This is a genomic window from Ensifer sp. KUDG1 (genome assembly GCF_050434285.1).
Taxonomy (GTDB): domain Bacteria; phylum Pseudomonadota; class Alphaproteobacteria; order Rhizobiales; family Rhizobiaceae; genus Ensifer.
In genome coordinates, this window is the sequence record NZ_JBNDIG010000008.1 from 56,918 (window position 1) to 172,260 (window position 115,343).

Genomic DNA, 115,343 nt, shown 5'->3' on the forward strand with positions numbered 1-115,343 from the left:
CACGGCTCATCATCATCCACCGCGAACATGAACCGGCAAATTGCCGGGGCGTTCGCCGTCTCCGGATGCTGACGCGGGACGGTCTGTCATGCGAGGACGCGAAATGGGCCCGACGAACGACAACGTATCCGAAATCCTCATCGACAAGGTCGCCGACTGGCTGATGCGCACATCGCTGAGCGACGCGCCGCTGGAGACGATCGTCAAGGGCTTCTGCGAGCGGTTGGCGGCCGCCGGCCTGCCGCTGATGCGCGTCCATCTTTCCTTCTCCATGCTGCACCCGCTTTATGATGCGCTGGGGTTCACCTGGGTGCGCGGCAAGGGCGTGGAGGTCAGCGGCCTTCGGCACGAGGAACTGGCGCTCAATCCCGAGCGGTTCCTGCAGAGCCCCTATTACTACCTTCTCAACAACAATCTCGAGCATGTCCGCCGGCGCCTCTACCAGGATACGCCGTCCGAGTTCCCGATCTTCGACGACCTCAAGGAAATGGGGGCAACGGATTATCTCGCCTTCATGCAGTCGCTGGGCGCCGATTCAGGCCACGGCATGGTTGGTTCCTGGACGACCGATCGCCACGGCGGTTTTACAGATGACGTGATCGGTGCGCTTTTGAAGCTGCAATACCACCTGGCGGTCGCCGCAAAGATGGCGGTGCTCGGCAAGCTCGCCGACAACATGCTGACCACCTATCTCGGCTCCAGCGCCGGCCGGCGCGTGATGAGCGGCCAGGTTCGCCGCGGCGACGGCGAGACCGTGCGCGCCATCCTCGTCATGGGCGACATGCGCCGCTCGACGATGCTTGCGGAAAAGGAAGGGCGTCAGTCCTATATCGAGACGCTGAACACCTATTTCGATGCGATCGCAGCCCCGTTCAATCGCAACGGCGGCCATATTCTGAGCTTCGTCGGTGACGGCTTCATCGCCGTCTATCCCTGTGGGCGCCACAAGGAACCCTCGGAGTTTGCCGCCCGCGAGGCCTTTGCCGCCGTGCGCGCGGCAACCGCCCGCATGGACATGCTGAACGGCGAGCGGCGCAAGCAGGCGCGCGATCCGATCGGCTACGGCATCGGCTTGCATGTGGGCAACGTGATGTTCGGCAATGTGGGCCTGCGCGACCGGCTGACGTTCTCGGCTTTCGGCTCCGCCGTCAACGAAGTCCAGAGGCTGCAGAACCTGACCAAGAAATACGCCCATAGCGTCGTCGCAAGCGAAGCCTTCGTCAATTATTGCGGTGGCGACTGGACGGCTCTCGGCCAGGAAAAGCTCCGGGGCGTCCGGCAGAAATTCACGATCCTCTACCCCAACGACGCGGCCTTGCTCGCAAGGGCCGACGAACGCTTCGACGACGTGTTGCAGGATGGACTTTCCGAGGCGGAGCATGTCATGCTGCTTCATCGCAATACGCGTCCGCTGCAGCCGCCGCGCGGCCTGATCGACAAGATGCTTCAGTAGGGGGAAGAATGTTTCGTACCGTCCTTTTCGCCGCTTCCATCCTCATGGCCGGGAGCGCGATGGCGCAGCCATGGGAAACCAAGCTTTCCGACGGCTTTGAGGGGCGGGATTTCGCGCCTGAGGGCGGGCTCTACTATCGCGAGAATTTCGAACAGACCGCCGGCACGGTGGAGTTTCAGGGCGACGTCAAGCACAACGGCAACGGCGCGCTCAAGCTGAGCGTCGTTCCGACCTGTCCCGATTCGCTCGACGGTTGCAGCGAGCGGGCCGAGATCTGGGAGAAGACGGCACTGCGTGTGCCCTACGACCAGGGTATTTGGTATGGCTTTGCCGTCAAGTTTGCCGACCCGATCCCGAACGAGGACCATCGTTATCTGATCGCCCAGTGGAAGCGCGAGATCGACCCGGGTGCGGAGGGCGATTTCAGCCCGTTCCTCGCCCTGAGGCTCGAGGCTGGCAAGCTCTTCGCCACGGTGGAAACGAACTATATCGCGCCGCTCTCGGCCGGTCCTGAAGGAAAGCCGGCGAGCTGCAAGCCGGGTGAGGTCCCCGTCTGGGGACGGCCGGGCGTCAACCAGATGCGCATGCTGGTCGCGGCGGACAACAATTGGGAGCTGATCGACGGCAGTCTCTTCAATGCGTGCACCGATGCGATCAAGGTGACGAGCCACGGCAATCCGTTGCCCGACCCGAAGTCCGGCTGGATCGATTTCGCGATCTACACGCTGCCGGGAGCCAATGGCACGGGGCGCATCGAACTCTTCGCCAACGACAAGCCGATCATCACGGTGACCGGCCATATCGGCCACGACGACAAGGGGCTCGGCAAGAACCAGTACTTCAAGTTCGGCCCCTACCGGGCGGCCGATGACACCAACTGGACGCTGTTTTACGACGACTTCCGACGCTCGCCCAATTGCGCCGACGTGTTGAAGGGCGGTGCCTGCCCTTCGTTCTAACCATCTGAAGATGCAGGTGGGTATAGCCTCGTCTGCCACCGGGTGTGCTGGACAGCCCTTAGAAGCTGCGCTAGTCTTTTTTTAGAGGCGGCGGATAAAAAGCAATGAGGGAAGCGTGCTGCTATGACATCTGGGGCGGACCTGCTTCGAGTTGAAGGTCTGCGGATCACATTCTCGGTGCTCGGCGGCGAAGTTCAAGCCGTCAATAACGCGAATTTCAGGATTTTGCCCGGCAAGGTGACGGCGCTCGTCGGCGAGTCCGGATCGGGGAAATCCGCAATCAGCCAGGCGGTGATGGGCATTTTGCCCAACGTCGCCAAGGTTGGTGGCAAAATTTTGTTCAACGACCCGACGACGGCGGCAAAGCCGATCGACCTGCTCTCGCTCGAGCGGGAAGGGGAGGAGATCCGCGCCCTGCGCGGCACGCGCATCAGCAAGATTTTCCAGGAGCCGATGACATCGCTGTCGCCGCTCCACACGATCGGAAACCAGATTTCCGAAGTCCTGAAGATCCACACGGACGCGGAAAAGGCGGAACGCCGGGCGCGAACGGAAGAGCTGCTCGGCTATGTGGGTTTTGCCAATCCGAAGCGCGCCTACGACATGTATCCGTTCGAGCTTTCGGGCGGCATGCGCCAGCGCGCGATGATCGCCATGGCATTGATCTGCCGGCCGGCGCTGTTGATCGCCGACGAGCCGACGACGGCGCTCGACGTGACGGTTCAGGCGCAGATCCTGAAACTCCTGCGCGAGCTTCAGGTCAAACTCAACATGGCCATGCTGCTGATCACCCATGACCTTGGCGTCGTCGCCAACATGGCCGACGAAGTTGTGGTCATCTATCACGGCCAGATCGTCGAGGCCGGTCCGGTCGAGGCGATCTTCCGCAACCCGCAGCACCCCTATCTCAAGGGGCTGATGGCCGCGGTTCCGCATTTCGACATGAAGCCCGGCGAGCGGCTGAAGGCGCTGCGCGAAGTGCCGGTCAAGGCCGGCACGCTGCTCGGGACCTCGGCGGCCGACCGGCGCGCCGGTCCCGATGTGCTGTTGTCCGTCCGCAATGTCTCGAAGACCTATGGAACGCGGAAATCGTCCTGGTTCGGCGGTGGCGAAAATACGCTCCATCGCGCCGTCGACGATGTCAGCTTCGACATCCGCCGTGGCGAGTGCCTCGGCCTCGTCGGGGAAAGCGGCTGCGGCAAGACCACTGTCAGCAAGATCCTGATGCGCGCCATCACGCCCGACCAGGGCTCGGTGACCTTCGACAATGGCGAGGGACCGGTCGATGTGCTGAAGGTGCAGGGCGACGACCTCAAGGCCATGCGATCCAAGATCCAGATGGTCTTCCAGGATCCGGTCTCTTCGCTCTCGCCGCGCATGACCGTCAAGAACATCCTCAGCGAGCCGCTGGAGATCCACAGCCGCGGTACGGCGAAGTCGCGCGTCGAGACGGTGCGTTCGCTGTTGCAGGCCGTCGGCCTCGACCAGCGCTTCATCAACCGCTACCCGCATTCGTTCTCGGGCGGTCAACGCCAGCGCATCGGCATTGCGCGTGCGCTTGCGCTCGTGCCGGAACTGCTGATCTGCGACGAACCGGTGTCGGCGCTCGACGTTTCCGTCCAGGCGCAGATCCTCAACCTGCTCAAGGACCTGCAGAAGGAGCTGGGGCTGACCTGCCTGTTCATCTCGCATAATCTTGCAGTCGTGGACTACATGGCCGATCGCATCGCCGTGATGTGCGCCGGGCGTATCGTCGAGCTGGCGCCGCGCGAGGTGCTGATGCGCAATCCGGTTCATCCCTATACCAAGTCGCTGCTGGCGGCGGTCCCTTACCCGGATCTCGACCGGCCGCTTGATTTCGAACGGCTGAAGGACAGCGAAGGTTCGGACATGCGGCGCTGGGGGCCACAGTTCCGGGACGACGATGCCGGCGACGCGCTGATCCCCGCGGATCTCGGCGGTGACCACATCGTGCTGGCACGCCGATCCGTGGATGCAAGGGAGTTGCGGCCATGATCACCCGCCGAACTGTACTGGCATTGCTTGCGACCGTGGCTCTGCCGACGCGGCTCTTTGCGGCAGCAGGCGAGCCCGCGTTCTGGGAAAAGCAGATTGCCGACGGCAAGCTGCCGCCGCTGGCCGAGCGTCTGCCGAAGACGCCGCGTGTCATCAACGTTGCGGCCATGGGGCGCCAGCCCGGCAAGTACGGCGGCGAGGTGCGGATGCTGATCGGCAGCGCCAAGGACATCCGCCTGATGACCATCTACGGCTATGCACGTCTGGTCGGCTTCGACGAGGCGCTGAAGATCGAACCGGACGTTCTCGAAAGCTTCGAAACGGTCGAGGACCGCATCTTCACCTTCCACATCCGCGAAGGCCACAAATGGTCCGACGGCACGCCGCTGACGTCGGAAGATTTCCGCTATTGCTGGGACGACGTTCTCAACAACGAGAAGCTGAGCCCGGCCGGGCTGCCGACTGCGCTGGTCATGGATGGCGAGGCTGCCAAGTTCGAGATCATCGACGAACGCACGGTGCGCTACTCCTGGTCGACGCCCAATCCCGACTTTCTGCAGAAGCTCGCCGGCCCCCAGCCGATGGTGGTGGTGATGCCGTCGGCCTACCTGAAACAGTTCCATGAGAAGTATCAGGAAGAAGACAAGCTCAAGGCGCTGATGAAGGAAGAGCGGGTCAAGAAATGGAGCCAGCTGCATATGCGCATGGCCCGTTCCTACCGCCCGGAAAACCCGGATCTGCCGACGCTCGATCCCTGGCGCAACACGACGCCGCTTCCGGCCGAACAATTCGTCTTTGAGCGCAATCCTTACTACCATCGCGTCGACGAGAACGGCCTGCAGCTACCCTATATCGACAAGTTTGTGCTCAGCGTCAGTTCCTCGGCGTTGATCCCGGCCAAGACCGGAACCGGCGAAAGTGACCTGCAGGCGACCAGTATCGACTTCGTCGACTATACCTTCCTGAAGGATTCCGAGAAGCGCTACCCGGTGAAGGTGCTTCTGTGGAAGAAGACGCAGGGTTCGCGTCTGGCGCTGCTTCCCAATCTCAATTGCTCGGATGAGGTCTGGCGGGCGCTGCTGCAGGATGTGCGTGTTCGCCGCGCGCTGTCGCTTGCGATCGACCGTACCGAAATCAACAAGGCGGTGTTCTACGGCCTGACGAAGGAAAGCGCCGATACGATTCTGCCGGACAGTCCGCTCTTCCGGCCCGAGTTTGCCAGTGCCTGGGTCGCCCACGATCCGGAACAGGCCAATGCACTGCTCGACGAGGCGGGCCTCACCAAAAAGGGCAGCGACGGCATCCGCATTCTTTCCGACGGGCGCGCTGCGCAGATCGTCGTGGAGACGGCGGGCGAGAGCACGCTCGAGACGGACGTGCTGCAGCTCATCACCGACTACTGGCAGAAGGTCGGGATATCTCTCTTCATCCGAACATCGCAGCGCGACACGTTCCGCAGCCGCGCCGTCGGTGGCGAGATCATCATGTCGATGTGGTTTGGCATAGACAATGGCGTGCCGACGGCCAGCATGAACCCCGGCCAGCTTGCGCCGACCGCGGACGACCAACTGCAATGGCCGGTCTGGGGGCTGAACTACCTGTCTCACGGCGAAATGGGTCAGGCCCCGGATCTTCCGGCAGCCGTCGAACTGACGGAACTGCTGCAGCGCTGGCGGCATTCGGCCGAGGACGCCGAACGGACGGAGATTTGGAGCCGGATGCTCTCGATCTACACCGACCAGGTGTTCTCGATCGGCATCGTCAACGCCTCGCTCCAGCCGATCCTCGTGGCAAAGAAGCTGAGGAACGTGCCTGACACTGCGCTCTACGGCTTCGACCCCACGTGTTATTTCGGTGTCTACAAACCCGACACCTTCTGGATCGAACAGGAAGGCTGACATGCTGCGATATATTCTCTGGCGTATCGCGGCGATGGTTCCGACCCTCCTCATCATTTCCGCCCTTGTCTTCACCATCATCGAACTGCCGCCGGGCGACTACTTCGAAAGCTATGTCGCCGAGATCAAGGCGCAGGGCGAAGGCGTCGACATGGAGCAGATCGAGGCGCTCCGGAAGGAGTATGGCTTCGACCAGCCGCCGGTGCTGCGCTACGTCTATTGGCTCGGCGGCATGCTGCAGGGCGATTTCGGCTATTCCTTCGAGTACGAGCTTCCGGTCAGCGCCGTCGTCGGCGATCGCCTGTGGCTGACGATCCTCGTTTCCTTCGTCACCATCATCTTCACCTGGCTGATCGCTTTCCCGATCGGCATCTACTCGGCGACCCACCAGTACAGCTGGGGCGATTACGGCCTCTCGCTGATGGGCCTGATTGGCATCGCCATCCCTAATTTCATGCTGGCGCTGATCCTGATGTACTTCGCCAACATCTGGTTCGGGATTTCCATCGGCCACCTGATGGACCAGAAGTATCTCGCAGAACCCATGAGTTGGGAAAAGGCGAAGTCGATCCTCGAGCACATCTGGATTCCGGTCATCATCGTCGGCGCGGCGGGTACTGCCGGCATGATCCGGCGCCTGCGCGCCAACCTGCTCGACGAACTGCAGAAGCAGTATGTGGTGACGGCGCGCGCCAAGGGCCTGTCACCGATGCGCACGCTGGTGAAGTATCCGCTGCGCATGGCACTGAACTTCTTCATCTCGGATATCGGCTCGATCCTGCCGGCGATCATCTCCGGCGCGGAAATCACCGCGATCGTGCTGTCGCTCGAGACCACCGGCCCGATGCTGATCAAGGCGTTGCAGAGCCAGGATATGTATCTTGCCGGGTCGTTCCTGATGTTCCTGGCCTTCCTGACGGTGATCGGCGTGCTGATCTCCGACATCGCGCTCGCCATTCTTGATCCTCGAATTCGGCTGCAAGGCAGGAGCACCAAGTGACGTCATTTCTCCCGGCGCCCGGCGAGCCCATGCCGCACTACGTATCGACGGCCCCGTTCGATCCCTATTCCGTCGAGGCGATGACGGACGAGCAGGTGCGCGTCAACCAGGCTTCGCAACTGCGACTGATGTGGTGGAAGTTCCGCCGACACAGGCTCGCGCTTGCGTCTGGCATCTTTCTCGCAGCGCTGTACCTGATGATCGTCGTCTGCGAGTTTCTGGCGCCCTACAACCTGCACACACGCAACATGGACTACATCTATGCCCCGCCGCAGGGGGTGCATCTTTTCCATGAGGGCAAGTTCGTCGGTCCCTTCGTCTACGGCCGTACGATGACGCTGGATATGGACACGCTGAAGCGCAACTACGCCGACGATACCAAGGACGTGCAGCCGCTTCGCTTCTTCTGCCGCGGCGACGGCTATCGCTTCTGGGGGCTGTTCGAAAGCAACGTGCATCTCGTCTGTCCGGCAAAGGGCGGCCAAGCCTTCTTCCTCGGAACGGACCGCCTCGGGCGCGACGTGCTGTCGCGCATCATCTATGGCGCGCGGATTTCGCTGACCATCGGCCTGCTCGGCATCACTGTCAGCTTCGTGCTCGGCATCGTCATCGGTGGTCTTGCCGGCTACCATGGCGGCGTCTTCGATCTCATCGTCCAGCGCGTGATCGAGGTGCTGCAGTCGATCCCGAGCATTCCGCTCTGGCTGTCGCTGGCGGCGATCATGCCGGCGACCTGGAGCCCGATCTTCATCTATCTGGCGATCACGATCATCCTCGGCCTGCTCGACTGGACCGGGCTTGCGCGCGCTGTCCGCTCGAAGCTGCTGGCCCTGCGCGAGGAAGACTATGTGCTTGCGGCCCAGCTTATGGGCGCAAGGAGCAGCCGCATCATCGGCCGGCACCTCGTGCCCGGTTTCATGTCGCATCTGATCGCCACCGCGACCATCTCTATTCCCGGCATGATCCTCGGGGAAACGGCGCTCAGCTTCCTTGGCCTCGGTCTCAGGCCGCCGATCACCAGCTGGGGCATTCTGCTGACGGAGGCAAAAAGCGTCAGCGTCATTGCTTTCTATCCCTGGCTCCTGTTTCCCACAATTCCGGTCATTCTTGTGATTTTGGCGTTCAACTTCTTGGGAGATGGGTTGCGTGACGCCGCCGATCCATACAAATGAAGCCCGGTTTGACGCAGCTATACGGCCCGCGTGAAACGGTTCATCGTACCCTGAGTGAAAGGTTTCTTGCATGATGCGGCGTTTTGAAGATGCCCGGATCCTCATGTATAGCCATGACACGTTCGGGCTCGGACACCTCAGGCGCTGCCGCACGATCGCGCATTCGCTGGTGGAAGACTATCGCGGCTTGAACATCCTGATCATTTCCGGGGCGACGATTGCCGGCGCGTTCGACTATCGCGCGCGCGTGGATTTCGTGAAGATCCCGAGCGTGATCAAGCTGCACAATGGCGACTACACCTCGCTCGACCGCCATATCGAACTCGACGAGACGCTGAAGATGCGCCAGGCGATCATTCGCCATACGGCAGAGACCTTCAAGCCGGATATCTTCATCGTCGACAAGGAGCCGATGGGCCTGCGCGGCGAGGTCGAGGAGACGCTGACCTATCTGAAGGCGCACGGCACGACGCTCGTCCTCGGCCTGCGTGAGGTCATGGATGCGCCGCACCTGCTCGAGGCCGAGTGGAAGCGCCGCGACACCATGCGCAAGATCGAGCAGTATTACGACACGATCTGGGTCTATGGCCCGCCCGACTTCTACGACCCGCTGACCGAACTCGACGTGCCGCCGGCGGTGCGCGAGCGCATGAACTTTGTCGGCTTTTTGCAGCGCAGCGTTCCGCGCGAGGAACTGCCGGGCCATAAGCCCCAGGGCGACTACATCCTCGTCACCACGGGCGGCGGCGGCGATGGCGCGGACCTGATCCACGACGTCATCCACGCCTATCAGCAAGATCCCGAGCTCACCCACAAGGCGCTGATCGTGCTTGGGCCCTACATGCCGGTGAAGAAGCGGGAGAAGCTGATCCGCAAGGGCAGCAAGATCCCCTTCATCAAGATCATCGAGTTCGACAATCGCATGGAGGAGCTCATCGCCGGCGCCAAAGGCGTGGTCGCCATGGGCGGCTACAACACCTATTGCGAAATCCTCTCCTTCGACAAGCCGGCGCTGATCGTGCCACGCATCCAGCCGCGCGAGGAGCAATTGATCCGCGCGCGCCGGGCTGCCGAGCTGGGGCTGGTCGAGATGCTCCTGCCGGACGAGGCGGAAGATCCGTTGCGGCTGGCGGCAGCGCTGAGGGCGCTACCCTATCGCGCGCCACCGTCGAAAAGCAGCGCCAACGGCCTGCGGCTGGAAGGCCTGGTGCACATCTCCGAAATTGTCGGCAGATGGCTCGACCGGCCATCGAGCGACCACCTGAACATCGTGAAGAAATCGAGCTGAAGCATTGCCGACAGACCGCAAGATTGCAGTCGTGCTGAAGGGCTACCCGCGTCTTTCGGAAACATTCATCGCCCAGGAACTGCTTGGCCTCGAACGCGCCGGGATGGAACTCGTCCTGATCTCGCTTCGGCGTCCGACGGACGGCAAGCGCCACCCGGTCCATGACGAAATCCGCGCCGACGTCCATTACCTGCCCGAATATCTGCACGAGGAGCCGCTACGGGTCCTGCGCGGGCTCGTGCGCTGTCTGCCGAAGCCCGGGTTCTGGCGCGCGCTTGGCCTGTTCCTCAAGGACCTGCCGCGCGATTTCAGCCGTAACCGCTTTCGCCGCCTCGGCCAGGCGCTGGTGCTCGCCGCGGAATGGCCGGGGCAGCCGCGCTGGCTGCACGCGCACTTCATCCATACCCCTGCCTCGGTGACGGCCTATGCCAGCGTGATTGCGGGCACGCCCTGGACCTGCTCGGCGCACGCAAAGGACATCTGGACCTCGCCCGACTGGGAACTGTCTGAAAAGCTCGGCCTTGCGCGCTGGACCGTGACCTGCACGCGCATGGGCTACGAGCATCTCCGCAGCCTTGCGCGCGACAAGTCGAGGGTTCATCTGAGCTATCATGGCCTCGACCTCGATCGCTTCCAGCGTTTCGACGGCACGCATTCCAGCCGCACAGGCTCAGATCCTTCGGATCCCGTCCGCATCGTCAGTGTCGGGCGTGCGGTTGGCAAGAAGGGCTACGACGTGTTGCTGAACGCATTGGCCAAGCTTCCCTCGGAACTTCACTGGCGGTTCGAGCATATCGGTGCCGGGGAACTGACCGGCCAGTTGAAGACGCTTGCGACGGAGCTCGGCATCTCCGACCGCATCGTCTGGAAGGGCGCGCTCGACCAGACCGATGTGCTTGCGCACTATCGGGCAAGCGACATCTTCGCGCTCGCCTGCCGGATCACGGCGGATGGCGATCGGGACGGCTTGCCGAACGTGCTTGTGGAAGCATCGAGCCAGCGCCTTGCCTGCGTCTCGACGGATATATCCGGCGTCCCGGAACTGCTCGAGGATGGCGAAAACGGTCGTGTCGTTCCGTCGGAGGACCCGCAGGCGCTTGCGTTCGCGCTAGAGGAACTGATCCGCAATCCGGCCCTTCGCCACCGGTTCGGCGATGCGGCCGAGCGGAAGGTTCGCGGCCAGTTCGACCACCACACCAGCATCGAACAACTCGCCGGCCTGTTTGTCAGCGAATGGAGAGCCGCCTGATGTCCGCCCGTCGCGTCTTCTTCTACGTACAGCACCTGCTCGGCATCGGTCACCTGGCGCGGGCAAGCCGGATCGCGAGCGCCTTGGCGGCCAAAGGCTATGACGTGACCGTCGTGACGGGCGGCAGCCCGGTGCCGGGGTTCCCGGCAAACGATGTGAAACACGTGGCCCTGCCGCCGGTGCTGGCGGGCGACAAGGGGTTTAGCGGACTTGCCGATGGCGAGGGAAATCCGGTCAGCGAAGCTTTCAAGCAAAAGCGCCGGAACCTTCTGATCGAGGCCTTTCTTGCCTGCAAGCCCGACATCGTCATCTTTGAAGCCTTTCCGTTTGGCCGTCGCCAGATGCGTTTCGAGTTGATGCCGCTGCTGGAGGTGATCGAGAAGCAGGAGCCGCGGCCCCTCGTTGCCGCATCGCTGCGCGATATCTTGCAGGAACGCACGAAGCCGGGACGCGCCGAAGAAACCCTCGACGTCGTCAGGGCGCATTTCGATCTCGTGCTCGTGCACGGCGATCCGGCCTTCGCGCGGCTCGAAGAAACCTATCCCTATACGGCAGAGATCGAAGACAAAATCGTCTACACAGGCCTTGTCGCCGGCCATCCCCCTGAACCCCCGGCTGAAAGGTTCGACGTGCTTGTTTCGGCTGGCGGCGGCGCGGTCGGCAAGGAGCTGATCGGTGCGGCACTGCAGGCGGCCGGGCTGCTTGCGGGCGACCTGAAATGGTGCCTGATCACCGGGCCGAACCTGCAGCAGGACGACTATGACGGTTTTGCCGCCGCAGCGCCCGCAAACGTGCATCTCTTCCGCTTCCGCAAGGATTTTGCGAGCCTCTTGTCGGGTGCGCGGCTCTCGGTCTCCCAGGCCGGCTACAACACCGTCTGCGATATCTTCCGTGCCGGCTGTGCGTCGCTGCTCATTCCCTTTGTCGCCGGCGGCGAGACCGAGCAATCGACGCGGGCGGAAAGGCTTGAAAAACTGGGCCTTGCCGGCGTTCTGCCGGAAGCGGACGTAACACCGGAGCGGCTGGCCCGCGACGTCGAGATGATGCTGGCGCGGCCAAGGCCGGAGATCCCGCCGCTCGATCTTAACGGTGCCGCTAAAACGGCCGAGATACTGGAGCTTCAGGCGGTTCGCTAGTCCGTGCTCGGTGGTGCCCGATCGGTCTTCGGCGAATGGCGCGCGGGAGCGGAACCACCGCAGTAGAAAAGTCGCTCGGCAAACCAACGCTCGGACGACCGCTCGCTTGTCTGCCAGTATGTAGCCTGGATATATTACTCGCGCTCTGCGTGTTCCGGCTAGCTGCCTCCAGAATCGTATGTTAGGTAAATAAATAATACCGATTCTGAATATACGCAGTGCATTTCCACGGCTCTCCTGCCTTGTCTACCTCTCCAACATCCGCTGGCCACTGGCGCACGGCATCGCCTGTGCGCTGAACCAGCGCCGGCTGACGGGCGTAGAGGCAGTGGCGCGGTCGCGGTGAACGTCGGTCGCAGAGCAATGCCAGGGGATTTCGGCGCGTCGAGCGCGTAAGGCAGGAGGAGCAGTTGAGAAATCTGATCGCGCTGTTGATCTCAGTGACCCTGGCGTTGGGGGCCGGGGAGGTAATGCTGCGCGTGTTCACGCCGTTTCCGATCGGAACGCAATCGCACCGAACCTCCGACGAGAAGTACGGCTATCGTCTCGATCCTACCCTTTCCGGCGTTGACGGGGACGGCTTCCGCGACCCGGCAGGCGCACGGCAGGACTTTCACGTCGCCGCAATCGGCGACTCGATGACCTATGGCAACAACGTCGAGAGCGGCCAGGCCTGGCCGGCCGTCTTCCAGGCCATCACCGGCGAACACACCTACAATTTCGGTGTCGGAAGCTACGGCATCTACACCTACCACGCGCTCATCCATGACGCGCTGGCAAATGGAGCCAAAGGCGCGATCGTCGCTATTTTCCCAGGCAACGACTTCGCGATCGTTTTTTCGGCCTGCGATATCATGAACGCGCATTCCGACTTCTGGCTTGCAGAGCAAGCGCGGCTTCACCTGCAGGCTCTCTTCAGCCCGACCGGAAGCCACACGCAATGCACCAAGGCACGATCGGCGAGCATCAAGACGAAGCTGTTCGAGAACGTCGCGCTTCTGAGCGCTTATCAGTATGCGATCAAGGACCGTGTGGCGAACTTGTACGCGCGCCTCCTTGGCGCGGGCAGCGATGAAACCTCAGATTATTACCGGTTCCCGGACGGGATCCCGCCCGTTTCGCGGCGCTATGTGGATGATGCCGGTCGCATGAGCGATTTGGCCTCGTCCGAGACGGCAGCGATGTTTGGGGACTTTGAACGTTTCGCGGCCGACTGGGCCGCGCAGGGACGGGGACGCGTAGGGCTGTTGCTCATTCCGTCGAAGGAGCGTGTGGTTTTCGAGCATCTTCGGCGCGGTGGCCAGCTGGCCGTTGCCGATCCCCGCTTCATCCGCAGTGTCGAGCGTCAGATTGCGCTTGAGGATAAAATTCGGGAAGTCGCCGGTCGGCTTGATCTGCCGTATCGTAGTGCGGTCGATGCAACGACCGATGCCTTGCGGGATGCGATTCTGGCCGGGCAGCGATTTTATCCTGATAACGACGGACATCCGTTTGAAGCAGGCTACAGGGCCTTCGCCGGAACCGCGTCGTCGCTCTGGAGCGAGATGAAAGCAAGAGCTGCCGAGACGCATGACTGAACGCCGAGGAGCGGCGGTAGCCGCCGCTGCCGGGGACAGGCAACGGTGCCGGAGCGCACGGGTGCCGTCCGGCCAAACACGTGCACTCCGATCGGTTCAGACCGTGCCGATCAGCATGAAGCGGGTGTATTTTTTCGTCGGCAGCGCGCCGGCGAATTCGACCGTCTTCAATGCCGCCTGTTTGGCGAATTCCTCGACCGAGGCCACGCAGTTGATATGCGTCGGCTCGCTGAAATAGTCATTGGATTGCAGCAGCACCCGCGTGCCGGCCGGAATGCGATCGAGCCATGCCTTGAGGTCCGCGATATGCTCGCAGCTCGTGTTGATCACCAAGTCCGCCTTGAGCGCGGCGTAGTCGATCGCGTACATGTCCGCCGTCACGGCGTGAAATTTGTCCGGAAAGGCAGCGTTCAGCGTCCGCGCCACCGCTTCGACGTCCGGGTCGATGTCGAAGCTGTCGACGGCTGCCACGTCGAAGCGCTGGTCTTCCAGAAGCATGGCGCCGAGAATGCCGTACCACCCGCCGAGAATGGCAATCTTGCCATAGAAGGGGCCCGCGACCTCAAACAGCGTATCGCGCGCCCAAACCTTGCAGGCGACCTGCTTGTGGTTGAAGGCATTGGCGATATGGGCGTCGGGATGCTTGGCGATCACCCGGCCGATCCCTTCGATCAGCGGACTGCGCGTATAGGCGGCGATGCCACGTGCGAGATCGAAGGCATGCTCGTACCAATCGCTGGTTTGGCAGGGGGGATGGCTGGTTTGTTTCATGCGGTCGTTGTAAGCTGCGCATCGAGCGAGTGCAATAACGGCGTGTGCTTTCGGGAGCGTCGACCTCTGCCGGTTGACTTCAAGGCCGCCTGTTGGAAACCGCGTCCATTGCAGATTTCCCTCGCACCTGCATAATCGATCAACCGGATTCGGCGCCGGGCGGAATATGCAGGCGTCCCTTCAGGAGCGTGCCGTGGGGCACCCGTCCGAAGGCGTCGCCGAAGAGTGATGCGTGCAGGGGACATGTGGCAACCCGGCCCGCCAGCAGCAGTCGTGTTCAATAAGGTCCTATCGCCAGTAACATGGAACCACGCCTTTCCCGCTATATCTGGACCCACACGCGCAAGGACCAGCTTTGGATCCTGGTTGTCGTCGCGCTGTCGATGATCCCTTACTTCCTGTCGTTCGATCTGCCGAAACAGATCGTCAACGGGCCGATCCAGGGTGATGGCTTCGACAGTCCGGAGGCCACGCAGGCCTTCCTGCCGATATCCTTCGACCTGCCGTATTTTGGTACGTTCAACGTCTTTGACGGCTTCCAGCTCGGCCGCGAAGGCATGTTGCTCGCTCTCAGTCTGGTGTTCCTGGCGCTGGTGGTAGTCAACGGCCTCTTCAAATTCTATATCAACACGTTCAAAGGCCGGCTTGGCGAGCGGCTGTTGCGGCGCATCCGTTTCGAACTCGTCGACCGGGTGTTGCGTTTTCCGCCCAGCCATTTCAAGCGGGTGAAGCCCGCCGAAATCGCGACGATGATCAAGGACGAGGTCGAGCCGCTCGGCGGTTTCACGGGCGATGCCTTCGTCTCGCCCGCGCTGCTCGGCGGCCAGGCCTTGACGGCGCTGGTGTTCATCCTCCTGCAGAGCTTCTGGCTCGGGCTGATCGCAACGCTGATCGTCGCGGTTCAGGCGATCATCATTCCGCGCATGCGCAAGCGGCTCCTCGTGCTTGGACGCGAGCGGCAGTTGACGGCGCGCGAGCTTTCCGGCCGCGTCAGCGAAATCGTCGACGGCATCGGCGCGATCCGCGGTCACGACACGTCGAACTACGAGCGCGCCGACATTGCGGCTCGCCTCGGCCGGATCTTCCAGATCCGCTACGACCTCTACCAGTGGAAATTCCTCGTCAAGTTCATCAACAACTTCCTGGCGCAGGTCACGCCCTTCCTGTTCTACGCGATCGGCGGTTATTTCGCCCTGCAGGGCCGCCTCGACATCGGCCAGCTCGTCGCCGTCATCGGCGCCTACAAGGACCTACCGGGTCCGCTGAAGGAACTGATCGACTGGGACCAGGCCCGTCAGGACGTCCAGGTGAAATATGCGCAGGTGGTCGAGCAGTTCAGCGTCGACACGCTGCTCGATCCCAAAGTGCAGGCGGTGGCGACGGTGGCTGCGGCGCCGCTCGCCGGGCCGCTTGCGGCCGTCAATCTGACGGTTATCGACGACGGCGGCTCGACGTTGCTCGACCATGTCTCGCTGCAGGTCCAGCCCGGCGAGAAGGTGGCGCTGATGGGCGGCGGCGAAGTGCTCGCCGAGGCCTTCGGCCGCCTCGTCTGGCCGGCAAGCGGCAAGGTGCTCGTCGGCGGCCAGGACATTCTGGAGCTGCCGGAATCGGTGACCGGCCGGCGGATCGCCTATGCTTCGTCCGACGTCTACGTCTTCCAGGGCAGCCTCGGCGACAACATCCTTTACGGGCTGAAGCATGCGCCGCTCACGAACGAGGTCTATGAGGGCGAGCGAGCGACGCACCGCAAGTGGGAGGTGACCGAGGCCCGGCTGGCCGGCAACCCGTATCTCGACGTCAACAGCGACTGGATCGACTATGGATCCGCCGGGGCGAACGGGCCGGACGATCTGCTCGTGCAGATCCGGCCAGTTCTCGACGCCGTGCTTCTGACCAACGACGTCATGGCGCTGGCCGTGCGCTCGACCATCGATCCCCATGAGCATGCGGAGTTTGCCGCTGGCATCGTCGAGATGCGCAGCGCGCTCCGGCAGCGTCTCGAAAAGGAAAAGCTCAGCGACCTCGTCGTGTTCTTCGAGCCCGGGACCTACAACGTCGAGGCGACGATCGGCGAAAATATGCTCTTCGGCACCATCACCGATCAGGTGATGTGGGCAGATGCGCTGGAGAACCATCCGTTCTTCAAGACGATCCTGCAGCGGGTCGGCCTGCGCGACACCTTTTATGAGATGGGCATCGAGATCGCCGAGAACGTCGTCGAACTGTTCCGCGACCTGCCGCCGGATCACCCGTTCTTCCAGCAGTTGACCTTCATGACCGCCGAGGAAATCCCGGTTTATGAGGCCATCCTCCAGAAGGTCCGCACCAAGGGCAAGGGCGAGGTTTCCGAGGACGACCAGATCAAGGTGATCAGGCTGTGCTTCGACTATATCGAGCCGCGGCACCGCTTCGGTCTGTTGACGGACGAGGTGATGGCGAAGATCGTTGCCGCCCGGCGCGAGTTCGACGAAGGCCTGCCGGCCGATCTCGCAGGCATGATCGAGCACTACCGTCCGAACCGCTTCATCGCGTCCGGCAGCATCATCGACAACGTGCTCTTCGGACGTATCGGTCACAAACACGCCGACGGCTCGGAGAAAATCCGCGCCATCGTCCGGGACCTCTTCGAGGCCGGCGGCCTCTACAACGAAGTGCTTTCCTTCGGTTTCGATTTCAATGTCGGCGCCGGCGGCAAGCGGCTGACGGCCGCGCAGCGGCAGAAGCTCGACCTTGCGCGCGCGTTGATCCGCAATTGCGATTACTACATCTTCAATCAGCCGCTCCTGGCGCTCGACCAGCGTGTCCAGGAACAGGTCGTCCGCAACGTTTTTGCGATGCTCGATCAGGGCGGGCGCGATCCGGCGGTGATCTGGGTCCTCGCCAATCCGGCGTTGACGGACCTCTTCGATCGCGTCGCCCGTTTCGAGAACGGGCGCCTGCTGCACGACGCCAATGTGGATGAACGACCTGACTATAAGGAAATGGCATCTTGATGTAATATTAATGTCAGGGCACGAGCATATGGTCCCGCCGCGATGCGGGAGGCAAGTTGCTCCCGACGGGAACTCGGAGACACGGATTGTGATGTTGCTCAAAGATGAAGTCGAAATGCTGCGCCGAATAACCCTTTTCTCGGGATTGCCGCCGGCAAAGCTGAAACTTCTGGCCTTCACGTCCGACAGGGTCATGTACAGCGCTGGCGAAGCGCTCTTCTACCAGGGTGACATCGGCGACGCCGCCTATGTCATTCTTTCCGGCAAGGCCGAGGTGCTGATCAATACGGCGGGCGGACCGTTCAAGATCGCCGAAGTCGAGCAGAATTCGATCGTTGGCGAAATCGCCATTCTCTGTAATACGCCACGCACGGCGACCGTGCGCACCAGCACGCCGCTCGAAGCCCTGCGCATCCGCAAGGACGATTTCCTTAAACTTCTGGCCGATTTCCCCGAGATGGCGGTGGAAATCATGCGTGTTCTTGCCGACCGCCTCGCGCAGACGACGGCGGAACTCAGCGAGGCCCGCGGCTCGATGGAGCCGGTGGACGCCTGACGTCGGCAGCTCCCTTGTACGGGCGGTCCTTCCCGAAAATGCAGACGGTGATGCGCCGGGGCAGTCATTCGCCTCGGGCATACGAGCCCTTCGCAAAATCGATTCCGCTTCGTCCGGATATGGGTTAGAGAAACGCCATGCGTTCGATCACCTATTTCCACAAGACCGTTCAGTTTCCCGACAAGCCGGAAAAGAAGCGCTTTTTCGCGCGGCTGCAGAACGGCGACTGGGAGCCCTGCACGTTCCAGAACATCGAACGCCTGGTCGACGCCAAGACGACCTTCATCGACATCGGCGGCTGGATCGGCGTGACGCCCTATTGGGCGGCGCAGATTGCCGACAACGTCATCACGGTCGAGCCCGACCCTGTCTGTTTCGGCATCCTCAAGGAAATGCAGCCGGAGAATTGCGGCGAGGTGCGGGTCATCAATGCCGCGCTGTCGGAGGATGACGTTCTCGTGCTGCATTCCGTCGGCGGCGGTTTCGGCAGCTCCGAAACATCGGCCCTGATCGCCGACGACGACGGCGAGGCGATCCGGGCGCGTACCGTGACGATCGCAACCCTTCAGGACATGGCCCGGACCGAACGGCTCTGTTTCAAGATCGACATCGAAGGCTACGAGTATCGCGCACTGGACCAGTTCCGAACGATCGATCGGACGCGGACGGGCGGTGTGCTGCTGGCGGTCCACCCGCAGATCCTGTTCGCGTCGCTGACGGGCTCGAGGCTTTCGCGCGCCCTTCGCACCATGACCGCCACTGTCGGATTGATCCGTAGCTTCAAAGGTTTCCGCCTCGACAATCCCTCGGCCATCTGGACGGCGCTGCGCAAATCGATCGCGCGCCGGGAGTTCCGCGGTTTCGACCTGCTGTTCGTGGCCCGCGAGGGCAGCCGCTAAGGACTGCTGGCAGCTCAAATTCGTTCCGTGTCTTTAGAACGCGAATGGCAATGCCCGGGGCATTCGCCGAGAGCCGAAACGATCTCCGGTTCGGTTAACCATGCCTCCGCTTAAAGTTAATTCTTCGTTTCAAGATGTTACTTCCGGTGGTATAAGTTCGCTATTGCTATTTCCTGGTTTCGGTTGTGGCGCGTCGCGGAGGGCAGTCGCATGTCCTGGTTATACGTTGCCGGTGTCGCCTATGGCCTGACGGCGTTTTTTCTTGTGGCGATGACCTATCTCGAAGGCTTGCAGGCGCATGCACCCTGGAACATGTATCGCTTCGCCGGGCTTCTGGTCTGCGTTTTCTGGCCAATCCTGTTTCTGTATCTGATGCTCAGGATGGCATCGAAAAGACGAATTCCGGAGCGCTGACGGCAAGGGCCAGCGGCGCTCATCGTCAAGGCGGCGCCTGAACGGCGGTATTTACCATACAACTAGAAAATGCCGGAGATTAACCCATGATTCCGTCATGCGGTTTATGGTCCGGCAGTGATCGAACGGTGTGAAAGTATCTCGGCATGTGCGGTTACGGTGGCTATTTCGGGTCGGTCCCGGAGGCGGAAATCCTTCTCAAAAGGATGGCCTCTGCGATCGCGCATCGCGGCCCGGATGAAAACGGTATTCTTGCCGCGCCGGAGGCCGGGCTCGCCCATGTGCGGCTCTCGATCGTCGGTCTCGGCGACGGCCAGCAGCCGATGTCCGATGAAGCCGGCGACCTTTCGATCGCCTTCAATGGCGAGATCTTCAACTACGTCGAATTGCGCGAGGAACTGCGCGCCAAGGGGCGGCGGTTCCGCACCGGGAGCGACACCGAGGTCATCCTGCACCTCTACGCCGAGATGGGCGAGGACTGCCTGTCCGTCCTCAACGGCGACTTCTCTTTCGCGATATGGGATCGACGCCGCCAGCGCATGATGCTGGCGCGCGACCGCATGGGCGTGCGCCCGCTGTTTTACACGACCCACGGCGGGACATTCTATTTCGCTTCCGAAATCAAGGCTCTGCTTCAGGTTCCCGGCATATCCGCCGAACTCGATCCGGTTGCGCTCGACCAGATCTTTACCCTTTGGGCGCCGATCGCTCCGCGGACCGGCTTTCGCGGCATTCACGAGCTCGAGCCGGCTCACCTGATGATCGTCGAGAAGGGCAGGACGTCGATGCGCCCCTATTGGCAACTCGACTATCCGGATCACGACGCGCCGCCATTGTTTACGGATGAGCGCAGCGCGGCTGAGGAATTGCGCGCCCTTCTTACCGATGCGACCCGGATCCGCATCCGAGCCGACGTGACCGTCGGCTCCTATCTTTCGGGCGGGCTCGACAGCTCCATCGTCTCGGCGCTTGCGGCTGGAATGGCACCGCAGGGGCTGCGCACGTTTTCCGTAACCTTCGATAGCGTCGAGCACGACGAGAGCGCCTTCCAGATGGAAATGGCGAAGGCTCTCGGCACGCATCATAGCGCGGTCGCCTGTCGCGCCGGCGACATTGCGAAAGTGTTCCCGCAGGTCGTCCGCTTCGCCGAACGTCCAATCATCCGCACGGCGCCTGCTCCGCTTTACCAGCTCTCGGGTCTCGTGCGCGAGCAAGGGCTGAAGGTCGTGCTGACGGGCGAGGGCGCCGACGAGGTCTTTGCCGGCTACGATATCTTCAAGGAGGCGCGGGTGCGTCGCTTCTGCGGCCGCCAGCCCGGTTCGAAGATCCGCCCGCATTTGTTCCGGAAGCTCTACCCATACCTGCCCGGCCTGCAGCAGCAATCGGCGGAATATCTCGCCGCCTTCTTCGGCGCCGGCGACGTGCCGCTCGACGACCCGCTGTTCTCGCACCGCCCGCGGTTCAAGAGCACGGCCGCCACCAAGATCTTCTTTTCTCCCGACCTGCGCGCCACGCTGAAGGGCTACGACGCCGCCGAAGATCTGGTGAGCCGGCTTCCTGCCGCCTTCGGTCGCTGGCATCCGCTGCACCAGGCGCAGTATCTCGAAAGCCGTTTCCTTCTGCCCGGCTACATTCTCTCCAGCCAGGGCGACCGCATGGCAATGGCGCACGGGATCGAGGGGCGCTTCCCGTTCCTGGACCACCGGCTCGTCGAGTTCGCGACGCGTCTGCCGCCCGAGATGAAGCTGAAGGGCCTGGTGGAAAAACACATCCTGCGCGAAGCGACGAAGGATCTGCTTCCGCCGACGATCGGTCAGCGCACCAAGCAGCCCTATCGCGCGCCCGACAGCCATTCGTTCACCGGCGCCGGCGAACTGGATTACGTTCGCGATGCCATGAGCGAGACGCGCATCGGTGACAGCGGTCTGTTCAATGCCAAGGCCGTGAGCAAGCTCTACGAGAAATGCCAGTCGCAACCGACCACCGGCTTCAGGGACAACGCCGCTTTCGTCGGCATCCTGTCGACGCAGCTCTGGCTGCAGACCTTTACCGGCACCAGCATCCGCGCCGCTCAGGCGGCCTGAAACCCATTGGGAAAGGACATGAAATGACGGAAACGATCAAGGACAAGGTCAGGGCCTTTGTCATCGAGAACTTCCTGTTTGGCGATACCTCCTACGATCTCGCCGACGGCGCTTCGCTGATCGAGAACGATATCATCGACTCGACCGGCGTTCTCGAACTCGTCGCCTTCATCGAAGACCAGTTCGGCATTGCCATAGCCGACGCCGACATCGTGCCTGCGAACCTCGACTCGCTCGCGCGCATCTCGGCCTTCATCGAGGCAAAGGCCGGAGTGCCGGCCACGGCCTAACCAAGACCCGAGGGCGTTCCATGCGGTTCGAGCAATTTCTCATCGGCAATGCGGCACGGCATGCGGCCAAGACGGCGCTGGTCACCGATCGCAAGCGGCTCAGCTACGGCGAGTTTGACGAGCTGTCGAGCCGGCTCGCGGCCGCGCTGGCTAAGGCAGGCGTCAAGCGCAACGACCGCGTCCTCGTGTTCATGGATAATTGCTGGGAGGCGGCCGTCTCGATCTTTGCGATCCTGAAGGCGGGCGCGACCTTCAGCCCGATCAACGCCTCCACCAAGGCGGACAAGCTCGCCTACATTATCGATGACTGCGAGCCGGCCGCGATCCTGACGCAGGCCAAGCTGATGCCGGTGGTGGCGGAAGCCCGGGCGCAAAGCAGCGGCAAGGCCGACATCTTCGTTGCATCGACCGCGGCGCCGAATGGCCAGTCGCCTGCCGGCGCGGTGCCCTTCGACGCCTGCCTGTCGGCGGCGGCGACGCCGGTCTCGCATCGCGGCATCGACGTCGATCTGGCGATGCTGATCTACACGTCGGGTTCGACCGGGCGCCCAAAGGGCGTGATGATGACCCATCGCAATATCGACGCGGCGTCGGAATCGATCACCACCTACCTGCGCAACGAGCACGACGACATCATCCTCAACGTGCTGCCGCTCGCCTTCGACTATGGCCTCTACCAGTTGCTGATGGCGATCAGGCTCGGCGCGACGCTGGTGCTCGAAAAGTCCTTCGCATTCCCGCATGCGATCTTCGAGCGTATTCGCGAGGAGGGCGTCACCGGCTTCCCGCTGGTGCCGACGATGGCGGCGATGATCCTGCAGATGCGCGATCTGGAGCCGGGGTTCCTGCCGAGCCTGCGTTATCTCTCCAACACTGCCGCGGCGCTGCCGCCGCCGCATATCGCCCGCCTGCGCGAGCTTTTCCCGGGCGCGCGGCTCTATTCGATGTACGGGCTGACCGAGTGCAAGCGCTGCACCTACCTGCCGCCGGAGGAGCTGGATCGCCGGCCGGGCTCCGTCGGCATCGCCATCCCGAATACGGAAGCCTTCGTCGTCGACGACGAGGGCAGCCGCGTGCCGCCGGGCGTTCCCGGCGAACTCGTCATCCGCGGGCCGCATGTGATGCAGGGCTACTGGCGCAACGACGCGGCGACCGAGCGCATGCTGCGGCCCGGACCGAACCCGTGGGAAAAGGTGCTCTATACGGGCGATCTCTTCCAGACGGATGAAGAGGGCTTTCTCTATTTCGTCGGCCGCAAGGACGACATCATCAAGACCCGTGGCGAGAAGGTGGCGCCCAAGGAAGTCGAGACCGTGCTCCATGCCCATCCCGGTATCGCCGAGGCTGTCGTGGTCGGCGTGGCCGATCCGGTGCTCGGCCACGCGATCGCTGCCCTTGTGGTGCGTACGGATCCTGCCTTGACCGACAAGGACATCATCCGCCACTGCACCCGCCACCTCGAGGATTTCATGGTGCCGAAGATCATCGAATTCCGCACCGAACTGCCGAAGACGGATACCGGCAAGGTCAGCCGTCGACTTGCCGCCGAGACGATGGAGCCTGCGCAATGAACATCAGAACAACCGGGGGCACGGGCCTGTTTTCGGCCGAAACCCTGACGATCGACCATGCGGCCGAGACCGACCGCATCGTTTCCGGCTTGCGCGGGCAGTTGCGCTCCATGAAGAAGCGCGGTCTGGTGCTCGGGCTCTCCGGCGGCATCGACTCGAGCGTCTCCGTGGCGCTTGCGGTGCGCGCGGTCGGCGCCAAGAACGTCTTCTGCCTGTTCATGCCGGAAAACGATTCCGATCCGGAAAGCCTGCGCTTCGGCCGGCTGGTGGCCGAAACCTTCGGCGTCGAGGCGATCGTCGAAGACATTGGGCCGACGCTCAAGGCCATGGGCTGCTACGAGCGCCGCGACGCATTCATTCGGGAACTGGTTCCGGACTATGGGGACGGATGGGCCTCGAAGGTCGTCATCGCCAATGCGCTCGAGGGCGAAGGCTACAACATTTCGTCGCTGGTGGTTCAGAGCCCGGAAGGCGTGCAATCGAAACACCGCATGCCGCCATCGGTCTATCTCGGCGTCGTCGCTGCCACCAACATGAAGCAGCGCACCCGCAAGCAGGTCGAGTACTACCATGCCGACCGGCTGAACTTCGCCGTGCTCGGCACGCCGAACCGGCTGGAATACGACCAGGGCTTCTTCGTCAAGAACGGCGATGGCGCCGCCGACGTCAAGCCGATCGCCCATCTCTACAAGTCGCAGGTCTATGCGCTTGCCGCCCATCTCGGCGTTCCCGCCGAAGTTTGCCGTCGCCCGCCGACGACCGACACCTATTCGCTTGAGCAGACGCAGGAGGAGTTCTATTTCTCCCTGCCTTACGATCGCATGGACCTCTGCCTATACGGCCTCAACCACGGGATCGAGATTGACGTCGTCGCCAAGGCGGCCGGCCTGACCGTTGTGCAGGTCGAACGGGTCTGGGCCGATATCGCCGCCAAGCGCAAGGCGACGCGCTACCTGCATCTCGGGCCGCAACTGGTGCAGCCCGTGGAGGAGATCGCCGGCTATTGAGGCCTGGCCGGACCGCCGGTCACGCTCAAGGGAAGCTGCCGCCGATCAGCCGGCTCCAATATTCGCCGGAAATACCGTTGAAGAAGCCCTGTCCGTCGCGGCAGGCTTCGACAATCTCCTGGTCGCGCGAATGCACGACGGTCGAGGCGACGTGCACGAAGGCGATGCGTCGGCCGAGCATGGCTTCCATCAGCGCCGGCTGCGTGCGTCCGCGCAAGCCCGCAAGGCCCCGTCTCGACGCTGCGTCGACCAGGCAGTCGATGACCGGCCCGGCCTGCCCGGGCCGCGCCAGGATCTGCAGCACCCGACCGATTTCACCGGCCTTGGCGTAGTAGGCGAAGGCTCCGACGACGGTGCCCGTGCGGGCCGTTACCAGTGCGTAGACGAGCTCGCCCTGCTCCGGTTTCTTTTCAGCATCGGCAAGGATGTGGTCGAGCTGGCCATCGCTCCATTCGGGGCGAAGCGGAAATTGCGCGGTGAACTGGTCGACGACGGCGGCAAAGCCGCTGCGGTCCGTCTCGGTCGCGGTGAAGCCGGCCGGTGCCGCTCCCGCTTCGGGCAGGGCGGACCAGCGCTGCTCGCCCTGGCCCATGCGCTTGCGATAGAAATTGTCGAGGGCACGGGCGAACGGTGCGGCGAGCCGGGCGGGCTTGATACGGTTCGAGGCGACGCTGAGGCTGAACGTCGCCGGACGGATGACGCGCACCCAGTCGAGGCTGTACTGTGGCAGGACCACGCCGCGAAGCCGCGTCCACATCTGCACCGAGACTTCGCTTGCCGTCTCGCTGAACGATAGATCCTGCGGACCGGCGAGGAACGCCTTCATGAGGCGCGCTCCGGCCAAAGGATCGCTTTCACGGTCTTCCGCCATCAGCGATCCGCAGATCGCGGCGCGCAGAGGCCGGCCGTTCAGCGTCATCGGCAGCGCGTTGACGCCGACGAAACCGGTGATCCGGCCTTCGTCGTTCACATGCACCAGCGGTCTGATTTCCGCATCGGAGTTCGGTCCGTCGAGATAGAGCTGCCGCATATAGTCGGCAAGGGCTGGCGAAGTGGTACGCTCGTCGCGGAACACCCGCTGGAACATTCCGGCGACCGCTGGAACGTCCGCGTATTCTAGCGAACGGGTTTCGCTCATCGGGCGAGCTCTCCGGTGCCCGCGGCCGGGTCGGCGATTTTCTGGACGATGGCGACGCGCGGTTTGCCGTCGCGGTCGGTCGCGAAGGTGACCGGCGCATAGGCTTTCGCCCGTGAGAGAAGGGCGGCTGCCTGCCGCTCCTGGCCCTCGCCGAACTCGAACAACAACCAGCCTCCCGGCTTCAGGAAGGCAAGCGCGTCGCGGATCAGGCGCTGATGGATGGAAATGCCGTAGGGGCCGCCGTCGAAGGCTTCGCGCGGCTCGCTCTCGAGCAGATGGGCGCGGTCGCCCTCCAGCCGGCCGGTCGAGATATAGGGCGGATTGCAGACCACGACGTCAATCTTGCCTTGCAGATCGTCGCTTTCAAGCGCCGCGAAAAGATCGCCCTGCCGGATGGAAACGCGCGAGCCGAGGCCGAGCCGATCGACGTTGCGGCGGGCAAGCGCGACGGTGCTGTCCGTCAGATCCGCGCCCCAGACACGCGCCGAGGGGATCTCGCTGGCGATGCCAAGGGCGAGGTTGCCGGAACCGCAGCACATGTCGATGATGGTGACGTCCGAAGGGCCGCCTTCAAGGATCGAAACGGCCTTCCTTCCAAGGAGCTCCGTTTCTTCCCGCGGAACCAGGACGTCGGGCGCAAGTTCCAGTTCGACACCCATGAACCGGTGCAGTGTCGCGGCCCGGTCTTCGGTCGGTCGGTCGGTCGGATTGATGTCGTCGTGCGCCACGGCCACTCCTCATGTCGCTGGAAAACTCTGTAGACGTGCGGACCGCAGCCTAGTGTAATTGAGTAAACGGAAGCTGAAATACAATTGCTGCGAGCACGTTAACCGCGCAATCATTTCTGCCTGTTACCGTGCGCGTGATCAGAGGCGGGTGCTCGCTGTCATTGAACGCTTTTTGAGCGTAACAATGAGCGGTTGAGATCAAGGGCAGATCGGAATGGCTTCGGAAGGTGTGAAGGAACGCGCGCACAAACCGTTCCTCTCGATGATCATATCCTATGCTGCATCCGGCGGCAGCCTTGTCATTGGCTCGGCTGCGCAACTCCTGACCTTTGCGATCCTCGCGCGTTTTCTCGGCGTGCATGAGTTCAGCGTCTTTGTCGCAATCACGGCCGTTGCCAACATCGCGGTTCACCTGTGCGGTCTCGGCGCGATGGAGTGCCTGGTGCGCCGCGTCGCGCGCGACCGCAGCATGTACCCACAGATGCTCGGCCACAACATCATCCTGACTGCGATCAGCGGCGTGCTGCTGGTGCTGCTTGGCGCGGCGGTGTTGCCGTTCTTCTTCACGCTTTCGCCCGATCCCGTGACCAATGTCACGGTGATCACCTTGATGCTCGTGACCAACATCATCTTCGTGCGCGTCATCGTGCTGGCGGAGCAGATCTTTCTCGCGCATTCGAATTTTGCCTCGGCCAACAAGGTGGTCGTCGGCTTCGCCCTCGCGCGCACCATCGCTGCAGCGCTCGCCTGCATCGCCTTCGGAGTGGCGTCGGTTGCTTCCTGGGCCGTGTGGCAGTTCGTGTGCCATGTGATCGTGGCCTTTGGCTGCTGGCGGGCGGTCAAGGGACTGGGACGCCCGACCTATGGAATCGTGCGGGAAGAGCTGCCGCTCGGGCTCTATTTCAGTATCCCGTTCATCCTGCGCGCTGTCCGGCAGAACGCCGATCTTCTGGTCCTGAGCCTGGTTGCAAGTGCGGAGGTCATGTCCAGCTACAGCGTCGCGCGGCGCATGCTGGAGAGCAGCTACCTCTCGGTCGAGGCCTTGAACCGGTTGATCTATCCCGGTTCGGCGAAGGCGACCGCAGCCGGCCTGCATCATGCCTTCGAGCGTGTGCGCAAGGTGCTGTTTGCGGCCACCTCGATCAGCATTGCCGCGGCCGTCGCCGTCTTCGTGCTGGCGCCAGTGCTGCCCTATCTCTTCGGCAAGGACTACGTCTCCCTCGTTTCCTTCGTTCGCATCCTGTGCTGGGTAGTCGTGCCGCTTGCCATGTGGTCGGTGGCGATGGAGGCGCTTGGCGCGTCCGGCCACCATCCGGCGCGCGCGTCGGTCATGGGCCTTGGCAGCGTGCTTGGGGCGGCACTCACCGCTTGGGCGACCTGGTACGCACCGCCGACAGGCACGTTCATTTCCTTTTACGTGATCGAGATCGCGATGGTGATCGTCTCATGGGCGGTCTTCCTGCGTTTCGTGCGGCGCGATCGGGAGCAGGCCGGCGCAGCTCCCCTGTCGACGGGGGTGGCGCATGGAGGCTGAACTGGGGAAAATCCAGGCTGCACGGTCGCTCGGACGGGAAATGCCCCGAATGGGCAATGTGCGTGCCATGGAACCCCGGGATATCCCGGCCGTCAGCAGCATGTTCACCCGGATCTTTCGCAAGCGGGAGCAGGACGCGAGCCCGGAACTGCAGAACTATGTCGAGACCATCTTCTTCGGCAGCCCGCTATACGCGCCGGAACACGGCAGCATCGTTTACGACGACGGGTCCGGAAGCATCGGCAGCGCCATCCTGGCGCTTCCCATGGAGTTCACGGTCAACGGCCGCCGGACGGTGGCAAAGCTTCTCTGCGCCTTCATGTCCGAAGGCAAGGCCGGTGCAGTCGGTGCCGCCTGCCTGGCGCGCGCCATGCGGGCGACACGCCAGGACATGTGCTTTTCCGACAACTCGTCTCCGGTCAGCGCCGATCACTGGGTTGCCGGCGGAGGCGTCGTGCTGCCGATCCAGAGCCTCGACTGGCGTCGCTCCTTCCGGCCGTTCAAAGCCTGGGGGTTGACGGTTGGTCGGCAAGTGCGCGCGCTCCGATCCCCGATCCTTTCCAAGCCGCTCGCGCTTGCCGACCGGCTGTTGCGCCGCCGCCGTCCACGTACGAAACCCGATCCGGTGGCCGGCTGCACGACGCACGCCATCGACCCCGCCGCCTTCGTCGATCTCGCAGAACCGATGCTGCAGCGCTTTTCCGTCAGGCCGGTCTGGTCGCGCAGCGAGTTCGACTGGCTGGTGATGGTCGCGCGACTGAACACGCCGCTCGGCAATCTTCTCTGCCGCGAGGTTCGAGACGAGAGCGGGCGCGTCATCGGCGCCTATCTCTACTTCGGCAAGGCCGACGAGCGGGCGACGGTGCTCAACGTCGTCTGCGAGGCCGGCCGCGAGTTCGACGTCACCGCACAGATGTTCCATGCGCTTGACGCCGAAGGCTATGCGCTCGCCGTCGGCAGCTCGCAGCCGTTCCTCATGAATGCGATCTCGCGCCAGAGATGGCTGTCCTTCCACCATCGCGGCTATTTCTGCATGGTGACGCGGCATGCGGATCTGAAAGACGCGGCCCAGCGCAACGATATCTATGTCGGCGGCCTGGCATCGGAGAGCTGGAGCCGGTTGTTGACCGACTTCTGAAGCCATGGGTTAAGCGACAATCCTGCCGTTTAACGGAATATTCACCGTACAACCTTAATTCTGCGCTAGAAGGCGGCTCGCGGGGTCACGATCTTCGCGTCTTGATGGGCGTGCGTGAGGGATGCTTATGTATAGGCCGGACGAGGCCGGAAAACAGGGGGCCAGTCAACCGGCACGCGAGCAGCGTGCACCGGTCGAAAGAGGATCGTTGCTCGATCTGCTCTCGTCGGACCTTCACGAAGCGGAGGCTGCCGCCGACAGGTCGGCAACAGACCGGCCCGCCGAAATCCAGCGCCAATCCAGAGATATTCCGAACGCCACGCCCCAGCCCACTGACGTGGCGCGTCCCGTGTCCAGTACGGCTAGCGCGACGCGCGATAGCTACTTTCCCGGGTTGAGCGGCCTTAGCAGGATCGGCATCGACGATATCATCGGCTGGTTGCGCGACGGGCTCATCTGGATCGTGCTGGCGCTCGTCCTGTGTGTGGGCGGTGCGCTCGCCTATGCGATGACGGCGACGCCGCGCTACACGGTCTACACCGATATCGTCGTCGATCCGTCCAACCTCAATGTCGTCAGCGATGACGTCTTCACCAGCAACCCGCAGCGCGACGCGCAATTGCTGGAAGTGGAAAGCAAGCTGCGCATCCTGACGTCGCGCAACGTGCTGTCGCGGGTTATCACCCAATTGCGCCTCACCGAGGATCCAGAATTCGTGAAGCCCTCGGCCTTCAGCTCGCTGAAGAACCTCTTCTCGACGAAGGCGGAGCAGCAGGCCGGAAACGAGCTTACCGCCATGCGCGCCTTGTCGGAGCGGGTAGAAGCCCGGCGCGAAGAGCGGTCCTTCGTGGTGGTGATGAAGGTCTGGAGCGAAGAGCCTGCGAAAGCGGTGACGCTGTCGGATGCGATCGTCGCGGCTTTCGAGCAGGAGCTGTTTCAGTCCGCCGCCGAGAGTGCCGGTCGCGTCGCGCAAAGCCTCAATGCCCGGCTCGACGAACTTCGCCACAACGTCACCGAATCCGAACGGGCGGTCGAGGATTTCCGCCGCAAGAACGGGCTACAGTCGACCAATGACGGCCAGCTCGTCAGCAATCAGCTTTCGAACGAACTCAACACCCAGGTCCTCGACGCCCAGCAGCGCTTCATCCAGGCCGATACCCGTTACCGGCAGATGAACGACGCGATCGCGCAGGGGCGGACCGCAAGCGCCTCCGAGTTCGAATCCGTCAACATGACGAACCTGCGCGAACAGTACAACGTGCTGCAGCAGCAGATCGCCTCCATGCAGCGCACCTATGGCGAGCGCCATCCGCGCCTCGTCAACGCGCGTTCGGAGCGCGCAAACCTGGAATCGGCCATGGCTGACGAGGCGCGCCGCATCCTCGATCGCGCCAAGGCGGACATGGACCGGGAGCAGCAGGCCTTTTCGGCCTTGCGCGCCAAGGCGAGCGACGAGAAGTCGAACGTGTTTTCCGACAACGAAGCCCAGGTACAGCTGCGCGATCTCGAAAGGGACGCCCGTGCCAAGGCCGCCATCTATGAGACCCACCTGGCGCGTGCCCAGCAGATCACTGAACGCCAGCAGATCGACACCACCAATGTTCGCGTGATCTCGCGCGCCTTGCCGCCGAATGCACGCAGCTGGCCGCCGCGCACCGTGGTTCTGCTCGCCGGCGGCGGCTTCCTCGGGATCGTACTCGGCATATCGCTTGCGCTTGCCCTCGGTCTGTGGAGATACATCCGTCGTCCGCAGCCCCTGGCGCCGTGAGAGGGCGGCCATCGTGCCCGATCTCAGCGGCAGCCCGGCCAATTCTGCAGAAACCTTGAGGGTCCGCGTCGGAACCTGCCTGTTTCTGGCGATCTCCATCTACTACTGGATTCCCTTTCATTCCTTCGTCGACCTGACCAAGGAAAGCCTGCTGGAGCCGGGCGGTGACAATTCCAGCCGGCTGAACCAGATCGTGGCACTGCTGCTGTTTGCTGGCGCTTCTTGTTACGGTGTGCTGCATCCGATGCGGCGCGGGCTGATGCAGCCGCGGGTGCTGCTTGCGGTCCTGCTTTTGTGGGTGCTCTTTGCTTGCCTGGTTTCCGCTCATCCGGCCAACGGCATCAAGGCGATCATCCTGACGACGATGGTCGCGGTCAACGCCAACGTCTATCTGCTGCTGCCGGCCAACGAGCGGCACTTCGCCAAGATGCTGGCGATCTCGACGCTCGTCATGCTCGCGGTTGCCTATTACGGCGTTCTGTTCAAGCCGCTTCTGTCCATTCACCAGGCCAACGAAGTGCTGGAGCCGATGCATGCAGGGCTGTGGCGCGGCCATTTCCGCCACAAGAACGAAGCGGCCGTCGCGATGGTGCTGGCCTCGTTTCTCGGCCTTTACGTCCTGCATCGGTGGTCGAAGCTAGTCGGCGTGACCATCGTTGGCCTCGCCTTCTTCTTCCTCATCCACACGGGAGGGAAGACCTCGACGGCGATGCTGCCGGGCATCCTGCTTCTGGCATGGCTGTTCGAACGCGTACGCCTGCTGCGCATCCCGATTGCGATCGGCGGCGTGGCCCTGTTCAACCTTTTCGCCGTCGGGTCGGCCGTCTTCCGGCCACTTGGCGAATTCGTCACGTCGCTCGGCATCGACGCGACCTTCACGAACCGCGCTGACGTCTGGCGCTTCGCCTTTTCGGTGATCGCCGAACAGCCGTTTATCGGCCGCGGCTTCAAGGCTTTCTGGCAGACCGAGGAAGTGGTCTTCAGCGGCGGCGGCATCGAGACCTGGGCGGTTCGCGCCGCCCATGCGCACAATTCCTATCTCGAGACGCTTCTGGTCATCGGCATACCCGGATTGATCCTCACGCTGCTCTGGCTGGTGGTGCTCCCGCTTTATCATATCTCGCGCATTCCGCCGGCCCGGCAGCACAGCGATCTCACGCGGCTGTTCCTGCGGATCTGGCTCTATTCGATCTACAGCGCCAGCCTCGAGGCCTTCTTCTTCGATGGTCCGAACGTGCTGTGGTTTACCTTGCTCTTCGCGATTTGCGGTTTGCGCCTGCAGTCCTCGGCAGCGCTTGCAACCGAACCACGCCCGCTTGCACAAAGGATGGTGGCGCATGCCTAGTTTTTCACAGGCTCTGTCGAGGGTCGACGGCCTTGTCGATCGCGTAGCCAACCGGCTGATCTGGCGTCTCGCGGCGAAACCGCGTGACGTCATAACCGATGCGCCGCTTGTCTCCTTCACCTTCGACGACGTGCCGGACACAGCACTGCACAACGGCGCCGCGATCCTCGAACGTCATGGTGTGCGCGGAACGTTTTATATCGCCGGAGGGCTTGGGGGGCGGGTCGAAACGGATCGCACCCTGATCTCGCCGGAGGGCTGCGCCGAGCTCGCTCGTCGGGGTCACGAGGTCGGCTGCCACACCTATTCCCACAGCAAGATCAGGCGTCTGGGCGGAGGCGGGCTCGCCCGGGATCTCGACCGGAATGCCGCCTATCTCAGCCAGAGCGGCGTCAATGCGGCCGCAACAAACTTCGCCTTTCCCTACAATGCCGCCTGGCCGCTGGCGCGGCGGGAACTGGGGCGCCGCTACCGCACTTGCCGTGCGGCCGGCGAGAGCGTCAACCGCACGGCCGTCGATCCGCTGATGCTGAAGGCGGTCGAGATCCGGCAGCCGGAGGCGGACGCTCGAGCGCTCACAGGCTGGATCGACGATGTCGTCGATCGACCGGGCTGGCTCGTGTTTTTCACCCACGACATCGCCGCGCGTCCGACGCCCTACGGCTGCACGCCCGAGACTTTCGAGACCCTGGTTCGCTACGCGGTTGAGAAGGGCTGTGTCGTGTTGCCGGTCGAGCAGGCGCTCGACAGGCTCGGCTGGTAGGAGGGCGCATGTCGGGGCAGGGGAACGGCGGCAACAGGCTGCTCGCCATCAACAATTACTTCTATCGCCGCGGCGGCGCGGAGGCGGTGTTTTTCGACCATATGAAGATGTTTTCGGACATCGGCTGGGACGTGGTGCCTTTCGCCATGCAGCACGAGGATAACGAAGCCTCGCCATGGGACGACTATTTCGTCTCCGAGATCGAGTATGGCCGGCGCACCAACCTCCTGCGCAAGGTCGTTCAGGCGGCAAGCGTCATCTACTCGCGTGAAGCGCAGAAGAACGTCAGCCGGCTGATCGAGCGCGCCCGCCCCTCCGTCGCCCACGCACACAACGTCTACCATCATCTTTCGCCGGCGATCTTCTCGACGCTGAAGGCGGCCGGCATCCCGGTCGTCATGACCGCTCACGATCTGAAGCTCGCCTGTCCCTCCTACAAGATGCTGCGTGACGGTGCCGTCTGCGAGGACTGTCGCGGCGGCCATATCTACAACGTCTTGCGTCATCGCTGCATCAAGGGGGAGACGACGCTGAGCGCCGTCGTGCTCGCCGAAACCGTCGTTCACCGCGGGCTCGGTCTCTACCGCAACAAGGTGGACCGCATCGTCGTACCAAGCAAATTCTACGTCGAGAAGCTGGTCGAATGGGGCTGGCCGCGCGAACAGATGGTCCATATCCCGAACTTCGTCGATGTCGACGACTATTCGGCCGACTGGGTCGAGGGCGACTATGTCGTCTTTGCCGGGCGCCTGGCGCCGGAGAAGGGGCTGGCGACGCTGATCCGCGCGGCGGCCGCATCGGGCCAACGGCTGGTGATCGCCGGAACCGGGCCCGAGGAAGCGATGCTGCGGCAACTGGTTGCGCAAACCGGCGCCGATGTGACCTTTGCCGGCTATCTCTCCGGCGAGGCCCTGCACCGCCTGATCGGGCAGTCGCTGGCGCTGGTTCTGCCTTCCGAATGGTATGAGAACGCGCCGATCAGCGTGCTCGAGGCCTATGCGTTGGGGCGGCCGGTGATCGGGGCCTCGATCGGCGGCATTCCCGAAATGATCCGCGAGGGCGAGACCGGCATGACCGCGATTTCGGGGGACGCCGACGATCTCGCCCGCGTGCTCTCGACGATGGCCGGTCTGCCGGCTGCCGAACGCGCTGCGATGGGGGCTTCGGGCCGACGCTGGATCGCAAACGAGTTCTCCGCCGCCGCCTATCGGCAAAGGACGATCGACCTCTATTCCAGGCTGGGCGCGGTCTGATCGCGTCCGCCATTAACGTTACGATACAATTTGTAGTAACCTGGGCTCGCGCTATGGTTTTCGGTCATTTATATAAGGGGTAAATGAAATATCTTGGCGGTGATTAAGTATATCGCCCTAGTAAACGGAACGGGCAACCTTCGAGGCGACACATGAGCAGAAAGTCTGATGTTTCGCGAAGTCATCGCCAGCAACAGCCGGTGATTGCGCAGGAGATGGTACAGACCGGACTGTCGGACGGCGCCGGCCGGTTGCCCCTGCCTAGCGCACGCGCTGGCCGACATCACGGCCACCCCGCTCAGAGCGGCGCGCTGGCCGCACGCGGTGAGCGCAAGCGCGTGATGATGCTGGGCCTGCGCGGCATCCCCAACGTTCAAGGTGGCGTCGAGAAACACGTCGAAATGCTGGCGAGCAAGCTGCTCGGATACGGCTGGGACGTCGAGGTGGTCGGACGCCGCGGCTATCTGGAGGATCGCAAGGCTTACGCCTGGAACGGGGTGGACGTCGTTCCTCTCTGGGCGCCGCGCCGTATGGCGCTGGAAGCGATCGTCCATACCTTCCTCGGGGTCTGGCTCGCCGCCTGGCGGCGCCCGGATGTCCTGCACATTCATGCCATCGGCCCGGCGCTGATGACGCCGCTTGCGCGCATGCTCGGTCTGAAGGTCGTGGTGACCCATCATGGCTACGACTATGACCGGCAGAAATGGGGCGGGTTCGCCAGGCGCACGCTGAAGCTCGGCGAGCGCCTCGGCATGCGGTTCTCGAACGGGCGCGTGGCGATCTCGAAGGACATCGCCGAGACGATGCAGGCGCGGCACCATGTCGCGATGACGCTGGTGCCGAACGGCGTCCAGGTCACCGCGCCGACCGGCGAGGCCGGCATTCTCGCAGAGTTCGGCCTTGAACGGCGGCGCTACATCCTGCTCGCCGCACGGCTGGTTCCGGAAAAACGGCAACTCGATCTCATCCGTGCTTTTGCCAAGTGCGGCCTGAGCGGCACCAAGCTCGTTCTTGCCGGCGGCGCTGAGTTCGAGACGCCCTATGCCAAGGAGGTGAGGGCGCTTGCGCACGACGTGTCGGGCGTCGTGCTCACCGGCTTTCAGACGGGCGACAGGCTGGCGGAACTCTTCGACAATGCCGCCCTCTTCGTGCTGCCGTCCAGCCACGAGGGCATGCCGATTGCGCTGCTCGAGGCGATGGCCTACGGGCTGCCGGTCCTGGCAAGCGATATCGTCGCCAATCAGGAACTGGAGCTGGCGCCCGACGAGTATTTCCCGTTGGGAGACATCGATGCGCTGGCGTCCGGCATCGTGGACAAGCTCGCAGCACCGCTCAGCGACGAGGAGGTGCGCGAGCGCGCCGCGCACGCGGAAGCCGCCTATAGCTGGACAAATGTGGCGCAAAGGACCGCGGCGGTGTATAGCGCGTTGCTGGCGAAGTAGCCGGGCGTTCGCGTCCGCCGTGTCGCCGGCCGGAGTCTGCCTCGTGCGTTCACCGCACACCGCTCTCCTCAAGAATGCGACCGCGCCCCCGCAACGCGATGAACGCGCAGGCGCCGTCGCCGATCGTTCGATGATTGCCGTGCCTCGCACGCCGCCTGGAAGACAAGCCGACAATGACTATCAAACGCGCCGCCAGCCTCATCGCATGGATCCTGTTTGCCGTGATCGCCTATTCGACGATGTCGCCGCTCGATCTCAGGCCCCGCATCGGGCACATGGTTCATCTCGAACGTTTCGGGGCCTTCGGACTGCTGGGCCTGCTGTTTGCGATCGCCTATCCGCGGCGGCTGGCGCTCGTGCTGGTTCTGGTCTTTGCGACCGCCATCGGCTTCGAACTGTTGCAGATGGTTTCGGCTGACCGCCACGCACGCCTGACGGATGTGATGGTCAAGCTTCTTGGCGGCGCCTGCGGCGTCTTTGGCGGCTGGTTCCTCTATCGCTTTCGCTTGCCGCTGCTGCGGCTGCTGGGGCGGTAAACCAAAACGCAAAATATCGCCGGTAAGATCGGCGGCAACCGGAGCAGGCCTGCGCTCCGTCGAGACTGGGGGATCGCGTGGCAGTATCCGTCATCATCAAGACGCTGAACGAAGAAAAGCGCATCGCTGCGACCATTGAAAGCGCGTTGAAGGCGCTCGAAACCGTTGGCGGCGAGGTCATCGTTGCTGACAGCGGCTCCAGGGACCGGACGGTGGAGATCGCCTCGCGCTATCCTGTTGTCATCGCCCAGATCAGCCCGCCGGCACTTCCGAGCTGCGGCATCGGCCCGCAACTCGGCTTCCAATATTCGCGGCACGCACATATCTGCCTGCTCGATGGTGACATGCTGCTGGACGACGACTTCCTCGAGGTAGCGGAAGCGTTCCTCGCCGACGATCCCGCCGTGGCTGGTGTTACCGGCCACGTGCAGGAGATGCTGACCTCCAACCTCGAATTTTCCCGGCGGGTCACTCGTAATTCCCCCGAAAACCGGATCGGCGCGATCGACCGCATGAACGGCGGCGGCCTCTATCGCCGGGCGGCGATCGAGGCAGTCGGCTATCTCTCCGACCGCAACCTGCACGGCTATGAGGAGTTTGACCTCGGCATCCGGCTCAGAAGTGCCGGCTTCAAGCTGCATCGCCTCGACCGGCGCTTCGTCCAGCATTTCGGCCACACGGACAATTCCTACCGCCTGCTCGTGCGCCGTTGGAAGAGCAAGTACCTGTTCGGCATCGGGGAGTTGCTGCGCGCCTCGCTCGGCCAGCCTTATTTCTTCCAGCTCGTCCGGGAGCTGCCGGAGCTCAAGCTTTGGGCGCTGGTCTATCTCTGGTGGGCAGCGTCGCTGGCGATCCTGCTGTTCGTGCCCGACAAGCTCGTCGCGCTCGGTATCGTTCTTGCGATCCTTGCCGGCGTCGTGGGGCTGATGAGCCTGCGCAAGGGCGGGTTCAGCATGGGGCTCTACACCGTCGTCGCCTGGTTCTTTCATGCGGCAGCGCTGCCGGTCGGCTTCTTCCGGGCACGGCAAAAGCCTGACGCGCCGATCGAAAGCAAGCTGCTCGGAGCCCCGGCATGAGGTGGCGGCCACTGCTGGCGGCAGCCGTGGCGCTTGCTGCCGTCTGCGCGCCGGTGCAGGCATCGGACCAGTGGCTTGCCGTGCGGGAAATCTCGCTTGAGTTCGAGGCTGGCAGCCCGCTCGATTTTTCCTCTTTCCTGCCGAACGGCACGATCGATGCGGATCACCGCCTGGTCGCCGGTGCTGGCGGACGGCTTGCCTTCGCGAAGTCACCGGACAAACCGGAGCGCATGCTCTGTGCGTCGCTTGCCTGGAGCCCGGCTTCCGGCGGGTTTCCCGATCACGAAACCGCTGATCGTTACGCCCGGCAACTGGCAATGCGCGGCTACAATCTCGCCCGGCTGCATTTCGTCGACGGCAGCCTGATGTTCGGCCGCGACCGCGACTTCGATTTCGACCCAGAGACACTCGACCGGATCCACTATCTGCTGGCGGCGCTGAAGCGTAACGGCATCTACTGGATGATGGACGGCCTGTCGTCCCTGCGCGGCGTTTACGGCGGCTTTGACGATCGCTGGGACGATGGCGGCAACCTCAAGCTCGAGCTGTTTGTCGACGAGCGGGCGTTCGACCACTGGAAGCGCATGCAGGAGACGATCCTTGGGCGCGTGAACCCCTATACGGGCGTGGCGCCGATCCGCGACGACGCGCTCGCGGTCGTCATTCTCGCCAACGAGAACGGCATGGAGTTCGACACCGTCGTGCATGATCGGCCGGGCAAGCCGCCCTATGATCCGCAGCTTGCCAAACCGTTCAACGCATGGCTCGCCAAACGCTACGGGTCGACAGCGGCGCTTGCCAAGGCGTGGCCTGATCTGCGCCCAGACGAGACGATCGAAGCGAGATCCGTGGCGCTGCCGTCGGACCGCTACGTTCCCGGCCCGCGGCTGCGCGATCTGCAGGCGTTCTTCACCGAGACGGAAGAGGCGACGACCGCGCGCATGAGCGAGGTGCTGCGCGGGCTCGGCTACCGCGGCCTGATCAGCAACTACAACAACTGGCCGACGGTTCAGGCGTCGCTCAGCCGGCGCGGCCTCGAAGCCGTGACCATGAACACCTATCACGACTGGGTCAGCGGCTATGCGCCCGGCAGCAAGACGACGCAGGTCAGTTCGATCGCCGATGGGGTGAATTACATTCGCATGATCGCCGCCACGCGCTGGCTCGACCGACCGTTCCTCGTCAGCGAATACGATCACCTCTTCTGGAACCGCTACCGCTACGAGGCCGGGCTGGCGATGCCGGCCTATGCGGCGCTGCAAGGCTGGGATGCGCTCTGCCGTCACGGCCATGGCCCGATCGTTCTTTCCTATGGCGAACCCTTCCCGCACAAGAAGGCAATGCTGCCCTATGCCATTGCGCTCGATCCCGTCGCACGCGCCGGCGAGACGCTGTCGGCGCTTCTCTACCGCCGTGGCGACGTGGCGACCTCAGCCGTTACCGTCCCGTTTGCGGTGCGCGGAGAAGAGGATCTTTCCGACGACATGCAGGCGCGCGAACCGGAGCGCCTGACGGACCTCGCGCTGGTCGGACGGATCGGTCTTGAAGAGGCGGCCCGGCTCGGCGATGTGCCCGCGGTGAAGCAACCGCGCCAGCAGGACAGCGAAGGGATACTCGACGGCCTGCGCCAAGACGGCGCGCTTTCTGATGATAACGGCACCAGCATCGATACCGGCATTTACCAGAGCAGTACCGGCGAAATCCTGTTGAACCGCTTTGCCGGACAATTGCGCGTCGTCACCGACAGGACGGAGGCCGCCGCCTTCTCGACGCTGCGGGAGCCGATCGATCTCGGCCTGCTCCGGGTCGAGCGGGCCGATGGCAACGGGCTTGTTGCGATCTCGGCGCTCGATGCGAATGCGGGGCTCGCCAGCAGCCGGCGCCTGCTGCTGATCTTTGCGACCGATGCACAGAACACCGGCATGGCGTTTCGCGACACCGAGGAGAAGGTGATCGAGGATTTTGGCCGGCTGCCGGTTCGGCTGCGGGAAGGCTATGTCGATCTGAGGCTGGCGCGAACGGCGGGGAACTGGAGCGTTTCGCCGGTGGGCCTCGACGGCAAGGTGCATGCGCCGGCAGCGCAAGGCACAGGCGACGTCGCCTTCCGGCTCTCCAACAACGGCCCTTCCGGCCCGACCACCTATTTCCTCCTCGAACTGCGGTAGGGGTGGCGCAGCGTTTCGCTGGATCAATGAATGGCCACGATGTCAGCCTATGCTCCGCCGCTTTCACGCACAGGAGGATGAGATGAGAATATCGGAAGCCATGCATCCCGGCGCTCGCTGGATCTCTCCCGAAACCGATCTGAAGACGATCGCGCGTATCATGCGCGACGAGGACATCGGCGCGTTGCCGGTCGGCGAAAACGACCGCCTGATCGGCATGGTCACGGACCGCGACATTGCGCTGCGCGCTTTTGCCAACGGGCGGGACCCGGCGTCGATGACGGCGCGGGACGTGATGACGAGGGATATCGTCTATTGCCGGACGGACGAGACGATCGAACATGCCGTCCATCTGATGGAGGCGAAACAGGTGCGGCGTCTGCCGGTGATCGACCAGGACAAGCGCATGGTCGGTATGCTGTCGCTGGGGGATGTCTCCCATGCCGGTAGCCAGCAACTGTCGGGCGAACTCGCCAAGGCCGTCACGGCCCATCACGTCTGACGTCGGTTTGCCGGATGCGGCGCCTTCTAAGAGGGCGCCGCAAGCCGTTTCGTTCGAGGCTGTCAGAACCGGTAGCTGATACCGGTGCCGATCAGCCACGGATTAAGCTTGACCTTGCCGCTGACGGCACCGGCGCCTGGCAGGGTGGCGTTGACCTCAGGCTCCAGGAACAGCTTCTTCACGTCGAAGTTCAGGCCCCAGTGGTCGTCGAGCTTGATATCGACGCCCGCCTGAAGCGCCACGCCGAAGGTGTTTTTCAGGTCGAAGCTGGAGAAATCGCCGCGGGGCTTCTCGTTGTAGAACATTGTGTAGTTCACGCCGGCGCCGACATAGGGCTTGATCTCGTCGGTGACGTTGAAATGGTATTGGAGCGTCAACGTCGGCGGCAGCAGCCAGGCCTTGCCGATCTCGCCGAGGCCGGCGATCGAGCCGCTGCCGCGCGCCGTGTGCGGCGTCGTGCCGAGGATCAGTTCGGCGGCGATGTTGTCAGTGAAGAAATAGGTGATGTCGAGTTCCGGCACGACGGAGTTGCTGACGCCGACCTTTTCGCCGTCGAGCGCGCTGCCGTTGAGATAGAGCGTGCCCTTGTCGTCAGGCAGGACGGCGAGCGCGCGGCCACGGATCATCCACGGGCCGGGCTCGCTTGCCAGTGGCATTTCCGGTGCCGCGACCGCGCCCGGCTCGGAGAGATCTGCCGCCGTCGCGAGCGCGAGCGGTGCCGCAAGCGCGGCGAAAAGGACGGCAGATGGCAGAATGGCGCGAGTAGGCATGATTTTCCGGACCCCCAGAAGAAGTTGAACATCGCCGGTCAGGGCGTTCGGCGGCAGGGATTCTGCGGCCGACGGCACTATGCTCAACAGGGCCTCTCAGCGGTTGTCCTGGATCAATGCAGGCGCGAATCATCAAGCCCTTGGGGATAAAGGTGGATTCGGCCAAAGACGCGATATCCGCGCCAATCCCTTGTCAGGCGGGCATGCGCGGAATGCTGGCAAGCAGACGCTGCGTATAGGGATGCTTCGGCGCGGCCAAAATGTCGCGGGTCTTGCCGCTTTCGACCACCTTGCCACGCTCCAGAATGACCATCTCCTCGCAGAGGGCCGCGACGACGCCGAGATCGTGGGAGACGAAAACCAGCGTCAACTTCTCGGCGAGCGTCTTGAACAGCTCGACGATGCGGATGCGGGTGGAAAGGTCGAGCGCGCTGACCGCCTCGTCGGCAAGCACGATCTGCGGGCGGGCGACGATGGCGCGGGCAATGGCGATGCGCTGGCGCTGGCCGCCGGAAAACTCGTGCGGATAGCGGCGGAGTGCATCGGCGGGAAGTCCGACCGCTTCGAGTGCCGCAGTGACCGCCTGCGTCCGGTCGCCTGGGATCCGCAGCGACCGCAGTGGCTCGCCGATGATGTTGATCACCCGCTGGCGCGGGTCGAGAGAGGAATAGGGATCCTGGAAAACGGGTTGCACGGCGCGGCGGTAGCGCTGCATGAAGGCGCTGCTGCCGGTGTCGAGGGCTTCCTCGCCGAAGCGAATGGTACCGATAGTCGGGCGAATGAGCCCGAGCATCAGTCGCAGCAGCGTCGTCTTGCCCGATCCGGATTCGCCGACCAGACCGACGCTCACCCCCGGTCGCACCGAGAGCGAGACATTGTCGAGCGTGGTCTGCTGGCGGGAGTAGCCGAAGCTAACGTTTTGAAGATCGAGCATCATGATCCGGTTGCTCCGAGCGCTTCGTCGAACAGACGGGCGGCCTCGACCAGGGTCTTGGTATAGCCGTGCTGCGGTGTGCCGAAGACCGAGCCGACCAGGCCCTCTTCGACAGCGATGCCGTTCTTGAGCACGATGACGCGCTCCACCACCTGGGAGACGACCGGCAGGTCGTGGCTGATGAACAGAAGCGCCATGCCGGTCTCGCGCACCAACTGGTCCAGCAGTTTCAGGATCTCGGCCTGCGTCGTGACGTCGAGTGCGGTCGTCGGCTCGTCGGCAATCAGCAGCTTCGGGCGGCAGGCGAGCGCCATGGCGATGGCCACGCGCTGGCGCTGGCCACCGGACACTTCGTGCGGGTAGGAATTGATGATGCGATCCGGCTGAGGCAATGCCACCTTGTCGATCAGATCGCGGACTTCGCGTTGAACCGCTTCCTTCGTTGCCTTGCCGCCGTCTCGTTCCAGACGTCGGCGAACGGGTTCGGCGATCTGCCGGCCGATCTTCATCAGGGGGTCGAGCGCGGTTAGCGGCTCCTGGAAGACGACCGCTGTGGCGACGCCGCGCAGCCGGTTCATCACCCGGTCGGTGGCGCCGACAACCTGTTGCCCGTCAAGCGTGATCGAACCGGTGACAGTGATCGAAGGCGGCAGCAGGCCGGTCGCGGCCATTGCCGTCATCGACTTGCCGGAACCGGATTCACCGATCAGGCCGATGCGTTCATCGGGGCGAATGGCGAAAGAGAGGCCGGACACCAGCGGCTTGTCGCCGGCGCGGATGGTAAGACCCTTGATGTCGAGCAGCGCTCTCATCGCGATCTCCCCCGCGTCGGATCGGCTATATCGCGTAGGCCGTCAGCCAGAAGATTCATGCCGATGACGAGCGCAACGAGGGCGATGCCCGGTGCGATCGCGCCGATCGGAGCCGTATAGACGGTCCCTTGTGCTTCCTGCAGCAGCCGTCCCCACGAGGCGTTCGGTGGTGGTGCGCCAAGGCCGAGATAGGAGAGCGACGCCTCCGCGATCACGGCGAGGCCGAACTGCAGGGCAAAATTGACCGACAGCGTCGGCCAGATATTGGGCAGCACGTGGCGGAAGACGACGCCGGCCCAGGAGGTTCCCGATGTGCGCGAGGCGACGATGTAGTCCTGCCTAAGCACGCGCTTGGCGAGGATGCGGGTCAGCCGCGCAACGATCGCCGAGATGGCAAGCCCGAGTGCCAGGATCGCCGACCAGAGGCTGGCGCTGTCGCTTGCCGCCACCACCAGCATGGCAAGCAGCAGGGTCGGAAAGGCGATCAGGATATCGAGCGTCGCAGCCATCACGTCGTCGGCAAGGCGCGTGGCGAAGGCAGCGAGAACGCCGAGGCTGACGCCGATCGCAGCACCAATCGCAACTGCACCAGTGCCGACCAGCAGAGCGGTACGAGCGCCGATCATCAACTGGGTAAGCAGGTCGCGGCCCAAGCGGTCGGTGCCGAGCCAGTGCAAAAGTGACGGCGCTTCCAGTCGTCCACCCGAGGCATTCAGCGGATCATAGGGCGTCCAGAAAAGCGTCAGCACCGCGACGGCGACGTTGAGGCCGACGACGGCAAGGCCGACGGTCAGGGCCAGCGAGCGCCGGCGCTTCGGCGCGGAAGCGGCTGTGTCGACGGGGCTCATGCATTGCCTCCGACGGCGCGTTCGCGCAGACGCGGATCGATCAGCCTTTGGGTGAGATCAGCGGCAAAACCGATGAGCAGCACCAGCAGGGTGGAGATGAACAGCACGCCCTGAACATTCGGATAGTCACGCTGCTCGATCGCAAGCAGCAGCATCGAGCCAAGGCCCGGCAGGGCAAAGACGCGCTCGACGACTACCGCGCCGAGCAAGGTCGTTGCAAGCTCGATGCCGAGGATGGAGACGATCGGCACGGCGCCGTTGCGGATGCCGTGACGAATAAGTGCCTCGGGGAAGCTGGCGCCGAGGGCACGTGCGGTGCGCAGATAGTCGCTGCCGAGGACATCCTGGGTCGCCGAGCGGATGTAGCGCAGCAGGGACGCGCCCATGACGAGGCCGATCGTCATGACGGGCAGCGCGAGCGCATAGAGCACCTGCCCTTCATTCTGCCAGCCGCGGCGGGGAAAGCCGCCCGAAGGAAACAGCCGGAAGGTGACGGCGAACAGCGTGACCAGCAGAATGCCGACCCAGAAGACGGGGATGGCGATGCCGAGCTGTGAAATGGTCGAGATCAGTCCGCCATACCAGCGATCAGCTTTGACGGCCGAGAGGATGCCGAGCGGAACGGCGATCAGGATGGCGAGCACGAAGCCCATCAGCGCCAGCGGTACGGTGACCGTCAGCCGCGCGGCGATCTCCTCGATCACCGGCTTGCCGCTGACAAAAGAGGTCCCGAGGTCGAAGCGGGCGAGGCTGCCGGCAAAGCGCAGGAACTGCTGCCAGAGCGGCAGGTTCGAGCCGACCTGTTCGCGCGCCTTCTCGATCTGCACGGCATCGGCGCCGACAGAGAGAAGCGCATTGGCGGGATCACCGGGCAAAAGGCGCAAAAGCACGAACAGCACCACCGCCGCGATCAGCAGCGACAGAAGCAGAATGGCAAAGCGGCGGACGAGATAGGTGAGAATGGCTGCATTCCTTTCTTCTCACGGGGGCCGTGATCAGAGAGCTGGCTTTTGCACCAAAAAGATCGGGCAGGCTAGAGCATGGCCCATCTTTGGTCACGCCTGTGGAAGGACGGCGAATTGCCCGGACAATTGGCGCGAAACGCAATCAGCCCCCGGAATGGATCCAGGGGCTGCTGTTCGTGCACCGGTGTGGGGTGCACACCGGACGGCGGTGCCGCTTATTGCTCGCTTTTCTTGATGCCGAAGGCGAAGAACTGCGAGTTCAGTCCATTCACCGGGTAACCGGTCACGGCCGAGCTCGAGACAACGATCTGCGGGTAGAGATAGAGCCAGTTGCTGGCCGCATCCTCGGCGATGATCGTGTTGGCTTCCTTCAGCTTCGCCGTCTGCTCGTCGGTGTTGGCGGCGGCCTCCGACGCCTTGATCAGGTCGACGACCTCAGGATTGTTGTAACCCCAGTAGAAATCCGGATTGCCGTAGAAGACGATGTCGCGGTGATTGACGTGCTCCTGCAGCGTCGCCTGGAAGTCATGCGCCTTGTAGACCTTGGTGTACCACTCGTTGGCGGTGATCACGTTGATCTCGACCTTGATGTTGACCTTTGCGAGTTCGCTCTGGATGAACTGGGCGACGATCGGGTGCGGGTCGTAGTTCGGCGTGTCGAGCTTGAAGGTGAAACCGTCGGCAAAGCCCGCTTCCTTCAAGAGCGCCTTGGCGCTCTCGACGTCATAGGCGTCGACGGCGGTCAGGTCCACGTACCAGGGATCGGTCGGCGGAACGAAGGAGCCGATGAGGGTGCCGTATTCGCCCCAGATCGAGGTCAGAAGCTTCTTGTCGTCGATGGCGCGGGCGATCGCCTTGCGGACCTTGACGTTGTCGAACGGGGCGACGCGGTCGTTAAAGGCAAGCAGTTCCTTGGTCGTCGACTGGCCTGCGGTGACCGTGAAGTCAGGATTGTCCTTGAACTGGGCAATGGAGTCCGGGCTCTGGACGCTGGTGATGATGTCGACTGCGCCGGTCAATAGCGCATTGTTGAGTGCGGTCGCATCGGTGAAATATTGGAAGACGACTTCGCCATTGGTCGGCGCCGTGCCCCAGTACTTGTCGTTGCGGACGAGCGCCAGCGACGAACCGCGGCGCCATTCGTCGAGGCGATAGGGTCCGGTGCCGTCTTCGCCCGCGTTCAGGTCCTTGGCTGCATCGTTGACGATCCAGACATAGCTCAGATTGTAGGGCAACGAGATCGAGCGGGCGGACAGCTTGACGACGACCGTCTGGTCATCGGGCGTTTCGATGGCGCTGATGGTTGCGAGGCTCTTCTTGCGCGAACTCTTGGATTGCTCGGCCGTTACGCGCTCGATGCTGTACTTGACGTCGGCGGCCGTCAGAGGATCGCCGGAGTGGAAGGTGACGCCGGGGCGAAGCTTGAAAGTGTAGGTGAGGCCATCGTCGCTGACGCTCTGCTCGGCCACGAGACCCGGCTGAACGTCGCCGGCATCGGTCAGCGTGAACAGCGCCTCATAGACATTGCCGTTGAAGGCTTCGTTGATGCCCTGGCCGGCGCCGGCAGTGTTGTCGAGGTTCTGCGGCTCATAAAGCGAGCCGATGGTGATCGAGGCGTTGGGATCGAACTTCGCGTCCTCGGCGAATACGGCCGTGCTCGACGCAAGAGCCAGTGCCAGCGTCGTGGCCGCCAAGGTTGCGCCGCGCGCCCGGCGGGCCTGTCCCGCGGTCTTGCCAAAGCCGATGATAGTGCCAGTCATGTCCCAAACTCCTGCTTATGCCTGTTGTGCGGATCGCACCGCCGCCCGAATTCTAGCCATCGGACGATTGCCGTGCATCATACTTATTCCCTAGTAATTTAGTGGGAAAATTGATTTCTTTTGTCAGGCGAAGTTGAAATTTGTACCCGCGATTGCGGCGGTTGGGCAGATGCGCATTTCGCTTTTCACCGCGTGGTGTGGACAGAGATATATCAGGCCGGCCTTGATAGGCCCGCCCACCCTTTGACAAATTGGCGCGAATTCCTTCCGCTGGCTGTGAATGCCGGGCGTCAGACGGAAATCGATTGTTGTTCGCGTAGGCTTTCCCTCGAAAATTGCAAAATGCAACGAGTCGACAAAAGGATTCGACAGTCGGAAGATTCTGATATATCGGCTGATTAATCGTTTAATCACGCGATAGCGGGAACACTGTCTTGGCGCGTTCCGGACCAAAACTGACGAGGATTGCCAGAACGCTGGGCGTCTCCGCGGCGACGGTTTCCAACGCGCTCTCGGGCAAGGGGCGTGTTTCCGCCGAGATGGTGGAAAAGATCCGCGCGACCGCTGCCGAGCTCGGCTATGTGCCGAGCCAGGCGGGCAGGGCGCTGCGCACCGGCCGCACCGGCGTTCTCGGCCTTGTCCTTCCCGATATCGCCAATCCGCTCTTCCCGCAGATCGCCCAGGCGATCGAGCTCGCCGCTTCGTCGTCGGGCTATGGCGTGCTGATCGCCGACTCCCGCGGCGACGTCTCGACCCAGACCAAGGCGATCGAGCGTCTGATTGATCGCGACGTCGATGGCCTCGTGATCGTGCCGAGGCGCGGCACCCGCATCGCCGATGTCGGCTGTCCGGTCGCCGTCATCGATACGCCCTCGACCCCCGGAAACACGGTCGCTGCCGACCATTGGGGTGGCGGCCAGCAGATCGCCGAGCATCTGAAGGCGCTCGGCCACCGCCGGGTGCTGATCATCGGCAACAATCCCGCCTCGAACGTACAGAACGACCGCGCCGGCGGCATCCGCTCGGTCTTTGGCGAGGGCTGCCATACCGATACGCTCTGGATCGAGCCATTGGAAAAAGCGGCGGGCAAGGGCTGTCCGCTCGGCCTCGCCGATAAGGTGGCCGAAGGCTACACCGCCTTTGCCTGCATCTCCGATCTCCATGCGCTGCGCGCGCTCACCGAATTGCAGCGCGCCGGCATCGATGTGCCGGAAAAGGCAAGCGTCACCGGTTTCGACGACCTGATCTGGTCGCCGGTCATCACGCCGGCGCTGACGACGGCGCGCATGGACATGACCGAGATCGCGGCGGTCGCCGTCGCGGCGCTCGTCAAGGCGATCAGCGAGCGCGACCCGTCCGATCCTGAGATCGGTGCGCCGGTTACGGCGGCGACCTCCAAGGTGCCAATGCACCTGGTCGTCCGGCAATCGGCCGCAGCGCCGCCCGCGTCTCAACCCGTTCATACCACTGTCACCGCAGCCACATCCGTCACCGAAGGAGGACACCAGCCATGAAGAAGTTCCTGCTCGCCTCAAGCGCGCTCTTGCTCGTTACCGCCAACGCCGCATCTGCCCAGGAAAAGACGCTCACCATTTCCGTCTACGGCTTTGCCCAGGACGCCTTCAAGGAACTGGTCTACACGCCGTTCGAACAGAAGTGCGGCTGCAAACTCGTCGTCGAAACCGGCAACAGCGTCGAGCGCCTGGCCAAGATGGAAGCCAACAAGGCGAGCCCGGTCGTCGACATGGCCGTCGTTTCGATGGCCGACGCGCTTTCGGCCACCCGCGCCGATCTGATCGAGAAGATCGATACCTCGAAGCTCCAGAACTTCAACAAGCTCTACGACCTCGCCAAGGACCCGAACGGCGACGGCATGAGCGTCGGCTACACCTTCTACGCCACGTCGATCGTCTACCGCTCGGACAAGATGGAAGTGAACTCCTGGGCCGACCTCCTGAGCGACAAGAACGCCAGCCACGTTGCCTTCCCGAACGTCACCACCAACCAGGGCCCGCCGGCGCTCTACATGGTCGGCGAAGCCATCGGCAAGAACACGCCTGACCTCAAGGAAGCGATCGCCGCCGTCGGCGCCAAGAAGGACGAGATCGTCACCTTCTACGTCAAGTCCTCGCAGCTCGTTCAGCTGATGCAGCAGGAAGAAATCTGGGCCGCCCCGATCGGTCGTTTCTCTTGGGAAGGCTTCACCAAGCTCGGCCTGCCGATCAAGTGGGCAACGCCTAAGGAAGGCCAGACCGGCGGCATGAACGTGATGGTACTGACCAAGGGCGGCAAGAACCAGGATCTCGCACTTCAGTTCATGGACTTCTGGCTTTCGACCGAAGTTCAGACCGCACTTGCCGAAAAGCTGGTCGACAGCCCGGCCAACAAGGACGTGAAGGTCTCGCCCGAGATCGCCGAAAACCTGACCTACGGCGAAGAGACCGTGAAGAATCTCAAGCTGATCCCGTCGGCCGTCGCCCTCGACAACCGCGAAGCGTGGCTGTCGGAGTGGAACGCCCAGGTCGGCCAGTAAGTCCAAGCCTTTGCGACCTCCACCGGCGGACACGGACCGCCGGTGGAGACCTGATGCGACGGGCGCGATGAGACGCGCCCAGGAATGCCTTGAAAGGAAGAAGGATGTTCCAGAACCGCGCCGAAGCCCTGGCGCTCGCTCTGCCCGCAGCGGTCTTTGCGGCGATCGTCTTTCTGGCGCCGGTGGTGATCCTGCTGGCGGAAGGCTTTCGCAGCGCAGACAGCTGGTCGCTGTCGGCCTATACGACATTCTTTTCCGATCCGCTGAACCGCACCGTCTTCCTGCGCACCTTCCGGCTCGGCCTGATGGTTACCGTCGTTTCGGCGGTCATCGGCTATGCCGCGGCCTTTGCGATCGTCAATCTGTCGCCGCGCAACAAGGGGCAGATGATCGGCCTCGTCGTGCTGCCGCTGATGATCTCGTCGGTCGCGCGCACCTATGCCTGGATCGTCATTCTTGGCCGCACCGGCATCGTCAACCAGGCGCTCCAGCTCGTCGGCCTTTCGGATGAGCCGATCCGCTTTCTCTTCACCGAGACCGCCGTGTTCATCGGTCTGCTGCAGCTGTTCCTGCCGCTGATGATCCTGTCCTTGATCAGCGCGCTCGAGAACATGCCGAAGGATGCGATCCCGGCCGCCCGCGTTCTCGGCGCCAACTGGTTCCAGGTGTTCTTCAAGGTGATCCTGCCGCTGACCAAGGAAGGCCTTGTTATCGGCGGAACGCTGGTTTTCACCGGTTCGCTCACCGCCTATATCACGCCTGCGATCCTCGGCGGCTCCAAGGTTCTGATGCTTGAAACGCTGCTCTACCAGCGCGTCACCGTCGCCAACGACTTCGTCGCCGCAAGCGTCATCGCCTTCATCCTGATCGTCATGAGCTTTGCCGCCAATCTTCTCCTGAAACGGCTTGCCACTGCGAGGAACAAGCGATGACCCCTCGTATCTTTACTCCGCTCGTTCTCTTCCTGGTGATCGCCTTCCTGATCGGGCCGTTCTTCATCATCGTCGCGGCGTCGCTCTCGGGCGGAGAGACGCTGGCCTTCCCGCCTCAGGGCTTCTCGCTCAAGTGGGTCGCCAAGGTCTTCACGGTCGAGAGCTTCCAGGAGAGCTTCGCGATCTCGATGCTGCTGGCGATCGGCGGCACCGCGGCCGCTCTCGTGCTCGGCGTTCCCGCCTCTTACGCGCTTTCGCGCTACAAGCTGCCTTTCGGCGAAACCATCCGCACGATCGTCTCCTTGCCGATCATCGTGCCCGGCATCATCGTCGGCCTGGCACTGCTGCGCTACATCGTCGTGCCCTTCGGCCTGAACATCACGCTGACGCTGTTTCTCGCCCATACCGCGTTGGTCCTGCCCTATGCGGTACGGGTCGTCTCGGCGAGCCTCAACAACCTGCGCTCCGACATCGAGGAGGCAGCCGTGCTGCTCGGCTCGTCGCGCGCCGGCGCTTTCTTCCGCGTGGTGATGCCGAACATCCGCAGCGGCATTCTTGCCGCCTTCATCCTCGGCTTCGTCACGAGCTTCAACCAGGTGCCGGTGTCGCTCTTCCTCTCCGGCCCGGGTGTGCGCACCCTGCCGATCGACATGCTCTCCTACATGGAGATCACCTACGATCCGTCGGTCGCAGCCCTCTCGGCACTGCTCGCCTTCATGTCCATCGGCATCGTCTTCCTTGCCGAACGCTTCCTGGGATTCTCTCGCTATGTCTGACGCCCCCTTCCTCAGCCTTGAAAAACTGACGCTCGCCTATGGCGACACCGTTGCGGTGAAGGACCTCGACCTGTCGATCCGCAAGGGCGAACTGGTGGCGTTCCTTGGGCCCTCCGGTTGCGGTAAGACGACGACGATGCGCTCGATCGCCGGCCTGCTGTCGCCGGCCTCAGGCGCGATAAAGCTCGATGGAGCCGACATCACCCGCGTGTCCGCCAACAAGCGCTCCGTCGGCCTCGTCTTCCAGTCCTATGCGCTGTTCCCGCACCTGACCGTGTTCGAGAACGTCGCTTTCGGCCTGCGGCTGAAGAAGCTGCCGGCTGCCGATATCGAGAGCAAGGTGACGGCTGGCCTCAAGTCCGTCGGGCTTTCGAAGTTCTCCGCCCGCAAGCCGGGCGAGCTTTCGGGCGGCCAGCAGCAGCGCGTGGCGCTGGCGCGTTCCATGGTGATGGAACCGAAGGTGCTGCTTCTCGACGAGCCGCTGTCGAACCTCGATGCTCGCCTGCGTCTCGAAATGCGCACGGAACTGCAGCGGGTGCAGAAGGAAACCGGCGTCACGATGATCTTCGTCACCCACGATCAGGGCGAAGCCCTGTCGCTGGCGGACCGCATCGTTGTCATGCTGAACGGCGCGATCGAGCAGATCGGCACGCCCGAGGATATCTACAACCGCCCGATCTCGCGCTTCGTCGCCGATTTCGTCGGTTTCGAAAACATCTTTGCCGTCGAAGGCGGCAAGCTGAAGGCCGAAAACGGCCCGATCGATCTTTCCGGATCCCTGCCGCCTGACACGGCAGGGCTTGCGTGGCGTCCGCGCATGGTGACCCTTGGTTCAGGTCCTTTCCAAGGCACCGTGCGCGGAGCCTCTTTCTCCGGCAGCACGCGCGAGTATCTGCTCGATACGCCGCTCGGCGCCATCAAGGCGGAAGAGGACGCAGCGCTTGCAGCCCGTGAAACCGGCTCTGCCATCGCCTTCGACCTGCCGGTCGAAAAGGCTGCACGCCTCAAGAAGTTCGGGTAAGGTCCAATGGGTGTCTGGATCGATACGGACATGGGGTTCGACGACATTGCCGCCGTGCTTGTCGTCCTTCATGCCGGTGAAGAGATCGACGGAGTTTCGCTCGTTTTCGGCAACACGCCGCTCGACCGGGTGAAGCGCAATGCAGCCAGTGCCGCGCGCGCCTTCGACTGGGCTTTCCCCATCCACGAAGGCCGTGCCCTGCCGGTGCTCGGCAAGCTCGAAACCGCCGAACGCATTCTCGGCGAAGCCGGCATGCCGACCGCCGGCCTGACGCTGCCGGAGGCTGACGCCTTGCCGGCGAGTGACGCCTTTGCCGCCCTTTGCGGCTGGCTGGAGCCGGAGGGGCCGAAGCGCATTCTGGCACTCGGACCGCTCACCAATCTCGCTGCTCTTTGCCTTGCCCGTCCGGACCTAGCCAGCCGGATCACCGATCTCACCTGGATGGGCGGCGGTGTCACCAGCGGCAACCATACGGCATCCGCCGAGTTCAACGCCTTTGCCGATCCGGAGGCGCTCGCGATCGTGATCGCGCATGGCCTGCCGCTGCGCATGGTCGATCTCGATCTTTGCCGCAAGGTCTTTGCCTACCCCGATGACGTCGCGCCGATCCGCTCGGCGGGTGGCGCCCACGCGGCCCTCATCGCCGATCTGCTTGCCGGCTTCATCTCGATCGGCACCAGCCGTGGCCGGCCGGGCATGGCGATCTATGATCCTTGCGCGGCCGTTGCCTTCGTCAATCCGGGCGCGATCTCGTTTCGCAAGGCGCGCATCGATGTCGAACTCGGTGGGACACTGGCCCGCGGGCGTACCGTCGTCGAAACGCGCGAAAGCCATGCGATCTTCAATGCCGAATTTGCCGTCGATGCCCATGTCGAGACGACCAGGGCACAAATCCTGGGCGCCCTGATGAAGGAAGCGCAGAAGTGAGTTTCATAGAGCAGCCTCGGGACTTGATGGATGCGGCGCTCCGCAGCCGGGCAGTGGCCGCAGCGCGTGGTGCCGAGCCGTTCGACGTTTTGATTTCGGGCGGCACGCTCGTCGACGTCGTGACCGGAGAGCTTCGTCCGGCCGATATCGGCCTCGTCGGATCGTTGATCGCAAGCGTCCACGAACCGGGCGCGCGCAGTGACGCAGTAACCGTCGTTGATGCCACCGGCGCTTTCGTTTCGCCCGGCCTGATCGACACGCACATGCATGTCGAAAGCTCGATGGTGACGCCGGCGACCTACGCAAATGCGGTGCTGCCGCGTGGCGTGACGACCGTCGTCTGGGATCCGCATGAGTTCGGCAATGTCAACGGTGTGGCCGGCGTGCGCTGGGCGGCGGACGCCAGTCGCGATCTGCCGCTGCGCACGGTGCTGCTGGCGCCCTCCAGCGTGCCCTCGGCACCCGGCCTTGAATTGGCCGGTGCCGATTTCGACGCTGGTGTGATTGCCGACATTCTGAGCTGGCCGGAAATCGGCGGTATCGCCGAAATGATGAACATGCGCGGCGTCATCGACGGCGAAACGCGCATCACCGGGATCGTCCAGGCGGGGCTTGCCGCCGGCAAGCCGGTCAATGGCCATGCGCGCAGTCTTGCCGGCTCTGATCTCCAGGCCTTCGTGACGGCTGGTGTCAGCTCCGACCATGAACTGGTCTCGGGTGACGATCTCTTGGCAAAGCTCCGGGCTGGTCTGTCGATCGAACTGCGCGGCTCGCACGATCATCTGCTGCCGGAATTCGTCAAGACGATCAAGGCTCTGGGCCATCTTCCTCAGGCGGTAACGCTCTGCACCGACGACGTCTTCCCGGACGATCTTGCCCATGCCGGCGGCCTCGACGATGTCGTTCGCCGGCTGGTGCGCTATGGCCTGCCCGCCGAATGGGCGCTTCGGGCGGCAACGCTGAACGGCGCCGTGCGCCTCGGCCGCCACGACCTCGGGCTCGTGGCGCCGGGCCGCCGGGCGGATATCGTGCTCTTCGAGGATCTCGCTGATTTCCGTGCGCGCACCGTCATTGTCGATGGCAAAATGATTGCAGATGCCGGACGGATGATCGAGCCGCTGAGCGGCATCGCCGCCGAGACCTTGCACGGCACGATGAAGATCGCGCCGCTTTCGGATGACGATTTCCGCATTCCTGCCGACGGCACCAAGGTCCGCATCGCGACCATCGACCGGCCTCGCTTCACCCAGTGGGGCGAAGCCGTTGCTACGGTCGAGGGCGGCTTCGTCGTCCCGCCTGAGGGCACGACGCTGATCGCCGTCGCGCATCGCCATGGGCGCGCCGACAGCCGACCGCGCGTTGGTCTGTTGTCGAGCTGGGGCACCTGGCGCGGCGCCTTTGCGACCACGGTTTCGCATGACAGCCACAACCTCACGGTCTTCGGCGGCAATGCGCAGGATATGGCGATCGCGGCCAATGCGGTGATTGCAGCCGGCGGCGGCATGGCCGTCGCGTCCGGTGGCAAGGTCGATGCGCTCCTGCCGCTGCCGCTGGCCGGGCTGGTTTCCGAGGAGCCGCTGGAAGAGGTGGCGGATCGCTTTGCAGCACTCCGCGAAGCGGTCGGACGCATCGTCGATTGGCAGCCGCCATACCTGGTCTTCAAGGCCTGCTTTGGCGCAACGCTTGCCTGCAACGCCGGCCCGCACCAGACCGATCGCGGCATCGCCGACGTGGCGACGGGCACGGTCATGGAAAGCCCGATCCTCGAGATCCTTGAAGCCTGACATTCAAGGCCGCCCTGCCTGGGCGGCCTTTGAAGTCCGACGTCACTTCCGTCGAGGCGGGCAGCCTCGCTCTTTAAGCGCTGGCTCTAAATCCTTGAGAACACGGGTTCCCGCGAGCATCTTCGCGATGCACGCGTTACTCCGCCTGTGCCAGTTCCTGCTCCACCAGGGTCGACCAGAATGCGGCGCCCGGACCGATCGCTTCGTCGTTGAAATCATAGGCGGTGTTGTGATGCAGCGCGCCGTCGACGGCGGGGCCGTTGCCGAGCCAGACGTAGCAGCCGGGCGCTTCCAGCCCGAAGAAGGCGAAATCGTCGCCGGCGGTCGACGGCGGAAACGCCGTGCGGGTCTTGTCGCCAAAGACGGCGCGAGCGGCTTTCAACGCCCGGGCCGCGGCATCGGCGTCGTTGACGACGGGCGGAATGCGGCGCTCGAATTCATAGTCGACGGAAATCCCGTACATCTCTGCCGTACCGCGCGCGAGACGGCCGATCTCCGTTTCGAGCTGGTCGCGCACTTCGGGCGTATAGGCGCGCGCCGTGCCGCCAATCTCGACGATATCGGGGATGACGTTGAGCGCCTTCGGGTCGCCGGCGCGCACGGAGCAGGCGCTGACGACGGCCGGCTGCAAGGGATCGACGACGCGGCCGACGATCGACTGCAGCGAGGCAAGGAAGGTGCCTGATGCCGTTACCGGATCGCGGCCGAGATGCGGCTTGGCCCCATGGGTGCCGACGCCGCGGAAGGTGACACGCCAGCTATCGGATGAGGCGAGTTGCGGGCCGGCCACGACGGCCATTTCGTCCGGATCGAGACCGGGCATGTTGTGCAGGCCATAAACGGCGTCGCAGGGGAAGAGCTTAAACAGCTCGTCTTCGACCATGCGCTTGGCGCCGCCGCGGCCTTCTTCGGCCGGCTGGAAGATGAAATGTACGGTGCCGGAGAAATTGCGGGTCTTCGCCAAATGGCGGGCAGCGCCGAGCAGCATTGTCGTGTGGCCGTCATGACCACAGGCATGCATCTTGCCGGCCTCGCGGGATTTGTAGGGACGGTCGGCGATCTCCGGCATGGCGAGCGCATCCATATCGGCGCGAAGGCCGATCGAGCGGGTGCCGTTGCCGACCTGCAGCGTACCGACGACGCCGGTTTTTCCCAAGCCACGATGGACCTTTAGACCCGCATCCTCAAGCCACTTGGCAACGAGGTCGCTGGTGCGGACCTCCTCGAAGCCGAGTTCAGGATGGGCATGCAGATCGCGACGGAAGTCGGTGAGGAAGGTGAGGTCGTCGGCTATTCCGTCTGGCAGGCGCATCGGCTGGCATTCCCATGTTCATTGCGCGAAGGGGCTTGTGAATTCCGCGTGCTTTGCTTCAGCCGCGGCGCCCTTTCGGTTTGATCGAAGTCGCAAACGGTATAGACGAAAACGGCCGGAACCAGAACAGCAAGCCGGCCTTTTTGATCGCCTTTCATTTCGGGCGAAAGCGCGCAGACGAGGACCGGACCGATGCAGCCCCACGACTTCTGGCAGGAAATCTACCCGCCGAAAAGCTTCGACATTCAGGCAGGTTATCGCGATTTCTTCCCGGCGTCTCTCGGCGATGGCAGGCAGATCCTGTTGCCGATCCGCCCGCTTTCCGACGGCAAGCATGCGCTGGCCTCGCTGATCGTCAATCAGGCGAGCTTTGCCGTCGAGGATGCGCTGGCAACGGAACTGGCCGCCAAGCTCGCGCCCTATGAGCCCGAGGTCGTCGCCGGTCTGCCGACGCTCGGCCTCACGCTCGCCTCGGCCGTCGCCCGCAAGCTCGGCCATAGCCGCTACGTGCCGCTCGGGACCTCGAGAAAATTCTGGTATGTCGACGATCTCTCCGTCCCGCTTTCCTCGATCACGACGCCCGACCAGAAGAAGCGGCTCTATGTCGATCCGCGCATGCTGCCGTTGCTGGAAGGAAAACGGGTGGTGCTGATCGACGATGTGATTTCGAGCGGCACGTCGATCCTTGCCGGGCTGACGCTGATGGAGACCTGCGGCATCGAGCCGGTCGCGATCGGCGCCGCCATGCTGCAGACCGAGCGCTGGCGCCAGCCGCTCGCCGACCGCGCGCCGCATTGGCCGGAGCGTGTCGTCGGGGTGTTCCAGACGCCGATACTCACCCGCAACGAGGACGGTAGCTGGCGAGGGGCTTGATCGAGCGACGGCTGCCACCCAGTCGCCCGAACGTGCCTGCGCTCTTGCCCCGAACAAATTCCTTTGCCTCCTGCGACAGGAGCGCGCTAGCCTCGACCCGGCGTTGCGGCAGCGAGGCAATTCATGCGCTTCATCAATCCGATCCCCTTCGTCAGCGACATCGACCGGTCGCGGATCTTCTACGAGACAGTACTTGGTCTGACGATCCGAGAGGACTTCGGCGACTTCGTGCTTTTCGAGGGCGGCTTTGCCATCCACGAAGGACGCGCGCTCGAGCGGACGATCTGGCGGCAGGACCTGTCTCCGGGCGAACCCTATGGGCGGAAAAACGTGCTTCTGTACTTCGAGGATGACGATGTAGACGCAGCCTTCGCGCGCATTGCACCGCATGTGGAGCTGATCCATCCGATCGAGCTGCAGGCGTGGGGCCAGCGCGTCTTTCGATTTTACGATCCGGACGGGCATGCAATCGAGATCGGAGAGCCACAGGACTTGGGTGCCGCAGGCACGGCAGCCTAGGGCGTGTCAATTGGCGAGGCGACGTCAAAGTTCGGGCACCGCCGCGATCGCGGCGGCGCCCGAACTGTTTCGTGCAAGACCGCCCAGAGGGCGTTGAACGACTGGGATCGGCTCTTAGTTCGCCGGCCGGACCTGATAATAGACCGTTGACTTCGCGCCGCCTGCCTTGGCGATCGTGTAGACATCGTAGGAGGCTTGCGGATCGTTGCCCATGCCGAGCGAGCCCGAGGGCATGCCGGGAACCGCGATGCCTGCGACATCAGGCTTTTCCGAGAGCAGCTTCCTGACCGCTTCGAGCGGCACATGCCCCTCGATGACATAGCCGTCGATGACGGCGGTATGGCAGCCTTCCATGTCGGCGGGAACCGCAAAGCGCGTCTTGATCGCCGACATGTCGGCCTCGTCGCGCACCTCGACCTTGTAGCCGGCCGCTTCCATCGCGTCCGCCCATAGTTCGCAGCAACCGCATTGCGGATCCTTGTAGACCGCCATGGTTCCGGTTGCCGCGACTGCGCCTGTTGCCAAGAGGGTGATGCCCGCAATCGTGCCTGCAACGAAATGCCTGCGTAACACGTTCATCGAACACTCCTTTCCGTTTCTTCCTGATTTTAAGGATTGTGACGCCCGGGCCGCGCAAAGTCGACCCGGGCGGTTTGCCGCAGTTTATTTGACCTCGGTCACCGTGAGCTTGCCGTTGACCCGATCGGCCACGAATTCGATCGCAGCACCTTCCTTGAGTTTGGCAAGCACCGCGTCGTCGGCGCGGAACACCATGGTCATGGCCGGCATGTCGAGGTTCTTCAGATCCTCATGGTCGATCGTCACCTTCTTGGCCTTGGTGTCGATCTTCTTGACCACGCCCTTGGTGAACTCCGCCGCATAAGCGGGCAGAGCGAAGGTGGCGGAAACGGTGAGCGCGAGCGCTGCAAAGAGGGTACCTACGGTTTTCATGGTTTCATCCTTTCCTGTTTTCTCGGGTTACTTCTTCACGACGTCGAGCGGGCCGTGCATGCCGGCGTCGTAGTGGCCCGGCACCAGGCAGGCGAATTCGAAGGTGCCGTCATTGGTGAAGGTCCAGTAGATGTCTCCGGACTTGCCGGGCTCGAGCCGGATGGCGTTCGGGTCGTCGTGCTCCATGTCCGGGAACTTCTCCATGGTGATCTTGTGTTCCTGGATCGTCGCCTTGTCGTCGAGCACGAATTCATGCGCGAGTTCGCCGGCGTTCTTGATCGCGAAATGGACCGTCTGGCCCTGGCGAACCTTGATGGTCGAGGGCGTGAAGATCATCTTGCCGTCGTCGGTTTCCTTCATGGTGACGCGGATCGTCTGCGTCGACTTCTTGCTGTCGCCGGGCTCGCCGATCGACACCTTGTCGTGGCCACCGGCGTGGCTGCCGCTGGCGAGGGCCTGGGAGGACAGGGCGGAGGCGACAACGAGCGCCAGAGCGAATGCTGATTTCTTCATCGTAATGTTCCTGATGGATTTGAAAGAGTTCATTGCAGTCGGCCGCCCTCTCACGGTTTGGGCGTGAGCACGGTCTTGGCATCCTTGGCCCGCGTCGGTTCCGGCAACGCACCGGTCCATTCCCAGGCCTGTGTTCCCGGCGGGTTTTCGTACCAGCCAGGATCGCTGTAATCGCCGGCGGAGATGCCTTCGCGCACCTTCACCACCGAGAACATGCCGCCCATCTCCAACGCGCCGTGCGGACCCCAGCCGGTCATCATCGGGATCGTGTTGTCGGGGAGCGGCATTTCCATTTCGCCCATGTCGGCCATGCCGGCCGTACCCATGGGCATGTAGTCGGGCTTCACCTTACGGATCTTTTCCGCGACCGATTTCTTGTCGGCGCCGATGAAGGTCGGGATATCGTGACCCATGGCGTTCATCGTGTGGTGCGACTTGTGGCAATGGATCGCCCAGTCGCCCTCGTACTTCGCGTCGAACTCGTAGGCGCGCATGGCGCCGACGGGGATGTCGATCGACACTTCCGGCCAGCGTGCCTCCGGCCTGACCCAGCCGCCGTCGGTGCAGGTGACCTCGAAGTCGTAACCATGCATGTGGATCGGATGGTTGGTCATGGTGAGGTTGCCGACCCTGACCCGCACCCGGTCGTTCTTGGATACGACCAGCGGGTCGATGTCCGGAAAGATCCGGCTGTTCCAGCACCACATGTTGAAGTCGGTCATTTCCATGATGCGCGGCACATAGGTGCCGGGATCGATGTCATAGGCATTGAGCAGGAACACGAAGTCGCGGTCGACGCGCATGAAGTTCGGATCCTTCGGATGCACCACGAAGAACCCCATCATGCCCATGGCCATCTGCACCATCTCGTCGGCATGGGGGTGGTACATGAAGGTGCCGGACTTCACGAGGTCGAACTCGTAGACATAGGTCTTGCCGGCGGGGATATGCGGCTGCGACAAGCCGCCGACACCGTCCATGCCCGAGGGCAGGATCATGCCGTGCCAATGGATGGTGGTGTGCTCCGGCAGCTTGTTGGTGACGAAAATCCTGACGCGATCGCCCTCGACCGCCTCGATCGTCGGGCCCGGCGACTGGCCGTTGTAGCCCCAGAGATAGGCGGTCATGCCGTCGGCCATCTCGCGTTCGACCGGCTCGGCGACAAGGTGGAACTCCTTGACGCCGTTGTTCACCCGGTGCGGCAGCGTCCAGCCGTTGAGGGTGACGACCGGGTTGTAGTCCGGTCCGCTCGTCGGCGCGAGCGGCTTCTGGGTCGTGGCATTGTCCATGCTTGCCGCTTCGGGCAGCCCGGAGTTGGAGGTTTGCGCCCAGGCGGCGGTCGAAACGAGAGCAGCACCGGCGCCGAGGAAGTTTCTTCTGTTGAACATGATCTGATCCTTTTTGAATTAGGCGGGATGCGTACGGAAAACCGCACACATTTTTCCTCAACCCGCCCTAGTGCCCGGCGCCGCCGGCTTCCGCTGCCGCGGGTGCTGCCGCCCCTCCAGCCGCGCCACCTGATCCGCCGCCGTGGATGGCGGTCATCAGGTCGGCATCGGCCAGCCAGAAATCGCGCTTCGCGTTGACGGAGAGCACGGTCGAATTGACCTTGGCCCTGACGTCGGCAAGCAGCTCGAAGGTGCTGGTGATCATGCCGTTGTAGCTGAGGGTCGCTTCTTCCTCGATCTTGTTGCGCAGTGGCACGACGTTGTTGCGGTAGTGCCGGGCGATGTCGTAGCGCGAGCGGTAGGCCTCATAGGCAGAGCGGGCTTCTGAGCGGATGTTGACCGCCTTTTCCGCCAGCAGGTTTGCCGAGCGCATATGGGCAAGCTCGGACTTGCGCATGCGCGCGCTGCCGCTGTCGAAGATCGGGATCACGAATTCGAACTCGAACTGGCCTGTTGTCTCGACCTTGGTGCCGTCGTCCTCTTTCTCCCGTTCCGCTTCCGCTCCGGCGATGAGCTCGAGGTCGGTCACATAACGGGTCGCTTCGGTGAGCTTGTAGGACTTGGCCACCGCTTCGAGGTCGAGGCGGGCGATCTGCAGGTCGACGCGGCGTTTCAGCGCTTCCGCCTCGATGCTGTCCTTGCGCGCCAGCGTCTTCGGCAGGTTCGGCAGGCGGTTGGGAACCTGGTAGTCGACGTCGCTACCCCAGAGACCCATCAGGCGCGTCAAGTTCTCCTTGGCAAGACGCGCCGCAAGCCGGGCTTCGGCCGTCTGGCCGGCGAGTTCGGCGTTGAAGACGTGCTCGCGCGCCTGGTTGCCCTTGCCCATGGCGCCGGTTTCGCCGAGTTTTGCGGCGAGCTCCGAGGAGGCGTCTGCCGACGCCTGTGCCTGGTTCAACTGCGCGACGGTTTCCCAAGCGGCAACCGCTTCGATCCAGGCGCGGCGGGTTTCGGCCGCCAGCTGCAGTGTGCTGAGCGCCGCGTTGAGCTGCGCCTGGCGGAAACGCGCGTCGGCAATGGCGATCGTCTTGTCGCGGGTCAGGAGCGCCAGGATGTTGGTCGTGACGAGCCCCTCGATCGCCTTATAGGCCTGCAGTTCCGGCGTGCCGATCCCGGTGGTGCCGATCGAGACGGTGGGGTTGAGGAACAAGGTCGCCTGCCAGGCATCCGCCGACGCGTCGCCGAGATCGGCATAGGCCGCTTGCAGGCCCTTGTTGTTGAGAAGGGCGATCTGAACGGCCGTGTCGGCGTCGATGGTCTTGCGCTTCAGCAGCGCCTTGACCTCGGCATTGACCTTGTCGGCCTGTTCGCGGTTCTGGATCCAGACGCTCTTCTTGGTCGCGGCCGTCGAGACCTTGGCATCCACGGTGGTGAAGCCCGCGTCCTTGGCCGAGTATTCGGTCACGCAGCCGGCGAGCACGAGAGGCAGACCGATGGCTGCGGCGAGGTTGAGTTTGCGAAGCCTCATGACGCATCTCCCTTGGCGGTCGATTGCGCGTCGTTGAGCGGTTTCCAGGCCTTGGGGCCGGTCGGTTCGCGGTGGGTGTAGCCCGAAATGGGGCTGCGATATTGCGTGCTTCGAATGCCGCTCGTGCTGTTGGCGGGATCGCCAAGGCTCGAGACCTCGGCAGGCAATGTGGCAGCGCATCCGCCCAGGATCATGGGCAGGAGCGCCATGGAAAACAAACGTTTCATGGTCAAACCTGAAATGTGAATGGCAGAGGTCGGCGGTCGACCGGATGAAACCGGGCGGGCCTTGTCGCGGACCGCGCTAGAGGTGGGGCGAGCGTCTCATCGGACACGCGGAAGCCACGGCAGCGCTTCGCACCGCCACAGATCCTTTAGTCGGCAAGGACCAAAGAAGCCCGCGGCAGCGGTCACGGGTTTACGAAATCAGGCTCTTGGGGGGCGATGAAGACCGTCGAGCTCACCGGGGGTGAGCTGCGGGTGCGGGCCGAAATTGCGGACCGAGCGTGGGAAGGCCGGATGGCTGCCATCGACATCACCAAGCACCGCGACGGCGGCGCAGAAGGTCTTGCAGCAATCCTTCTTGTCCGCCTTGCCGTTTTCCTGTGCCGGCTTCACCTTGCCCTTGTCGAGGCTCGGGCAATGCTCGGTCGCAGCTTGTATCGGATTGGCGGCTGCCTCGATCTGCATCGAGCCGTGCGCGGCCGCATGCATCATGCCGGAGGCGGTGGAAAAGGGCAGCACGGCCAGCGACAAAGCGATCGCCAGCTTGAGCACTATCAGCAAACGCAGATATGTGGTTCGCACCTTCTCCATGATCGATCCGTAGAAACGCCTTTGATTCCTGTCAATGCTGCTTGCGCCTGGCGCCGTCACGAATGCGTGAGGCCTCCGGGGCTGCACACGCGTCGTCACCCGTGCCGTCGGTTGCGGACCGGATCGATGCCGGCCGTACCGAAGCGGGCGGGCTCGGTTGCCTTCGTCGGCGCGTTCGTGGCGTCGGCGAGATCCTCGAGAATGGGGCAGTCCGGGCGCCCGTCGCCATGACAATGGGCGGCGAGATGCTTGAGCGTCCGGCTCATCGCCTTCAATTCCTCGGCCTTGCGCTCCAGGATCTCGACATGTTCGAGCGCGATCTTCTTGACCTCGCCGCTGGCGCGCTCGCGGTCGCGCCAGAGCGCCAAAAGGTCGGCCATCTGCTCGACGGTGAAACCGAGATCGCGCGAGCGGCGAATGAAGCGCAGCGTATGGACGTCGTTGTCGCCATAGTTGCGATAGCCGGCTTCGCTGCGGTCGGCCTGCGGGATGAGGCCGATCGTCTCGTAATAGCGGATCATTTTCGTCGAGACGCCGGAGGCGCGGGAAGCTTCGCCGATATTCATGATGTCATCCTTGTTACCGCCGTGCGGACATTCCCTTGAGAATATAAGGGCTCTCCCCGGCTTCCGCCATGCTGGCGAGAGCCGGAGAGACGATCGAACCTAGGCCGCCTGCACGGCCGCAACCGGGCGAAAGGCCCGAAGCCGGAGCGCATTGCCGAGCACGAAGACGCTCGACAGCGCCATGGCGCCGGCCGCGAAGATCGGCGACAGCAGGAGGCCGTAGACCGGGTAGAGCGCGCCGGCGGCAACCGGGATCAGTACCGCGTTGTAGGCAAAGGCCCAGAACAGGTTCTCCTTGATATTGCGGATCGTCGCCTTTGACAGCGCGATCGCATTCGGCACACCCAAGAGATCACCCGACATCAGCACCACGTCGGCGCTTTCGATGGCAACGTCCGTACCGGTGCCGATTGCCAGGCCGACATCGGCTTCGGCGAGCGCCGGCGCATCGTTGATGCCGTCGCCTACGAAGGCCACCGCGCGCCCGCCTTGCTTCAGCTTCTTCAGGGCCGCGACCTTACCGTCCGGCAGCACTTCGGCGATGACCTCGTCGATGCCGAGCTTGGCGGCAATGGCCTCGGCCGTGCGGCGGTTGTCGCCGGTGATCATCGCGACCTTCAGGCCGAGATCGTGCAGCATGCGGATTGCCTGGGGCGTCGTTTCCTTGATCGGGTCGGCAACGGCGATGATCGCAGCCAGCTTGCCGTCGATCGCGGCATAGAGCGGGCTCTTGCCTTCCGAGCCGAGGCGGGCCGCCTGGTCGGCGAAGGCGGACACGTCGAGCTTCAACTGCGTCATCAGGCGGTCGGCACCCACATGGACGGAGCGGCCTGAGACCTCGGCGCTGGCGCCGAACCCGGGGATCGCCTCGAACCTGGCCGGTTCAGCGATATCAAGACCCTTTGCCTTGGCCGCCTCGACGATCGCTTCGGCGATCGGGTGCTCGGAGCGGGTTTCGACGGCGGCGACCAGCCTCAGCACCGTGTCATGGTCGAAGCCTTCCGCGGTTTCGAGGTCGGTCAGTTCCGGCCGGCCCTTGGTCAAGGTGCCGGTCTTGTCGACGGCGATGACGGCGGCGTTGCGCAGCGTCTGCAGCGCCTCGCCCTTGCGGAAGAGCACGCCCATTTCGGCGGCACGGCCGGTGCCGACCATGATCGAGGTCGGGGTGGCAAGGCCCATCGCGCAGGGGCAGGCGATGATCAGCACGGCGACGCCGTTGACGAGCGCGAAGGTGAGTGCCGGATCCGGGCCGAAGATCAGCCAGATGCCGAAGGTCAGAAGCGCAATCGCGATGACGGCCGGCACGAACCAGGCGGTGACACGGTCGACCAGCGACTGGATCGGCAGCTTGGCGCCCTGGGCCTGCTCGACCATCTTGATGATCTGCGCCAGCACCGTATCGGCGCCGACCTTGGTGGCGCGGAAGGTGAAGGAGCCGGTTTTGTTGATCGTGCCGCCGACGACTTCGCTGCCGGCCACCTTTTCGACCGGAACGGGTTCACCGGTAATCATCGATTCGTCGACATAGGAGTTGCCGTCGAGGACGCTGCCGTCGACCGGAACCCGGTCGCCTGGCCGCACGACAACGCTGTCGCCGGTCTGCACGTCGGACAGGGGAACCTCGATCGTCTCGCCGTTGCGGATGACGCGGGCGGTCTTTGCCTGCAGGCCCATCAGATGCTTGATCGCCTCGGAGGTCCGGCCCTTGGCGCGCGCCTCCAGGAACCGGCCGAGCAGGATCAGCGTCACGATGACGGCAGCGGCTTCGTAATAGACGTTGGCGGTACCGTCAGGCAGAAGGTCGGGCGCGAAGGTTGCGACGACCGAGTAGATCCAGGCGGCGGATGTGCCGATCGCGACCAGCGAGTTCATGTCGGGCGCCAGGCGGAAAAGGGCGGGAACGCCCTTCTGGTAGAAGCGCAGGCCCGGGCCGAAGAGCACCAGCGTCGTCAGCACGAACTGCAGATACCAGCTTTCCTGCATGCCGATATTGTTCATGACGAATTCGTGCACGGCCGGGATGAAGTGCGAGCCCATTTCAAGCACGAAGATCGGCAGCGTCAGCACGCCGGCAATCAGCAGCGAGCGCGCAAGCTTTCGCGTCTCCTGTTCGCGCTTCTCGCCTTCGCGGTCGACGCTTTCGTCGCCGGTGATGCGCTTGGCGGCATAGCCGGCAACGCGAACCGCCTCTTCGAGTGCGGCGGCGGTGGCGATGCCCCTGGTTATGCGCACCGAAGCGCGCTCCGTCGCCAGGTTGACGTTGGCCTCGGTGACACCCGGCACGGTCTTCAGCGCCTTTTCGATGCGCGCGACGCAGGAGGCGCAGGTCATGCCTTCGATGGTGAGCTCGATCGTGTCTTCGGCCGCACCATATCCGGCATTCTCGATCCCCTTGACGATATCGGCGGACTTGGTGCTGGCATCGAAGCGGACGTCGGCGCGTTCGGTTGCGAGGTTGACCGAGGCTTCGGTGACACCAGGCACGGCGCGAATCGCCTTCTCGACGCGCGCCACGCAGGATGCGCAGGTCATGCCCTCGACGGGAATGCTGGCGCTTAATGCCGCGGCGGACATCGCTTCGAGATCGTTCGTTCTAATGGGGGTCACAGATCCCATGATCGTGCTCCTTTCTCTGTCTTTTGTCGCAACATGGGGCTTCCAACGATGGGAAGGTCAAGGGCGAAAAGGAGATTTCTGCGCGCCATCTTCGGAGCGGCCGGGAGACGCCTGTCACCGCAGCGATATTGCCCGCAACGCATGGTCGCAGCGTCCTTGACGCAAGCTTGACCGCGAGGCCCGGGAGACATGTCAAAGCTCAGGTCGAATGGCTCTCAGGCTTGCTGGCGATCCAAGGCTGCAACCGCACTTTGCCTGCCTCTTGCGAGTGAACCGTATCGGATCCATCCTGTAGAAGTTGCGTCCCATAGGGAGGTTAGGATGACGGCTTACAATTGTGTCCGTTTCCGCGTGAGACCCGGTCAAGAGGAACGGTTCGAGCACCTTTTCCGCAGCGCTCTTCGCGACTTTGAAGGTTTGCGGAAGATGGCGCTCAGCAAGGCTGCGGATGGATCGTATTTCTCAATTGCCGAATGGGAAAGTCTTGAGGCGATCGCTGCGGCACGTCCCATGATGAAGGCGAACCTCGACACGTTCCGCGATACGCTCCTGGAACTCGGTCAGGATCTCGGGGTCACGGACCCGATTTCCGGCGAGGCGATCTTCGAAATGGCGCGTTAGGGCAATGTGGCTGAGAAAGGTGGTTGCAACGGCTCCGCTGGTCGGTCGGCGGGGAGGGAGTTGTTGGCTGCTAAGGTCGAGGATCTGACGGCAGTGATGTCGTCGGGTCGTGAACATCTGGGGCAATGTCAGAAGCGGCGCGACATCTCGCGCCGGATTTTGGGTGCGTTGAGAACAGAACACTGCGACGAAGGCGCGATGACGGGTTGAGGTCACCGCAGGCAATGGCTATGTCGTGCCGCACACACGCGTCACGAACCATAAGGCCATTCGGAATGATCCCAGACTTTCTCGTTACCCATTCCGGTGGTTTCCACGCCGACGAACTGCTTTCCAGTGTCATCCTCACGCGGCTTTTCCCCGAGGCTCGCCTCGTTCGCAGCCGGGCGCCGGAATGGCTGAAGCCGGGGACGGACCGCATCATCTACGATGTCGGCGGCCAGTATGATGCCGAGGCCGGGCTGTTCGACCACCACCAGCGCGGGGCGCCGGTGCGAGAGGATGGCCAGCCCTACAGTTCGTTCGGCTTGATCTGGAAGCATTACGGCCGCGCCTATCTGGCTGCGTTCGGCGTTCCCGAGGCCCATGTAGAGGCGGTTCATGTCGCCTTCGATGCGCGGTTCGTGCTGCCGATCGATCTGGTCGACAACGGTGCGCTCGATCCCTCTGTTGCCGGGCCTTTGGCGGGGCTGACGCTGTCGGCGCTGCTGGAGACCTTGAAGCCTGTCTTCGACGAAGGCGGCCAGGAGGCCGAGGATCGCAGCTTCCATCAGGCCCTTTCGGTCGCGCGCGCCTTTGTCGAGGCTGGCGTGTCGCAGCGCGCCGCAAAGCTTCGGGCCGAGGCGCTCGTGCTTGCGCAGATCGCCCTTGCCGGTGAGAGCCGCGTGCTCGAACTGCCGCGGGGCATGCCTTTCCGCCCGGCGATCGTGAAGGCTGGCGCCGACCACCTGCTGTTCGTCGTTCATCCGCGCGAGAACGACTGGTGCCTGACGGGCATTCGCAAGGCCGACGAAGGGTTCGAGCTGCGCGCCGATCTCCCGGCTGCCTGGGCCGGCCTGACGAACGGCGAACTGGAGGCGGCTTGCGGCGTGGCCGGCGCGCGGTTCTGCCACAACGGCCGTTTCATCGCGGCGGCAGCGACGCGGGAGGCAGCGCTCGCCATGGCGGAACTCGCCGTCAAGGAAGCCGCGACAGCGGGTAGCGGTCAGGCCTGAGGAAACCGGCGAGCCGACGGCGGCGGCTATGGCCAGTGTGCCAGCCGGGCCGCCTGGGACGGGTCACGCCGAAAGCGTGGCCCTGAACTTGCTCGGTGATTGACCGTAGGTCTTCGCAAAAATTCGCGAGAAGTGGCCGGCGTTCTCGAAACCGACTTCGAGCGCGATGTCGATCAGCGGCGCCTTCGTCTGCGTCAGCAGATGTTTGGCGCGTTCCAGCCGAAACTTCCGATAGACCAGCGCTGGCGACATCTTCGCCTTGTCCATGAACAGGCGCTCGAGCTGCCGTCGGGACAGGCCGACGGATGCGGCCAGCTCCGGTATCGAAAGCGTGTTGTCCGTATGTTGCTCCATGATGATGAGGGCGGCGTTCAGGCGCGGGTCGTTGCTCTCGATCGCCAGCGGCTTTCTCGGCTGGACATGAAGATGCGTGCGGGCCTTGTCGATCTGCAGCACCTCCAGCGCATTGCGCTCCGCTTCCTTGCTGATGTGCAGGCGCACGATATGGGCTGCCATGTCGGCGGCACTGCTGCCGCCCGCGCAGGACCCGCGGGTGCGGTCGAGATTGAAGAGACGGTCCGAGCGAACCTTGAGATCGGGGAAGCGCTCGCGGAACGCCTGATAATGAAGCCAGCTCACGCAGACGGTGTGCCCGGCCATCAGGCCCGCTTCGGCAAGCACGAAGGTCCCGGTGCAGAGGCCGATCAGTGGCACCTTGCGCGCCGCCGCCTTCTGGAGGAAGCGGATCGTGTCGTCGTCGATCGGCTGCTTGCTGTTGAGCAGGCCGCCGACCACGACGATGTAGTTGAACCCGGCGGGATCGACGAGGTCGGATGTCGGCGCCACCTGCACGCCGCAGCTGGAGGCGATGAGGTGCCGCGTGTTGCCCAGGACCTGCCAGTCCGCGCGGATGCGGCCGGACTTGTCGAGCTCGTCGCTCGCGAGCCGCAGCGTGTCGATGAACAGCGCGAATGCGGAAAGGGTGAAGGACCGCGCCAGAACGAAGCCGATCTTGAGACGCTCGGGCTGTGTCTCGCTGGATTTGATGGTCGTCGTCATTTGCCCTTCATGCTCGCGCCGCCAAGATCTCCGGTTCGCTGTCGAGTGTGCTCGGACATATCCGGAGAGGTGACCGCTGGCGGCCGAGACTTGCCTTTCGCTGTCCATGGGAGCCGGGGTTCGGTTCTTCCGGCACCCCATGGTGTGGCGCGGGAGGTCGACGCCCGGATGAGGGCGTCTTCGTCCTCATCATAACGAAGAGGTCGGGCTCAGATTGCTCTCGTCACGACCTGCGCCGCCACGGTTACGAACATTGCGGCCAGTGTCAGCGCCGCACTGAACCGTGCAACCTTCATCCGCCGTTCGCGTGAGCCGCTCCAATCATAACCCATCTTTTCCCTCCCTTTGTCGCGACTGGGCCGGAACGCGTTTGCTCGGACGTCCGCCGAGCCGCGAGCCTCCCCAGGTCGTGGCTCTGAGTAGGCTCATGCTGACGCGATGCCGTCGATCGTGTCAAGTTTGCGTGGGCACACAACGCTCCGGTGCCAGTCATGGCCCTGCGTCGCAGGCACCTGTGCAAAGGAATTTGCTGTTCGAGGGCGCAAACCCCCCAGTTGTGCGGGGAGCCTCTTTCCGCCGTTGTGATAGTTTTCTCTTTGGTGTGATTATTAAAGGGAGGGCGACGATGCCCGGCACATTCTCTACCGCCGACATGGACGTCATCAAACAGCAACACGAGGAATGGTGTCGCGCCAACGACACCGACCCGAACAGTCCCGCGGGCATAGAGAAAGCCATGCAGATGCTGGTGAATTATGGCGGCAGCTCCAGCCGGCAACCGCCCGCGCAGCCGGAGACGGTGCGCGCCAAAGCGCGCGCCTGATCACAGCGTCCACCTACATTCTTTAGCAGTCTCGTCCTGTCTTCGATCGCGTCGAGCGAGGGTTGTCGTCGGCTGCGTAGGGAATGCATTCCATGGCGCGCGGCGGCGCTATCGCGATCTGGCGTTGCGCCCGGTCGCTTGGGGTGCGCACGTCAAAGATGTATGCGCCACGCGGTGGCTTAAAGGTTCTCCTTGAGGAGAACCTCTATCCTGATCTTGTCCTGAGCGGCGTGCGGTTCGCGAAAATCGGTCCGAGCGCGCATGATGCGGATGGCGCTGCGTACCGCGTGGCCCGGATCCTGGGCGATGACGGCGTCGATGCTGGCGTCGCGCAGGCCGCGTTCGCTGAAGGGGGTGCGTTCGTGGACGACGACCGTGATCTTTTGCAGATCAGTGAAGGATGCTGCGCCCTCGAGCGGAATCCTCGCCTCGGAACTGAGCACGTAGATCGCCGCAACCTCTTGATTATTTTCCAGAACTCTCTGGAGAATCTGGGTCGCCCTGCGCTCGTCGCCGTGGGTCTCGACCGAGGGCAGACACTGCAGATGCGGGAACTGTGAGTTGACGACATCGTCGAAGCCGAAGCGGCGCTGGATGCTGTCGAGCGACTGCATCGTCTCGGCCACGATCAGGACTTTTCCGGCCCTCTGGCCGACAAACCGGCCGATGATCTTGGCCGCGGTCGCGCCGGCGGCGTAGTTGTCGACGCCGACGAAATCTGCGGTCGGGAGCTTTTCCTGCCCGGACAGGAACTGCACGAACTTGACGCCGCGTTCGATCAGGCGGCCGATCGCATCGCGGACCTGCGGCGATTCCGGCGCCATCATCGCGATCCCGTCGAATTCGTTCTCGTCGATGTCGGCGAGATATTTTGCGACCTTGTGCGGGTCGTCGATCGGGATCTGGACGACGTCGAGGTCGATGAGATCGCCCTTCATCGACACACGCGCCTCCTCGACCCGGTGGATGAGTTCCGCCAGATAGAGGTCGCCGCTCGTCGGCAGCACGAACCGGAACCGATAGCTCTTGTTGCGGGCCAGGCTGACGGCCGCCGGGTTTCGAATAAACCCAATACGCTCAATGGCTTCGTTGACGCTGCGGACAGCCTTCGGGCTGACATTCGGCCTGTCGTTCAGCACGCGGTCGACGGTTGCGAGGCTCAACCCCGCTGCCTCAGCAAGATCCTTGGCTGTTGGCCGCATGCGGAACTCCCAGTGTGTATCGTCCCCAATCTACTCCACCAAAATGGCCGCGAAATCAAGAATTGATGTGCGCACCTCAAAAATCGCTTGCACTGAGGTGCGCACCTCAGTTATGAATCCTTCAGCGAAGAACGCAGGCCCTGAATGCGGCCGCGCCCGCCGCTCGTGCCAAGAGGATTTAGGTACGCCACCGCCCGGTCAGGGCGCTTCCTTCTGATGGAGGTCAGAAGGTACAAGGGGGAGGAACCCGATGATGAAGAAGATTCTGTTGAGCTCCACAGTCATGGTCGGAGCGTATTTTGCCATTGCGGGTGCGTCCGGTACGCACGCTGCCGCAGCGGAGCTGACCCTTTGCTGGGCCGCCTGGGATCCGGCCAACGCGCTCGTCGAACTCAGCAAGGATTTCGAAGCCAAGAGCGGCAACACGATGAAGTTCGAGTTCGTGCCGTGGCCGAACTTCGCCGACCGGATGCTGAACGAGCTGAATTCCGGCGGCAAGCTCTGCGATCTGATGATCGGCGACAGCCAGTGGATCGGCGGCGCCGCCGAGAATGGCCAATACATCAAGCTCAATGATTTCTTCGACAAGGAAGGGATCAAGATGGACGACTTCATTCCGGCAACCGTCATCGGTTACGCGGAATGGCCAAAGAATTCGCCAAACTATTGGGCGCTGCCGGCGTTCGGCGACGTGGTCGGCTGGACCTATCGCAAGGACTGGTTCTCGCGTCCCGAACTCCAGGCGGAGTTCAAGCAGAAGTACGGCCGCGATCTCGCCGTGCCGAAGACCTTCGCCGAGCTCAAGGATATCGCCGAATTCTTTCAGAAGCGTCAGATCGACGGCAAGACCGTCTATGGCGCTGCAATCTATACGGAGCGCGGCTCTGAGGGCATCACCATGGGCGTGATGGACGTGCTCTACAGCTACGGCTTCGAGTACGGAAATCCGAAGAAGGCCTATGAGCTCGACGGTTTCGTCAACTCGGCGGATGCGGTCAAGGGCCTGGAATTCTACAAGGCGCTCTACGATTGCTGCACGCCTCCCGGCCATTCCGACGCCTACATGTCGGAGGATATCGACGCCTACAAGTCCGGCCAGGTCGCCCTGCAGATGAACTTCGCCTTCACCTGGCCCGGCATCCATGCCGACGCCAATGTCGGCGGCGACAAGTCCGGCTACTTCCCCAATCCCGCCGGCCCGACCGGTGTGCAGTTCGCCCAGCTCGGCGGCCAGGGCATCTCGGTGGTCGCGGCGTCCGACAAGCAGAAGGAAGCGCTGGATTACATCAAGTGGTTCGCGCAGCCTGAAATCCAGAAAAAGTGGTGGGCGCTCGGCGGTTACTCCGCACTGCGCTCGGTGGTCGAGGACCCGAGCTTCGCCACGAGCCAGCCCTATGCGCAGACCTTCCTGGATTCGATGGCTATCGTGAAGGACTTCTGGGCAGAACCTTCCTATGCATCTCTGCTCCAGGCTTCCCAGAAGCGCTTCCACGACTATGTCGTAGCAAAGCAGGGCACGGCGAAGGACGCGCTCGATGGTCTCGCTGACGACTGGAAGGACATCTTCGAGGACGAAGGCAAGTATTGACGCAAACACCCGCCGCCTCCCGGCGGAAGCGTCCATGCGGGGCCGGCCGATCTCTCGCGCCGGCCCCGCATGCCCATTCGTCAATGCCTTAGGGGAATACCATGCTCCATTCTTCGATCGATCGCGCTGCGCACGCGACGCCGCCCGTGCTTGCACGGCGCATCAGAGGGTTGTCGGACCGCGCGATCGCCTGGATTTTCGTCGCACCGTCCATCGTGCTTTTGCTTGCGATCAACATCTTCCCGCTGATCTGGACCGTCCGGCTGAGCTTCACCAATTTCCGTGTGAACCGCCCGAACGAGCCTGTTCAGTTCGTCGGTCTGCGCAACTACCTGAACATCCTGACCGACAAGGACATCTGGCTGACGATGCAGGCCACGGCCCACTTCCTGATCTGGACGATCGTCCTGCAGGTGCTGATCGGCTTTGCTCTCGCCTATCTCATCAACAAGAAGTTCCGCGGCAACGACCTGTGGACGACCATCATCGTGCTTCCGATGATGCTGAGCCCCGCCGTCGTCGGCAACTTCTGGACCTTTCTCTACCAGCCGCAGATCGGCCTCTTCAATTATGCGATCGGGTTCCTGACCGGAGCAGACCCGTCCAGCTTCTCGATGATCGGCGACACGTCGCTGGCGCCCTGGGCGATCATCATCGTCGACACCTGGATGTGGACGCCGTTCGTCATGCTCATCTGCCTTGCCGGGCTGCGCTCCATTCCAAGCAGCATCTATGAGGCGGCGGAGTGCGACCGGGCCAGCAGCTGGCGCCAGTTCTGGACCATCACCATCCCGATGGTGCTGCCGTTCCTGATGCTGGCCATCCTTTTCCGCGGCATCGAGAACTTCAAGATGTTCGACCTGGTCGTGCAGCTGACGGGCGGTGGCCCAGGCTCGATCACGGAGCTGACGTCCATCAACCTGAAACGTGAAGCCTTCGAGAAATGGCGCACCGGATACGCGTCCGCCTATGCCGTCATCCTCTTCGTGACCGTCTTCGGCCTTGCGTCGATCTATGTCAAAGCACTCAACAAGGTGAAGCAGAGATGAGCAGCTTTTCTGTAACGGAGCCATCCGCACGGCAGAAGTGGTTCGCAGGCGCCCTGGTCGTGCTTTATGCGGTGATCACCATTCTCCCGCTGCTGTGGATCATTGGAACGGGTTTCAAATCGCCATCGGACGCGATCGCCTATCCGCCAAAGACATTCTTCGAGCCGACGCTCGAAGGCTATGTGAACCTCTTCACGACGCGCACCCGCGTTTCGGAAGAACAACTGCAGGAGATGGGCGAACCGAAGACCTGGTACGAGCGTCTCGTTCGCAAGGATGGGCTGATCATCGCTGGCCCGTCGCGCTTCCCGGAGCGCTTCTACAATTCCGTCATCATCGGGTTCGGCTCGACGGTGCTGTGCATCGTGCTCGGAACAGCCGCGGCCTATGCCTTCTCGCGCTTCAAGGTGCCGCTCAAGGACGACCTGCTGTTCTTCATCCTTTCTACGCGGATGATGCCGCCGATTGCGGTCGCCATTCCGATCTTCCTGATGTTCCGCTCGCTCGGACTGAACGACACCCATGCCGGCATGATCTTGCTCTATACGGCGGTCAACCTGTCGCTCTCGGTCTGGCTGCTCAAGGGGTTCATCGACGAGATCCCGATCGAGTATGAAGAGGCGGCGCTGATCGACGGCTACACGCGCTTCCAGGCGTTCTACAAGGTGGTTCTGCCCCAGGCGGCGACCGGGATCGCGTCGACGGCGATCTTCTGCCTGATCTTCGCCTGGAACGAATATGCCTTCGCCGTGCTGCTGACGTCCGGCACCGCGCAGACCGCACCACCCTTCATTCCGACGATCATCGGCGTCGGCGGCCAGGACTGGCCGGCAGTGGCGGCCGGCGCGACCCTCTTCCTCGTCCCCGTGATGGTGTTCACGATCCTGCTTCGCAAACACCTCCTGCGCGGCATCACCTTCGGAGCGGTAAGAAAATGACAGCTTTCCTCAACCAGTTGCTCCGCCTTCGCCGTGGCGCGTGGGAAATGGTGGCATCGGTGCTTATCGCGCTCGGCGTGGTCATGCTGATGCAGCCGGTCTCACTCACCCTCTACTCCTTCTCCTTCCTCGTGACGCTGCTTGGAACAGTCATGTTCATCATCGTCAGCCATTTTCCGGAGTGACCCATGGCACAGATCAGAATTGAAAATGTGCGCAAGGAGTTCGGGGCGTTCACGGCTGTCCAGTCTTCGAGCTTCACGGTGGAAGACGGCGAGTTCTTCATGCTGCTCGGCCCTTCCGGATGTGGCAAGACGACGACGCTTCGCATGATGGCGGGACTGGAATTGCCGACGAGCGGCCAGATCTATATCGGCGGTGAAGAGGTCGGCATGAAGCGGGCAAGGGAGCGCGATATCGCCTTCGTCTTCCAGATGTTCGCCCTCTATCCCCACATGAACGTGCGCAAGAACATCTCCTATCCGCTCGTCAGCCAGGGCATGAAAAAGGCGGATGTGGCGACTCGCGTCGCCGAGGTGGCAAGGATCCTCAGAATTGAAGGCATCCTCGACAAGCCCGTCGGCGGGCTCTCAGGCGGCGATCGCCAGCGCGTTGCGCTCGGTCGCGCGATCGTCAGAAACCCGAAGGCCTTCTTCATGGACGAACCGCTCGGCGCGTTGGACGCCGAGTTCCGCGAACACATGGCGGGGGAACTGCGCGCGCTGCACGACCGCATGGGGGCCACCACCGTCTACGTCACCCACGACCAGCTGGAAGCGATGCAGATGGGCGACAAGATCGTCGTCATGAACCACGGCGTCATCGAGCAGTTCGGCCGGCCGCAGCAGATCTACGACTGGCCGGCGACAAAATTCGTCGCCAAGTTCATCGGCTCCCCGTCCATGAACTTTCTGGAGTTCGAGGGCATGATCGGTATCGGTGGCGACAGCATCGACCTCGGCGGGAAGAAGGTCGCGGTGCCGGCATCGCGCGAGGGCAGGGCCGGTACGCTGTCGCTCGGTGTGCGTCCCGAGCACGTCCGTTTCGTCGACGATTCCAGCTATAGAGGCCGCGTGATCGCCGTCGAGTATCTGGGCACCACTCAGATCGTCACGATCGAAACGCCCAATGGCGAGATCAAGGCGCGCACGCCCTCCAGTCAGGCAGCCCGCACCGACGAGCTTGTCGGTCTCGACTTCAACGCACGGACCTTGACGCTCTTCAATGCGGAGACGGGGCGTGCTCTTGTCTCCGAAGCCAACGAAGGAGTGCTGCGCCGTGGCTGAAGTCATCCTAAGAAACGTGACGAAGACATTCGGCACCCACGCGGCGCTCAACGAGGTCTCGATGACGATCCCGGACGGATCGTTCGTCGTGCTGCTGGGGCCGACCGGTGCCGGAAAGACGACGACATTGCGCATGGTCTCGGGTCTCGACACGCCCGACAGCGGCGAGATCTTTATCGGCGGGATGTCCATGCAAGGACTGACGCCGGCGCAGCGCAACGTGGCGATGGTCTTCCAGCAATATTCGCTCTACCCGCATCTGTCCGTGCGGCAGAACCTGGAGTTTCCGCTGAAATCCCCGCTCCTGAGAACGCCGCAAAAGACGATCGACGAAAAGGTGAACGCCATCGCCGAGGTCCTGCAGATCTCGCACAAGCTCGACAACAAGGCGACGGCCCTGTCCGGCGGCGAGATGCAGCGCGTGTCGATCGGTCGGGCGCTTGTCAGAAACCCGCAGATATACCTGATGGACGAGCCGTTGAGCTCGCTCGATGCGAAGCTTCGGGCCGACCTGCGCGTCGAACTGAAGAACATCCAGGCAAAGTCCGGGGCGACGCTTCTCTACGTCACCCACGACCAGATCGAAGCCATGACAATGGCAACGCATATCGGCGTGCTCGAAGAGGGCAGGCTCGTTCAGTTCGGTTCGCCACGAGAGGTCTACGAAGCGCCGGTCAGCGTCTACGCCGCGACCCGCCTCGGCCAGCCGCGCATCAACGTCCTGCCTGCCAAGCTTTTTGCGGGGGCGCCGGAGAGGGCGCAGTCGATCGGACTTCGGCCCGAAAACATCGTCCAGGGCGCCGGAGAGGATGCCCTTGTGACCCGTGTCGAACATCTCGGCGACCAGACGCGCCTGCATCTCACGTTCAAGCAGCACAACCTCGTGACGGTCACGGATCCCCATACCGGGTTCCGCGGCGGCGAGACCATCAAGATCCAGCCAGACAAGCCGCTCTTCTTCGACGCGGCCGGAATGCGCATCGCTTAGGAGGCGAACATGAATCAGTTTATCAACCGCAAGGAAAATGCGGTTACGGAAGCGATCGACGGGGTTCTTGCCGCATCCGGCGGCGCGCTCAGCCGCCTCGACGGATACCCGCACATTCGCGTCGTCCTGCGCTCGGATTGGGACAGGAGCAAGGTTGCGCTGGTTTCAGGTGGCGGCTCGGGACACGAGCCCGCGCATATCGGCTTCGTCGGCAAGGGCATGCTGACGGCCGCCGTCTGCGGCGATGTTTTCGCATCGCCGAGCGTGGACGCGATCCTCGCCGGTATCCTGGCGGTGACCGGGCCTGCCGGCTGCCTGCTGGTCGTCAAGAATTACACCGGTGACCGGCTGAACTTTGGCCTTGCGGCCGAACGCGCCCGCGCCTACGGCCTCAATGTGAGCATGGTCATCGTCGACGACGACATTGCGTTGCCGGACCTTCCGCAGGCCCGCGGTGTCGCCGGCACCCTGTTCGTTCACAAGATCGCCGGAGCGCTCGCGGAAAGCGGGGCAGACCTCGATACGATCGCCCATGCGGCGCGCAAGGTCATATCCGGCACGAGTACCATCGGCATGTCGCTCGATACCTGCACGGTTCCCGGTTCGCCGAAGGAACATCGCATCCCCGAGGGGCATGCGGAACTCGGCCTCGGCATCCATGGCGAAGCTGGCGTCGAACAGATTGTGTATTCCGATGCGAGAAGCGCCGTCGCCGCCATGGTCGAGCGACTGCAGGCGGCGATGGAGGACAAGCCGCACGTGGCGCTCGTCAACAATCTCGGCGGCACGTCGATCCTGGAAATGTCTGTCCTCATGCATGAACTCGCCCAGTCTGACATCGCCGACCGGATCGTGCACGTTGTCGGGCCCGCGCCGATGATGACGTCGCTGGACATGCGCGGCTTTTCCGTCTCCGTCTATCCGGCCGACAAGGCCGAACTGGAGCTGTTGTCCCGACCCGTGGCGCTTCCTGCATGGCCGGGCGTGACCGCCGTCAGGCCGGTGAATGTTCTGGCCCTGCCGGACGGCCTGACGCCGATTTCGCCTCTGCCTTCGCGACACGATGCGACGCGGCAGTTCCTGCTTGCCTGCTGCAACCTGCTGATCGATGCGGAAAAGGACCTGAACGCGCTCGATGCCAAGTCCGGCGACGGAGACACCGGCTCGACGCTGGCCGGCGCCGCACGGGCACTCATTCAGGCGCTCGATCGCCTGCCGCTTTCCGACCATACGCAGCTCTTCCGCGCCATCGGGCAGGAGCTGAGCCAGACGATGGGCGGTTCTTCGGGCGTGCTTCTGGCGATCTTCTTCGCCGCCGCCGGTGATGGCGCTTCGAGCGGGCTTTCGATCCGCGAAGCGCTGAAGGCCGGGTTGGCGCGCATGCAGGAAATCGGCGGCGCGCAGATCGGCGACCGCACCATGGTCGACGCGCTTTCCCCCGCGCTCGATGCGCTCGACGCGAGCATCGGCGCGGCTGCCAAGGCAGCGCGTGACGGCGCCAATCTGACGGCGACGCTCGTGCGGGCAAGGGCAGGGCGGGCGGCCTATATCAACGCCAAGCAGCTCGAAGGGCACATCGACCCCGGCGCCGAAGCAGTCGCCCGCCTGTTCGAGCACCTGGCGCGCCATCCCGATATGCTCGGGCGCCAGCCCGAAGGCGCCGCAGCCGTTGCCGGCTGACAGCCAGACAACAAAACGCCCCGGCAAGCCGGGGCGTTTCGTGACGGGAGGTGTCAGTGGAGCGTGGGCTCAGAGCGCGTGGCTCTCGTAACCGGCCGCCTTCAGGGCGTCTGCGATCGGCCCTGCCGCTGCGGCGGTCTCGACGCTGACTTCCCTATTGCCGAGATCGACCTTGATCGTTGCCTGCGAGTCGACGCTCAGGATCGCCTTCTGGACGACGCCGGCGCAGTGGCCACAGGTCATATTGTCGATCTTGTAGTTCTGCATGCTTGTCTCCTTGGTTCGGTTGTGAGACAAACATGGCGTCTCCCACCGTTGGAAGGTCAATAGGGCCTTCGAGATATTTGTTCGCGGCATTTCCAGTCGCACGAATGGTGGAAAATACCCCCGAGAGTCTAAGCCAACGGCCTCTCAAATTCTCCGAAAAATTTGAAAGTCTTTCATCATCGATCCCGGGAATGGACGGCTAGCGGTCTGCGTCCGGAAGTCGCACAATCCTGGGGCTGTGCAAGAGGCATTCGCGTCGTCCGAGAGAGGGCGGACGATCGCCAGCCGGCACGAAGCCTAAAGCGAAGCGATCGCTCCGGACTGTCCGGGCGTTCGAAATGCACTGGTCGGGAACTGGAGGAGACGGTTTCCCGCTCATTGTCGTTCGGCTGCGTCGTGGTGACGCCGCCAAGGGAGGAAAGATGTTTGAACGACTATTCAAGCTGAAAGAGCATCAGACGACGGCGCGCACCGAGGTGATCGCCGGTATTACGACATTCCTGACGATGTCCTACATCATCTTCGTCAACCCCGACATCCTGTCGAGCACGGGCATGGATAGGGATGCCGTCTTCGTCGCAACCTGTATCGCCGCAGCCCTCGGTTCGGCCGTCATGGCGCTCGTCGCCAACTGGCCGATCGGCATGGCGCCCGGCATGGGCCTCAACGCCTTCTTCGCCTTTACCGTGGTCGCGGCTCTCGGCTTTACCTGGCAGCAGGCGCTGGGTGCGGTCTTCATCTCGGGCGTGATCTTCCTGATCCTGACCGTGACGGGGGTCCGAAGCTGGCTGATTGCCGGTATTCCGCATTCGCTTCGAAGCGCGATCGCCACTGGTATCGGCCTCTTCCTCGGCATCATCGCCCTGAAGAATGCCGGCATCGTCGTCGACAATCCGGCAACGCTCGTCGGTCTCGGTGACCTCAAGCAGACCGGTCCGCTTCTCGCCATCCTCGGCTTCTTCGTGATTGCCGTGCTGGACGCGCTGAAAGTTCGCGGCTCGATCCTGATCGGCATCCTGGTCGTCACCGTCCTGTCGATGATCCTCGGCGTCAGCGAGTTCAAGGGCATCGTTTCGGCACCGCCGAGCATCGCGCCGACCTTCCTGCAACTCGACATCATGGGCGCCCTGCATGGCGGCCTGCTGCACGTCATCCTCGTCTTCGTGCTCGTCGAGGTCTTCGACGCGACCGGCACGCTGATCGGTGTCGCCAAGCGCGCCAAGCTGGTGGAAGAGGGCAAGCCGAACCGTCTCGGTCGCGCGCTTCTGGCCGACAGCACCGCGATCGTCGCCGGCTCGCTGATCGGCACCAGCAGCACCACCGCCTATGTCGAAAGCGCCTCGGGCGTGCAGGCCGGCGGTCGCACGGGCCTGACGGCACTCACCGTCTGCGTGCTGTTCCTGGCGGCGCTGTTCTTCTCGCCGCTCGCAGCCGCCGTTCCGTCCTATGCGACGGCCCCGGCTCTGCTCTATGTCGCCGGTCTGATGATGCGCGAACTGACGGAAGTCGACTGGGACGATCTGACCGAAGCGGCTCCGGCAGCGCTTACAGCACTCGCCATGCCCTTCACCTACTCGATCGCAAACGGTCTTGCCTTCGGCTTCGTCAGCTACGTCGTCTTGAAGGTCTTCACCGGCAAGTGGAGCGTCATCCACCCGGCAACCCAGCTCGTTGCGGCGCTCTTCATCGTGCGCTTCGCGTTCTTCGCCGAATAACGAAAATCGGCCGGAGCATGTTGCGCCGGCCGATCAGAACTTCCCCGTAGGTGCTGACCGGAGCAACGAAATGTTGCTCCGGTCTTTTTCTGTTTCGTCTCAGTATTGGCCGGCGGGCAGATGCACGACGAGCCCATCCAGTTCTGCCGAGACGGTGATCTGACAGCTCAGGCGGCTGCGTTCGTTCGGGTTGACCACGCACTCGATCATGTCCTGTTCCTGGAATTCGGGCGCCGGCAGGCGGTCGCTCCATTCGCCGTCGATGTAACAGTGACAGGTGCCGCAGGCGCAAGAGCCGCCGCATTCGGCGGCAATGGCGTCGATGCCGTTTTGCACGGCGGCGGACATCAGCGACTGGCCGATCTCCGCCTGGATTTCTTTCGTCGTGCCGTCCGCGTCGATGAAGACGATCTTGGGCATGGGTATTCTCCGATTGCGTATGTTGGTGTCGAGGATGGGGATCAGGCGGGCCGGATGGCGATCTTCAGCCGCTTGGGTCCGCGGACTGAAAGCCCGCGCTTGTATTCCGGTTCCCGGTCGACGAGTTCGATGGTCGGGAAGCGGCGAAGCAGGGTGCTGAAGATGATATCCATGTCGAGGCGCGCGAGGTGGTTGCCGAGACAGAAATGCACGCCGCCGCCAAAGGCCAGATGCCGATTGGGCGTGCGGCCGATGTCGAAGGTGTCGGCGTTCTCGAACTGCTTGGGATCGCGGTTGGCGGCGCCATAGAGCAGGCCGAACTTGGTGCCGCGCTCGAAGCGTCGGCCGAAGATCTCGATGTCCTCGACGCAATGGCGGTGGAAGAACGGAAGCGGCGACTCGTAGCGGAACATCTCCTGCACGCCGGTCTGGATCAGCCCGGGTTCGCTCCGCAGCCGCGCCATCTGGTCGGGGAAGCGCAGAAGTGCATGCATGCCGCTGCCGAGCACGTCGATCGTCGAGCCATGGCCGGCCATCAGGATCAGCATGCAGGTTGAGATGAATTCGTCGAAGTTCATCGCGCCCGAGCGCTCCGCCTCGATCAGCACGGAGATCAGGTCGTCCTTCGGCGCCCGCTCGCGCTCGGCCTTCAGCGCCGTCAGATATTCGTAGAATTCCGTGGTGTTGCGCTCGGCAATCTCCTTGCGCGCATCCGAGCGGTCGACGTCGAAGAACTGCACGATGTTTTCCGACCAGATCCGTAGCTGCGGACAGTCCTCGTCCGGCACGCCGAGCAGGCGGCCGATGATGTGGCCCGGAACATGGGCGGCCAGATCGTCGACGAAGTCGATCTCGCCACGATCGGCGAGGCTGTCGACCAGACGGTCGACATAGGCCTGGATCTGGTCGCGGAGCTTGGCGATCATCGCCGGCGTGAACAGCTTGAACACCTGTTTGCGCAGCCGGTCATGCACGGCACCATCGCTGTCGAGCAGGCTGAACTGCACGAAGCGCTCGTGATGCGGCATGTCGTGCCAATTGGCGGCGCGCTGCAGTTTTGCAAGCTCTTCCTTGGTTGCGAGGTCTTCGAGCGAGCGCACCATGCGCTTGTCCATAACGATCGCCGAGACGTCCTCGAAGCGCGAGGCAAGCCAGATGTCGAAGTCCGCGAAGTAGTGCAGCCCCTCCTTCTCGCGCAGCGCGCGATAGGTCGGATAGGGATCGCGAGCAAAATCCGGGGACAGCGGCGCGAAGGTGAAATTCGCGGCGTCGCCGTTCGGCGCGGTTTCGGTCATGGGCAATTCTCCGTGCATAAAGCTGCATGATAACGTCACGAGATCAGCTCTGTGAATGGCGTCCTGTCGCAAGATGATGGACAAAACTCGCATCGGATGCCAGAAAATGGCATGTTGCCCGAAAGCGAAGAACTCCATTTTCACACCCCGGCAAAATTCGCCGATGCGTTTCCGTATCTGGCGCTGGTGGCCGGAAGCCGGACGACACGTCCTGACGAGGCGCCGATCCGCAAACGGTTCCACCAGCATGTCTTCGTCTACACAACAGGCGGACGCGGGTTGATCGAGGTGCGCGGTCAGCGTTTCCTGGCCGAAACGGGCAGCGTCGCCTGGCTCGATACGGCTCAGGCCTATGCGCATAGCTGCGCGCCAGACAGCGAAAGTTGGCGCTATCTCTGGATGGGGATCGAGGGACACGGGCTTGATGCGCTCTACCAGTTTCTCGGCGTGCAGCAGTCGCCCCTGTTCGTGCCGAGAGAGACGGACAGGGCACAGGCGGCGTTCGAAAGTGTGAGCGGATTTCTTGCCGAGCGCTCGCCTGCGACCGATGCTCTCTCGAGCGCCGCGATCGCAGGGCTGATGGCGGACATGATCACGCCACGGCTGATTGGGGCCGAGCCGGCTGAGGAGAGGTCCGATGAAGACCGTTTGCTTCAGGTGCTGTCGGTGATGCGCGACGATCTCGCGAGACCCTGGACGATCGACGATCTGGCGGCTCTTGCGCGGCTGAGCCCGTCGCAACTCTTTCGCCGCTTTCGCGACACGGTGGGAACAACGCCGATGGACTGGCTGCGCCACGAGCGCATCAACCAGGCAAAACGCCTGCTGGTGGGGCCCGATGCCAAGGTGTCGGCGGTGGCCGCCGTTTGCGGCTATCCGGATCCCTATCATTTCTCCCGCGATTTCCGGCGGCTGACGGGATACACGCCGACGAAGTTCAGGCGGGATGGTGGCTATTGAGGCCGCAGTCTTATCGTCCGATTTCGGCGGCCAGCGAGGCCCTGGCGCACCGATAACCCGACCGGACGACCGGGTCATGCATTCATTCACACGATCAGGAACGGCTCCTTGAAGAAATGCTCTTCCAGGTTGACGCCTTCGCCACCGCGGTCGACCACCGCGAAATCCGAGACGTCATCAAGCGGCGTCAGGATGCCGTGCCAGACGTTGCGGGCGATGTTGACGCCCTGGCCAGGCGTGGTCTTGAAGGCGATCGGTTCGCTCGGGCCCTCATCGGTTTCCCGGGACACGACGATCAGAAACGGATTGTCGCTCAAGGGGATGAAGGCCTGGCTGCCGAGCGGATGGCGCTCGACCATGGTGAGTTTCAGCGGCAGCGGATAGGGTACGCCGCGCACCAGGCTGATCATCGGCCGGGCCTTTTCGCCTGTCGTGTCGATCTTGGCGAGGTCGTGGTAGCGTGTTGCATTGCCTCCGTTGATGGGGAAGTTGTTGGCATTCTCCGTTTCGATCACGTCGCCGAAAGGCGCAAAGGCCTCCCGGGTCAACGGCTGTATGACGATCTCCTTCATGTGACGCTCCTCCGTCCAATGTTGATCGGTTGCCTGGAAGTTCGGTCGTTTCGCCTCCTCGGCGAAACGATTTAGATGCCGGCTTTCGCAATACGCCCGAAGACACGCAGCCGGCTGACGCCGCCGTCGGGGAAGATGTTGAAGCGCACATGGGTCACCGGACCACCGGCCGCGAGCGCGCTTGCTTCAAAGGTGTGGATGCTGTCGGCGGATAGCTTCTGCGACGGCAGAACCTCGCGCCAGAACATCGACGATGCGGTGACGGATGCAGCCACTTCGCAGGCGGTCGCTCCGAGGTCTGCCGCCTGCAGCGAACAGGCATCCGGGTAGTTTCCCTTGAAGTGGGCGGTGTCGACCACGACGCGTTCGATCTCCCCGCGGGCGGCCAGCTTCACCACGATCCAGTCGTTGCCGGGTTCGCGGCGACGACGGGTCTCCCAGCCATCGCCCATGTTGACGCCACGTCCGGGCGCAAGCAGGCGCTGATGGCCGTAATGCCCATTGGAGTAGGCGATGATGCGCCCGCCGAGCAAGGATGAGGCCAGGTCGACCACCGTGTCGCCGATCGCTGCCCGGTCAAGTGCCGGCGCCCCGTAAACCCGAAGGCGGGCGACGCCGCCGTCGGGATAGATGCGCAGGCGCACATGGCTCCAGATGGAATCCGACCGCGCTTCGAAGTGATGCGGCGCACTCGGGCCGAGCGGCCGAGGGCAGACCAATTCCGTCCAGATCGTCCGATCGTCCGGGCCATCGGGTGCCAGACAGGCGTCGATGGCACAGGCGCTCGGGTAGTTGCCGGTGAAATGGGCGGTATCGACCTCGAAGCCCTGGATACGGCCGTTCGTCGCCAGTGCCACGATGGCGTGGTCGTTGCCGGGGCCGCGGCGTCGCCGCGTCTCCCAGCCGTCCATCCACTTGCCGTTCTCGTCATAGATGCCGGGATGATAGACCGGCGGCGCATCCTGCAGCAGGCGCTCGAGCGGCGCGAAGAACTCGTCGGTTGCGAAGACCGGCCGTGCGCCGAGGCCGGCGGAGGCGAGGTTGATCGCGTTCAGCGCGAATTCGGGCGGGCTCACGCCGTCGGTCGTCATCACGAGGCCCTCAGCTCGGCAGCATATCCTTGAGGCGCAGATAGGCGATGCGTTCCACCTGCCTGCACGCCGTCTCGAACTCGGTGTCGCGATCGTTGCCGATCCGGCTTTCGAAGGCCGCGAGGATTTCGTCCTTGCTGCGTCCCTTGACCGCCATGATGAACGGGAACTTGAACTTCTCGACATAGGCGGCGTTGAGCGTGGTGAAGCGCTCGCGCTCGGCATCGGTCAGCGCGTCGAGGCCGGCACCGGCCTGCTCGTTGGTCGAGCTTTCTGTCAGGCGCTTGGCCTGCGCCAGCTTGCCGGCGAGATCCGGGTGGGCGATGAGGACGGCAAGCCGTTCTTCGGCCGAAGCTTCGCGGAAGACTGCGGAAAGGGCGGCGGCAAGGCCGATCGCCGTGTCATTGGCCGGCGAGAGCTCACCCTGGAAGGCGCGCTTCGCGATCCACTTGGAATGTTCGAAGACGCCGCCGAACTTGGCGACGAAGGCCTCCCCGCCAAGCCGCGACGGGCGATCGTCCCAGGCCTTGTACGGGTAGTTCTCGGCCCAGTGGCGGGCGATGTCGACGCGTTTGGCGAGCCAGACCTTCTCGTGGCCCTGCACGTAGTCGAGGAAGCGGGCGAGCGCTGCGGCGCGGCCGGGGCGACCAACCAGGCGGCAGTGCAGCCCAATGCTCAGCATTTTCGGCGCGCCGGCGGCACCTTCGGCGTAGAGCACGTCGAAGCTGTCCTTGAGGTAGCTGAAGAACTGATCGCCGCTGTTGAAGCCCTGCGGTGTGGCAAAGCGCATGTCATTGCTGTCGAGTGTATAGGGGATCACCAGCTGATGGCGCCCGGCATGCTCGTGCCAATAGGGCAGGTCGTCGGCATAGGCGTCGGAGACATAGTCGAAACCGCCGGCCTCGGTCACGAGGTCGAGTGTGTTGTCGGAACAGCGCCCCGTGTACCAGCCGCGCGGGCGTTCGCCGGTGACGATCGTGTGCAGCCGGATCGCCTCGGCGATCTCCTGGCGCTCGCGCTCCGGCGAGAAATCCTTGTGCTCGATCCATTTCAGGCCGTGCGAGGCGATTTCCCAGCCGGCGTCCTGCATGGCGGCGACCTGTTCGGGCGAGCGCTTCAGCGCCGTGGCAACACCATAAACGGTGGCCGGCACGCCGCGCTCGGTGAACATGCGATGCAGACGCCAGAAGCCGGCGCGCGCGCCATACTCATAGATCGATTCCATGTTCCAGTGGCGTTGGCCCTGCCAGGCCTGCGCACCGACGATTTCCGACAGGAATGCTTCGGAGGCCGCGTCGCCATGCAGCACGCAGTTCTCGCCGCCTTCCTCGTAATTGATGACGAATTGCACGGCGATCCGCGCGCCGTCGGGCCATGTGATTTTGAAGTTCGGGCCGTGGCCGTGAAGATCGCGGGGGTATCTCATGAAAGCAGCTCCTCCAGACATTTTCGTCTCTGCATCCAATTTCTAGCGGCATTTGTTTCGAGCCATTCCCCCCAAAAAATTTGAAAGTCTCGAATGATCCGGTCGCTACCAAGCGGGTGGGAATGCCGGAATACTGCGAGGTGGAAAGCTGACTTCGGGAGGAGCGAAAACTATGCAATCTCAGGGTGGAAACGCCGGCCGTTTGACGACGCACGTGCTGGATACGGCCAGCGGCAAACCGGCCGAAGGGCTGCGCATCGAGCTCTACCGGGTCGAGGGCGATCGCCAGACGCATATCAAGTCCGTCAAGACCAATGACGACGGCCGCTGTGACGAGCCGCTCTTGAGCGGCGAGCGCATGCAGACCGGCACCTACGAGCTGCAGTTCCATGCAGGCGATTATCTCGGCGGAGCAGCCAAGCGCGGCGAAAACCCGTTCCTCGACGTGATCCCCATCCGCTTTGGCATCGATAACCAGGGCGCGCACTACCACGTGCCGCTGCTTCTTTCGCCCTATGGCTACTCCACCTACCGCGGGAGCTGAACAATGACGATCCAGATCCGCAACACGATCCGCTTCATTCTGAACCACCGCCTCGTCGAACTCTCGGATGTTTCGCCGGTTCAGACCCTGCTCGATTTTCTGCGCATCGACCGCAATCTGAAGGGCACGAAAGAAGGCTGCGCCGAAGGCGACTGTGGCGCCTGCACGGTGCTTGTCGGCCGTTTGCTCGACGGCAAGCTCAAGTATGAATCCGTCAATGCCTGCATCCGCTTCGTCGGCTCGCTCGATGGCTGTCACATCGTGACGGTGGATAGTCTGGCGCAACCCGCCGGTCCGCTGCATCCGGTGCAGCAGGCAATGGTCGATACCCACGCCTCGCAGTGCGGCTTCTGCACCCCGGGCTTCGTGATGTCACTCTATGGCCTCTGGATGGAGAACCCGAAGCCGTCGATTGCCGAAATCGAAAAGGCGCTACAGGGTAACCTTTGTCGTTGCACCGGCTATGCCGCGATCATCCGCGCCGCCGAGGCGATCTCGACGATCGGCGACGTCGGCAAGGACCCGCTGGTGGCCGAGCGCGACCGGATCGCCGGCGAACTGGCCGCCCTTCAGGATGGCCGCCGGGTGGAAATCGGCTCGGAGACGGAACGTTTCATTCTTCCTGGCTCGGTCGACGATTTCGCCGCCGTGCTCGAAGCCAACCCGAAGGCGACGATCGTCGCCGGCTCGACCGATGTCGGGCTCTGGGTCACCAAATTCATGCGCGACATCTCGCCGGTCATTCACCTGACCCATCTCGAAGAACTGCGCCGCATTACGGTCGATGCCGATGGCGTCACGCTCGGCGCCGGCGTCAGCTATGCCGAAGCCTACCCAGTGATTGTCGAGCACTTCCCGGAACTGACCGAGCTTTGGGACCGCATCGGCGGCCAACAGGTGCGCAACATGGGCACCGTCGGCGGCAACATTGCCAACGGCTCGCCGATCGGCGACACGCCGCCGGCGCTGATCGCGCTTGGCGCCTCGATCACGCTGCGCAAGGGCGATCGCCGCCGCACGGTGGTGCTCGAGGACTTCTTTATCGCCTACGGCAAGCAGGACCGCGAGCCGGGCGAGTTCGTCGAAAGCGTGCGCATTCCATTCGTTTCCGACAATGCCCGTGTTGCCGTCTACAAGGTGACGAAGCGTCTGGATGAAGACATCACCGCCGTCTGCGGCGGCTTCAACATTGCCTTCGACGCGGGTCGGGTCATGGACGCCATCATCGCCTTCGGTGGCATGGCCGCGACGCCGAAGCGCGCCGCAAATGTCGAGGCGGTGCTCAAGGGTGCCGAGTGGAACGAGGAGACGATCGAGCGCGCTCTCGCGGTCTTCGATCAGGACTTCACGCCGCTCACCGACTGGCGCGCGTCGGCGGAATACCGTCAGCTGGTGGCGAAGAACCTGCTTCGCCGCTTCTATCTCGAAACGCAGTCGACCGGCGGCCAGCTCCGTCTCGATCGCACCATTGCTGTCGCGGTTTAAGGGAGGAAGCCATGAACGTGATGCAGCCCATCGACCGCATCCGCGGTGGCGTACACGAAAAGGAACGGCACGAGTCCGGCCATAAGCACGTGTCGGGAACCGCCGAATATATCGACGATATTCCCGAGCCCCAGGGCACGCTGCATGGCTATCTCGGCCTGTCGCAGCGGGCGCATGCCGATATCCTGTCGATCGACTTCGAGGCCGTGAACGCCAGCGAAGGCGTGATCGGCGTCCTGACGGCGGCCGACATTCCCGGCGAGAACGACATCAGCCCGGCGCACAAGCATGACGAGCCGATCTTCGTCACCGACAAGGTGGAGTTCCACGGCCAGCCAATCTTCGCAGTCGTTGCGACCTCACGCGAGGCTGCCCGGCGCGCAGCGGCCAAGGTCAAGATCGAGTATCGCGACCTGCCGCATGTGACCGACGTGCTCGAAGCGGCAGCGGCCAACTATCCGCTGGTCATCGATCCCTTGAAGTTGGAGCGCGGCGACATCGACGCGGGCTTTGCCAGGTCGAAGAACATTCTCGAAGGCGAGATGCGCATCGGCGGCCAGGATCACTTTTACCTGGAAGGCCAGATCTCGTTTGCCATTCCCGGCGAGGACGACGAGGTGCTCGTCTATTCCTCGACCCAGCATCCGGCCGAAACGCAGCACATGGTTGCGACCGTGCTCGGCGTGCCGTCGAACGCAGTCACCGTCAACGTGCGCCGCATGGGCGGCGGCTTCGGCGGCAAGGAAACGCAGGCCAACATCTTCGCAGCCGTGGCCGCGGTCGCTGCCAAGAAATACCGTTGCCCGGTCAAGGTTCGGCCCGATCGCGACGACGACATGAGCGCGACCGGCAAGCGTCATGACTTCCACGTGGACTACAAGCTCGGCTTCGACGACGAAGGTCGCATCGAGGCGGTGGACGCCGTCTTTTCGGCCCGCTGCGGTTACTCGGCCGACCTTTCCGGCCCGGTCACCGACCGTGCGCTGTTCCATGCCGACAATTGCTACTTCTATCCGAACGTCCGCCTGCGTTCGCGCCCGCTGAAGACCAACACCGTTTCCAACACCGCGTTCCGCGGTTTCGGCGGCCCTCAAGGGATGGTCGGCGGCGAACGCATGATCGAGGACATCGCCTATGCCGTCGGCAAGGACCCGCTCGAAATTCGCAAGCTGAACTTCTACGGCGGCGAGGGGCGCAATCTAACGCCCTACCACCAGACGGTGGAAGACAACATCATTGGGCGGATCATCGAGGAACTGGAAACCTCGGCCGATTATGCCAAGCGTCGCGAAGCGGTGATCGCGTTCAACCGCGAGAACAACGTGGTCAAGCGCGGCATCGCGCTGACGCCGGTGAAGTTCGGCATCTCCTTCACCAAGACGGAGTACAACCAGGCCGGCGCGCTCGTGCATGTCTATACGGATGGCTCTATCCATCTGAACCATGGCGGCACCGAGATGGGGCAGGGGCTCTATACCAAGGTGGCCCAGGTGGTGGCCGACGAGTTCCAGGTCGATCTCGACCGGATCAAGGTGACGGCGACGACGACGGGCAAGGTGCCGAACACGTCGGCAACCGCGGCGTCGTCCGGTTCCGATCTCAACGGCATGGCCGCCGCCAACGCCGCCCAGCAGATCAAGGAACGGCTGGTCAAGTTCGCAGCCGAGCGCTGGAACGTCGCCGAGGCCGATGTCGCCTTCGAACCGAACGTGGTGCGGATCGGTGCCGAGCGCCTGAGTTTCAACGAGTTCATCAAGATCGCCTATGGCGCCCGCATTCAGCTGTCGGCTGCCGGCTTCTACAAGACGCCGAAGATCCACTGGAACCGCGCCGAAGGCCGGGGCCGGCCGTTCTTCTACTACGCCTACGGCGCTTCGTGCTCGGAGGTCAGCGTCGATACGCTAACTGGCGAATACCAGGTCGATCGCACCGATATCCTGCACGATGTCGGCCGCTCGCTGAACCCGGCCCTCGACCACGGACAGGTCGAAGGCGCATTCGTCCAGGGCATGGGCTGGCTGACGACGGAAGAACTCTGGTGGGATGCGAAGGGCCGTCTGCGCACGCACGCTCCCTCGACCTACAAGATCCCGCTTGCCTCTGACCGTCCGCGCGTCTTCAACACCCGGCTTGCCGAATGGTCGGTCAACCGCGAAGAGACGATCCGCCGTTCGAAGGCGGTCGGCGAACCGCCCTTCATGCTCGGCATCTCCGTGCTGGAAGCCTTGTCGATGGCGGCCGCGAGCGTTGCGGAGTATCGTATAGCGCCGCGCCTCGACGCGCCGGCAACGCCGGAACGGGTGTTGATGGCGATCGAGCGGCTGCGGGCGGCCGCACGGCAGAAAGGGTAACAGGGGCTGATCGTCATGGTGGCAAGCCGCGAGGATATCAGGGACTTTCTCAGACGCGAGCGCGACTGCGTTCTCGTCGAGGTGACCGGTGCAGCGGGGTCCACACCGCGCGACACCGACGCCTGGATGCTCGTCGCGCCTGAGAGCCTGTTCGGCACGATCGGCGGCGGGCAGCTCGAATACATGGCGATCGATCATGGCCGGCGGGCGCTGAAGCGTGGCGACGCGCCGGAGGCGATGACGATCCCGCTCGGACCGGAGATCGGCCAGTGTTGCGGCGGGCGCGTGACGCTTGCCTTCACACGCATCGATCGGGAGAAAGCCGCCATGCTGATTGAACGTAGCGACCTGGAAATCGCCAGCCGGCCGCATGTCTATGTCTTCGGCGCCGGCCATGTCGGCGATGCCTTGACGATGGCGCTTTCCCTGGTGCCGGTGCGCACGGTTCTCGTCGATACCCGCGAGAACGAGCTTTCGGCCGTTGCCGACATTCCCGGCATCGAGACCTGCCTGACGGCGATGCCGGAGGCGGTGGTGCGCGACGCGCCTCCCGGCAGTGCCTTCGTCATCCTCACCCATGACCATGCGCTCGACTTCCTGATCGCCGCGGAAGCGCTTCGCCGCGACGATGCCTCCTATGTCGGCATGATCGGCTCGAAGACCAAGCGCTCGACCTTCAAGAACTGGCTGTCGCGCGAGATCGGTCGCCCGGATCTCTTCGATAGGCTCGTCTGCCCGATCGGCGGCACGACGGTGAAAGACAAGCGGCCGGCGGTGATTGCCGCGCTTGCCGCCGCTGAAGTGATGGCGGCGGCGCTGAATTTCCGCCAGCCGGCGCAAGCGGACATCTCGCGTCGGCCGGCTGCCGCCAAGCTGGCTCGTTAGCCAGTCGGCCCGTCAACGTAGCGCCGTTTCGACCCGGTGTGCACCATTGAGGTGGAGCGCAAAGCCGTTGACGTGCGGTTCGGCGACCTCCGGTCGGAGTTCAAGGGTCGGGATCGCATAGTCCCCGCCGTTCTGGCGGCGATAAGGAATGGGTGCAGTCGTCGCGAGTGCGTGCATCCTTTGTTTCAGCCGTTCCGCCGTCGCTTCGAAACCGACCTCGTCCAGACTATCGACGCGGTAGGCGACGAACGGCGGAAGCACGTCGTAACCGGGATAGAAGAGGATCCCGTGGTTGATCGGGAAGAGCAGGTCGTCGATCGGCCCGTTTACCCCGCGCGGTGAGTAATGCTCCTCCCAGCCGCCTGTCGTTACCACCAGCATGGCGCGTTTTCCCGCAAGCGTGCCCTCGCCGAAACGCTTGCCCCAGTATTTGTCGCTGTGCTCGCCAACGCCATAGGCAAAACCATAGGCATAGACGCGGTCGACCCAGCCTTTCAGGATCGCCGGCATCGAATACCACCACAGCGGAAATTGCAGGATCAGGGCGTCGGCCCAGAGCAGCTTTTCCTGCTCTGCCTTGACGTCGGCGGTCAGCGTATCGCTGGCAAAGGCCTCCTTCGACGCGCGGCTCGGCTTGAAGCGGGCGTCCGGGGCAAGGGCCGGAAAGTCGACGCGATCGATCTCGGATTTCCATCCCTCGGCATAGAGATCGGTGACACGAACCTCATGACCTTCGGCTTCAAGCGCCTCGACGGCGACATCACGCAGCGCGCCATTGAGCGAGCGCGGTTCCGGATGGGCATAAACAATCAGAACTTTCATGGTCGGTCTTCCCTGGTTTCATCAACTGAGACTCTAGGTAGACCGCTACGTGCCTATGCGGTAGATATTCGAAATGCATAGGATTGTGCCATAAAATGGATAAATCTGACGTTACGCTCGAACGCATGCGAACCTTTGTGCGCGTCGCCGAGCGGGGCAGCCTTTCGGCCGTTGCCCGTGAGCTCGGTATCGGCCAGTCGACGGTGACGCGGCAGCTGCGGGAGCTTGAGGAAGCGGTCGGCGTGCCGCTCATCAGCCGCACCACCCGTCGCGTCACGTTGACCGACGAAGGCAGCCGCTACTATGCCGACAGCATCCAGATCCTGCGGCTCGTAGAGCAGGCCGGCGACGAAGCGCGCGGCGCCCGCGGCGCGGCTGCCGGTACCATTCGTGTGTCCTGTACGTCGGCATTCGGGGTGCTGCACGTCAGCCGGCTGATCTTTGCCTTCCAGGACAGGCATCCCGACATTGGCGTCGATCTGAGCCTGACAGACGAGCGCATCGACCTCGTGCGGGAAGGCATAGATGTCGCGCTGCGTCTTGGACCGCTCAGCGACAGTTCGATGAAGCTACGGCCGCTTGGGCAAAGCCGGCGTCTGCTTGTGGCAGCGCCGGCATACCTGGCCGCGCGTGGATTTCCGCGCGCTCCAAGCGACCTCGAGGCGCATGAGGGGATCCGCATGTCGAACATCGCCGGCAGTGACAGGCTCAACTTCGAAGCCGTGGACGGGCGGCATCTGTCCGTGCCTTTCGGTGGGCGCCTTCGCATCGACCACGGGCTGGCCGCCCGGGAGGCTCTCGTCGCCGGCCGGGGCATCGCGCCTGCCCATCGATGGCTCGTTGACGATCTGATTAAAGCCGGCCTGTTGGTGCCGCTGCTTTCGGATTTTGCGCTGCCTTCGGTGCCGCTCAGCCTGCTGATCGTGCCTGAACGCTCTGGCATCGCCCGCGTTCGTCTGTTGGTTGATTTCCTGGTCGAGGCGATCGGCAACCTTCAGGGGATCGAGAGGTCCGGAGCCTAGCTGCTTCGCCCTCGCCTTTTCCCGACGACCTGATCCATAATCCGAACGGATCGGTCGTATGACCCGTGCGCCGTAAGCCATACCACAAATGTGTCGCTTACGCTTTGCTTCCGGATCTGCCTATCATCAGCAGTTTCTAAAATAAGGTTGACGCTGAGGTCGACCTTAGGGGAAGTAACGCGTCCAGGATTTTCTTTAGTGCTTTTCAGACAGATCGCGTTTTACGCAATTGCACAGAGACGGGGACGCATCAGATCGGGAGACGACTATGAAGAAACTGACGCGTGCTCTGCTCTTGTCCACGGCCTTCGCGGTGCTGACGCACTATAGCGCGCCGTTCATGATCGGTGTTGCCCACGCCGATGGGGGTAGCACCAGTGGTGAAGGCAGCACGGGCGGCACCGGTGGCGACGGCGGGACTGGGGGAACCGGTGGAACCGGGGGTGATGGTGGTACGGGCGGCGATGGCGGTACGGGTGGTACCGGCGGTGACGGCGGAACAGGGGGCGATGGCGGCACGGGCGGCACCGGTGGTGATGGCGGGACGGGTGGCGATGGTGGCGGCACAGGCGGCGATGGCGGTGGCACCGGTGGTGACGGTGGTGGCACTGGTGGTGACGGTGGTGGCACGGGCGGAGATGGCGGCGGCACCGGCGGTGATGGTGGCGGCACGGGCGGCGACGGCGGTGGCACGGGTGGCGACGGTGGTGGCACGGGCGGTGACGGCGGCGGTACCGGTGGCGATGGCGGCGGAACCGGTGGTGACGGAGGCGGTGGCGGTAAGACCAAGCACGCCAACAACGGCTTCGGCAACGGCGGCGGTGACGGCGTTCCCGGCAAGTCGAAGCACAGCGACGTGAAACGCTGATCCCTGGAAAAAACATCGAGGGCGCGCCGCATCGGCGCGCCCTCTTTCTTTTGCGAACCACGTTGCGATCGCCCCGTGCCGGGCGAAACAATCGGCTCTCCGTCGATAGGAGTCGCCGGCTGCCCTCTTGCTCCTTAGTTCAGGCCGAAGGGGCCGGACGACGAACGGTCAGGCCAGCATTCCGTTGATCAGGCGCTGACAGCGCTCGGCCATGTAATCGATCATCAGCCGCACCTTCGGGTCCTGGAAACGCTTGTGCGGATAGATCGCCGCAAGCTGCACGCTGAGCGGCGGCGTTTCGGTGAGGATCGGCACCAGCGCGCCGGAATTGATGTGGGACTTCACCTCGAACAGTGGCTTGTTGATGATGCCGCGGCCGTCGAGCGCCCATTGGGTGAGCACATCGCCATCGTCGGAATCATAGGGGCCGGTGACTTCGAGCTTGCGCACGCCTTCCATGGTCTGGAGCGTCCAGAAATACTCCTTCGAACCGGGATATCTGAGCAGCAGACAGTCGTGCTTGTCGGCGATGAGTGCGTCGGGCGTCTGGGGAATACCCCGCTTCTCGAAATAGGCGGGTGCCCCGCAGACAACGCGCTCGCAATTCATGATGCCGCGCATGCGCAGGTTCGAATCTTCGAGGATGCCGAGCTTGAAGGCGACGTCGACGCCTTCCGACAGGATATCGACATTGTGGTCCGACAGGCGAAGCCGCACTTCGATGTCGGGATACTTGTCGTGAAACTCCGGAATGCCCGACGCAATCAGGCGCCGACCTATCCCCAACGGCGCGGTAATCTTGAGCGCCCCCTTTGGATTGTGCGAGAGATCGGCGATCGCGTTTTCCGCTTCGTTGACCGCTTCGAGGATCTTCACCGCGCCATCGTAAAAGACGCGGCCGTGCTCCGTCGCAGTCAGCTTGCGCGTCGTCCGATTGAACAGGCGAACGCCCATGTGGCGTTCCAACTCTTTGATTCTATTGCTTGCAACCGCCGGCGTCACGCGCTGGTCGCGACCGGCCGCCGACAGGGTTCCAAGCTCTACGACGCGTACGAAGACGCGCACATTGTCCAGATAAGACATGCCTTCGTCCCACTCCTCCAGGCTCTCTCTAGCCTATCCATTCCGTCGCTATTTTATAGATTTTTTTGAAAGTGTTGGTGAAGCAGCGACGTTCCCGCGACCTCCAGCAATGACACATAATGGCGAGAGGAGAAATGGGAGAATTTCATGTACGACTATGCCATCGCCTGGGATTGGCTGACCTTTGCCGTGAGATGGCTGCACGTCATCACCGCCATAGCATGGATCGGTTCGTCCTTTTACTTCGTCGCCCTCGACCTCGGTCTGAAGAAACATCCCGGCCTGCCCGTCGGCGCCTATGGCGAAGAATGGCAGGTGCACGGAGGTGGCTTCTACCACATCCAGAAATACCTGGTTGCGCCGGCCAACATGCCCGAGCACCTGATCTGGTTCAAATGGGAGTCCTACGTCGCCTGGCTCTCCGGTTTCGGCATGCTCTGCCTGGTCTACTATGCCGGCGCCGACCTCTACCTGATCGATCCGAACGTGCTCGATGTCTCGAAGCCGGTGGCAATCGCCATTTCGCTTGCCTCGATCGCCTTTGGCTGGCTCGCCTATGACACGATCTGCAAGTCACCACTCGGCCGTGACAACACGCGACTGATGGTGCTGCTCTACTTCATCCTGGTCGCGATGGCCTGGGGCTACACGCAGCTCTTCACCGGCCGCGCCGCCTTCCTGCATCTCGGTGCGTTCACCGCAACGATCATGTCGGCCAACGTGTTCTTCATCATCATTCCGAACCAGAAGGTGGTCGTCGGCGATCTGATCGCCGGCCGCACGCCCGACGCCAAGTACGGTGTGATCGCCAAGCAGCGCTCGACCCACAACAACTACCTGACGCTGCCGGTTCTGTTCCTGATGCTGTCGAACCACTACCCGCTGGCCTTCGGTACCCAGTACAACTGGATCATCGCTTCGCTGGTCTTCCTGATGGGCGTCACCATCCGCCACTATTTCAACACCCGCCACGCCAACAAGGGCAACCCGACCTGGACCTGGCTTGTGACCGCACTTCTCTTCGTTGCGATCATGTGGCTTTCGACCGTGCCGAAGATTCTCTCGGGCGGCGATGAGACAAAGATTTCCGCCGCGCAGCAGCCGTTCGTGACGGCGGAAGCCTTCCCGAAGGTGCGCGACACGGTGCTTGGCCGCTGTTCCATGTGCCATGCCAAGGAGCCCGGCTGGGAGGGCATGATCGTCCCGCCGAAGGGCGTGACGCTCGAGACCGACGCGGAGATCGCCAATCACGCGCGTGAAATCTACCTGCAGGCCGGCCGCAGCCACGCGATGCCGCCCGCCAACGTGACCGCGGTGTCGGACGAAGAGCGGCAGTTGCTCGTCGCCTGGTACGAGTCTGTCGTGAATGGAGGAAAGACCCAATGACCGATCTCTTGATCCGTGGCCGCGTGCTCACCTTCGTCGAGGAACCGAAGGGCATCGACGACACCGCCTCCTATCGCTACTTTGAAGACGGCGCCGTGCTGGTGCGGGGCGGCAAGGTCGCCGATATCGGCGATCATGCCGATGTTGCTCGCCGTGCCGGTGCCGGCGTCAAGGTCGCCGACCATCGCCCCCATCTGGTGCTGCCCGGCCTGATCGACACGCACCTGCATTTCCCGCAGACGCAGGCGATCGCCTCCTATGGCGCCCAGCTTCTCGAATGGCTGAACACCTACATCTTCGTCGAGGAACAGAAGTTCCGCAAACCGGAGCATGCCGACTACATCGCCGGCCGTTTCATGGACGAACTGCTGTCCAACGGCACGACGACGGCCGCGGCCTATTGCTCGGTGCATCCGGAAAGCGTCGATGCCTTCTTCGGTGCAGCGGAAGCGCGCGGCATGCTGATGATCGGCGGCAAGGTAATGATGGACCGCAACGCGCCCGACGCGCTGCGCGACACGCCGCAGCTCGGCTATGACGAGACCAAGGCGCTGATATCAAAGTGGCACGGCCGGGGCCGGGCGCACTATGCCATCAGCCCGCGTTTTGCCATCACCTCGACGCCGGAGCAGATGGAGGCGAGCCGCACGCTCGTTGCCGAGCATCCCGAGTGCTACGTGCAGACGCATCTCTCTGAGAACAGGGACGAAATCGCCTTCGCCACGTCGCTCTATCCGGAGGCGAAGGACTATACCGACATCTACGCGCGCTACGACCTGCTGACGCGCAAGACCCTGCTTGGTCACTGCATCTATCTGAGCGATCGCGAGATCTCGGTGCTGGCCGAAACCGGTGCCGTCGGCAATTTCTGCCCCACGTCGAACCTGTTCCTCGGCTCGGGTCTCTTCGACCGAGATCGTTTCGACAAGCTCGGCGCCCGCTGGTCGGTCGCAACCGACGTCGGCGCCGGCACCAGCTTCTCGATGCTTGAAACGATGGACGAGGCTTACAAGGTGCTGCACCTGCAGGGACAGCGGCTGACGCCGTTCAACTCCTTCTACCGCATGACGCTCGGCAACGCCCGGGCGCTCGACCTCGATGACCGTATCGGCTCGCTGCATGTCGGCGCCGATGCCGATATCGTCGTGCTCGACAGCCGCGCCAAGCCGTCGATGGACTTGCGCATGCGGGTTGCCGGTTCGCTTGTCGAGGAACTCTTCATCCTGCAGACGATGGGTGACGACCGTTGTGTCGCCGAGACCTATGTCGCCGGCAAGGCGATGAAGGGGATGGCACGCGCTTCGAAGGATGCAACCGCAGCTACGGCAAAGAGCCTCGAAACCGCCTAAGGCGCATTCGCCCTACTGCGGGGCTTGCCAGCATAGCTTACTGGAACGCCGCGTGTCCGGATCGGACGCGCGGCGTTACTGTTGGTCGGGGTCTAAAGCTCTTCCGGCCGCTTGCCGCCCATCGCCTTGGTCAGCGCATCGGCGCGTTCGCGAACGATGGGGCCGAAGGTCGAGAGCTTCTGGTCGCTCACGCGGACCGACGGACCGGAGATGGATATGCCGGCGATCGTTTCGCCATATTCGTTGAAGATCGGAGCGGCGACGCAGCGCATGCCGAGCGTGTGCTCCTCGTCGTCGACCGACCAGCCGCGGTGGCGGATCTCCTGGATATCCTTCAAGAGCGCCGGCAGCGTATCGCGCGTCTTGTCGGTGAAATGCGCGAGCTCGCGGCCGTGGAGCAGCTGGGCGATGTCCTTGTCGGACCAGGTGGACAGGATTGCCTTGCCGATGCCGGAGGCATGCACCGGACCCCGGCGGCCGGGACGGAAGAAGGCGCGCATCGGCGCGTGGCTTTCGACCTGCGAGATAAAGACGACATCGCCGCCTTCCTCGATGCCGATATTCGCCGTCTCACCGCTTTCTTCCATCAGTCCTTTTAGAAACGGCCGGCTGATAGTGCCGAGCTTGCGAAAGCGCAGATAGGCATTGCCGATCTCAAATGCCTTTAAACCGACGGTCCAGGCGCCGGTGTCCGGGTCGTTCATCACCATGCCGTGGCCGGAAAGCGTCGTCAGCAGGCGGTGAACCGTGGACGGCGCCATGCCCGTCTCGTCGGCGAGCTGCGTCAAGGTCGAGCCGTCGCCTTCAGCCACAACCGTCAGCAGAGCGAGGCTGCGGTCCAGCACCTGGACGGATGAAGGAGCGGCATTCTCACCCGCCTTGCGCCCGCGTTTTCCCCTGCCGTTGCCGTCCATCGAAACCTCTCTGCAAATCACATCTCTGCCCATCATCCTCTATCAGGCCCCGCTGCGATTTTCTCCGAATTGTTGAAAATCTTTATTTCCACATGATGGAAATGAATTCCATTTGTGTGTTGCGCATCGAGAATTATGGATTATGTTTTCAGGAAATAGGAGGAGTTCCCATGGCAAAGATGCGTGCCGTTGACGCGGCTGTTTACGTTCTGGAGAAGGAAGGCATCGATTGCGCCTTCGGCGTACCGGGTGCCGCCATCAATCCGTTCTACTCGGCGCTGAAGGCGCGCGGCTCGGTTCGCCACATCCTGGCGCGCCACGTCGAAGGTGCCTCCCACATGGCCGAGGGCTATACCCGCGCCAAGCACGGCAACATTGGCGTCTGCATCGGCACGTCGGGCCCGGCCGGCACCGATATGATCACCGGCCTCTATTCGGCCTCGGCGGATTCGATCCCGATCCTGTGCATCACCGGCCAGGCGCCGCGCGCCCGCCTCGACAAGGAAGACTTCCAGGCCGTCGATATCGCCAAGATCGCCGCACCGGTCACCAAGTGGGCGGTCACCGTCATGGAGCCGGCACTTGTTCCGTTCGTCTTTCAGAAGGCGTTCCACATCATGCGCTCCGGCCGTCCCGGCCCGGTACTGATCGACCTGCCGGTCGACGTCCAGCTCGCCGAGATCGAGTTCGATCCGGATACCTACCAGCCGCTTGAAGCCTACAAGCCGAAGGCGACGCGCGCGCAGGCCGAAAAGGCGATCGCGATGCTGAACGAGGCGGAGCGTCCGCTGATCGTCGCCGGCGGCGGCATCATCAACGCTGACGCCTCCGATCTTCTGACCGAATTTGCCGAAATCACCGGCATCCCGGTTATCCCGACGCTGATGGGCTGGGGCACGATCCCGGACGACCATCCGCTGATGGCCGGCATGTGCGGCCTGCAGACCTCGCATCGCTACGGCAACGCCAACATGCTTGCGTCCGACTTCGTTCTCGGCGTCGGCAACCGCTGGGCGAACCGCCATACCGGCAACGTTCCGACCTATACGGAGGGCCGCAAGTTCGTCCACGTCGACATCGAGCCGACCCAAATCGGCCGCGTCTTCGCGCCCGATTTCGGCATCGTCTCGGATGCCGGCGCTGCGCTGAAACTCTTCCTCGACGTTGCGACGGAATGGAAGACGGCCGGCAAGCTGCGCGATTGGTCCGGCTGGGCGGAAGAGTGCCGTGAGCGCAAGCGCACCATGCTGCGCAAGACGCACTTCGACCAGACGCCGCTGAAGCCCCAGCGCGTCTATGAAGAAATGAACAAGGCATTCGGCCGCGACACCTGCTACGTCTCGACCATCGGCCTCAGCCAGATCGCCGGCGCCCAGTTCCTGCACGTCTACAAGCCGCGCAACTGGATCAACTGCGGCCAGGCTGGCCCGCTCGGCTGGACCCTGCCGGCAGCGCTCGGTGTTCGCGCCGCCGATCCGGACCGGACGATCGTGGCACTTTCGGGCGACTACGACTTCCAGTTCCTGATCGAAGAGCTCGCCGTCGGTGCCCAGCACAAGCTGCCCTACCTGCATGTGGTCGTGAACAATTCCTATCTCGGCCTCATCCGCCAGGCGCAGCGCGGCTTGAACATGGACTTCGAGGTCAGCCTCGCCTTCGACAACATCAATGCGTCGGGTGATGCGGAGAAGGGCTACGGCGTCGACCACGTCGCGGTTGCCGAAGGTCTCGGCTGCAAGGCGATCCGGGTGCGCAGCCCGAACGAGTTCCAGGAAGCCTTCGACCGCGCCCGTGCCCTGATGGACGAGCACCAGGTTCCCGTCGTCATCGAGTTCATCCTGGAGCGCGTCACCAACATCTCCATGGGCGCCGACATCAATGCCGTCGTCGAGTTCGAGGAACTGGCGCTGCGCGGCGAGGATGTGCCGACCGCGATCACGGCCCTGCTCGACTGAGCCTCGAATAACTGAGGAGATGCGGGCGCTCCGCCGCCCGCATCGCTCACAAGACAACACAAGGAGGAAACATCGCATGGCGAAGTTCGCTGCGAACCTGACAATGCTGTTCAACGAGGTGCCGTTCCTCGACCGTTTCGCCCTTGCTGCCAAGGCCGGCTTCGAAGGCGTGGAGTATCTGTTTCCCTACGAATTCGAGAAGGTGAGCCTGCGCGCCGAGCTTCATCGCTACGGCCTCACCCAGGTTCTGCACAACCTGCCGGCCGGCAACTGGGCGAGCGGCGAACGCGGTATCGCGATCCTGCCGGATCGGGTCGACGAGTTCCGCAAGGGTGTCGCCAGCGCCATCGACTATGCCACGGCACTCGATTGCAAACAGGTCAACTGCTTGGTCGGCATTGCGCCGATCGGTGTCTCCGAAGCTGTGTTACGCAGCACGCTTGTCGCCAACCTCAAGCTTGCAGCGAGCGAACTGGGCAAGCAGGGCATTCGCCTGCTGATCGAACCGATCAACGACTTCGATATTCCCGGCTTCTACCTCAACACGGTCGAGCAGGCGGCTTCGATCATCGAGGAGGTTGGCAGCGACAACCTGTTCATCCAGTACGACCTCTACCACCAGCAGCGCACGCAGGGCGAGTTGATCGGCACCTACAAGCGCTTTGCCGATCGCATCGTCCACGTGCAGCTTGCCGACAATCCCGGCCGCAACGAGCCGGGCACCGGCGAGATCAACTATCCCTTCGTCTTCGACGCGCTGGAAGCAGCCGGCTACGACGGCTGGATCGGCTGCGAATACAAGCCGCGCACCACGACGGCCGAGGGCCTTTCCTGGCTCGGCGCCGAGCGCCAGCGCACCCAATCCGCAGACATCATCAAGATCAGGAGCTAAGCACCATGGCAACAATCGGTTTCATTGGACTGGGTATCATGGGCACGCCGATGGCGCGCCACCTGCAGGATGCCGGCCACACCATCGTCACCTCTAAATTCGTCATCCCGCCGCGCCAGGAGCTGCTCGACAACGGCCTCAAGTTCGTTGACTCGCCGAAGGCGCTGGCCGAAACCGTCGACACCATCATCCTGATGTTGCCGGATACCCCTGAGGTCAAAGACGTTCTCTTCGGCGAAAACGGCGTCGCCTACGGCCTTTCCACGGGCAAGCTCGTTATCGACATGAGCTCGATCTCGCCGATCGAGACCAAGGAATTCGCCAAGAAAGTTCGCGAGACCGGAGCCGAATACATCGACGCCCCGGTCTCCGGCGGCGAAGTCGGCGCCAAGAACGCCTCGCTCTCGATCATGGCCGGCGGCGCCCAGGAGAGCTTCGACCGCGCCCTGCCGCTCCTGAAACTGATGGGCAAGAACATCACGCTCGTCGGTGACTGCGGCGACGGCCAGGTCACCAAGGTCGCCAACCAGATCATCGTCGCGCTGACGATCGAGGCGGTTTCGGAAGCGCTCGTCTTCGCGTCGAAGGCCGGTGCAGATCCGGCGCGCGTTCGCGAAGCGTTGATGGGCGGCTTTGCCTCCTCGCGTATTCTCGAAGTTCACGGCGAACGCATGATCAAGCGCACCTTCGATCCGGGCTTCCGCATCTCGCTGCACCAGAAGGACCTGAACCTGGCGCTCCAGGGCGCAAAGTCGCTCGGCATCTCGCTGCCGAACACGGCGGCTACGCAGGAACTCTTCAACAACTGCGCCGCCAATGGCGACAGCGGCCTCGACCACTCCGGCCTCGTTCGGGCGCTGGAGCGCATGGCGAACCACCAGGTCGCGTGACACGACCTTGAATGCGCATGACTCGTCCGGCGTCCCATTGTTCCGGACCTGTCATGCGTCCGGGCGGCGGTTGGAGGAACCGCCGCCCGAGACTTTCATTAGGTTCCAACCGTGATTTGGGTTGGGATGACATGTAAGGATGGAGCAACGCGACATCCTCCAGGGGGAGACCAATGCCAGCCATCACCGATCCACGCCGTTTCCTCGAAGCGCTGTTCACCTCGGCCGTTGCCGCGGCTGATCCGGAGAAGGTGATTGCCGCCAATCTGCCGGCGCGACCCAAAGGGCGCACGGTGGTCGTCGGCGCCGGGAAGGGGGCTGCCCAGATGGCGGCGGCCTTCGAGCGGCATTGGGATGGCCCACTCTCGGGCGTGATCGTCACCCGCTATGGCTACGCTGCTCCTTGCGAGAAAATTGAAGTTCTGGAAGCGTCGCACCCGCTGCCGGATGAAAACGGCCTGCTGGCCTCGAACCGTTTGCTCGCTGAAGTCAGTGGCCTGACGGAGGATGATCTTGTCGTCGCGCTTGTTTGCGGCGGCGGCTCGGCACTCTTGCCTTCGCCGCCACCCGGCCTGACGCTCGAAGACGAGATCGCCGTCAACCGGGCGCTGCTTGCCTCCGGCGCGCCGATCAGCGCCATGAATGCCGTGCGCAAGCACGTTTCTATGATCAAGGGCGGTCGCCTGTCCGCTGCAGCCTATCCCGCCAAGGTCGTCTCGCTGATCGTTTCCGATATTCCGGGCGACGATCCGGCGCTGGTCGCCTCCGGCCCGACGCTGGCGGACGCCAGCACGCGCGAAGATGCACTGACACTGATCGAGCGCTACAGCCTGGACCTGCCGGCCAAGGTTATGGCCTGGATCAACAGCCCGGATAGCGCCGCCCCATCTCCTGACGATCCGCGTTTTGCCCGCAACGAAGTCCGGTTGATCGCATCCGCTTCCGTCTCGCTTGAGGCTGCGGCTGCCGAGGCGCGTGCCGCGGGCATCGAGGCGATCATTCTTTCCGATGCGATCGAGGGCGAGGCGCGCGACGTTGGCGGCGTGCATGCGGCGATCGCCCGGGAAGTCGCCGGCCGCGGTCGGCCGTTCACCAAACCGGTCGTCGTTCTCTCGGGTGGAGAGACGACCGTCACCATCCGCGGCAAGGGCAAGGGTGGCCGCAACAGCGAGTTCCTGCTGGCGCTGGCGCTTGGCATCGATGGCGCCAAGGGCGTCTCGGCGCTGGCCGCTGATACCGACGGCATCGACGGCTCCGAGGACAATGCCGGCGCCTTTGCCGACGACACGACGATCGCCCGCCTTGTGGCGCAACGCCTGGACGCTGCGGGACTGCTGCAGAAGAACGACAGCTGGACGGCGTTCGACGCGCTGGGCGATCTCTTCAAGCCGGGGCCGACCGGCACCAACGTCAACGATTTTCGCGCCATCCTGGTGCAGTGATACCCGCGTGGCGGGTGCGTAGCCTGCCTGTCGCTAGCCACTTCACGCGAAGTGGCAACTGACCGAGCCGTAGACGCCGAAATCGGCGACGATCGTGTCGCCGCTCCTGGCTTCGAGCGTGCGGACGAACGACCCTGAAAGCACGATCTGGCCGGGCTCGATCGCGTCGCCGCATTGCGCCAGCCGGTTGGCAAGCCAGGCGATGCCGCGGGCCGGATGGTTGAGCACGCCGGCCGCAAGCCCGGTCTCCTCGATCACCGCATTGCGTGACACGATCGCCCCCATCCAGCGCATGTCGACCGTATCGGGACGCACGGCCCGGCCCCCGAGGATGAGGCCGCCATTGGCGGCGTTGTCGGCGATCGCGTCGACGAGGATGCGCGCCTTCTTTGTCTTCGGATCGGTGCGGACGATGCGGCTGTCGAGGACCTCCAGCGCCGGCATCACATAATCCGTGGCGTTCAGCACCTGCACGATGTTGATGCGCGGACCCTTGAGCCCGGTTTTCATGATGAAGGCGATCTCCGCTTCGACGCGCGGCTGGGTGAAGCGGTCGGCGGGGATGCTTGCGCCGTCATCAAACAGCATGTTGTCGAAGAGCACGCCGGAATCCGGCGTGTCGATGCCGAGCGCCTGCTGCATGGCGTTGGAGGTCAGCCCGATCTTCCAGCCGATGATGCGGTGGCCGTCGTCACGTTTGCGCCGGACCAGGGCGGCCTGGATCGCATAGGCGTCCTCGACCGTCATTTCGGGATGCTTGAGCGAGAGGAGCCCGATCTGTTTTCGATCGCGCTCGGCCTGATGCAGGCTCTCGGCGGCCTTGGCGATCTCGGTTGCATTCAGCATGGTGCCCCCCGACTTCAGCGTCTTTTAGGATACACCAAGGTGGCGCCCGGCGCGCGTACCGTCTTTGGGCGATCAGATCGGCTGGCTCGCCAGCATCAGGCCGAGGCCGATGAGGATCGAGCCGCAGGCGCGCGGCACGAGATTGCCGGCGCCTGAGGCCAACCGACCGAGCGTGAAGGAGGCCAGGAAGACCGCGGCGACATCGGCGACCGACAAGGCAAGGTTCACAAACAGGCCGAACATCAGGAACTGCAGCGACATCGGCATCGACGCGGCCGGATCGACGAACTGCGGCAGGAAGGTCACGAAGAACAGGGCGGTCTTGGGGTTGAGGATCTCCACCACGATGCTGTCGCGCAGGACGCCGGGTTTGGCCGCCTCTGCATGGGCGGCATGTTTGCCGACGCCGAGCAGCATGGTCGCGCCGAGCCAGACCAGATAGACGGCGCCGGAAAACTTGATTGCTCCATAGAGAAGCGGTGCATGGTGAAGCAGGGCGGCAAGTCCGAGCGTCGCGGCGGCGATGTGGACGTAGCAGCCGATATGGATGCCGAGCGCCGCCAAAAGGCCGGCCTTGCGGCCATGTGCCAAGGTCTGCGCCGTCATATAGAGAATGGCAGGACCCGGCATGAAGGCGAAGATCGCCGTTGCCAGTGCGAACGAAATCCAATGCTCCAGCGAAGGCATGGCTGCTCCTCCCAAATTAGCCGGCGCGCCCTTCGGCCGACGTCGTAACGTCGAACCAGGCCTGTCCGTGGCGCGATTTGGCGGGAGAACTACGCTTGGTTGTGTCCGGTTGACATACGGCAGGTGCCGTATTTCGGCTTTGGCGAAGGCCACTCCGTTTTGCCGTGGTTAAGGGAAGATGACCGTCGCGGATCGAGGAAAGAAAGCCGGACGTCAGCCGATCGGCAGGCCGATACGCACCGCATAGGCGGCGATCTCCGCCGCATTGTGCAGGCTGAGCTTGCGCATAAGGTTTTCACGATGCTTGCGGGCGGTCAGCGGGCTGATGCCGAGGCGATCGGCGGTTTCGCGCGCTGTCAGCCCTTGCGCGGCGAGAGAGAGGATCTGCATCTCGCGGCGGGTGAGGGGAATAGGGGAGAGCGCCGCATCGATTGTCGGCGGCGGTTGGTGGCTGCGGGGATCGTCGACGGCGAAGCGAACCGACTGGCTGAGATAGATCTCGTTTCTGAGCATTGCGTCGAGCGCCGCATTCAGTTCGGCCGGATCGCCGCTCTTGGTCAGGTAGCCGCTGGCACCGGCGGCGATCGTGGCGCGCACGGTTCGCGGCTCGATGTTTGCTGTCAGCACCAGGATCTTCATGCGCGGCGCGACCGTCCTCAGTTCGCTGATGAACTGTACGCCCGCAACGCCGGGCATGCCGAGATCGAGGATCACCAGATCAGGACTGCTGGCGCGCACGATGGTCGTAAGTGTCTCGCCGTCAGCAGCCTCTGCAACCACCGATACGTGCCCCATGGTGGAGAGCAGCAGCTTCAGGCCCTCGCGAACGATGGCGTGATCGTCTGCCACCACGATCGTCAGCAGTTGGCGCATGTAAGCAATCCTTCATCGAATTCAGGCAATTCTCCGCGGATATCCGCGTTGCATCGAGAGAGGAGCGGCAATGGAGACTCGCGAACACCTGCAACCTCTCCTGATAGGCTTATTATTTCGTCAATCTTACGCGGTGCTTTTTGCCAATTTCGCAATTCCATTGCCGGTTGCTTATGTTCTGCGCGACCTCGTATCCTCGGATCTGCTGCTTTCCTGGGGTGCCGCACTCTATCTGCTGACATTCGCCCGCATTCTTCTCGACTGGCGATACAGGCGGCAGGGGGATGAAGGGCGGACGCGGGACTGGAGGCTATGGGCTTGGCGCTTCACGCTGCTTTCGTGGGCTTCCAGCGGCCTCTGGGGCGCGCTCGGGTGGTTTGCCTTCCATCCGGACGAGCCGCAGACACTCGCTTTCATCTGCATCGTGATCACCGGCATTGCCAGCGGCGCGGTGCCGTCGCTGTCGGCGTTTCCGCTCGCCTATGCCGGTTCGCTGGTCGCGATCCTGCTGCCTTTCGCCATCCGTTGCTTCCTCGGCGAGGGGCCGATCTACGACACCTATCTGATCTTCACCATCTGCCTCTTCGGCGTCGATCTCTACTACAGCCGGGTCACCCACAGGACGCTCGCCGAAACGGTGCGGCTACGCTTCGAGAACCTGTCGCTGATCACCAGCCTCCAGGAAGAGCGCGACAAGGCGCAAAGTGCCGATCGTTCGAAGTCACGGTTCCTGGCTGCTGCAAGCCACGATCTGCGCCAACCGATCCACGCGCTGAGCCTCTTCATCTCGACGCTGGCAGCGCTCGGCCGAAACGGTGATGTTCCGGCGAAGAACGCCCGCGATCTCGCCGACCGCGCGCGCTCGGTCGTCGGCAGTCTCGGGGGTCTGCTCGACGCACTGCTCGACATTTCCAAGCTTGATGCAGGCATCGTCACCGTCGCGCGCGAGCCGGTATCCTTGCGGCGGTTGCTCTCCGATCTCAAGGCCGAGTTCTCCGGCATCGCCAAAGACCAGGATCTCGGCTGGCGCGTGGTCATGACGGATGTCTGGGTCGATACCGATCCGATGATGCTGAAGCGCGTTCTCGACAACCTGCTGTCCAACGCCTTCCGCTACACCAGCACCGGCACGGTCCTGATCGGCTGCCGGCGGCGCGGTGCTGCGGTGGAGGTGCAGGTCTGGGACACCGGCGTGGGCATCCCGGCGTCCGAGCAGGAGGCGATCTTCGAGGAGTTCGTACAGCTTCAAAACCCGGCGCGCGACCGGTCGCAAGGGCTCGGGCTCGGCCTTGCCATTGTCCAGCGCACTGCCGCTCTGCTCGGCCATCCGGTCCGGGTGGTCTCGACGGAAGGTCGCGGCTCGATGTTCTCCATCACTTTGCCGGCGGTCGCGCCGCCGTCGCTGGCAAAGCCCGGACGCGCCCACCCGACCGCCGCGACCCAGCATGGGGGCATCGTCGTCATCGACGACGAACGCGACGCGTTGGATGCCACGGCGCTGCTGCTCCGCACGCTCGGCTATGCCGTCTATGCCGGGCGTTCGGCCGCGGCGGCCCGAACGGAGTTTGAGAAGGCCGCGCGCCTGGGAGAGGCGCCGGTCGATCTCGTCCTCACCGACTACCGTCTCGAGGCCGGCAAGACCGGGATCGAAGCAATCCGGGAGATCAGGGCCTATCTTGGGTGGGAGGTGCCGGCGCTGATCCTTTCCGGGGATACGTCGCCGGCGCGGCTGAAGGAAGTGACCGCAAGCGGCCACCGTCTCCTGCACAAGCCGCTCGATGCAGTTCGGCTCGAAGACGAGATCGAAACTCTTCTCGCCGAGCGGCCTGACGACGCGGCGCGCGAGATCCGCACCGTCACTCGATGAAGACGCGCACGCTGGCGGCGCGCCCGACGGAATCGATCACCGTCAGCGTCGAATAGCCGGCACCGTCCGGTTGCCACTGCGTCACCCGCCGGCGGGTGAGTTCCGGCAGCGGCTTGCCGTTGGCAAGCCAGCGGAACGGCGCGCGTCCGCCCTGGAGCTTGAGCGTCAGCGGCGAGAGCGTCTGATGATCCGCGCCGAGCTCGACGCGCGCACCCTCGGGCGGAAACACGATCTGCGGAGCCGGCTCGCGGGCCGAAGCGTTGACGAGGCCGCTTGCCGTCAGTGAGAAGCGGCGCTGGCTGATCGGCAGTTCGGCTTGAGAAATGCGGATCGCGCCGGCCGGCGCGTCGGGCAGCGGCGTGATGCCGAAGCCGGACTTGGCGAAGCCTTCGAAGAGAATGGGAGCGGCGCTGCCATAGCCGGTCAGGCCGGGAACGGCGCCGTTGTCGGGTCGTCCGACCCAGACCCCGAGCACATGGCGGCCATCGTAGCCGACCGACCAGGCATCGCGATAGCCATAGCTGGTGCCGGTCTTGTAGGCGATGCCGCGCTGGCGGCTGCCGGCGGGCGGCAAGACGCCAGAAAGCGCGTCGGAGACATTCCAGACGGCAACCGGCGAAAGTACCGGCTCCGCTTCGACCAGGCCGGCCTTGCCCTCGACGCCGTCGCCGAGCCGGAGCGGAAAGCCGCGATTGGCAAGCGCCGCATAGAGCTGCACGAGATCGCGCAACGATAGCCCGACGCCGCCAAGGCCGATGGCAAGGCCGGGTGCCTCGCCGGCAGGAAGCGCCGGCTTCACTTCGCCACGGCGAAAGCGCATCATCAGTTCGGCGGGACCGACCGCATCGAGAAGGCGGATCGCCGGTACGTTCAGAGACAGTTGCAGCGCCTCGCGCACGCTGACGTCACCCTGGTAGCTCATGTCGAAATTGCGCGGCCGGTAGCCGAAGAAGTCGGCCGGTCGATCCTCGATGATCGTCTCCTGGCTGACGAGCCCTTCTTCGAACGCAAGACCATAGATGAAGGGCTTGAGGGTGGAGCCTGGCGAACGCGTGATGCGGGTCATGTCGATCCAGCCGGAGCGGCTCGCATCGAAATAGTCGGCCGATCCGACCGAAGCGACGATCTCGCCGGTCTTGGCATCGGCCATCAGCATGGCGACCGAAACCTTCGGTCCGAGCTTGGCAGCGCCTTCCCTCGCCACGGCCTCGAGGTTGCGCTGGACAGCAAGGCGCAAGGTCGTCTCGTGCCGAACTGCCTTCGGATCCTTGCGCAACGCGCGTTCGGCAAGGTGGGCGGCATAGGCGGGAAGTTGCAGGCGGCGCGACGGGACGGAGGTGGCGATCGCGCGCTCCGCTTCGCCGTCTCCGATCACATCGGCAACCGCCAGCCGCGTCAGCACCCGTTCGCGGGCGGCGACGGCGGCGGCATGGTTGCGGTCCGGGCGGCGCTTTTCAGGCAGTTGCGGCAGGGCGACGAGCAGAGCCGCCTCGCCGGCCGTCAGCCGTTTCGGCTCCTTGCCGAGCCAGGAGAGGCTTGCGGCGCGCACGCCCTCGATGTTGCCGCCATAGGGCGCGTGGGTGAGATAGAGATTGAGGATCTGGTCCTTGGATAACCGTCGCTCGATCTGGATCGCGCGGGCGATCTGCAGCAGCTTGGCGGTGATCGAGCGCTGCTGCCGTGGCTCGATGAGGCGGGCGACCTGCATGGAGAGCGTCGAGGCGCCCGAGACGATCCGGCCGTTGCTGACGAATTGCAAAGCAGCGCGGCCGAGCGCCAGCAGATCGACACCGGAATGCTCCCCGAAACGCTGGTCCTCGTAGGCGATCAGCATCTTCAGGAACTGCGGATCGACATCGTCGACGGTCGTCTTCAACCGCCAGAGACCATCCGGCGTTGCGAAGGCGCGCAACAGCTGTCCGTTGGCGTCGTCCACCTCGCGCGAGACGACGTCCGCCTCGCCAAGCGGCGGCGGGAAGGCCTCGTCAGCCTTCTCGATCGCAAAGCCCGTCAGCCCCGTCAGAAGCAGGCAGACGGGCAAGGCGATCAGCAGTTTGCGCCCAATCGACATGATCTTGCCTATTGCGCCGCCAGCACCTCCATCCGCCCGGTTGCCGTGCGGGCCGAAAGCTGCGGCCGGTACATGTCCTCGACGGTTGCGGCCGGATGATCGTAGGTGCCCGGCGTTACCGCACGCACGACATAGGCGAGCGTAACTTCACGGCCGGATCCGATGCTGCGGTCGAGTGCTGCGACGAAGCGGTCGTTGCGGAACTCCGTGTGGGTCGCGGTGATTTCACCAAGCCACTCGAAATTGCTGAGCTGGGCGCTGTCGACGAGGCTCGGATTGTCGATCTGGAAACCGGCCGGCAGAAGGTCGGTAACCAGCACGCGCGACGGCCAGTCGTTGGCTTCCGTGACCTTCAGCACGACGACGTAGCGTTCGTTCTGCCGCGCCTCCATGACGTTCGCCTCGGCACCGTCGAGCGTGTAGTAGGTGCGCTCGATGGTGAAGCCGTCCCCGCCGGCCGAAAGCGGCTGGGCTGGGGCGGCGACCGTGGTGACCACGGCCGAAACCGGGTCGGCGCCCTGGTTGCGGATCACCACCGGATGGGTGATGAGCGCGTCGCCCGCCATCTGGGCGGCATAGCTGCCGGTCTTCGATGCGCCGTTGACGTCGAGCGCCATGTCCTCGTCGCCATTCTGGATGGCGCGGGCGGCAAGCAGCATCCAGGCCTGTTCCTGGGTGCTGGTATAGGTCTTCTGTTCCCATTCGCGGGCGACCATTTTCGACAGCTCCGGAACGATCGGCGGGACCGGTCGGCTTTCGGCCGCGAGCGCCAGCACCGCCGCGCCGTCACGCAGCGACGAGCCGTAGTCGGAGCGCGACAGGCTGACATTGACGAGACCCGTCGACATGTTCGCCGCGTTGGCAAACGTGTCCTGCGCCCCTTGCGCATCGCCATACAGCGAAAGCGCTGCGGCGATATGGGCCTTGGCGAGCGGCGTCGGGAAGTCGTTGATCAGCGTGTTGGCGTAATAGCGCAGATCGTTGATCGCCGCCTTGCGATTGCGGGCAAGCACGTAGAGCGCATAGGCGATCTCGTTGCCGCGATCCTTGGCATTGGTGTCGTAGCTGACGCCGTTCTGCAGATTTTCGAGCGCCTGAACCATCGCGGCCTCCGGCACGTCGTATTTCTGCTCGCGAGCCCGGGTCAGGAAGTCGGTGACATAGGCGTCGAGCCACAGGTCGCCGTAGCCCGGCCCCCAGAGGCCGAAGCTGCCCGACGAGGACTGGTTGGAGAGCACGCGGTAGATCGCCTCCTGCACCCGCTTGGTCACGCCCTCGTCGTCGGCAAGGCCTGACTGCTTGGCGAGTTCGCTCAGGTAGAGCAGCGGCAGCGCGCGGCTGGTCGTTTGCTCCGTGCAGCCGTAGGGATAGCGGTCGAGCGTCATCAGCAGCGCCGGCATGTCGAAGGCGGCGGAGCGGGTGACGCTGAGGTTGACCGAGGCGCCCTGCAGGATGCTGTCGGCGAGCAACTGCCCGTCGACCGTCAGGCTGCTGCCGGGCGCGATCGACACCACCCGCCGCTCAGTCACCGGCAGGGTTGCCGGACGCACGAGCAGGTCGAGCGACTGCTCGAGCGAAAGGCCGTTGGCGCCGGTCAACGCCACCGTGACGACGCCGTTGCCGGGATATTGCCCGACTACCGGCAAGGTGATCGAGGAGCGGCCGCCCTGTTCCAGAGTGACCGTGCTGCCCGTGCCCGGTTGCTCGACGGTCGCCTGGCCGCTGGTTGTCACATGGATCTGGTAGTCGCCGGCCGGTGCGTCGGTGTTGGCGATATCGAGCCTGAGGTCCGACCGGTCTCCGGGTGCCAGGAACCGCGGCAGGCTGGCGGTGACGACAACCGGGTCGCGGATCACCACGTCGCGGGTGGCGTGGCCGACACCGGATTTCGTCCAGGCGACGGCCATCAGCCGCGCCGTTCCGTTGAACTGCGGAATGTCGAAGCTGACGGTTGCCTTGCCGTCGCCGTCGAGCTGAACCGGCCCTTCGAAGAAGGCGACCAGCTTTTCCGTGGGCGGGCTGCCCTGAAGTGCCACCTGGCCGCCATCGCCGCCGGTGCGCAGTTTTCCCGTCGCGCCAAGCGAGCCGTCGATCAGGCGGCCGTAAAGGTCGCGGATTTCAAGGCCGAGTTGGCGCTGGCCGAAATACCAGGCTTCGGGGTTCGGCGGCTCATAGCGGGTGAGGTTGAGAATGCCGACATCGACGGCGGCGATCGTCACATAGGCTTCTTCATTGGCGCCGGCACCGGCGACCTGAAGGCTGATATCGAGCGGCTGGCGCGGCTCCATCTTCTCGGGCGCTGCGAGCGTGACGGCAAGTGCGCGCTCGGCCGGATCGACCGAAAGCCACTTGATGCCGATGGCGCGCATCGGCATGCGGCTTTCCTGGGCGTCGCCCGGGCGATAGAGCGTGGCCGTGACATAGGCCCCGGCGCCCCAGGCGTCGGTGACCGGCAGCTCGACTTCGCCGCCTCCAGCCGCGATCGATGCCGTCTGCGTCGTGATCAGGTTCTCGGTGCCGACGGTCACCAGCAGCTCGCCGGCAAAACGCGGCGAGACCTTGAGCTTGGCCGTGTCGCCGACCGCGTATTTCTCCTTGTCGAGCGCGATTTCCAGGCCGTCAGGCGTTTCCGTCGAGGTGGCGGCAACGTACCAGCCGGCGTCGAATTCGAGGCTCGAGGTCGGGCCATCGACCGCGGCCGTCTCGACTTCCAGGCGATACCGCCCCCAGCCGACAGGCACGGAGATGTCGCCGCCGTCTTCCGTCAGGTCGACGCTGCCGTTGGCCACCTGCTTGGTGGTGACGACGGGTTCGTATTTCCAGGCGCTGCCGTCGCGGTACCAGTGATAGTTCCGCTCGACGCTGATTAGCTTCCAGAGGACCCCGGGCATGGCGAGCTTGGCCCCGGCCGGATCGACGGCGATGACGCGGAACTTGCCGACCGAGTTCTCAGCCAGTTCGCCTTCGAATTCCGGCTTGATGCCGAGCATCGGGCCTTCGGCGCGCACCGGCAGTTTCAGCGAGCGCTCGACGGCGCGGCCACCGGCTTCGCGCATGCGAACGGTCACGGTGGCATTAAGCAGCTGCGTGGTCGAGGGCACTTCGTCGATGAGGACGTCGAAGCTGGATTTGCCTTCCTCGTCGAGCGACGAAAGCTCTTCGAGCGGCAACCGCGTGTCTTCACTAGCCTCTTCGTCGGCAAGGCCGAAGGAGTAGCCCTTGAAGGCGGCATTTTCGCGCGTCGGCTTGATCGTCACTTCGCCTTCAAGTTCGAGCCCGGCAGCCGGCGCGCCATAGAGATAGCGCCCGTCGACCGCCACACTCGCCGTCTCGCCGACAGCGATCTCCTTGGCGTCGCTGGTGAGGTCGAATTCGGTGCGATCCGGCACGAAGTCATCGATCAGGAACTGCTTCTCGCCGATTGCCGGCGACTTCGGATCGGTGAAGATCTGCATCGTCCAGGTGCCGCGCATGGCGTTTGCCTGGGTGTCGAGGTCGAGTGTATGGCCCCCGAGCTTGCCGCCGGCGCTGGTCATGCGGCGGTATTCGACACCATCCGGGCGGAGGAAGACGAAGGTGAGCGGCAGGTTCTCGATCGCCATGCCGTCGACGTCACGGGCAAGTGCTGCCGCATGCACGGTTTCGCCGGCGCGATAGATGCCGCGCTCCGTCCAGGCGAGAATGTCGATGGCGCCCGGAGCCGCGCGTCCGGTGACGCCGCGGTCGGAAAGGTCGAAGCCGGCGCGGCTCATGTCGAGGAAGACGTAATCGTCTTCGCCCTTCTTGGCCGAGATCACCGCAGGCGTCAGCCCGGCCGTGCCACGGATCAGGCCGGCGGTAAAGGTGACGCGGCCGTCGTCATCGCTCACGGCCGTGCCGAGGATCTCGTTGTTCTTGGCGACGAGCTGCAGTTCGACGCCTTCGATCGGCTCGGCTGTGGCCAGCGAACGCACGAAGACGTTCAACCCGTCGGTGCCGGCATAGGTGGAGAGGCCGATATCGGAAACGACGAACCACTGTGTCGCGCGCGCGTCCCATTCCTGGCTGACGCCGGTGGTCGGCGCTGCCGTGAGCACATAGACGCCGGGCTTGCGCTGGGGCAGCGCCTCGTCGACCGGGAAACTGGTGACAACCTCCTTGTTGACGTCACGCTCAATATCGATCGAGCCCTGCCAGACGAGTTCGCCGATCTCATCCTCGATGCGCTGGGCGCTGTAGCCGTCGAGTTGCGTCAGGAACTGCGAGCTCTGCAGCACTTGGGCGATGCTGCGGTCGCCGACGCGGTAGAGTTTCAGCTTGGCGCTGTCGGTGTTGACGGAGACGAGCGGGATGCCGCGGCGCGCGGTCGACGGCAGCACGAAGCTGTCGCCGGTGAAGCGCACCATCTGCGCACGGTCAGCGACATAGATGTCGAGGGTCACGGGCGCTTCGAGCACTTCGTCGACGGTGGAAGGCAGGCCGCTGCGAACGGTCAGCTTGTAGCGTTCACCATGCGAAAGCCCCTCGATGCAGATCTGGTCGCCCTTCGCCTCAAGCGCCTTTGGCGCAGCACCATTGACGGTGACGAAGGAGGCATAGTCGGCGCCGCTCTTTAGAAGCTGCTCGGAGAACTGCACACAGGCGCGTGGGCTCGCGGCGTCGGAATCGATCGTATGTTCGACGACGCGGAAGCCCTTGCGCTGCTTGAGGTCGAGATAGGCCGCCTCGACCGATTTTGCCTTCACCAATTCGAGGCTCGCCTTGTAGGCGTTCAGCGCGGCGCGGAAATTCTCGGCGCCTTCCAGCGATTTCGCCATGACGGCGAGTGCATGTGCCCGGCTCTCGGTGGTGCGGGTGAGTTCATAGCCGTTGATCGCGGCGATGGCCGCCTGGATCGATACGCTTGAATTGTTGGTGATGCGGTTCGCGGTGCGCGCCGCCTCCAGCCAGAGTTCGCCGTCATCCGGATTGATCGCCAGCGCGCCCTGGAAGGCCTTCAAAGCATTCTCGATATTGCCCATCCCGGCCTGGCCGCGCGCCATGTCGATGAGCGTGTTGACGCCCATGCCCTGCTGATCGTCGGCGAGCGCCAGATTGGCCTTGGTGTTGCGGGCGTCCTGCAGCAGCTGATCCGACAGGAAATTCAGGCGCGGCGGTGCGCCGATATCGGCCTGTGCGGCCTGCGGCTGCACGACCTTGCCGGCAATCGCGCCGGGGAAAGTGTTGAGCTGGTTATAATCGGACTTGAGGAAGCACCACTTCACCTTGGGATTGTAGGTGAACGCGCGGCAGGACTGGTCCGCGATGCATGTCTGCTGGCATTCGTCGAGCGAGACGTTCTGTTCGGTCCTGAGGTCGAAACCGAAATAGTCGCCGTCCTTGGTGATCTCGATCTGCCGTCCACTCTCCTGGGCAACGGCGGGGACGCCGGCGGTCACAAGTGACAGGAAAAGTGTGGAAAGGCCGAAAAACGCGCGCACAGACATCAAGTCCTCCCAACGCTGCCGGTCTCGATAGGGGCTTCACTTTTCAGGCTTCCGCCCCGCTTGTCAACCGAAGAGCAGTCGACGTACGGCGCAATTTCAGCGGGAGCACTCAAGTGAAGGATCGAGCATCGATCCGGAATGAAACACAATAAAACGATATGTAAATCAAACTATTATGACGGTCGGCCAAAGCCGCGGGAAAACCGCGCCGCTAGCCTCGTTGGTCTCTCAGGAAGACGGTCAGCGAGCGACCGGCGTCGAGGATATGGTCACGCGTCAAGGCGCTGGCTCGCTCCGCGTCGCGCGCAATGCAGGCATCGAGGATCGCCTTGTGTTCGCGCCGCGCGCGCGCAACGCCCGAGGTCAGCGTCAACTGCGCCCGCAGGTAACGGTCGATGCGATCGAGCGAGGCGCGGACAATCTGCAGGTAATAGGGGCGACGGGCTGCCTCGTAGAGGCTGTAGTGGAAATTGCGGTTGATTTCGCCCCAACGGTCGGAATTTTCCTCCCGCTCGAACTCCTCGCAATGCTGGCGTGCAAGGTCGAGTGTGCGGCGGTCGAGATTGGGTATCGCCAGCCGGATGACCTCCG

Annotated in this window: 100 protein-coding genes (1 of these 100 cut by a window edge); 64 read left to right on the forward strand and 36 right to left on the reverse strand. The window is 63.5% G+C overall.

Going from position 1 to position 115,343, the window contains the following annotated elements; all coding sequences use genetic code 11:
• Positions 1–103 precede the first annotated feature (103 nt).
• The 10 genes from M2267_RS19860 (at position 104) to M2267_RS19905 (ending at position 13,748) form a co-directional block, all read left to right on the forward strand.
• Positions 104–1,453, forward strand: coding sequence for an adenylate/guanylate cyclase domain-containing protein (locus M2267_RS19860; protein WP_043613693.1), 1,350 nt, complete (start codon positions 104–106; stop codon positions 1,451–1,453).
• 8 nt (positions 1,454–1,461) lie between these two features.
• A complete protein-coding gene (locus M2267_RS19865) occupies positions 1,462–2,412 on the forward strand; it encodes a polysaccharide lyase (RefSeq protein ID WP_429116425.1) in 951 nt (316 codons plus the stop codon).
• Positions 2,413–2,535: 123 nt separating this feature from the next.
• Entirely contained in the window at positions 2,536–4,428 is a 1,893-nt protein-coding gene (locus tag M2267_RS19870) for an ABC transporter ATP-binding protein (RefSeq protein WP_043613696.1), read from the forward strand.
• Complete coding sequence (locus M2267_RS19875; protein ID WP_429116428.1) at positions 4,425–6,326, forward strand: ABC transporter substrate-binding protein; 1,902 nt, start codon at positions 4,425–4,427, stop codon at positions 6,324–6,326. Before M2267_RS19870 ends, M2267_RS19875 begins: the two co-directional genes overlap by 4 nt.
• A 1-nt stretch (position 6,327) precedes the next feature.
• Entirely contained in the window at positions 6,328–7,326 is a 999-nt protein-coding gene (locus tag M2267_RS19880) for an ABC transporter permease (protein ID WP_043613700.1), read from the forward strand.
• A gap of 29 nt (positions 7,327–7,355) precedes the next feature.
• Positions 7,356–8,498, forward strand: a complete 1,143-nt coding sequence (locus tag M2267_RS19885; protein WP_429116849.1) for an ABC transporter permease — start codon at positions 7,356–7,358, stop codon at positions 8,496–8,498.
• Between the two features lie 70 nt (positions 8,499–8,568).
• Positions 8,569–9,786 carry a glycosyltransferase family protein gene (locus tag M2267_RS19890; protein ID WP_402321784.1) on the forward strand — a complete coding sequence of 406 codons (1,218 nt, stop codon included), beginning with the start codon at positions 8,569–8,571 and terminating at the stop codon, positions 9,784–9,786.
• A 4-nt stretch (positions 9,787–9,790) separates the two neighbouring features.
• Positions 9,791–11,035 carry a glycosyltransferase family 4 protein gene (locus tag M2267_RS19895; RefSeq protein WP_429116432.1) on the forward strand — a complete coding sequence of 415 codons (1,245 nt, stop codon included), beginning with the start codon at positions 9,791–9,793 and terminating at the stop codon, positions 11,033–11,035.
• The gene (locus M2267_RS19900) at positions 11,035–12,171 is read left to right on the forward strand and encodes a glycosyltransferase family protein (protein WP_429116435.1); all 1,137 of its coding nucleotides are present in this window, start codon (positions 11,035–11,037) and stop codon (positions 12,169–12,171) included. Before M2267_RS19895 ends, M2267_RS19900 begins: the two co-directional genes overlap by 1 nt.
• A gap of 410 nt (positions 12,172–12,581) precedes the next feature.
• Positions 12,582–13,748 (forward strand): hypothetical protein, encoded by a 1,167-nt coding sequence (locus M2267_RS19905; RefSeq protein ID WP_429116437.1) that lies wholly within the window; start codon positions 12,582–12,584, stop codon positions 13,746–13,748.
• Between the two features lie 96 nt (positions 13,749–13,844).
• On the opposite strand, the gene M2267_RS19910 is transcribed toward M2267_RS19905, so the two are convergent.
• The gene (locus tag M2267_RS19910; RefSeq protein ID WP_429116440.1) at positions 13,845–14,519 is read right to left on the reverse strand and encodes a class I SAM-dependent methyltransferase; all 675 of its coding nucleotides are present in this window, start codon (positions 14,517–14,519) and stop codon (positions 13,845–13,847) included.
• 302 nt (positions 14,520–14,821) lie between these two features.
• On the opposite strand from M2267_RS19910, the gene M2267_RS19915 reads away from it, so the two are divergent.
• The 8 genes from M2267_RS19915 to nadE all read left to right on the forward strand — a co-directional run bounded on the left by M2267_RS19915 (position 14,822) and on the right by nadE (position 24,333).
• On the forward strand, positions 14,822–17,512 hold the full coding sequence (locus tag M2267_RS19915; RefSeq protein WP_429116441.1) for an ABC transporter transmembrane domain-containing protein: 2,691 nt from the start codon (positions 14,822–14,824) through the stop codon (positions 17,510–17,512).
• A 91-nt stretch (positions 17,513–17,603) separates the two neighbouring features.
• Complete coding sequence (locus M2267_RS19920) at positions 17,604–18,068, forward strand: cyclic nucleotide-binding domain-containing protein (RefSeq protein ID WP_034799203.1); 465 nt, start codon at positions 17,604–17,606, stop codon at positions 18,066–18,068.
• Between the two features lie 137 nt (positions 18,069–18,205).
• The gene (locus M2267_RS19925; RefSeq protein WP_429116443.1) at positions 18,206–18,967 is read left to right on the forward strand and encodes an FkbM family methyltransferase; all 762 of its coding nucleotides are present in this window, start codon (positions 18,206–18,208) and stop codon (positions 18,965–18,967) included.
• A gap of 210 nt (positions 18,968–19,177) precedes the next feature.
• On the forward strand, positions 19,178–19,381 hold the full coding sequence (locus M2267_RS19930; protein ID WP_043613717.1) for a hypothetical protein: 204 nt from the start codon (positions 19,178–19,180) through the stop codon (positions 19,379–19,381).
• Positions 19,382–19,527: 146 nt separating this feature from the next.
• Positions 19,528–21,465: an asparagine synthase (glutamine-hydrolyzing) gene (gene asnB / locus M2267_RS19935; protein ID WP_429116445.1), complete on the forward strand. Its 1,938-nt coding sequence runs from the start codon at positions 19,528–19,530 to the stop codon at positions 21,463–21,465.
• A 23-nt stretch (positions 21,466–21,488) separates the two neighbouring features.
• Positions 21,489–21,755, forward strand: a complete 267-nt coding sequence (locus tag M2267_RS19940; protein WP_429116447.1) for an acyl carrier protein — start codon at positions 21,489–21,491, stop codon at positions 21,753–21,755.
• 20 nt (positions 21,756–21,775) lie between these two features.
• Positions 21,776–23,326, forward strand: coding sequence for a class I adenylate-forming enzyme family protein (locus M2267_RS19945; protein WP_429116449.1), 1,551 nt, complete (start codon positions 21,776–21,778; stop codon positions 23,324–23,326).
• Positions 23,323–24,333 carry an NAD(+) synthase gene (nadE, locus tag M2267_RS19950; RefSeq protein ID WP_429116450.1) on the forward strand — a complete coding sequence of 337 codons (1,011 nt, stop codon included), beginning with the start codon at positions 23,323–23,325 and terminating at the stop codon, positions 24,331–24,333. The genes M2267_RS19945 and nadE overlap by 4 nt, the downstream gene beginning before the upstream one ends.
• Positions 24,334–24,358: 25 nt before the next feature.
• On the opposite strand, the gene M2267_RS19955 is transcribed toward nadE, so the two are convergent.
• Both M2267_RS19955 and M2267_RS19960 read right to left on the reverse strand, forming a co-directional pair.
• Entirely contained in the window at positions 24,359–25,471 is a 1,113-nt protein-coding gene (locus M2267_RS19955; protein WP_429116451.1) for a hypothetical protein, read from the reverse strand.
• Positions 25,468–26,130 carry a N5-glutamine methyltransferase family protein gene (locus tag M2267_RS19960; RefSeq protein WP_429116851.1) on the reverse strand — a complete coding sequence of 221 codons (663 nt, stop codon included), beginning with the start codon at positions 26,128–26,130 and terminating at the stop codon, positions 25,468–25,470. Before M2267_RS19960 ends, M2267_RS19955 begins: the two co-directional genes overlap by 4 nt.
• Before the next feature lie 283 nt (positions 26,131–26,413).
• On the opposite strand from M2267_RS19960, the gene M2267_RS19965 reads away from it, so the two are divergent.
• From M2267_RS19965 to M2267_RS20015, 11 genes are all read left to right on the forward strand, one after another.
• Positions 26,414–27,733 (forward strand): lipopolysaccharide biosynthesis protein, encoded by a 1,320-nt coding sequence (locus M2267_RS19965; protein ID WP_429116453.1) that lies wholly within the window; start codon positions 26,414–26,416, stop codon positions 27,731–27,733.
• A 49-nt stretch (positions 27,734–27,782) separates the two neighbouring features.
• A complete protein-coding gene (locus M2267_RS19970) occupies positions 27,783–28,871 on the forward strand; it encodes a GNAT family N-acetyltransferase (RefSeq protein WP_429116455.1) in 1,089 nt (362 codons plus the stop codon).
• 127 nt (positions 28,872–28,998) lie between these two features.
• Positions 28,999–30,639 (forward strand): GumC family protein, encoded by a 1,641-nt coding sequence (locus M2267_RS19975; RefSeq protein ID WP_429116456.1) that lies wholly within the window; start codon positions 28,999–29,001, stop codon positions 30,637–30,639.
• 13 nt (positions 30,640–30,652) lie between these two features.
• Complete coding sequence (locus M2267_RS19980; RefSeq protein WP_429116458.1) at positions 30,653–31,984, forward strand: O-antigen ligase family protein; 1,332 nt, start codon at positions 30,653–30,655, stop codon at positions 31,982–31,984.
• Complete coding sequence (locus M2267_RS19985) at positions 31,977–32,747, forward strand: polysaccharide deacetylase family protein (RefSeq protein ID WP_429116461.1); 771 nt, start codon at positions 31,977–31,979, stop codon at positions 32,745–32,747. The genes M2267_RS19980 and M2267_RS19985 overlap by 8 nt, the downstream gene beginning before the upstream one ends.
• A gap of 8 nt (positions 32,748–32,755) precedes the next feature.
• Complete coding sequence (locus tag M2267_RS19990; protein ID WP_429116463.1) at positions 32,756–34,000, forward strand: glycosyltransferase family 4 protein; 1,245 nt, start codon at positions 32,756–32,758, stop codon at positions 33,998–34,000.
• 341 nt (positions 34,001–34,341) lie between these two features.
• The gene (locus M2267_RS19995) at positions 34,342–35,442 is read left to right on the forward strand and encodes a glycosyltransferase family 4 protein (RefSeq protein WP_429116854.1); all 1,101 of its coding nucleotides are present in this window, start codon (positions 34,342–34,344) and stop codon (positions 35,440–35,442) included.
• Between the two features lie 173 nt (positions 35,443–35,615).
• On the forward strand, positions 35,616–35,978 hold the full coding sequence (locus tag M2267_RS20000; RefSeq protein ID WP_429116466.1) for a VanZ family protein: 363 nt from the start codon (positions 35,616–35,618) through the stop codon (positions 35,976–35,978).
• 77 nt (positions 35,979–36,055) lie between these two features.
• Positions 36,056–37,054: a glycosyltransferase gene (locus M2267_RS20005; RefSeq protein ID WP_429116468.1), complete on the forward strand. Its 999-nt coding sequence runs from the start codon at positions 36,056–36,058 to the stop codon at positions 37,052–37,054.
• Positions 37,051–39,219 (forward strand): glycoside hydrolase, encoded by a 2,169-nt coding sequence (locus tag M2267_RS20010; protein ID WP_429116470.1) that lies wholly within the window; start codon positions 37,051–37,053, stop codon positions 39,217–39,219. The genes M2267_RS20005 and M2267_RS20010 overlap by 4 nt, the downstream gene beginning before the upstream one ends.
• 82 nt (positions 39,220–39,301) lie before the next feature.
• The gene (locus M2267_RS20015; RefSeq protein ID WP_043613745.1) at positions 39,302–39,721 is read left to right on the forward strand and encodes a CBS domain-containing protein; all 420 of its coding nucleotides are present in this window, start codon (positions 39,302–39,304) and stop codon (positions 39,719–39,721) included.
• Between the two features lie 62 nt (positions 39,722–39,783).
• Here M2267_RS20015 and M2267_RS20020 read toward each other — a convergent pair whose 3' ends face one another.
• From M2267_RS20020 to M2267_RS20045, 6 genes are all read right to left on the reverse strand, one after another.
• Complete coding sequence (locus M2267_RS20020) at positions 39,784–40,491, reverse strand: OmpW/AlkL family protein (RefSeq protein WP_429116472.1); 708 nt, start codon at positions 40,489–40,491, stop codon at positions 39,784–39,786.
• A 193-nt stretch (positions 40,492–40,684) separates the two neighbouring features.
• Positions 40,685–41,431, reverse strand: a complete 747-nt coding sequence (locus M2267_RS20025; protein ID WP_429116857.1) for an ABC transporter ATP-binding protein — start codon at positions 41,429–41,431, stop codon at positions 40,685–40,687.
• Complete coding sequence (locus tag M2267_RS20030) at positions 41,425–42,237, reverse strand: ATP-binding cassette domain-containing protein (RefSeq protein ID WP_429116474.1); 813 nt, start codon at positions 42,235–42,237, stop codon at positions 41,425–41,427. Before M2267_RS20030 ends, M2267_RS20025 begins: the two co-directional genes overlap by 7 nt.
• Entirely contained in the window at positions 42,234–43,085 is an 852-nt protein-coding gene (locus M2267_RS20035; RefSeq protein ID WP_429116476.1) for an ABC transporter permease, read from the reverse strand. Before M2267_RS20035 ends, M2267_RS20030 begins: the two co-directional genes overlap by 4 nt.
• Positions 43,082–44,047 carry an ABC transporter permease gene (locus M2267_RS20040; RefSeq protein ID WP_429116860.1) on the reverse strand — a complete coding sequence of 322 codons (966 nt, stop codon included), beginning with the start codon at positions 44,045–44,047 and terminating at the stop codon, positions 43,082–43,084. The genes M2267_RS20035 and M2267_RS20040 overlap by 4 nt, the downstream gene beginning before the upstream one ends.
• Positions 44,048–44,265: 218 nt before the next feature.
• Entirely contained in the window at positions 44,266–45,810 is a 1,545-nt protein-coding gene (locus tag M2267_RS20045; protein ID WP_429116479.1) for an ABC transporter substrate-binding protein, read from the reverse strand.
• A gap of 434 nt (positions 45,811–46,244) precedes the next feature.
• Here M2267_RS20045 and M2267_RS20050 point away from each other — a divergent pair, with 434 nt between their 5' ends.
• The 7 genes from M2267_RS20050 (at position 46,245) to M2267_RS20080 (ending at position 53,783) form a co-directional block, all read left to right on the forward strand.
• Positions 46,245–47,324, forward strand: coding sequence for a LacI family DNA-binding transcriptional regulator (locus tag M2267_RS20050; protein WP_429116482.1), 1,080 nt, complete (start codon positions 46,245–46,247; stop codon positions 47,322–47,324).
• Complete coding sequence (locus M2267_RS20055) at positions 47,321–48,343, forward strand: ABC transporter substrate-binding protein (protein WP_429116484.1); 1,023 nt, start codon at positions 47,321–47,323, stop codon at positions 48,341–48,343. The genes M2267_RS20050 and M2267_RS20055 overlap by 4 nt, the downstream gene beginning before the upstream one ends.
• A gap of 104 nt (positions 48,344–48,447) precedes the next feature.
• Entirely contained in the window at positions 48,448–49,275 is an 828-nt protein-coding gene (locus M2267_RS20060; protein WP_043613763.1) for an ABC transporter permease, read from the forward strand.
• Positions 49,272–50,051, forward strand: coding sequence for an ABC transporter permease (locus M2267_RS20065; RefSeq protein WP_043613765.1), 780 nt, complete (start codon positions 49,272–49,274; stop codon positions 50,049–50,051). Before M2267_RS20060 ends, M2267_RS20065 begins: the two co-directional genes overlap by 4 nt.
• On the forward strand, positions 50,044–51,072 hold the full coding sequence (locus tag M2267_RS20070) for an ABC transporter ATP-binding protein (protein ID WP_402321866.1): 1,029 nt from the start codon (positions 50,044–50,046) through the stop codon (positions 51,070–51,072). Before M2267_RS20065 ends, M2267_RS20070 begins: the two co-directional genes overlap by 8 nt.
• 6 nt (positions 51,073–51,078) lie before the next feature.
• On the forward strand, positions 51,079–51,999 hold the full coding sequence (locus tag M2267_RS20075) for a nucleoside hydrolase (protein ID WP_429116487.1): 921 nt from the start codon (positions 51,079–51,081) through the stop codon (positions 51,997–51,999).
• Positions 52,000–52,025: 26 nt separating this feature from the next.
• A complete protein-coding gene (locus M2267_RS20080) occupies positions 52,026–53,783 on the forward strand; it encodes an adenine deaminase (RefSeq protein ID WP_429116862.1) in 1,758 nt (585 codons plus the stop codon).
• 136 nt (positions 53,784–53,919) lie between these two features.
• Here M2267_RS20080 and M2267_RS20085 read toward each other — a convergent pair whose 3' ends face one another.
• Positions 53,920–55,095 (reverse strand): M20 aminoacylase family protein, encoded by a 1,176-nt coding sequence (locus M2267_RS20085; protein ID WP_429116490.1) that lies wholly within the window; start codon positions 55,093–55,095, stop codon positions 53,920–53,922.
• 156 nt (positions 55,096–55,251) lie between these two features.
• On the opposite strand from M2267_RS20085, the gene M2267_RS20090 reads away from it, so the two are divergent.
• Complete coding sequence (locus M2267_RS20090) at positions 55,252–55,968, forward strand: phosphoribosyltransferase (RefSeq protein ID WP_429116865.1); 717 nt, start codon at positions 55,252–55,254, stop codon at positions 55,966–55,968.
• Positions 55,969–56,091: 123 nt separating this feature from the next.
• Entirely contained in the window at positions 56,092–56,487 is a 396-nt protein-coding gene (locus tag M2267_RS20095; RefSeq protein ID WP_429116491.1) for a VOC family protein, read from the forward strand.
• A gap of 114 nt (positions 56,488–56,601) precedes the next feature.
• Here the strand turns inward: M2267_RS20095 and M2267_RS20100 are convergent, their stop codons facing one another.
• The 9 genes from M2267_RS20100 to M2267_RS20140 all read right to left on the reverse strand — a co-directional run bounded on the left by M2267_RS20100 (position 56,602) and on the right by M2267_RS20140 (position 64,819).
• Complete coding sequence (locus M2267_RS20100; protein WP_052201672.1) at positions 56,602–57,060, reverse strand: DUF411 domain-containing protein; 459 nt, start codon at positions 57,058–57,060, stop codon at positions 56,602–56,604.
• Between the two features lie 90 nt (positions 57,061–57,150).
• Positions 57,151–57,438, reverse strand: coding sequence for a copper-binding protein (locus M2267_RS20105; protein WP_043613781.1), 288 nt, complete (start codon positions 57,436–57,438; stop codon positions 57,151–57,153).
• A gap of 27 nt (positions 57,439–57,465) precedes the next feature.
• The gene (locus M2267_RS20110; RefSeq protein ID WP_043613783.1) at positions 57,466–57,951 is read right to left on the reverse strand and encodes a cupredoxin domain-containing protein; all 486 of its coding nucleotides are present in this window, start codon (positions 57,949–57,951) and stop codon (positions 57,466–57,468) included.
• A gap of 50 nt (positions 57,952–58,001) precedes the next feature.
• On the reverse strand, positions 58,002–59,339 hold the full coding sequence (locus M2267_RS20115; protein WP_043613785.1) for a multicopper oxidase family protein: 1,338 nt from the start codon (positions 59,337–59,339) through the stop codon (positions 58,002–58,004).
• Between the two features lie 67 nt (positions 59,340–59,406).
• On the reverse strand, positions 59,407–60,864 hold the full coding sequence (locus M2267_RS20120) for a TolC family protein (RefSeq protein WP_429116494.1): 1,458 nt from the start codon (positions 60,862–60,864) through the stop codon (positions 59,407–59,409).
• A complete protein-coding gene (locus tag M2267_RS20125; protein ID WP_429116496.1) occupies positions 60,861–61,091 on the reverse strand; it encodes a hypothetical protein in 231 nt (76 codons plus the stop codon). Before M2267_RS20125 ends, M2267_RS20120 begins: the two co-directional genes overlap by 4 nt.
• A 198-nt stretch (positions 61,092–61,289) precedes the next feature.
• Positions 61,290–61,679 (reverse strand): hypothetical protein, encoded by a 390-nt coding sequence (locus M2267_RS20130; RefSeq protein ID WP_429116498.1) that lies wholly within the window; start codon positions 61,677–61,679, stop codon positions 61,290–61,292.
• Between the two features lie 95 nt (positions 61,680–61,774).
• The gene (gene cueR / locus M2267_RS20135; protein WP_034799282.1) at positions 61,775–62,245 is read right to left on the reverse strand and encodes a Cu(I)-responsive transcriptional regulator; all 471 of its coding nucleotides are present in this window, start codon (positions 62,243–62,245) and stop codon (positions 61,775–61,777) included.
• A 99-nt stretch (positions 62,246–62,344) separates the two neighbouring features.
• The gene (locus M2267_RS20140; RefSeq protein ID WP_429116867.1) at positions 62,345–64,819 is read right to left on the reverse strand and encodes a heavy metal translocating P-type ATPase; all 2,475 of its coding nucleotides are present in this window, start codon (positions 64,817–64,819) and stop codon (positions 62,345–62,347) included.
• A gap of 363 nt (positions 64,820–65,182) precedes the next feature.
• On the opposite strand from M2267_RS20140, the gene M2267_RS20145 reads away from it, so the two are divergent.
• The 3 genes from M2267_RS20145 to M2267_RS20155 all read left to right on the forward strand — a co-directional run bounded on the left by M2267_RS20145 (position 65,183) and on the right by M2267_RS20155 (position 66,696).
• Positions 65,183–65,482: an antibiotic biosynthesis monooxygenase family protein gene (locus tag M2267_RS20145; protein WP_043613796.1), complete on the forward strand. Its 300-nt coding sequence runs from the start codon at positions 65,183–65,185 to the stop codon at positions 65,480–65,482.
• A 63-nt stretch (positions 65,483–65,545) separates the two neighbouring features.
• Positions 65,546–65,692 carry a hypothetical protein gene (locus M2267_RS20150; RefSeq protein ID WP_429116501.1) on the forward strand — a complete coding sequence of 49 codons (147 nt, stop codon included), beginning with the start codon at positions 65,546–65,548 and terminating at the stop codon, positions 65,690–65,692.
• 65 nt (positions 65,693–65,757) lie between these two features.
• A complete protein-coding gene (locus M2267_RS20155; RefSeq protein ID WP_429116503.1) occupies positions 65,758–66,696 on the forward strand; it encodes an MYG1 family protein in 939 nt (312 codons plus the stop codon).
• Between the two features lie 63 nt (positions 66,697–66,759).
• On the opposite strand, the gene M2267_RS20160 is transcribed toward M2267_RS20155, so the two are convergent.
• A complete protein-coding gene (locus tag M2267_RS20160) occupies positions 66,760–67,755 on the reverse strand; it encodes a GlxA family transcriptional regulator (RefSeq protein ID WP_429116504.1) in 996 nt (331 codons plus the stop codon).
• Between the two features lie 625 nt (positions 67,756–68,380).
• On the opposite strand from M2267_RS20160, the gene M2267_RS20165 reads away from it, so the two are divergent.
• On the forward strand, positions 68,381–68,578 hold the full coding sequence (locus tag M2267_RS20165) for a hypothetical protein (RefSeq protein ID WP_429116506.1): 198 nt from the start codon (positions 68,381–68,383) through the stop codon (positions 68,576–68,578).
• 179 nt (positions 68,579–68,757) lie between these two features.
• Here the strand turns inward: M2267_RS20165 and M2267_RS20170 are convergent, their stop codons facing one another.
• Complete coding sequence (locus M2267_RS20170; protein ID WP_429116508.1) at positions 68,758–69,780, reverse strand: LacI family DNA-binding transcriptional regulator; 1,023 nt, start codon at positions 69,778–69,780, stop codon at positions 68,758–68,760.
• Between the two features lie 253 nt (positions 69,781–70,033).
• On the opposite strand from M2267_RS20170, the gene M2267_RS20175 reads away from it, so the two are divergent.
• From M2267_RS20175 to M2267_RS20205, 7 genes are all read left to right on the forward strand, one after another.
• A complete protein-coding gene (locus tag M2267_RS20175; RefSeq protein WP_429116869.1) occupies positions 70,034–71,368 on the forward strand; it encodes an ABC transporter substrate-binding protein in 1,335 nt (444 codons plus the stop codon).
• 101 nt (positions 71,369–71,469) lie between these two features.
• Positions 71,470–72,417, forward strand: coding sequence for a carbohydrate ABC transporter permease (locus tag M2267_RS20180; RefSeq protein ID WP_043613808.1), 948 nt, complete (start codon positions 71,470–71,472; stop codon positions 72,415–72,417).
• On the forward strand, positions 72,414–73,355 hold the full coding sequence (locus M2267_RS20185; protein ID WP_429116510.1) for a carbohydrate ABC transporter permease: 942 nt from the start codon (positions 72,414–72,416) through the stop codon (positions 73,353–73,355). The genes M2267_RS20180 and M2267_RS20185 overlap by 4 nt, the downstream gene beginning before the upstream one ends.
• A complete protein-coding gene (locus tag M2267_RS20190) occupies positions 73,352–73,540 on the forward strand; it encodes a hypothetical protein (RefSeq protein WP_034799314.1) in 189 nt (62 codons plus the stop codon). Before M2267_RS20185 ends, M2267_RS20190 begins: the two co-directional genes overlap by 4 nt.
• 3 nt (positions 73,541–73,543) lie before the next feature.
• On the forward strand, positions 73,544–74,641 hold the full coding sequence (locus M2267_RS20195) for an ABC transporter ATP-binding protein (RefSeq protein WP_429116511.1): 1,098 nt from the start codon (positions 73,544–73,546) through the stop codon (positions 74,639–74,641).
• The gene (locus M2267_RS20200; protein WP_429116513.1) at positions 74,634–75,629 is read left to right on the forward strand and encodes an ABC transporter ATP-binding protein; all 996 of its coding nucleotides are present in this window, start codon (positions 74,634–74,636) and stop codon (positions 75,627–75,629) included. Before M2267_RS20195 ends, M2267_RS20200 begins: the two co-directional genes overlap by 8 nt.
• A 9-nt stretch (positions 75,630–75,638) precedes the next feature.
• A complete protein-coding gene (locus M2267_RS20205) occupies positions 75,639–77,309 on the forward strand; it encodes a dihydroxyacetone kinase subunit DhaK (protein ID WP_429116515.1) in 1,671 nt (556 codons plus the stop codon).
• Positions 77,310–77,378: 69 nt separating this feature from the next.
• Here the strand turns inward: M2267_RS20205 and M2267_RS20210 are convergent, their stop codons facing one another.
• Positions 77,379–77,576 (reverse strand): heavy-metal-associated domain-containing protein, encoded by a 198-nt coding sequence (locus M2267_RS20210; protein ID WP_429116516.1) that lies wholly within the window; start codon positions 77,574–77,576, stop codon positions 77,379–77,381.
• Positions 77,577–77,998: 422 nt separating this feature from the next.
• Here M2267_RS20210 and M2267_RS20215 point away from each other — a divergent pair, with 422 nt between their 5' ends.
• Positions 77,999–79,291, forward strand: coding sequence for an NCS2 family permease (locus M2267_RS20215; protein ID WP_192449634.1), 1,293 nt, complete (start codon positions 77,999–78,001; stop codon positions 79,289–79,291).
• Positions 79,292–79,390: 99 nt separating this feature from the next.
• On the opposite strand, the gene M2267_RS20220 is transcribed toward M2267_RS20215, so the two are convergent.
• Together M2267_RS20220 and M2267_RS20225 are read right to left on the reverse strand one after the other, a co-directional pair.
• A complete protein-coding gene (locus tag M2267_RS20220; protein WP_043613820.1) occupies positions 79,391–79,711 on the reverse strand; it encodes a 2Fe-2S iron-sulfur cluster-binding protein in 321 nt (106 codons plus the stop codon).
• Between the two features lie 41 nt (positions 79,712–79,752).
• Positions 79,753–81,006 carry a cytochrome P450 gene (locus M2267_RS20225; protein ID WP_429116520.1) on the reverse strand — a complete coding sequence of 418 codons (1,254 nt, stop codon included), beginning with the start codon at positions 81,004–81,006 and terminating at the stop codon, positions 79,753–79,755.
• A gap of 51 nt (positions 81,007–81,057) precedes the next feature.
• On the opposite strand from M2267_RS20225, the gene M2267_RS20230 reads away from it, so the two are divergent.
• The gene (locus M2267_RS20230) at positions 81,058–81,966 is read left to right on the forward strand and encodes an AraC family transcriptional regulator (protein ID WP_429116522.1); all 909 of its coding nucleotides are present in this window, start codon (positions 81,058–81,060) and stop codon (positions 81,964–81,966) included.
• Positions 81,967–82,052: 86 nt separating this feature from the next.
• Here M2267_RS20230 and M2267_RS20235 read toward each other — a convergent pair whose 3' ends face one another.
• From M2267_RS20235 to puuE, 3 genes are all read right to left on the reverse strand, one after another.
• Positions 82,053–82,538, reverse strand: a complete 486-nt coding sequence (locus M2267_RS20235) for an ureidoglycolate lyase (RefSeq protein WP_034799348.1) — start codon at positions 82,536–82,538, stop codon at positions 82,053–82,055.
• A 71-nt stretch (positions 82,539–82,609) separates the two neighbouring features.
• Positions 82,610–83,629 (reverse strand): allantoicase, encoded by a 1,020-nt coding sequence (alc, locus tag M2267_RS20240; RefSeq protein WP_429116524.1) that lies wholly within the window; start codon positions 83,627–83,629, stop codon positions 82,610–82,612.
• A 10-nt stretch (positions 83,630–83,639) separates the two neighbouring features.
• Positions 83,640–85,055: an allantoinase PuuE gene (gene puuE, locus M2267_RS20245; RefSeq protein WP_429116526.1), complete on the reverse strand. Its 1,416-nt coding sequence runs from the start codon at positions 85,053–85,055 to the stop codon at positions 83,640–83,642.
• A gap of 172 nt (positions 85,056–85,227) precedes the next feature.
• Between puuE and uraH the strand changes: the two genes are divergently transcribed.
• Genes uraH through xdhC form a run of 4 tightly spaced genes read left to right on the forward strand, consistent with a single transcriptional unit; the run spans position 85,228 to position 90,320 of the window.
• Positions 85,228–85,599: a hydroxyisourate hydrolase gene (gene uraH, locus M2267_RS20250; RefSeq protein ID WP_104665191.1), complete on the forward strand. Its 372-nt coding sequence runs from the start codon at positions 85,228–85,230 to the stop codon at positions 85,597–85,599.
• A 3-nt stretch (positions 85,600–85,602) separates the two neighbouring features.
• Entirely contained in the window at positions 85,603–87,084 is a 1,482-nt protein-coding gene (xdhA, locus tag M2267_RS20255; RefSeq protein WP_429116529.1) for a xanthine dehydrogenase small subunit, read from the forward strand.
• Positions 87,085–87,095: 11 nt separating this feature from the next.
• Positions 87,096–89,435 (forward strand): xanthine dehydrogenase molybdopterin binding subunit, encoded by a 2,340-nt coding sequence (gene xdhB, locus M2267_RS20260; RefSeq protein ID WP_429116532.1) that lies wholly within the window; start codon positions 87,096–87,098, stop codon positions 89,433–89,435.
• Positions 89,436–89,453: 18 nt separating this feature from the next.
• Positions 89,454–90,320, forward strand: coding sequence for a xanthine dehydrogenase accessory protein XdhC (gene xdhC / locus M2267_RS20265; RefSeq protein WP_429116872.1), 867 nt, complete (start codon positions 89,454–89,456; stop codon positions 90,318–90,320).
• A 12-nt stretch (positions 90,321–90,332) separates the two neighbouring features.
• On the opposite strand, the gene M2267_RS20270 is transcribed toward xdhC, so the two are convergent.
• A complete protein-coding gene (locus M2267_RS20270) occupies positions 90,333–91,142 on the reverse strand; it encodes an NAD(P)H-dependent oxidoreductase (protein ID WP_429116534.1) in 810 nt (269 codons plus the stop codon).
• A gap of 95 nt (positions 91,143–91,237) precedes the next feature.
• Between M2267_RS20270 and M2267_RS20275 the strand changes: the two genes are divergently transcribed.
• Together M2267_RS20275 and M2267_RS20280 are read left to right on the forward strand one after the other, a co-directional pair.
• Positions 91,238–92,164, forward strand: a complete 927-nt coding sequence (locus tag M2267_RS20275) for a LysR family transcriptional regulator (RefSeq protein ID WP_429116537.1) — start codon at positions 91,238–91,240, stop codon at positions 92,162–92,164.
• Between the two features lie 268 nt (positions 92,165–92,432).
• Complete coding sequence (locus M2267_RS20280) at positions 92,433–93,032, forward strand: hypothetical protein (RefSeq protein ID WP_429116540.1); 600 nt, start codon at positions 92,433–92,435, stop codon at positions 93,030–93,032.
• 168 nt (positions 93,033–93,200) lie between these two features.
• Here the strand turns inward: M2267_RS20280 and M2267_RS20285 are convergent, their stop codons facing one another.
• Complete coding sequence (locus M2267_RS20285) at positions 93,201–94,115, reverse strand: LysR family transcriptional regulator (RefSeq protein WP_043613581.1); 915 nt, start codon at positions 94,113–94,115, stop codon at positions 93,201–93,203.
• A 147-nt stretch (positions 94,116–94,262) separates the two neighbouring features.
• Between M2267_RS20285 and M2267_RS20290 the strand changes: the two genes are divergently transcribed.
• The gene (locus M2267_RS20290; RefSeq protein ID WP_043613579.1) at positions 94,263–95,501 is read left to right on the forward strand and encodes a urate hydroxylase PuuD; all 1,239 of its coding nucleotides are present in this window, start codon (positions 94,263–94,265) and stop codon (positions 95,499–95,501) included.
• Entirely contained in the window at positions 95,498–96,850 is a 1,353-nt protein-coding gene (guaD, locus tag M2267_RS20295; protein ID WP_429116544.1) for a guanine deaminase, read from the forward strand. Before M2267_RS20290 ends, guaD begins: the two co-directional genes overlap by 4 nt.
• Before the next feature lie 92 nt (positions 96,851–96,942).
• Here the strand turns inward: guaD and M2267_RS20300 are convergent, their stop codons facing one another.
• Positions 96,943–97,764, reverse strand: a complete 822-nt coding sequence (locus M2267_RS20300) for an IclR family transcriptional regulator (protein ID WP_043613575.1) — start codon at positions 97,762–97,764, stop codon at positions 96,943–96,945.
• Positions 97,765–97,934: 170 nt separating this feature from the next.
• Here M2267_RS20300 and gcl point away from each other — a divergent pair, with 170 nt between their 5' ends.
• The 4 genes from gcl to M2267_RS20320 all read left to right on the forward strand — a co-directional run bounded on the left by gcl (position 97,935) and on the right by M2267_RS20320 (position 102,943).
• Positions 97,935–99,719 (forward strand): glyoxylate carboligase, encoded by a 1,785-nt coding sequence (gcl, locus tag M2267_RS20305; RefSeq protein ID WP_429116547.1) that lies wholly within the window; start codon positions 97,935–97,937, stop codon positions 99,717–99,719.
• A gap of 76 nt (positions 99,720–99,795) precedes the next feature.
• The gene (hyi, locus tag M2267_RS20310; protein WP_429116550.1) at positions 99,796–100,611 is read left to right on the forward strand and encodes a hydroxypyruvate isomerase; all 816 of its coding nucleotides are present in this window, start codon (positions 99,796–99,798) and stop codon (positions 100,609–100,611) included.
• Positions 100,612–100,616: 5 nt separating this feature from the next.
• Positions 100,617–101,501 carry a 2-hydroxy-3-oxopropionate reductase gene (locus tag M2267_RS20315; RefSeq protein WP_429116551.1) on the forward strand — a complete coding sequence of 295 codons (885 nt, stop codon included), beginning with the start codon at positions 100,617–100,619 and terminating at the stop codon, positions 101,499–101,501.
• 173 nt (positions 101,502–101,674) lie between these two features.
• A complete protein-coding gene (locus tag M2267_RS20320; protein ID WP_429116552.1) occupies positions 101,675–102,943 on the forward strand; it encodes a glycerate kinase type-2 family protein in 1,269 nt (422 codons plus the stop codon).
• A 42-nt stretch (positions 102,944–102,985) separates the two neighbouring features.
• Here the strand turns inward: M2267_RS20320 and hpaH are convergent, their stop codons facing one another.
• From hpaH to M2267_RS20335, 3 genes are all read right to left on the reverse strand, one after another.
• On the reverse strand, positions 102,986–103,789 hold the full coding sequence (gene hpaH, locus M2267_RS20325; RefSeq protein WP_429116554.1) for a 2-oxo-hept-4-ene-1,7-dioate hydratase: 804 nt from the start codon (positions 103,787–103,789) through the stop codon (positions 102,986–102,988).
• A 72-nt stretch (positions 103,790–103,861) separates the two neighbouring features.
• Entirely contained in the window at positions 103,862–104,476 is a 615-nt protein-coding gene (locus tag M2267_RS20330) for a LysE family translocator (protein ID WP_429116556.1), read from the reverse strand.
• A gap of 213 nt (positions 104,477–104,689) precedes the next feature.
• Positions 104,690–105,349, reverse strand: coding sequence for a response regulator (locus M2267_RS20335; RefSeq protein ID WP_429116558.1), 660 nt, complete (start codon positions 105,347–105,349; stop codon positions 104,690–104,692).
• Positions 105,350–105,509: 160 nt separating this feature from the next.
• Between M2267_RS20335 and M2267_RS20340 the strand changes: the two genes are divergently transcribed.
• On the forward strand, positions 105,510–107,216 hold the full coding sequence (locus tag M2267_RS20340) for a hybrid sensor histidine kinase/response regulator (protein ID WP_429116560.1): 1,707 nt from the start codon (positions 105,510–105,512) through the stop codon (positions 107,214–107,216).
• On the opposite strand, the gene pbpC is transcribed toward M2267_RS20340, so the two are convergent.
• The 3 genes from pbpC to M2267_RS20355 form a co-directional block, all read right to left on the reverse strand.
• Positions 107,206–109,287 (reverse strand): penicillin-binding protein 1C, encoded by a 2,082-nt coding sequence (gene pbpC, locus M2267_RS20345; protein WP_429116562.1) that lies wholly within the window; start codon positions 109,285–109,287, stop codon positions 107,206–107,208. The two genes, M2267_RS20340 and pbpC, sit on opposite strands and share 11 nt — an antisense overlap.
• An 8-nt stretch (positions 109,288–109,295) precedes the next feature.
• Positions 109,296–114,746 (reverse strand): MG2 domain-containing protein, encoded by a 5,451-nt coding sequence (locus M2267_RS20350; protein WP_429116875.1) that lies wholly within the window; start codon positions 114,744–114,746, stop codon positions 109,296–109,298.
• Between the two features lie 217 nt (positions 114,747–114,963).
• Positions 114,964–115,343 carry the 3' portion of a GntR family transcriptional regulator gene (locus M2267_RS20355; protein ID WP_052201650.1) on the reverse strand. It continues 286 nt past the right edge of the window, so the window shows 380 of its 666 coding nt (coding positions 287–666); its start codon lies beyond the right edge, outside the window; the stop codon is at positions 114,964–114,966.

Coding starts and splice junctions, on each gene's coding strand:
- hpaH (WP_429116554.1), bottom strand. CDS start 103,789: ATGCTGAATGCAACCGAGATCGCCAAGGCCGCCGAGAGCCTGCATCAG.
- M2267_RS19995 (WP_429116854.1), top strand. CDS start 34,342: ATGATGCTGGGCCTGCGCGGCATCCCCAACGTTCAAGGTGGCGTCGAG.
- M2267_RS20010 (WP_429116470.1), top strand. CDS start 37,051: ATGAGGTGGCGGCCACTGCTGGCGGCAGCCGTGGCGCTTGCTGCCGTC.
- cueR (WP_034799282.1), bottom strand. CDS start 62,245: ATGAATATCGGCGAAGCTTCCCGCGCCTCCGGCGTCTCGACGAAAATG.
- xdhA (WP_429116529.1), top strand. CDS start 85,603: ATGACGATCCAGATCCGCAACACGATCCGCTTCATTCTGAACCACCGC.
- M2267_RS19900 (WP_429116435.1), top strand. CDS start 11,035: ATGTCCGCCCGTCGCGTCTTCTTCTACGTACAGCACCTGCTCGGCATC.
- M2267_RS20060 (WP_043613763.1), top strand. CDS start 48,448: ATGTTCCAGAACCGCGCCGAAGCCCTGGCGCTCGCTCTGCCCGCAGCG.
- M2267_RS19970 (WP_429116455.1), top strand. CDS start 27,783: ATGGGCAATGTGCGTGCCATGGAACCCCGGGATATCCCGGCCGTCAGC.
- M2267_RS19985 (WP_429116461.1), top strand. CDS start 31,977: ATGCCTAGTTTTTCACAGGCTCTGTCGAGGGTCGACGGCCTTGTCGAT.
- M2267_RS19925 (WP_429116443.1), top strand. CDS start 18,206: ATGCGTTCGATCACCTATTTCCACAAGACCGTTCAGTTTCCCGACAAG.
- M2267_RS20080 (WP_429116862.1), top strand. CDS start 52,026: ATGGATGCGGCGCTCCGCAGCCGGGCAGTGGCCGCAGCGCGTGGTGCC.
- uraH (WP_104665191.1), top strand. CDS start 85,228: ATGCAATCTCAGGGTGGAAACGCCGGCCGTTTGACGACGCACGTGCTG.
- M2267_RS20140 (WP_429116867.1), bottom strand. CDS start 64,819: ATGTCCGCCGCGGCATTAAGCGCCAGCATTCCCGTCGAGGGCATGACC.
- M2267_RS20045 (WP_429116479.1), bottom strand. CDS start 45,810: ATGACTGGCACTATCATCGGCTTTGGCAAGACCGCGGGACAGGCCCGC.
- M2267_RS20320 (WP_429116552.1), top strand. CDS start 101,675: ATGCCAGCCATCACCGATCCACGCCGTTTCCTCGAAGCGCTGTTCACC.
- M2267_RS20210 (WP_429116516.1), bottom strand. CDS start 77,576: ATGCAGAACTACAAGATCGACAATATGACCTGTGGCCACTGCGCCGGC.
- M2267_RS20065 (WP_043613765.1), top strand. CDS start 49,272: ATGACCCCTCGTATCTTTACTCCGCTCGTTCTCTTCCTGGTGATCGCC.
- M2267_RS20220 (WP_043613820.1), bottom strand. CDS start 79,711: ATGCCCAAGATCGTCTTCATCGACGCGGACGGCACGACGAAAGAAATC.
- M2267_RS20175 (WP_429116869.1), top strand. CDS start 70,034: ATGAAGAAGATTCTGTTGAGCTCCACAGTCATGGTCGGAGCGTATTTT.
- M2267_RS20290 (WP_043613579.1), top strand. CDS start 94,263: ATGTACGACTATGCCATCGCCTGGGATTGGCTGACCTTTGCCGTGAGA.
- M2267_RS20155 (WP_429116503.1), top strand. CDS start 65,758: ATGATCCCAGACTTTCTCGTTACCCATTCCGGTGGTTTCCACGCCGAC.
- M2267_RS19930 (WP_043613717.1), top strand. CDS start 19,178: ATGTCCTGGTTATACGTTGCCGGTGTCGCCTATGGCCTGACGGCGTTT.
- M2267_RS20070 (WP_402321866.1), top strand. CDS start 50,044: ATGTCTGACGCCCCCTTCCTCAGCCTTGAAAAACTGACGCTCGCCTAT.
- M2267_RS20280 (WP_429116540.1), top strand. CDS start 92,433: ATGAAGAAACTGACGCGTGCTCTGCTCTTGTCCACGGCCTTCGCGGTG.
- M2267_RS20285 (WP_043613581.1), bottom strand. CDS start 94,115: ATGTCTTATCTGGACAATGTGCGCGTCTTCGTACGCGTCGTAGAGCTT.
- M2267_RS20205 (WP_429116515.1), top strand. CDS start 75,639: ATGAATCAGTTTATCAACCGCAAGGAAAATGCGGTTACGGAAGCGATC.
- M2267_RS20055 (WP_429116484.1), top strand. CDS start 47,321: ATGAAGAAGTTCCTGCTCGCCTCAAGCGCGCTCTTGCTCGTTACCGCC.
- M2267_RS20195 (WP_429116511.1), top strand. CDS start 73,544: ATGGCACAGATCAGAATTGAAAATGTGCGCAAGGAGTTCGGGGCGTTC.
- M2267_RS20035 (WP_429116476.1), bottom strand. CDS start 43,085: ATGAGCCCCGTCGACACAGCCGCTTCCGCGCCGAAGCGCCGGCGCTCG.
- M2267_RS19920 (WP_034799203.1), top strand. CDS start 17,604: ATGTTGCTCAAAGATGAAGTCGAAATGCTGCGCCGAATAACCCTTTTC.
- M2267_RS20335 (WP_429116558.1), bottom strand. CDS start 105,349: ATGCGCCAACTGCTGACGATCGTGGTGGCAGACGATCACGCCATCGTT.
- M2267_RS20030 (WP_429116474.1), bottom strand. CDS start 42,237: ATGAGAGCGCTGCTCGACATCAAGGGTCTTACCATCCGCGCCGGCGAC.
- M2267_RS20190 (WP_034799314.1), top strand. CDS start 73,352: ATGACAGCTTTCCTCAACCAGTTGCTCCGCCTTCGCCGTGGCGCGTGG.
- M2267_RS19960 (WP_429116851.1), bottom strand. CDS start 26,130: ATGGGTGTCGAACTGGAACTTGCGCCCGACGTCCTGGTTCCGCGGGAA.
- M2267_RS19880 (WP_043613700.1), top strand. CDS start 6,328: ATGCTGCGATATATTCTCTGGCGTATCGCGGCGATGGTTCCGACCCTC.
- M2267_RS19860 (WP_043613693.1), top strand. CDS start 104: ATGGGCCCGACGAACGACAACGTATCCGAAATCCTCATCGACAAGGTC.
- M2267_RS19955 (WP_429116451.1), bottom strand. CDS start 25,471: ATGAGCGAAACCCGTTCGCTAGAATACGCGGACGTTCCAGCGGTCGCC.
- M2267_RS19890 (WP_402321784.1), top strand. CDS start 8,569: ATGATGCGGCGTTTTGAAGATGCCCGGATCCTCATGTATAGCCATGAC.
- M2267_RS19965 (WP_429116453.1), top strand. CDS start 26,414: ATGGCTTCGGAAGGTGTGAAGGAACGCGCGCACAAACCGTTCCTCTCG.
- M2267_RS20180 (WP_043613808.1), top strand. CDS start 71,470: ATGCTCCATTCTTCGATCGATCGCGCTGCGCACGCGACGCCGCCCGTG.
- alc (WP_429116524.1), bottom strand. CDS start 83,629: ATGACGACCGACGGCGTGAGCCCGCCCGAATTCGCGCTGAACGCGATC.
- xdhB (WP_429116532.1), top strand. CDS start 87,096: ATGAACGTGATGCAGCCCATCGACCGCATCCGCGGTGGCGTACACGAA.
- M2267_RS20115 (WP_043613785.1), bottom strand. CDS start 59,339: ATGTTCAACAGAAGAAACTTCCTCGGCGCCGGTGCTGCTCTCGTTTCG.
- M2267_RS19910 (WP_429116440.1), bottom strand. CDS start 14,519: ATGAAACAAACCAGCCATCCCCCCTGCCAAACCAGCGATTGGTACGAG.
- M2267_RS20165 (WP_429116506.1), top strand. CDS start 68,381: ATGCCCGGCACATTCTCTACCGCCGACATGGACGTCATCAAACAGCAA.
- M2267_RS20125 (WP_429116496.1), bottom strand. CDS start 61,091: ATGAAACGTTTGTTTTCCATGGCGCTCCTGCCCATGATCCTGGGCGGA.
- M2267_RS19885 (WP_429116849.1), top strand. CDS start 7,356: ATGCCGCACTACGTATCGACGGCCCCGTTCGATCCCTATTCCGTCGAG.
- M2267_RS19945 (WP_429116449.1), top strand. CDS start 21,776: ATGCGGTTCGAGCAATTTCTCATCGGCAATGCGGCACGGCATGCGGCC.
- M2267_RS20330 (WP_429116556.1), bottom strand. CDS start 104,476: ATGCCTTCGCTGGAGCATTGGATTTCGTTCGCACTGGCAACGGCGATC.
- nadE (WP_429116450.1), top strand. CDS start 23,323: ATGAACATCAGAACAACCGGGGGCACGGGCCTGTTTTCGGCCGAAACC.
- M2267_RS20185 (WP_429116510.1), top strand. CDS start 72,414: ATGAGCAGCTTTTCTGTAACGGAGCCATCCGCACGGCAGAAGTGGTTC.
- M2267_RS20095 (WP_429116491.1), top strand. CDS start 56,092: ATGCGCTTCATCAATCCGATCCCCTTCGTCAGCGACATCGACCGGTCG.
- M2267_RS20235 (WP_034799348.1), bottom strand. CDS start 82,538: ATGAAGGAGATCGTCATACAGCCGTTGACCCGGGAGGCCTTTGCGCCT.
- M2267_RS19865 (WP_429116425.1), top strand. CDS start 1,462: ATGTTTCGTACCGTCCTTTTCGCCGCTTCCATCCTCATGGCCGGGAGC.
- pbpC (WP_429116562.1), bottom strand. CDS start 109,287: ATGTCGATTGGGCGCAAACTGCTGATCGCCTTGCCCGTCTGCCTGCTT.
- M2267_RS20015 (WP_043613745.1), top strand. CDS start 39,302: ATGAGAATATCGGAAGCCATGCATCCCGGCGCTCGCTGGATCTCTCCC.
- M2267_RS20110 (WP_043613783.1), bottom strand. CDS start 57,951: ATGAAGAAATCAGCATTCGCTCTGGCGCTCGTTGTCGCCTCCGCCCTG.
- M2267_RS19975 (WP_429116456.1), top strand. CDS start 28,999: ATGTATAGGCCGGACGAGGCCGGAAAACAGGGGGCCAGTCAACCGGCA.
- M2267_RS20270 (WP_429116534.1), bottom strand. CDS start 91,142: ATGAAAGTTCTGATTGTTTATGCCCATCCGGAACCGCGCTCGCTCAAT.
- M2267_RS20225 (WP_429116520.1), bottom strand. CDS start 81,006: ATGACCGAAACCGCGCCGAACGGCGACGCCGCGAATTTCACCTTCGCG.
- M2267_RS19870 (WP_043613696.1), top strand. CDS start 2,536: ATGACATCTGGGGCGGACCTGCTTCGAGTTGAAGGTCTGCGGATCACA.
- M2267_RS19990 (WP_429116463.1), top strand. CDS start 32,756: ATGTCGGGGCAGGGGAACGGCGGCAACAGGCTGCTCGCCATCAACAAT.
- asnB (WP_429116445.1), top strand. CDS start 19,528: ATGTGCGGTTACGGTGGCTATTTCGGGTCGGTCCCGGAGGCGGAAATC.
- M2267_RS19875 (WP_429116428.1), top strand. CDS start 4,425: ATGATCACCCGCCGAACTGTACTGGCATTGCTTGCGACCGTGGCTCTG.
- M2267_RS20130 (WP_429116498.1), bottom strand. CDS start 61,679: ATGGAGAAGGTGCGAACCACATATCTGCGTTTGCTGATAGTGCTCAAG.
- M2267_RS20300 (WP_043613575.1), bottom strand. CDS start 97,764: ATGGACGGCAACGGCAGGGGAAAACGCGGGCGCAAGGCGGGTGAGAAT.
- M2267_RS20075 (WP_429116487.1), top strand. CDS start 51,079: ATGGGTGTCTGGATCGATACGGACATGGGGTTCGACGACATTGCCGCC.
- M2267_RS20000 (WP_429116466.1), top strand. CDS start 35,616: ATGACTATCAAACGCGCCGCCAGCCTCATCGCATGGATCCTGTTTGCC.
- puuE (WP_429116526.1), bottom strand. CDS start 85,055: ATGAGATACCCCCGCGATCTTCACGGCCACGGCCCGAACTTCAAAATC.
- gcl (WP_429116547.1), top strand. CDS start 97,935: ATGGCAAAGATGCGTGCCGTTGACGCGGCTGTTTACGTTCTGGAGAAG.
- M2267_RS20215 (WP_192449634.1), top strand. CDS start 77,999: ATGTTTGAACGACTATTCAAGCTGAAAGAGCATCAGACGACGGCGCGC.
- M2267_RS20170 (WP_429116508.1), bottom strand. CDS start 69,780: ATGCGGCCAACAGCCAAGGATCTTGCTGAGGCAGCGGGGTTGAGCCTC.
- M2267_RS19915 (WP_429116441.1), top strand. CDS start 14,822: ATGGAACCACGCCTTTCCCGCTATATCTGGACCCACACGCGCAAGGAC.
- M2267_RS20275 (WP_429116537.1), top strand. CDS start 91,238: ATGGATAAATCTGACGTTACGCTCGAACGCATGCGAACCTTTGTGCGC.
- M2267_RS20085 (WP_429116490.1), bottom strand. CDS start 55,095: ATGCGCCTGCCAGACGGAATAGCCGACGACCTCACCTTCCTCACCGAC.
- M2267_RS20105 (WP_043613781.1), bottom strand. CDS start 57,438: ATGAAAACCGTAGGTACCCTCTTTGCAGCGCTCGCGCTCACCGTTTCC.
- guaD (WP_429116544.1), top strand. CDS start 95,498: ATGACCGATCTCTTGATCCGTGGCCGCGTGCTCACCTTCGTCGAGGAA.
- M2267_RS20315 (WP_429116551.1), top strand. CDS start 100,617: ATGGCAACAATCGGTTTCATTGGACTGGGTATCATGGGCACGCCGATG.
- M2267_RS20145 (WP_043613796.1), top strand. CDS start 65,183: ATGACGGCTTACAATTGTGTCCGTTTCCGCGTGAGACCCGGTCAAGAG.
- M2267_RS20120 (WP_429116494.1), bottom strand. CDS start 60,864: ATGAGGCTTCGCAAACTCAACCTCGCCGCAGCCATCGGTCTGCCTCTC.
- M2267_RS19940 (WP_429116447.1), top strand. CDS start 21,489: ATGACGGAAACGATCAAGGACAAGGTCAGGGCCTTTGTCATCGAGAAC.
- M2267_RS20020 (WP_429116472.1), bottom strand. CDS start 40,491: ATGCCTACTCGCGCCATTCTGCCATCTGCCGTCCTTTTCGCCGCGCTT.
- M2267_RS20160 (WP_429116504.1), bottom strand. CDS start 67,755: ATGACGACGACCATCAAATCCAGCGAGACACAGCCCGAGCGTCTCAAG.
- hyi (WP_429116550.1), top strand. CDS start 99,796: ATGGCGAAGTTCGCTGCGAACCTGACAATGCTGTTCAACGAGGTGCCG.